Source organism: Neorhizobium lilium (assembly GCF_004053875.1).
Lineage (GTDB): Bacteria > Pseudomonadota > Alphaproteobacteria > Rhizobiales > Rhizobiaceae > Neorhizobium > Neorhizobium lilii.
On the sequence record NZ_SBIP01000006.1, the window covers coordinates 114,804 to 228,118 of the forward strand.

Sequence of the window (113,315 nt, forward strand, 5' to 3'; positions counted from 1 at the left end):
TCCGGCGAACACACACTCGAAGGCTATGGTTGCCTCGTCATCGAACTTGGCTGACCCAAGCCCGACAACGCTCTCCCAGAGGGGGTGAAAATCCCCTGAAACAAACGGCGAAGGTGTCAAATTCACCTTCGCCGTTTTGTTATGCGGTCATGGCTGGTGTCGTCATTTCGAAATTGAACAAAGCCTGCGTTGCCAACGCTGCCGCCCCGCTGCTCCAGAAATTATCTCTCTCATCCGGCACCAGTGCAGGCGGCGGTGTAAAGCAATAAAGATCGAGCGCCTTGCGCATCGGGTCGAACAGCAGATCGCCAAAACTCACCGCTTCACCACCAACAACAATGATTTCGGGATCGACGATATCGACCATGTGCGCGAGATGCAGGCCAATGGCAGCCCCCGCCTCCTGAAGAATATCTCTGGCAATCGGATCGCCCTGCAACGCCGCTTCCTTCATTGCATAACGATCCACAGGGCCGTCTTTGCCCCTGGCCTGACGCCAGCACTCAAGGATGGCTGGCTCGGAATAGAACGCCTGAAGGCAACCATGACGGCCGCATTCGCACAAGGGACCCTCCAGTTTATGCATCGAATGCCCGATCTTGCCCGCATGCCCGTGTGCGCCACGCTGCACCTGGCCGTCCACCACCGTCGCGCACCCAATGCCGACCCCGATGGCCACGGCCGTAAAAACCCGGTGCTGGCGCCCAAGACCAAACAGATGCTGCGCCAGCGCAAACGCCAACGTGTCATCCTCCATCCACACCGGAACGTTGACCCGCTTCTGCAACATGCTGGCAAACGGCACATCCTCCCAGGAAAAGCGATGGCTCTTAATACAGATTCCTCTCTCGGCATCGATCATGCCCGGCATGGAAAACCCAACCCCTGTCAACAGACCGGCGTTTTCCGGAGCAAGCCGCTGCAACCGTGTGACCGCTTTTTCAGCCACATCCAAAACGGACTGCGGCGATGGATCGTCGAACTCTATCGTCAAAGACGAAAGCGTCGCCGTGGAAAGGTCGGTCAACACGCATTCCAGACTGCCCACATTCATCTTAATGCCGATGGCCAGATGTCCGGCATAATTGATTTCTAGCGGTATAGGCCTTCGGCCACCACCGCCGGGTATCGTTTCGCCCTCGATGAGATACCCTTCGGCAACAAGATCACTCACCACGAAGGTAACCGCCGCAGGGCTCAGACCCGTCGCCGCCGCTATATCCGCACGACTAAGCTGCTCCTCGCGCCTGATCAGGTTAAGGATCAGACGACGGTTCATCGCCCGCGTCGTTTGTTGATCGATTTTCACGCGAATGCATACCTTCAGTTCGTATAAGGGCCGGGCATTTTATGCACCTAACCGGGGAACAATCAGGGCAGGTCAAATGCGATAATCGCACCTTACTTCCTGCGTTTAGCGCCAACAACGACAAAGAAATGATTGGCCTTGTATATTCTCGCCTTGATTGGAATCGAACCGCCGTCATCCGGTGTTCCTATTCTCCAACTCCTCACTTGCTGCGCTGGAAAAAGCTCGGCGACTTTATAAGATGGTTCCCGTGACGTGTGTCCCAAGGCTCTGACTGCCGAGGACGTCCGCGGACTTATCTTTCCAATCATAGCCGCCTTCCGCAGGCAGATGATTATGGAGGCTATTCTTGGTCTTGCTTCAGGCAGAAGAACGAGAGCGCCGCGCCGGCAAGCAGCAGAGCGACGGCGACGATGAGAGAGACATGCATACCGTGCATGAAGGCGGTCGGCTCGGTGTCTCGTACGAAATAGCCGCACATCGCGACACCGAGCATGCCGCCCACTTGCCGCGCCGTGTTGAGAACCCCCGACGCGATGCCGGCCCGGGATGGATCGACCGAGGAGAGAGTCACGTTCGTGATCGTCGGTACGATCAGCGCGATGCCGCTCGCCGCCGTCAGCATCGGCACGACCAGCTGCCAATAGGAGCCGCTGACACTGACCGGGAGCAGCAGAAGATATCCGACCGCTGCCAGCAGGAGGCCGAACACCATCAGCCGGCGCGCGCCAAGGCGCGTGATCAATCGGCTTGCGATGATGTTCGTGACCACAAGGACGATGGTCATCGGCAGGAAGGCGATGCCGGTTTCCTGCGGCGAAAGATCCTGCTCCAGTTGGAAGAACAGGCTGAAGACGAAGATCAGGCCGTAATAGGCGAAGTTGACGATGACGCCAGTGATGGAGGCGATCGAGAAAGCGGAATTCGAGAAGAATGACAGCGGCAGCATCGGTGCGCGGCTTCGTGACTCGATCAGGATGAAGGCTATTGCGGCGAGGACGGCGACGAGAAGAGCGACGAGAACCCGTGGATGGGTCCAGCCGAGATGCGCCGCGTCTGTCAGCGCTGTTGCCAGCGATGCGAGCGCAATGATGGCGGCTGACTGTCCAGACAGATCGAGCGACCGACGCTCATTTCTGGAGCTCGGCGCGGAATAGCGCAGGATCAGGGCCAAGCCGACCAGCCCGACCGGAATGTTGATCAGGAAGACGCTGCGCCAGCCGAAATGCGTCACCAGAATGCCTCCGACCACTGGGCCGGCCGCCAGCGCGATGCCGCCTGCGGCCCCCCACCAGCCGACCGCGCGGTTGCGCTGTTCCTTGTCGGGAAAGGCTTGGGCGAGCAGCGACAGCGAGTTCGGAACCAGCAGTGCCGCGCCGACGCCTTGCGCGAGCCGCGCCGCGACCAGCGTCGCAAGCGTCGGTGCCAGCCCGCAGGCAAGCGATGCGAGCGTGAACAGGGAGAAGCCGGTGATGAAGACGGCGCGTGCGCCAAAGCGATCGCCCAACGCTCCGGCCATGAGCAGCAAGGCTGCGAAGATAAGCGTATAGGCGTTGACGACCCATTGGAGGCCGGCGATGTCGGTAGAAAAGCTCGTGCGCAAGGCATCGAGCGCGACGTTGACGACACTGACGTCGAGAAGAACGACCACGAAGCCAAGCGCGGCAGCCGCAAGCGTGATGCGTGGGTGCATGGGGTGAGAGATAGACATTGAGACAACCTCACGAAAATAATTTGTCGCGAAACTACATCGATGATTTCTGTGCGGATATTCGGTATATATGCCAGTGAACATTGAGAAATCGCACAGATGGCCGATTGGGAAAATCTTCGTCATTTTCTGGCAGTAGCGCGTAGCGGCACCCTGTCCGGTGCAGCGCGGGCCTTGAAGGTGGACCACGCGACGGTCAGCCGTCGGTTGGCGGCGCTCGAAGCAGAACTCGATGTGATCTTGGTCGACCGCCTGCCGCGATCCTCTCGCTTGACGGCAATTGGCAGCCAGGTCTTCGATCAAGCAGTCACGATGGAAGCTGCAGCGGACGGCATTGCCCGGATCGCCCGGGCTGCGCAGACGCCGCTTATCGGCAAGGTCACACTCAGCGCTCCGCCGGTGCTGGCGGCGCATCTCCTGGCGGAGCATCTAGCGGAATTCCGATCCCGCTATCCGGATATCCGTCTTTCTCTCGCTGCGCAGGCGCAGCAGATTTCGCTCAGCCGCAGGGAGGCCGATGTTGCTCTCCGGCTGGTGCGCCCCGAGGAGACCGGCAGTGTCGCGCGTAAACTTGGCGTCATGCCATTCGGTCTCTACGCGCGCCACGACTACCCGCATCGTAACGGGCCTGATCGATGGCAGTTTATCGCGTTCGATGAAAGCTTTGTAGATATGCCGCAGCAGAAATGGTTGCTCGGCATCGCTGGCGCACGGCCAATCGCGTGCGAGTTGAACGACATCGGCGGGCATCTCATTGCTGCACGTGCAGGCGCTGGCGTTGCCGGGCTGCCCTGCTTTTTGGGAGACGCCGATCGGGAGCTCGTACGGATCGGCGAAGACGTTGCATCCTTCTCCCGGGACATCTGGCTTGTCGTCCATAGGGACTTGCGCAAGACGCCGTCCGTCCGCGCCGTCATGGATTTCGTGACCGCACTCATCACTCAGCATGGCGGTTTCACTGCTTAACTTCAGCGCATTCGACGAAATGCAGAATGGCTGATTGGCGCGAATTCAAATCGGGCGCTTAAAGTTGATGCGGTCGCGCTGTGGCTACGAAGTCGATAAAGGCGCGTAGCGGCCGGATCATTTGCCTGCGGCTTGGATAATAGAGATAGAAACCCGGAAACGGCGGCGACCAGTCAGCGAGCAGATGGACCAGCCGTCCTGCCGCCACATGCTCGCGCACCTGATGTTCGAACAGATAGGCGATGCCCGCGCCATCGAGCGCGGCGCGCAGCCCAAGCTCCGGCTCGTCGGTGACGAGCGGACCTTCGACGGCAATGTCGAGCTTTTCTGCGCCGCGCTCGAACTCCCAGCGATAGAGGCTGCCGCTGGTCGGCCAGCGGTAATTGAGACAGCGATGACCGCGCAGATCGCGTGGCGTTTCCGGTATCCCTGCGCGAGCGACATAGGCAGGGGCTGCTACGACCATCATCCGCACCGCGCTGCCCATCCGGACGGCAATCATGTCCTTATCGAGCCTTTCGCCGAGACGCACGCCGGCATCGAAGCCGCCCGCGACGATATCGACCAATCGCTCGTCCAGCGTGATGTCGAGGACGATGTCTGGATAGGCCATAGCGAAGGGGCCGATCAGTGGCGCCATAAGATGCATCGCGGCGACGCGCGTGGCATTAATCCGCAAGCGTCCCGACGGCGCGTCGCGCTGGTCGGTCACCTCTGCCACTGCGGCATCTAGATCGGCGATCGCTGGTGTCATCCGCGCCAGCAGTCGTGCGCCGGCCTCACTCAACCCGACGCTGCGGGTGGTCCGGTTGAGCAGCCGGACGCCCAGCCGGTCTTCCAGATTGCGGATAGTCTGGCTCAGCGCGGAAGCGGACATGCCGAGCTGGGCTGCGGCACTCCGGAAACTTCCATGTTCCGCAACGCTGGCGAAGGCGCGCAGCTCGGCGAAGTCGCTGCCTCTCATGGTCTAACTATGCCTCGTTTTCCAAACAAGATATGCAGATTATAGAGCATTCTATTCTTTATCGAAAGCGCCCATCATCCGGGCAAAGCAAAACCGGAGATGACGCCCATGCCCCAGCCCCTCACACTCGACACCTATCGCCTGCTCGGCCGATCCGGCCTACGGGTCTCGCCGCTGGCGCTCGGTACCATGACCTTCGGAACGGACTGGGGCTGGGGTGCGGACGAGAGTGAGGCGCGCCGCATCTTCGACACTTATGTTGATCGCGGCGGCAATTTCCTCGACACGGCCAACTGCTACACGGACGGCACGTCGGAACAGTTTCTCGGTGCCTTCGCGCAAGGTCGTCGCGACCGGCTGGTGATTGCCACCAAATATACCGTGCCGACGCGAAAGGACGACGCCAATTCCGGCGGCAACCATCGCAAGAGCCTGATCCGCTCGCTCGAAGAGAGCCTGGCCCGGATGAAGACCGACTACATTGATCTGCTCTACCTCCACGCCTGGGATTTTACGACACCGGTCGAAGAGGTGCTGCGGGCGATGGACGATCTCGTGCGCGCCGGCAAGCTACTCTATGTCGGCATCTCCGATACGCCGGCCTGGCAGGTCTCGCGCATGCAGGCGATTGCCGATCTGCGCGGCTGGTCGCCACTGATCGCGCTTCAGATCGAATACAGCCTGATCGAGCGCACGGTGGAGCGCGATCTCATCCCGATGGCCAAGGAGATGGGCCTTGGAGTCATCCCGTGGTCGCCACTGGCAAGCGGCGTCCTCTCGGGCAAATACACGCGCGATGACCTCAACTCCAGCGCAGCGGGCGACAGCGGCACCCGTCGAGACTTCGCTATTGCCAACGGGGTCCTGACCGAACGCAATCTCGCCATCGCCGACGTCGCGCGAGAGGTGGCCACCGAGATCAATAAGACTCCGTCGCAGGTGGCGCTGGCTTGGACTTTGCTGGAACCGGGCGTGACGGCACCGATCGTCGGCGCCCGCACGCTGGTGCAGTTTGAGGACAATCTTGGGGCTCTGGACGTGGTGCTGAGCGAGGGCCAGCGCGCGCGCCTGAATGCTGTCAGCGTCGTGGATCTTGGCTTTCCGCATGAATTTTTGGCGCGGGCAACCACACGTCAGGTGATGTTCGGCGACTTGAAGCTTGCTGGGTAGAGCCGATAAAAGCAGCCATTCCGACGGCTGTAAGATATGGTGATCGGCGGTATTTGCGTAGCCACCGCACCAGTGGGAATCATCGGCGAGGATGGATGGCCGCATGGGCATCGCCACGGTTCGCATTGAGATGCTCTCGATCGCAGCGGACGGCAATCGCGTCCTTACAGAGCGGCTGGACATTTTCGAGCGCGCCGACGGTAGCGAGATCGGCAGGGTGACCCTGATGGGCATCTACGAGATCGACGGCGATCGTATCGTTACCTGGCGAGATTACGTCAACGCCATCTCAAAACTCGCTGCGGGCTGACGGGGGCGATCGTTTGCCGATTCACGCACAGATGGATTAGGTTGCAAGAGACATATGCGCTCCGGGATAATGCAATCGCGAGGCATTTGTAACAGGTCACGTTGAGAACACTAAGTACCCGCATCGCATTTGGTCACCTCATGCGTCCTGCGCCCGCGGTGTGCCTTATGCACAGTGCTGATCCGGCGGCGGCGACAAGCAAGGCGATGGCAATCCACGACAGTCCGCCTGCTCCTGCGGTCTGGAGAATGACCCCGCCCACGACGGCCCCGCCGAAAATGGCGATGTTCCATGCTGTGACGATCATCGCCTGCGCCACGTCGGCCGAGGGACCGGCCGCCCGCGCCGATGCGGTTTGAAAGACCGTCGCCGATCCACCAAATGCCAGTCCCCAGATCAGCGCGGCCCCAAAGATTGGTAAAGGCGATCCGGTCGTAAACGCCAGGATGAACGCCGCCGTGAGGAACAGGCCGATGCCGGTGAAGGTCAAAGGGCGCAGCCATTTGTCGATCAACGCGCCCGTCAGACCGATACTGACAAGTGCGGAACCCCCGAACACCAACAGAACACTGTCAATCTGGTCGGCCATGTGGCGACCCGCCAGAAGTGGCGCGATGTAGGTGTAGAGGAGGTTATGGGTCAGCACGAAGCAGAGCGTCACCGCTAACACAGGACGGACGCCCGGAACCGCAAAGACCTGGGCCAATGACGGGCGTTGTGTTTCAGGTTCGCCGGCGAAATCCGGCACCTTGGCGATGATCCAGCCAACCAGCAGCAGCGCGATGACGCTGAGCAAACCAAATGTCAGTCGCCAACCGGCGAGGATACCCAGAAAGGTGCCGGCAGGAATCCCGATGGACAGCGCCAAAGGCGTCCCCGCCATCGCAATGGCCATGGCCCGTCCTGCGAGATGAGGCGGTGCCATGCGAACCGCATAACCAGCCAGCAACGCCCAGAGCAAGCCGGCCGATACCCCGCCAACGAAACGCGCCACCATTGCGACGATGAAGCTCGCTGTCAGAGCCGTAATCAGATTGGCGATAGCGAAACCGATGATGGCGCCCAGCAGGAGCGGTCGCCTGCGCCAGCTTCGCGTCGCCGCCGTCAACGGGATCGCCGCGAGCAGCGATCCCAGTGCATAGATACTGATCCATTGCCCGGCCATGGCCTCGCTCACATCAAGCGAGCCCCCGATCTGCGGAAGCAGACCGGTCGGGAGGGCCTCCGTCAGGATGGTGACGAAACCGGCAATCGCCAGTGCGCATAGTCCCGCCACTGGCAACCGTTCGACCTGCGTCGTCATGCTGATGCCTTCGGCAGCACCAGGTCGCCTACCGTGTAGGTGTGAAACTCGCTCGACGAGACGGTATCGAGCTTGCGGAACCTTCCGAGGAATACCGGATCGGAGAAGAAGATTTCAACGTCGCCCGGATCGGAGATCGCCTCGATATTCACGACTGTCAGCCCATCGGTGCTCTTGGCAAGGTTGCTCCACAGAAAGCCAGGCTTTCGCTCGGCGACATAGTGGACGACATCCTGGATGAGCCGAAACGCCTCCTCCTGTTTGCCGGGGTGAACGTGGATGACATTGACGATGAAGGTCGTTGCGGCGGGGTGGATCGTGAACGCAGGAATCATATTCGTCTCCTTGGTTGCGGAGACCAAGAAATAGCGAAAGGCCTTTTCCGGAAAAACAGGCTGCCGTTCCAGTGACTACGGAATATAATTCCTATATTCATGAGGGTATGGATAAACTCACCGCGTTCGATGCCTTCGTACAATCGGCTGAAACCGGCAGCTTCGTCGCGGCCGGGCGTAAACTCGGCCTGTCCGCCTCAGCTGTCGGCAAAGCGGTGGTGCGACTTGAACACCGGCTGGACGTAAGCCTGTTCCATCGCAACACACGCAATATGACCCTGACTGAGGAAGGGCGGCTGTTCCTTGAACGCTGCCGCCGCATCTTCGAGGAGGTCGAGGCAGCGGAAGCCGAGCTTGCCCGATCCAATCGAACGCCGAGAGGGCGGCTGCGGGTCAGTCTGCCGCTGGTTGGCATGTTGCTGACACCGGTGATGGCTGATTTCATGCGCGCCTGGCCAGAGGTGCAGCTCGACCTGGATTTCAGCGATCGGCTGGTGGACGTTGTGGAGGAAGGGTTCGATGCGGTCATTCGCACCGGGCAGCCATTGGACAGCCGGTTGATGAGCCGCAACGTCGGACGGTTCCGACTGAAAATCGTCGCCTCACCCGACTATCTGGCGCGATGCGGAGTGCCGGAAACCCCTGACGATCTGGCGCAGCACCAGTGTCTTCACCAACGCTCTCCCAGCACGGGCAAGCTACGACCCTGGCCCTTTGCTCGCGCGGAAAGGCGGGAGAAGGTCGTCCTGCCCGAACGGATGAGCGCGACGGCGGTCGATCCTCTGATCGCGTTGGCGATCGAGGGGCTGGGCATTGCCTGTCTGCCGCCCTTTGCCATCCGTGGCGAGATCGCTGACGGCCGTCTCGTGTCCATTCTGGACGAGTGGGTGGAAGAGACCAATCAGTTCAACGTGCTATGGCCGGCCAGCCGCCAGATCACGCCAAAACTGAGGGCGTTCGTCGATTTCATGGCCGAGCATCTGCAACCGCAATAGGCCTGAACGCCTCGACGAGGGCATCCACCACCACGCGCACTTTAGGAGCCAGATCTCGCGAGCGCGGCCACAGCGCGGTAATTGGGACATCCTCCGCGGGGGTGGCAATCGGCACCACTTCAAGCCGCCCGCTGCGGAGGTCGTCCGTCGCCAGCCAGGTCGACAGATAGGCCAAACCCAGCCCGTTCACGGTCGCATCTCGCAAGGCCTCGCCATGGCTGATCGTATGGCGCGGCTGGATAACGAACGCCCTGACCGTTCCGTCCGGGCCGCAAACCGCCCATGGCAGCGGGCGGCTATCCTTGGCGAAGGCGAGGCAGTCGTGATTGCCGAGTTCGTCGACGGAGGCGGGACGCCCGCGTCTGTCCAGATAGGCCGGAGCAGCGCAGATGATCGACCGTTGCGTACCGATGCGCCGCCCGATCAGGCTGGCATGATCTCCGGGGTCGCCAAGCCGCACCACAAGGTCGATGCCTTCCTCGACGAGATCGACCTGGCGGTCCGTGAATGTGATATCGAAATTTAGATCGGGATTCTTCTCCGCGACTTCCTTCAGCACGGGCATAACGAACAACCGGCCGAACGAGATCGGCAGGTTGATCCGCAGGGTTCCCGATACGACGCGCTTTCGCGAAGCCAGCAGCGTCTCCGCTGCATTGAGTTCTTCCAGGACCTTGAGGCAGCTCTGGTAATAGGCCCGCCCTTCCACCGTCAGGTTCAGGCTGCGCGTGGTGCGGTCCAGCAACCGGATGCCGAGACGCTCTTCGAGGCGAGCAACGCTCTTCCCGGTCGCAGATTTCGACACCCCCATGCGTGCGGCCGCAGCCGTGAAGCTGCCTGTTTCCACCGCATGCACGAAGGCGGAAATGCCCTGAAGGTGGGAATGAATGTTCAGGCTCATTGATTGGAGACCAAATGGAGGAAGTGTTCGCAAAAGACATCGCAGCACAATCGATATGATTGTCAATACGATCTCTGCTCAACGCGAGAAAGGGATCGACCATGAATGAGACAATGAGGCGATGGCATCTGCCGTCATTCGGACTGAAGAACTTGGAATTGGCCGACGCGCCAGTCCCAACGCCGGCTGGCAATGAGTTGCTGATCCGGGTTGCGGCGGTCTCCCTCAACTATCGCGACAAGCTGGTGGTTGAAGGCGAGTTACTACCCGACAGGCCTGCCATGCCGTTCATTCCGGCATCGGACATGGCGGGTGAGATCGTCGCGATCGGCGCGGATGTGTCACGGTTCAAGGTCGGTGACCGGGTACTCGGAAACTTCTGGACGCAATGGATCGATGGCGAGCCGCCACGGGAGATGGCACGGCACGGCCTGTCACTGGGCGGACCGCTTCCGGGCATGCTGGCAGAATATGTGACGCTTAATGAGGATATTGCCGTCAAGGCGCCCGCATCGCTGACGGACGAGGAAGCCTCCACCTTGCCGGTTGCGGCGCTGACGGCATGGTTCGCCCTGATCGAGACGGGTCATTTGAAAGCGGGCCAGACGATTCTGGTGCAGGGCACGGGTGGCGTCGCCCTGTTCGGCCTTCAGTTCGCCAAGGCGTTCGGAGCCCGCGTGATCGTCACCTCGCGGAGCGCGGAGAAACTGGAACGCGCGAAGGCGCTCGGCGCCTTCGGCGTGATCGACACGCGTGCGAACCCGGACTGGTCCGCTGCGGCGCTGGACCTGACCGACGGGCGCGGCGTCGATCATGTGCTCGAACTGATCGGCGGCGACAATATCAGCCAGTCGGCAGCCGCGCTGGCGAGTGGCGGGCGTATCGCCCAGATCGGCTTCATGAAGGGATCGGAGATCGTGCTGTCGGCGGTTCCCATGATGCTGAAACGCGCCGTCATCCAGGGCATCTCGGTTGGCCACAGACGATCGTTTGAGGACATGAACCGCGCCATCGACGAGCACGCCATAAAGCCGGTGATCGACAAGGTCTACGCATTTGAGGATTTGCATGCGGCATTCGATCATCTTGAACGCGGGCCGTTCGGCAAGATTGTGGTTCGGCTCAAGAGTGGAGTTGGAAGCTGATTCTTAATTGCGCCGGCCCGTGTTCGCCAGCAGGTGTGCGGACGGCGCAATGACTTGAAGCAGTGAGTGCTGTTCCAGAAGCTGGCAGGTCACGTCGAAATGCGTGCCGCCTGGATGCTTTGCCTGGCGCTTGGCTGGTCTGGTTCCTGCTTTTGAGACCCTTCCCTCTGGGTCAAGATTTACAGGGGACGTGACGGTGGCCATTAAACCGCGCCACCGTGAAACCTCGACCGGTAAGCGGCCGGCGGCAGCCCGACAATCGCCCGGAACTGGTTGCGGAAATTCGTGGCAGACCCGAACCCCGTGTGACGCGCGATGCTTGCCACGGACAGGGTCGTCTCTTCCAGAAGTTCCCGTGCCTGCGCCACGCGCTCCCCCTGAAGCCATTCACCCGGAGCCATACCGGTCGCGTCGCGCACATGACGCTGAATGCTGCGAACGCTGACACGTGCCTCGCTTGCCATGCGCTCGATCGACCATGTCTCCGAAAGCCTGCCGCGGATCGTATCCAGCAGCGCGGAGAGGTTCGCGCCAGAGACCGGTGGAATGGAGCGTTCGATGAACTGTGCCTGGCCGCCTTCCCGGTGGGCGGCAACGACCAGCCGGCGGGCAACGCTGTTGGCAGCTTTCGCGCCGAAATCCTTCCGCACGACATGGATGCACAGATCGAGCCCGGCAGCACTGCCGGCCGACGTCATGACGTCCCCCTCATCGACATACAGCGCACGGGGTTCCACAGTGATGTCGGGATATTCGGCGGCCAGCTTTGCGACGTGATGCCAGTGCGTCGTCGCTCGTTTTCCCGAAAGCAGTCCCGCTTGCGCCAGGACGAACGCCCCGCCGCAGATCGAGACGATGCGGCGGCCGTTACGGTGCGCCTGCCGAAGCGCTTCGAGAAACGCCTCCGGCGCTCTTGCGCCAGGCCCTCGCCATCCCGGGATGACGATCGAATCGGCTTCGCCAAGCAGTTCCAGCCCCCCGTCGGGGACGAGCGTCAGTCCACCGGCGCCACGAATGGGGCCAGCATCCACGGCTGCCGTTGCACAGCGATACCAGTCCGGTCCGATTTCTGGTCGCGAAAGACCGAAGACCTCGAAGGCACAGCCGAACTCGAAGGTGCACAGGCCATCATAGGCGGCGATCACGACCAAGGGATTCACGTTATTTGGCATGATCCTTACGGTAATGGCGATTATGGTCACTGACAAGAACCTGTTTCGTTTTGTAGGGTTTTGATAGCGGATCTGTATACCGGCCAGACAAATGAAACATCAGACAAGTGGTGAAATGCGATGAGATTGATTGGAATGCTGGATTCGCCTTACGTCCGCCGCGTGGCAATCTCGCTGACGATGCTGGACCTGCCTTTTTCCCATGAGCCACTGTCGGTCTTCAGCACCTTCGATGATTTCGCTGCGATCAATCCGATTGTAAAGGCGCCGTCTCTCGTGACCGAGGACGGTGTCGTGCTGATGGATTCCAGCCTGATCCTCGAACACGCGGAACGCCTGGCTTCCCCAGCACTAAGCCTTGCGCCGGCCGCCCGTCAGGCTCACAGCCAGGCTCAACGAATTATTGGCCTTGCACTGGCCGCCTGCGAGAAAACGGTGCAGATCGTCTATGAGCACAATCTCCGGCCTGAGGAGAAACGCCATCAGCCCTGGCTCGACCGGGTGCATGGCCAGCTTGCCGCCGCCTATCGGCTGCTGGAAGCGGAGTTTCGTCAGGCGGACCCTTGGCTGTTCGGCGACCGTCCGTTGCAGGCGGACGTGACCAGTGCCGTCGCTTTCCGCTTCACCCGCGAGATGCTGCCGGAGGTCATTACCGCAGAAGAGCATCCCGCACTTGTTGCGCTTTCGACGCGGGCCGAAGCCATACCGGAATTCCGCGTCTTCCCCTTCAACTGAAGCTTGTCCGGTTGCGCCGGAGAGATTGGAGACGAGAGACCATGTCCGCACCCATTGAGCTCTATTACTGGCCCACGCCCAACGGATGGAAAATCAGCATCATGCTGGAGGAGCTGGGCATCCCCTACGAGGTCAGGTTCGTGGACATCGGTAAGGGCGAGCAGTTCGAACCGGCTTTCCTCCAGATCTCGCCCAACAACCGCATGCCGGCGATTGTCGATCCGGATGGGCCTGAGGGGAGATCGATCTCTATCTTTGAGTCCGGGGCGATCCTGCAATATCTCGGGCGCAAATTCGGTCGGTTTTATCCAGGCGACGATCGCGCGCGAACCGAGGTCGATCAATGGCTGTTCTGGCAGGTCGGCGGCCTGGGTCCGATGGCCGGTCAAGCGCATCATTTTCATCAGTACGCGCCAGAGCCGATTGCCTATGCGATCGACAGATACACCGCCGAAGTCCGCCGCCTATACGGCGTCATCGACCGCCGGCTTGCCGATCGCGAGTATCTGGGTGGCGCCTATTCCATCGCGGACATTGCATGCGTGGGATGGATCGTTCCGTATGAAAAGCAGGGGCAAAACCTCGCCAATTTCCTGCATCTGAAACGCTGGTTCGACGCTGTCCTCGCCCGCCCGGCTGTCATTCGCGGCATGGCCGTGGGTCGGCAAGAGAGGGAACGAACGGACTTCGCAAAGGATCGAAAGGCGCGAGCGATGCTGTTCGGGGATGGAGACCATCCGCGAGCAGACAGCGAATGATTGGACTGCGTTCCCTCCGCGCGCGGGACTGCCGTGAAGTGTCAACTTTGCTTATCGCGTATCCAGCCTGGCTTTCAACCAGCGTATGAACGCAATCGCGCCCTCAGGAAGTTCGGAAAATCTTCTCGCTACCAGCCAGTATGCTCCGTGCGGGATCGACAGCGCAAAAGGCTGGCAAAGCCTTCCGGTCTTCAGATCATTCTCCGCGAAGAGTTCATCGAGCAACCCCACACCTTCTCCCTGGAGCGCTGCCTGAAGCACAAGACCGCCATCGGTGTAGACCGTGCCCCGCTGAACCGGCGCGTCGGTTCCCGATTGTGAAAACCATCGTTGCCAGAGATCCCGACTTTCCTCATGAAGGAGCGGTAATCGCAATAAATCGACGGGCTGATCCAGGTCTCCGGCCTGTTCCAGGAGAACTGGCGCAAGTACCGGAATGATCCGGACGTCGACCAGATGCTGATTTTCCACTCTGGCCCAGGTCTTTCTGTCTGTACTATGCCGGATGGCGATGGTCGCCTGATTGCTGCGGAATTCGACTAGCCGCGGATCGGCGTCGAGCACCACGTCGATGTCTGGTCTTTCCTTGCGGAAATCCGCAAGGTGTCGCACCAGCCAAGCCGACGCAAAGGAAGGCTCCGAACTAACCACGATGGTCGACGGCCGACTGTCACCGCGAAGTTCGTCCAGAGATCCGCCGATTTCGTCGAAAGCGCGAGTGAGCACCGCAAGCAATTGTTCACCCGCAGGCGTAAGGGAAACGCTGCGATGGTGCCGTTCAAATAATTGGTGCTGCAACAAGCTTTCGAGTTCTCTCACCTGCCGGCTTACGGCCGCCTGCGAGATAAAAAGTTCTTCCGCCGCGAGCGTGAAACTTCGCAGTCGCCCGGCAACCTCAAAACTGCGCAGCGCAGTCAGCGGCAATCTTCCACGCTTCATGGATAACCTCAAGTCATGCGACACCGACTATAAGGTCGTTTGAAAGCTGGCGGCAAGTGGGATCGAATGGTGCAACAAGGAGCCGCCGCCATGCTAAAGGAAATATACGAGGTCATCATGGAAGCTGTCCGTCTCCTGACTTTCCAGCATGAGCAACGTCATGTTCCTAGGGCTCGCGATCATCGCAGACACTGATGGAGCAGTTTTATTGGTCTTGAACGGAATCAAACGTTCGACCTGTTAAGTTGGTCCTGACGGTAAACGATTTATGGAGCCTAGACAGAGGTTACACCGCGTCGAGAAGAGAAGAGTGGCAGATCATGGTTAACGAACCGTAACCGTTCACCGCGAGACGGTCGGTCAGCGGAATATCCACAGGAGACAATAGTGGAAGCGTATATCGCGGCAGGGGTGAGATGCTCACCGTAGACCCGTCGTGGGTTTACCGTCTGGCTATCTCTTGAGAATTGAAACTTGCCTTTCAAAGTCGGCCAGGTCGAAATCGGCATTGCAAGGTGCATGCAACGGGATACAAACGGCCTTCAGTTTCGAGCGCTGTCTGAAAGACCCTATTCTGCCTATGCAGCAATTCCTTTAATTTCGTCCGCCAGGTGATCGGCGTGCTCGCTGGAGCTCCTCATCGCTGATCTCGGTCACAAAAGCCGCAATGGCGAGGCTTTCAAGAAAGTATCGGTCAAAAGGCAGTTTTTCTTTGATCTATATTACAGGTTAGGTGGCGTTTATTGTTGCTATGGTGACCAATGAGCGGCGCAGTGCATCCACATCGCTATCACTGATATTCTGAGCGAGTTCTTGCTCAACCGCGTGAACGCGTGAGCGGCAGGTTTGAAGCAGGCGTTGTCCGGCTGGCGTCAAGTTGATCTGGAGGATACGACCATGCACCTCATGGGCCTTGCGCTCGATATGGCCGGCACGTTCCAGGTTGGCGATGATCACGCTCGTGGTTTGAGGCGTCAGTAGCGCGACGCGCGCAATGTCGGCATTTGATTGGCCGGGGTACGCGTTCAACATTGTCATCACCGAGAACTGTGGCGGCGTAACGTTGAGATCGGAGAGCGAACGGTCGAGCCGGAGCCGGTAGGCCGCCGCCGCCTGACGCAGAAGGTACCCAATATATCCCTCCTCGCCTCGCTTTCCTTCCCCCGATTTCGGAAGCATCGTTGACTCGTCGCTTGCATTCATTGTCAGTACTCTGATATGTTGTCAGAGCTATGATACCAAGTTGCGCATGATAAGAAAAGAGACTGCCGCATGACAAAAACGATCTTTCTAGCCGGTGCATCCGGCGCAGTAGGCCGTCGCCTCGTACCCATGCTTCGCTTAGAGGGATGGCGGGTGGTTGGGCTGACGCGGAGCCCCGCCAAATGCGAGGCACTGGCCGCGATGGGTGCCGAGCCTGTCGTCGCTGACATCTTCGATGCCACCGAGCTTCGCAGGGTTGTTTCCAATATAAAGCCGACTGTCATCATTCACCAACTCACCGACCTTCCTCCTGGTCTCGATCCCGCACGGATGGAGGAAGCGACGGTCCGCAACGCCCGCATACGCGAGGAGGGTACACGCAACCTCGTTGCCGCCGCGATAGTCGGTGGCGCTTCACGGATCGTCGCGCAGAGCGTCGCTTTCGCCTACGCCGACGGCCCCCTGCCGCACTTCGAAGAGGCCACCCTTGCTATCCAGGCACCAGGGCGTGCGGGAGTTTCGGCACGCGGTGTCGCGAGCCTGGAGAGTCAGGTTCTCGGCGGCCCCCTCGACGGTGTGGTCCTCCGCTATGGGCGGCTCTACGGACCCGGAACGGGGTTCGAGACTGCGGCTGGCGCAGCGCCAGTCCATGTCGATGCGGCCGCCTATGCGGCAGTTCTCACCGCTGAGCGGGGAGCGCACGGCGCATATAACATCGCGGAGGACGACGGTCAGGTTTCGAGCGAAAAAGCGAAACGCGAGCTAGGCTGGTCGCCCGCCTGGCGCCTTGCACTGACAAGGGAGTAAACTCAATGGTTCGCTTCAGCATGCGCGTCCCCTATCGCATAGCTCCGACCTATAAAGCCCTCGCGCTCCTTGTGCTCGCAGTCCTGGTTTACATGCCGCTTCACCCTGGTTAGCGGAGCCCATTCGGATGAGTGGACACGCAGGTGCCGAACCGTCTGTTCGTCCTGCGACCATAGTGACACCTATTGCTTGCACTCCGCTGCCCGACATTGCCGGGAAGTCCATCACCACAGCAGTCGTTCATTTTCCGCCGAACGCCTATACGCCGAAGCATCGCCATCCCGGTTCGGTGACGGCCTACGTTCTCAGCGGGACCATCCAATCTCAAATCGCTGGCGAAAGCGCTGAGACCTATTCGGCAGGCCAAACGTGGTTCGAGCCAACCGGGGCAGTCCATAGCTTCGCGCACAACATCAGTTTCACTGAGGATGCCGATCTGCTCGCCATCTTCGTCGCCGATACCAACTGCGGGCCTTTGACAATCTTCGATTAGCTCGTATGTCGGTCGCTCGGTCTCGCTGAAACGAGGGCGGCTCAATGGGCGGCAACCTCAATGTCATCAGCGCTCTTGGCCATATCAATGGCCATAGCGGGCTAGAAAACTGGACAAAAGGGCTCAAACTGCCGAGAAATTTCGCAGCCTGAACATTCGCCTTCGATGCTCTTGCTACACTCATGTGAAAAATCGACGATCTCACTTCTCCAGTCTTCTATTTTTCTATTGAACGGCTTGTTTCGCAGCCTAGGCTCAGGACTCGTTAAATCAGAGCCAGAAAATGACGGCTGCTGCGATGCATATGCTTGAGAAGAATGTGTGGGCGCAGCGGTCGTACCGGGTGTGAATTCGTCGCCAGTCCTTGAGTCTGCCGAACATGTTTTCGATCTTGTGGCGTTTTTTGTAGAGCACCGGATCATACGGGATAGCGACCTTGCGGTTTGCTCGAGATGGAATGCAGGCGGCGATCTTGCGGGCAGCAAAGGCGTCTCGAAACCAGTCTGCATCATAGCCCTTGTCGGCCAGCAGGGTCTTGGCCTTGGGAAAGGCGTTGATCATCTTCGCCGCTCCCTTGTAGTCGCTCATCTGCCCTTCGCTCAAAAGCAGGATGAGAGGACGGCCATGGCCATCACAGACGGCATGCAGCTTGGAATTCAGGCCGCCTTTGGTCCGTCCGATACGTCTGGGAACATCCCCTTTTTTAGCAGGCTGGCTGCCGTGCGGTGGGCTTTCAAATGGGTGGCGTCGATCATCAATTGCTCGGGCTTGCCCCGTTTTGCGGTCAGTTCTGCTAAAATCCGGTTGAATACGCCGAGCCTGCTCCAGCGGATGAAGCGATTGTAGATCGTCTTGTGCGGACCATATTCCCTTGGCGCGTCCCGCCATCTCAATCCGTTGCGCAGGACAAAGATGATGCCACTCAGGATCAGCCGATCATCAACCCGCGGAACGCCGTGGGATAGCGGAAAGTATGGCTCGATCCGGCGCATCTGCGCCTCCGATAACAACAGCAAATCACCCATCGCGGCTACTCCGTTCGACCCCAGTGAATCAAACGAAGCAAGCCATCGCAAGCCATTTAATAGGTCCTGAGCCTAGGGAACCAGACGATGGTGAGCGCTTTATTTCTCACCCAGCGCCACTATCGTTGAAGTATCCGCTCGGCACCCTGCCAAGCGAGCGCCGAAACATCGCAGAAAAGGCGCTTGGGCTATCATAACCGCATTCGTTCGCGACATCGATGATGTTGCAACCTTGGGCAAGGAGCCGCAGCGCCTTCAGAAGGCGTGCCTGTTGCTGCCAACGCCCCAATCCAAGTCCAGTCTCGCCTGCGAACCGCCGCATGAGGCTAGCCCGGCTCATGCCGGTCTTCGAAGCGGCCGTCTCAATCGAGATGGATATCGACGGATTTAACCTGATCCTGTCGCAGAGCTCCACTAACCTTTGGTCTTTTGGCATGGTAAGGCTGAATGCAGCTATCGGTGTAAAAACGATCTCCATCATCAAAAGCTGCAAGATTACGTCGATCCGTTCCCGATGATATTGCCTTGTCTCGGCAAGGTCTGCGAGCCTGACGATCAGTTCCCGCAGCAAAGGCGAAACTTGAACGACCATGCAATGCGCAGGGAGATCCCCGACGCAGCTTGAGTTAATCAGCAAAGCGCGAAATTCCACGTCTCCGTGGCTTCGAGTGACATGATTGACCAGAGGGGGCACCCATATAGCGCGGCTCGGCGGCACAACCCAAAGCCCTAACTCCGTGATGACTTCAACAACGCCGCTGACGGCATAGATGAGTTGCGCTTGCGGATGACTGTGCTGGCCACTGGCAAAATTCTTCTCTTTTTGGGTGATGACTGAGACATTTTCCGTGACGGACTGAACGCGCATAATTTGAGCTTTTCGCGACGACTATTGAGGTTTATGCGAGAGATTATCTCTAACAAGGATGTTATCAACCCGTCAATATCCTCAACCGATCGAGCAACCGTGTCTTCGTCCGAACCCATACCGTTTAAAATAGCAGGTTCGGCTGCACAACGACGAGCGGCTGAGTGCTGCCCTCTACACCCTGTCTTGGCACATAAAGACCTTCCAGGCTTCGCACTGCGACTTATCAGCGGTCACCGGATCTGACGGCAATCCTGTGACCGTAGCGCGCTGTACAACCTCCCGCCAACTGGAAGAAAATCCGTGCTGAAGAACCCCGAAAATAAATATCGTCCGTTCATATCGCCTATTGAGATCGCTGACCGGACTTGGCCCAACAAACGGTTGACGAGCGCTCCCCGGTGGCTTTCGACCGATCTGCGTGATGGCAATCAAGCGCTCGCCGACCCGATGACCGTCGAGCGCAAGCTGCGCTTTTACGACATGCTGTTGAAGGTCGGCTTCAAGGAGATCGAAGTCGCCTTTCCTTCAGCGTCACAGACAGAGTTCGACTTCGTTCGCAAGCTCATCGAGGGAGGATTGATCCCCGATGATGTGTGCATCCAGGTCCTGACGCAGTCGCGCTCCGACCTAATTGCCCGTACCTTCGAGTCCCTTGCCGGTACTCGCCAGGCCATCGTCCACCTCTATAACGCCACCGCGCCATTGTTCCGCCGCGTCGTCTTCAGGATGGAAAGGCACGAGATCGTTCAACTCGCGATATCCGGGGTAACAGCCATGCTGGAAGAGAGCCTCAGACGTCCCGAGACCGACTGGACCTTCGAATACTCGCCGGAGACGTTTTGCTTCACCGAACCGGACTTCGCGCTGGAAATATGCGAGCGTGTTCTCGACGTCTGGCGCCCGACGCCGGAAAGGCCCGCGATCCTTAACCTTCCGGCAACGGTCGAGGTAGCGATGCCAAACGTCTACGCTGATCAAATCGAATGGTTCTGCCGCAACATCTCGCGGCGGGATTCCGTCGTCATCAGCGTACATCCGCACAACGATCGCGGAACAGCCGTGGCCGCAGCCGAGCAGTCATTGCTCGCCGGAGCCGATCGAGTCGAAGGTTGTCTGTTTGGGAATGGCGAGAGAACCGGCAATGTCGATCTCGTTACGCTTGCTCTCAATCTGTATACGCAGGGAATTGATCCCGGTCTCCATTTCCCGGCTGTTCGCGACGTCGTCGATCTGGTGGAAGAATGCAACGGCTTGCCGGTCCATCCGCGTCATCCCTATGCGGGAGCACTGGTCCATACCGCATTCTCCGGCTCCCATCAGGATGCCATTCGCAAGGGTTTCGCTGCACACGAGCGACGCAATGACGGAATTTGGGAAATGCCATACCTGCCGATCGACCCGGCCGACATCGGCGAAGGCTACGAGGCCGTCATCCGGGTCAACAGTCAGTCCGGCAAGGGCGGCTTGGCGTGGGTGCTCGAACAGGACAAGGGTCTCAAGCTGCCGCGGGCGTTTCAGGTGGATTTCAGCCGCCGTGTCCAGGCGGTCGCGGACGGACTGGGCCAAGAGCTGACAGCAGCCGATATCTGGAGCGAATTTTGCAAGGCATATTCTATCGGAGATACACAGGCGTTCGAACTCATTGAGTTCCGGGAGAACGGTCCGCGCAAATCAGTATCCGAGCGTGTTTTTTCGGGCCGGGTGCTGCACGCGGGGACCGAGGTCTCCGTTATCGGGCGAGGCAATGGTCTCATTTCCGCGGCGGTGGCCGCGATTGCCGAGCGATTTGGCATCGAGATCGAAGTGGTCGAGTATCACGAGCATGCGCTGAGACAGGGCACAGACGCGATGGCCGCCGCTTACATTCAGTGCACGGATCCAAACGGCTCGCCCGTCTTCGGTGTAGGGTTGGACACGGATGTCGCAACAGCATCTGTAAAGGCGGTCTTGAGCGCAGCGAATGCTGTCCATCAGGCGTCGATGCGCCCGCGCATTGAAAGGATCTGACGATCCTGTTTATTCGGAACTCTGGCGTCGGTGTCGAAAGCTTCCGCCGAGTTCGCAATGATACGCTGATAAATTCAGCGTATCACCTCCCATAAAGTTAGAAAATTTAGTACCGTTGGAAACACCAATCTCCAACTGGATACTACGTCATCGCGAGAGACTTTCCTGAACGTCAGCGCGACGGCACCGAGGGTTGCGCCGAAGCAACGACGAACGCCCTTAGCCAACGAAGTGCCGGATCGCTTCGCCGTCTTTGGTGAGAAATCTGGCTAAACGGAATAGTCGGAAACCGGATCGGCGGTGGTAGGACCAATAGCCCATCGTCATCCCGGATGGACGTAAGACTGCCTGCTGCCACCGTCAAAATCAGGTCAGTGCCGCGAATGGTCTTTGGAGCGACACCCCAGTGGGGAAGGACGACGGCAACGCGTCGCGTATGCCCTGCTGCATGAATAGCTTCATCGACTTCCGTTGATGCCTCACCATGAACGGCAACGAGGGCATGCGGGCGGGCCAGATAAAGTTCCAAGTCTATTGTCTCTGCCAACGGCGCAAGTGAAGCCCGATCGATCAAGCATGCATAGGTATCGCAATGCAAAAGTTCGGACAGTATCTGTTCAGGTAATTGGGGAAATACGCCGAGCGCAAGATCGACATCCCCATCCATGATGCTGGCGATCATTCCCTCGCGGCTCAACTGTGTAACAACAATATCAATATTTGGAGCCGAGCGCCGCAGTCCCGCCACCAGATTTGGCAAGACGATCCCTGCGCCATAATCAGACATTGCAAGCTTGAAGGTGTGACGCGCGCGGTCCGGCTCGAAGCCATCCGGACGCAGAACAATTTGGATTTGCGCCATTGCGTCGGCGAGAGGCCTCGCCAATTCCAGGGCCCGCAAAGTCGGCACCAGAGTGCCTCCTTGGCGTGTAAACAGCGGATCGTCCAGCCGCGCGCGCAGTCGGGCAAGGGCGTGGCTAACAGCCGGCTGGCTCATGTTTAAGCGTATCGCCGTTCGCGACACGTGCCTTTCGATAAGCAGTGCATGGAGAACCACCAACAGGTTGAGATCGACACCACGTAGATTATTCATGGTGTGCATAATATGCGCGAAAATCTGAATTTTCAAACAGTGATGCGAATATGCATAAAGGAGACCGAAGCTGACGAAAGGTCTTCCCATGCAATCCCTTATCTTTTTCGCCGCGCTCATGGCCGGCGCCCTTGTGCCTCTGCAGGCGGGTGCGAATGCAGCCCTTGGTCGTGCCTTGGGCCACCCTCTCTGGGCTACGATGATATCTCTGGCGGTGAGCGCCATTTCGGTCGTGCCCGTAATGTTGGCGCTACGTGTGCCTGGCCTCTCCGTCGCCGGTCTTGCAGATCAGCCCAGATGGATCTGGATCGGCGGAGTGATCGGCGTGATATACATTTCGGCCGCCCTCATCCTGGCGCCAAAGCTCGGTGCAGCAAGCTTCATGACGGCGGTTATCGCAGGACAAATTCTGGCATCGCTAGCGATCGACTATTTCGGACTGGTGGGATTTTCAGCCCTGCCGCTCACCATATCTCGCCTCGCGGGAGCTGCAATCGTCGTCGTGGGCGTGCTTGTCATGCAAGCGCCTGTCCTCTGGCGCCTCGTTCAATCTGCCCCCTGAATCCCAAACAAGGAGAATTACGATGAGTGATCCCATGCAATCGACTGAACCCAAATACACGCTCGGCGCAAACGCCGTCCCCGCCCAGATACGTATCGCAAGACCAACGGACAGGCTTGACGATGTCCTCGAGTTCTATCGGGACGGACTTGGACTGCCCGAACTGGCGCGCTTTCAAGCGCATGCCGACTATGACGGCGTCATGCTCGGTCTACCCGGAAAAAACGTACATCTTGAATTTACCCAGCATCAGGCCGGCAGTCCGTGCCCCGCGCCCAGTCTCGATAACTTGATTGTCATCTACATAACGGACGATGAAGCGTATCATGGTCTCATCGCCCGTATGCAGCGTAAGGGTCATACCCCGGTCGAACCAGAAAATCCCTACTGGGCTGGTCGTAGCTTTACATATTCAGACCCTGACGGCTGGCGTGTTGTCATCTGCCGGGAGACGGGGATATGAATAAGATATATGCCGACTTCGCACGGAAAACATCGATTTCGCGGCGCGCGACTGGCACGGCGCCTGCGACGTATTTCACCCACATGCGGCCAACCGTTCGAAAGTGACCCAGTGGGTCAGGCGCGTCCATCGCGACCCCTTCGAACCAATCATGGTGATTCCCGAGGCGGACAGCCCTCTGACGGAATATCGCAAGTGACAGATGAGGTACTGAAAGTTATTCGAGACGAAAACCACTATCTCCGGCCGGCGGCGGCAGCCATTCGATCAATCCTACTGCTGCGCCTCGGCCTGCACCTTGAGCTCCGATAGGAAACTTTCGTCAGCTTCGGGTGTGCCCACGCGGCCATTTCCCGACATCAGAACGACGGCTGGAAGGCCCGAAATGCGGCGAGTTGCGCTGGGGCGATCGAGGGAGCCGGTCGGACAAATAGCTGATCCACATCGTCCACGGCAAACACGGAAACAATCTCCGCATCTGCCGTGGACGTCCGTCGACTTCGCCTTGATGGTACTCGCACCAGAAACCCTTAAGATGAGCATGCTCCTCTTGACAACATTTGGCTTTAGTGGTTTTTCGCGGGAAGGTTCCGAGCACCTGCCGCCTGCAGACGCAAGTCACGGTGAAGCACGGTATATACAGATCGTCCTCACCCTCGAAGCATTTCGTCGGTGGCAATGCAGGCTCCCATCCCACATGAAATGCCTCTTTGGAGGAGTGAGTGATGTCTTTACGACCATCGCCCGAAAACCGTTTTTTGACTGCCTCTCCAGGCAGGATTTTTGCTGCAACCGCACTGCCTATGATCGCCATCATGGTGATGAACGGAATGCTGGGTATCATCGACGCATTATTTCTGGGGCATTTCGTCGGTGCGGACGCCATGGCGGCCGTCGGCATGGCCTTTCCGGTCCTGATGCTGACAATCGCGCTTTCGACACTTGTCAGCGGTGGAATGTCAAGTCTGCTGGCTCGGCAGCTTGGTGCAAACGAAAGCAATGCCGCCTACGCGACCTTCGCCGGTGCTCATGGACTTGCGCTGACGATCGCCTCACTGCTGATCGTCATCTTCTGTGCGGGCGGCTGGGGTTTCGCCCTGCACATCGCTGGCTCCGATGGTCCTGTTGCCGAAATGGTCTGGGTCTTCCTGGCAATCACCATATTCGGTACCCCGATACAATTTCTGCTGGGTGTTCATGCCGATGCCTGGAGAAACGAAGGACAGGCGGGGGTGATGGCGCTCATGTCGGTTGGGGTCACGCTCATCAACATTCTGCTGAACTACATTCTGGTCGTGGTGCTAGAGTTGGGCGTCGCGGGATCGGCCACGGGTACCGTACTGGCACAGGCGCTTGGACTGGTGCTTCTGGCGGTGTTACGCCCGTTCCCTGGGGGCATGATGCCGCTCGACAGCCTCTTGCGGAACCGCTGGACCGGCAGTTGGAGGCGTATTGTTGCGCTGGGCGCACCCGTCAGTCTGGGCTTTATCGGTATGGCGCTTTCGTCCGCCAGCGTGGTTCTCGCCATACGTCTTGCAGGTAGCACCGATTACGCCACGACCATTGCCGCCTACGGCATCGTGACACGCATTTTCGGCTTTGCTTTCCTGCCAATCATGGCTGTCGCGATGGCGATGCAGAGCATCGTTGGCAACAATGTCGGTGCGCGTCTCTACACTCGGTCGGATGCGGTCCTGCAGATTGCCGCAGCGACAGCACTGCTTTACTGTCTTGCTGTCGAGGTTTTGCTGTTCAGCGAGGGCACGGTCATCGGAGCAGCCTTTGTCGCTGATCCACATGTGAGCGGCGAGGTGGGTCGCATGCTTCGTCCCATGGCTGCGGTCTATCTTTTCTCTGGGCCAGCTCTCGTGCTTGGCCTTTATTTTCAGGCCATCGGTCAACCCGCCCGCGCGGCTCTTCTGACCATGATCAAACCTTTTGTGCTCCTGCCTGTCCTCGTCGTAGCGACTGCGGCAATGCTGGGTGCGGACGCAATCTGGTTCGCCTTTCCGCTAGCCGACGGCGTGGCTGCAATCATCGCAACTTTGGTACTGGCCGCCGCCCTGAAGGCGCGGGGAAACGCGGGTATCGGGATCAAGGCCGTGGGGAACCTGTCATGACACTCAGAAACACTGCAGAAGCCAAGGCGCACGCAAAATCTCTCAGGAGCGCACTTGCCGCAGACGGTACAGTGTTGGGCCATGCCCAGGCACTAGAGCTGGTCGCTCGGCAGAACGGGGCGCGCGATTGGAACACGTTGTCCGCCCGCCTTGCCCAGACTGCTCCCCTTCCGTTCCATTTGCACCAAAGGGTGCAGGGACGGTATCTTGGGCAACCCTTCAAGGGCCAAATCACCGCGTTGTCATCCGTGGGCACATACTGTTCCGTGACTGTCCGTTTCGATGAGCCGGTGGACACGGTTACCTTCGACAGCTTTTCCAACATGCGCCGAGTTGTCAGAGGCGTGGTTGATATCGACGGAAGTTCCGTCCGCAGGACATCAAACGGCACACCGCATCTGACTTTAAGCGCATCATGAGCTTCAGTTAGTTGAGCGTCTCGTCCGACCTTTTGCGGTCGCCAATGACCACCTGCGGCCGAATAGCTAAAACTGGACGACGGAGCAGCAGGAGGCACGCGACAACGAGCTCGTGGGAGAGCTGAAAGCTCTGGTGCGTCCTGGCGATAACGAATTCAACGAGCGCGCACTTCAGACGGCGTTCATCGGAACCCAGCTTCCGCTTGAACTATCGCGCAAGAAGGTCGAAGTCATCGTCCTGACGGGCATCCATCTCGACTGGTGCATCGAAGGCAATGCACGGCTAGCCCGCGACAACGGGTATCTTCCCATCGTGATCGGCGACGCCTGCGGTTGCCAAAAGCCGGAACAGGAAAAGGCGGCAATGGAGCGCATCAACAATTTCTTCGCGCCCGTCATTTCGTCAGAGACTTTTGTCAAGCTGCTCAAGCAGTCCTCTTGATCCAGCTAGGGGCGTCGTTGAGAAGCGACGTCGCTTGAAAGTCAAATCCGCGTCTACTATCGTAGCACGATGAGCATAGATAATATGGACAAGCGGATTGGAGCGCGTATCCGGACCGAGCGCGAAAGTCGGGGTTGGTCCCTGAGTGACCTCGCAGCCAAGGCGTCAGTTTCTCGCGCCATGGTCTATAAGGTCGAGCGAGGCGAGAGCAGCCCCACTGCAAACATGCTCGCCAAGCTGTCTGGCGCTTTCGGCTTGAGCATGTCCACGCTGATGGCGCGAGCGGAGATACAGCAGGGTCGGCTCCTCAGGAAGGCTGACCAGCCCGTCTGGGCCGATCCTGAAACGGGATATCTCCGCCGCCACGTTTCACCGCGCTCGGACATGCCGCTGGATCTTATCAACGTCACTCTTCCCGCTGGCAAGGAGGTGCCCATGCCAGCCTCAGCCTATGCGTTCCTCCGCCAGCTCGTATGGGTCCTGTCTGGAGAGCTCGTGTTTGTAGAAGGCCAAACGCAGCACGAAATGAAGGAAGGTGATTGCCTGGAACTCGGTCCACCAACCGATTGCGTGTTCAAGAACGCAAGCGAGCGGGAGTGCGTGTATGCAGTGGCGGCATTGACCGTGGGTTGACTTCGGCGAAATGCGTTGCGCCAACATGTTTAATATAGTAGACATAAACCTATCATATTAGACAAAAGGAAGCGACCATGGACATCCGTGACGGCATCGAAGCAGATATTCCCGGCATCACCGACATCTACAACCATGCAGTCGCAAACACGACAGCAATCTGGAACGACGCCGAAGTCGATACGGCTAACAGACATAGCTGGCTGGCCGATCGAGCCAGGCTCGGCTATCCAGTCCTAGTGGCTATCGGCGAGGACGGTCAGGTCGTCGGCTACGCGTCCTTCGGCGACTGGCGAGCCTTCGATGGCTACAGATATACCGTCGAACATTCCGTCTATGTAAGGGTGGACCAGCGCGGCAAAGGCACCGGAGTGAAACTCATGGAGGCCCTCGTTGAACGCGCGCGAGCGATCGGTAAGCACGTTATGGTCGCCGGGATTGAAGCTGAGAACCTCGGCTCCGTGCGCCTGCATGAAAAGCTCGGCTTCGAGCAGGTCGGTCATCTCAAGCAGGTCGGCACCAAATTCGGCAAATGGCTTGACCTCGTGTTCATGCAGCTGACGCTCAACCCCGGCGGCTCCCCTGAGCAGCGGTGAGGAACATGCTTTCCGCTGTATTCGCGACGATCTCAGCAGCGGACGCTCGGTAGTTGGCTTGATGCCCCTTCAGTCGCAAATCTCCTGATTTTGCAGCGCTGCAAAAGTCGGGCTAAAATATCGACCAATCGCCGGGAGATTTGCGAAATCAACCCTTCTTTATGAGTTCACGTCCAATACGCTTCGCGGGCTCGCTGCGCAGAACGATTGCTGTGGTGACCGAACCATAGCGTGCAACAGCATCGACAATGCTTTCCAGCTCGGCTGGTGAGGGCACGACCACTTTCAGGTGGAAGCAGTCCTCTCCAGTCAGTCTTAAGACCTCGATGATCTGCGGCATCTCCGAAAACTGCTTCAGGCATGTTTTGATGTATTCATGCGTGGTGCGCAGGCGGATGATCGCCATCATTCCAAGCCCTATCGAGGCAGGATCGATGACAGCTCTGTAGCCAGTGATGATACCACGTTCTTCAAGCCGCTTCAGACGTTCCGACGTTGCCGGCTGAGAAAGGCCGACCCTTCTTCCAAGTTCGGAAACGCTGATGCGTCCGTCGTCCTGCAAGGCTTCGATCATGGAAATATCCGTTGGATCAAGTTCGGGACGCAAATCGAGATATTTCGCCATTGACCTTGAATCCATCGGTTTGTGGGGCTCTTTCCCGATGAATGCTTATTTTTCTGTGTCTCGTAAATATCCATAACGACAGGAGACGTAACGAAGAGGCAAAACATGACTGAAATCATTCATCTGCCCGGCATCGGCAATTCCGGCAAGTCTCATTGGCAGACCCTTTGGGAGAATGCCAATCCCGCCATACGTCGTTTCGCGCCGACGAGTTGGGGTGAGCCTGATCTTTCCGACTGGGTCGCGGCGCTAGAGGAAGCCGTGCGCGCCGCACAAACGCCGCCCATTCTGGTGGCGCATAGCCTGGCCTGCCTGCTTGTCGCACATTGGGATCAAGTTTCTGATCTGCCAATTAGGGGAGCGATGTTGGTGGCTGTGCCTGATCCGTCTTCTCAGGCTTTTCCCCCACAGGCGGCGAGCTTTGCAGATACGCCGCAACGGAAATTCCGATTTCCTTCTCTCATCGTAGCAAGTTCCGATGATCCCTATGGTTCACTGCCTTATGTCCAGAAGCGAGCCGAGCAATGGGGTTGCGATTTAAAGGTCATCGGCGCGGCTGGCCACATCAACGGCCAAAGCGAACTCGGCGACTGGCCAGAGGGCTTGGCTATTCTGAAAGACTTCGTGAGCTCATCCAGACGCCGATCGGATTGAAAGAACTGACGTGACGGAGAAGCCTTGGATGCTGTCTCGGAAATTCTGATACCCGCGGCAAGAATTCCAGTATCGATTGGAATGCTTTTAAAAGCAGAAGTGGCACTTTTTCTAATGAATGTCTGTGATATCTTGGGTTAGATAGCCCGGAGTAAAATTAGAAAATCATGTACCCAGCTCTCTGGCATCTTTCTGAAAGGAAAGAGCATTTGACTGACGATCAGGCTAGCTCTCGTTTCCAGACATGGCTGTCGATCGCGGTGCTCGGCATTGCTGCGTTCACGATGGTGACGACCGAATTCGCTCCGATCGGACTGATGACGCAAATGGCTGTCGATCTCGGTGAAGCCCCGGCTAAGATCGGGCTGACCGTCACCCTCTACGCCTGGTTCGGAGCCCTCAGCGGTCTCCTGGCCCCAACACTCGTCGGACGCGTCCCGCGCAAAGCTCTCCTGATCGGGCTGATGCTGCTCATCGCTGCGTCGAACGCGATCGCGCTCCTTTCGCCGTCCCTGGAGGCGCTGTTCTTTGCCCGCTTCGTGGGGTCTGTGGCACACGGCATCTTCTGGGCAACAGTCGCTGCTTTCGCGATGGACATCGCTCCACCCCGCCAAACGGGCTTGGCGACCTCCATCGTCTTCGGCGGCATTTCTATCGCCACGGTCATGGGTGTGCCGGCCGTCAACATTGTGGGGCAGGCAATGGGATGGCGCGGGGCATTCGGCGCGCTTTCGCTGCTCGGTCTGCTGACGGCTTTTGCAATGATGGTGACGCTTCCGAACATGGCGACATCGGTGCGCGGCCGCAAAGCGACGCTCGCCGATGCCCTCGGTCAGCGCTCGCTTTGGTCCATCTACGCTATCACGGCACTGATCGGGGCGGTTCACTTCTCAGCCTACACCTTCGCCGAGCCGTTCATCGCCGCGCTTCCCGGTGTCGTGCCGGCGGGAGTGCCGGTCTTCCTCTTCGCCTTCGGGGCGGCGGGGCTCCTGGGCAGCGTTCTTGGCGCGCTGCTGATAGATCGCTTCCTGCATGAGGTCATCTTGTGTGCGCTCGCGGCCATGGGAATGGCCCTGATCTTCATGGGAACGTCGACCTCGGTCCTCGGACTTGTCGGCGTCGGCGCATGCCTCGTGGTGTGGGGCGCGGCGATCTCGATCCTTTTCGCTACCCTCCAGACCTGGGTTCTCAAGGCCTCGGGTCCCCTTTCGACGCCAGCGGCAGCCGTTCACACGGCCGTTCTGAACGCGGCGATCGGCATCGGTGCCATGACGGGATCAATCATGCTCGACCGATGGGGACCCTTCACTGTCATGCTCGGGGCCGGTATCGGCGCGATGCTTCCTCTGGGGCTTGCCCTTATGCAGAAAGGACCGAGGAAACAGCGGATATGACAACGCTCCCCTCCGATACCGCGCCGGTCATCTGTATCGCGGCGGCGTTGATCCTAGACGCACAAGGCCGGACCCTCCTCGTCCGCAAACGCGGTTCCTCATTCTTCATGCAGGCGGGAGGCAAGATCGAGCCGGGAGAAGCGCCCCTCGCGGCTTTGGCGCGGGAATTGCAGGAAGAGCTTGGCGTTCATCTCCCCTCCGAAGTCTCCTATCTCGGCCGTTTCCTCGCGGAAGCCGCGAACGAAGACGGGCATTGGGTGGACGCCGAACTTTACAGCTTCCGGCTTGACCGGAACGTCTCTCCCGCTGCCGAAATCGAGGAAGTCATCTGGGCTACCGAGGAAATGCTGCCAACGATCCAGCTTGCGCCCCTGACACGTGACGAGGTCATTCCGCTCTTCTGTTGCCTGCGGCAATAAACCAAATGCCTTTCGACTTGTGCCCTTTGCGGAAGAGACGGCGGGCTGATGACGTTTCGCTAACGACTGAATATGCGGCGAGATGGAGTTGCAACCGCAAATTTGCCGCCCGCTTTCCACAAAAGCACAAAATTTGTTGATTTAATCGCAATATGCGCACACAATGCGGTCATGGATATAATCGACCGCAAAATCATCAGCCTTTTGGCGCAGGACGCCAGGCGATCGCTCTCCGATATCGGTGGCGCGGTTGAACTGTCCGCGTCCGCCGTCAACGAACGTATCCGTCGTCTGACGACAAGCGGCGCGATCCGCCGCACAACCGTCGATGCCGATCCACAGGCGCTGGATCTGCCGATCCTTGCCTTTGTCTGGATCGCGCTCGCCCCGGGAGCCGACGAAGCCGCATTTCGCAGCTACGCGGCGGCACACCCTTCTATTGCTGAGTGCCACCATGTCACCGGCCCATGGTCTTACCTGATGAAAATTCATGTTGGCTCGCTTGCCGGAATCGAGGCCTTTCTGGCGGACATGAAGGAGCACGGTTTCCTGGTCCGTTCCGAAACCATCATCGCCCTGTCCTCGGTCGTGGATGGCCCCTTTATCCTGAAGGAGGGAATGGTCTGATGGACGTTCTGCTGTTCGGCAAAAGCCTGCTTCTTGGTCTGGTGGTTGCCGCCCCGTTAGGGCCGATCGGCGCATTGTGCATCAACCGCACGCTCGAACGCGGCTTTTGGGCCGGCGTTGCCGGAGGGCTTGGAACGGCGCTGGCGGATGCGATCTACGCAAGCTTCGCGGCGATCGGGTTTTCAGCCTTCGCGGCGAGGCTGTCGATGATTGACGCACCGCTCAAGCTTATCGGCGGCCTGTTCATGCTTTGGCTCGGCTGGAAAAGCATGAGGCCGAAACCTCCGCGCGCTGTGGCACAGGTTGGTGCGAGAGACCTCCTTGGGACGATCGCGACGACGTTCCTTCTCACGATCACCAATCCGATGACCATTCTCGCCTTTGCGGCGATGTTCGCCGGTCTCGGGCTGGCTGACGCACCGGGAGCGATCAATGCCACGATCGTCGTAGCCGGCGTGTTTCTGGGGTCGCTGTTGTGGTGGTTCCTGTTGAGTGGCAGCGTTACTTTTGCGCGGCGGCGGTTGCCGGAGGGATTTGCCCTGTGGGTGTCGAGGCTGTCCGGGGTGATCCTTATCGGTTTCGGTCTCTATGCGCTTGGATCGGCGCTACTCATCGCAGTTCGATAGGCCGTCACGAAAATCTCGCTGGCCGTGCTCGCAAGCTGCTCCGGACAGCCGGGGGTGTAATGTTAGGGGCCGGCGTTGTGGTTGTAGCATCGCGCTAAGTCGCGCAACTCCCACCTTCAACGAGCGTGCTCAGTCCCCAAGACCTCATCCGCAGCCAATCGTCCAAGTTGCGGGGCGAGGATGACGCCTGGATGGGCCACGATCGCGTAAAGGCCCTCGACGTTCGGTAAAAATCGACGCACCGGCGCTCCGTCATCTGTCATGGGTCGGTACGCGGCATTGACGGACAGCAGCGTTGGCCGCGCAGAGAGAGCGAACATCCGAGCGATCGTCGTAGCGGTCCGATCGGCAAGCGCCGCAAGTCCGGCTTGGCCATCGTCAGGGTAATCCTCCGCCGAAACCAGTTCGTCGGCGAGGCCCGAACGAAGCTCCACTCCTTCGCCATAGACGAGATGGCGCAGAACGCCGGCCCCGCCCGCAAAGCGCATGAGCACAGCCGGCTCCTCACGCAGGGGCAGTGCGATCCCGAAAGGTGCGGCGAGGAAAACGGCCGCACTGGCGTTCGCCAGCACCACGAAATCGGCGGCAACAACTCCTTTCGTCGTCCGTACGCCAGCGACACGTCCTCCCCGCGTTTCAACGCCGTCGACGCTTGTTCCGCAGACGATTTCGCTTCCCGCTTCGCTGGCGGCATCCAGCAGTTGGTGAGTCAAGTCGCGCGGCTCAATGGCGAAATCGTCTGGCGCCCAAGCGGCGAGAGCCGGCAGTGTGGCAAGCCGTGGCTCCATCGATGCCAAGTCAGCCCTGCTCAACGTTTCCATGCGGACACCAGACGCCTTCTGCTCGGCAATAAGGGCGACGGTCTCCTCGTCCGAGCCCAACCAGACGAGAGAGCCGCGAGCCGTGATCGGCAAAGATCCGAGCTCGCGTTCGAGGCGCTTGAACTCTACAGCCGCTTGCACTTTGGAGGCAAAGTTTGCGGGATCGTCCGAGGGTAGGCTGCTGCTCGTGCCGACCCAGCCATACGACCAACGAGTGACGCCACCGGCAGGAGAAGAACCCTTCTCAAGAACCGTCACGCGCGCGCCTTTCCGCGCTAGATGCCAAGCGACCGACGCTCCGATGACACCGGCCCCGACCACCACGACCCGTGGTGCAGCTTGATCCATCAAGCCATTCTCCTCAAAATGCAGGTTCTTCCAAATTTGATATCCGCTGCCACGCGCGAACATCGGTAAGGGTAAAATCTGACGATCGCTTTCCTCTTACTCGATTGTTTTTAGAAAAGCTCAAGGCAGTTCGCTAATAGCAGATTACTGCTGACATGCTCGGTCGTCGCGTGGCCTCGATCTCCTTCTTCTTTTGGCTACATTTGGGCGCTTGTAGTGCGTAAGACCGAGGGCGTGTCACTCGCGGCTCGCGGCGTAGTCCTGTCGCAAAAATCATTCGCGAAATTCTAACTTTTGCGCCTGACTTTTGCGATAGAATTTCCCGTGAAAAATCAGCGCCGCCGATTTTGTCGCGAAAGTTAGAATTCCAGCGACAATATCAACGTGAGCTTATCCTTCAGGCTGGCGCTTCCACACCAGCCAGCTGAGCGCGACGACCCCGGCCATTTCGAACCGCGCTGTCGCCAATGGGATTGGGCGCATTCCTCTGAGAGAAAATGCGATGACCAGGAAGGCGGCCGACCAGGACAGGACGGATAAGGCGACCGCAGCATATGCCCCCCCACTGAACCGGATTGAGGCCGTTCTGTCATCGTTTATGAAGGAAGCCGTTCATCATCCTTGTCCTTTTTGTCTCAAAGAGAAGCCAGCAGGAACGCATTGGCTTCCGAACATGCGTACGATCTTATGGAACGAGCACAAGGCTTCCGGTCGTCTCTCCGTGTTCCAGATCGCTTTGCGCTTGGGCTGCTTCTGACAATGGATATTCTCTACCTGGGTCGGGCCAGTGATAGCGAACGGATAGGGCCGAGTTCTTCAACGGACACGGGCGGGATCGGCCCAGCCACTTGCCCTATCGAGGCGACAAGGCCAAAGCGCCTGATGCAGCCAAGCGTCTTGCGCAGCATCTCACCCCCGATACCGTCGATTGCGAAATCGACACCTTTGCCTTTTGTCAGCAGACCGATTTCGGACACGACATCTGCTTCACGACCGACGATGACATGATCCACGCCATTTGCGCGCGCGATATCGGCTTTGTCGGATGAGCCTGTTGTGCCAATGACAATACCTCCCAGGGACTTCGCCCATCGTGTCAGGATAGTGCCAAGACCACCTGCAGCCGCATGAATGAGCAAGGTTGTTCCGCTTCCGACCGGATATGTCCGGGTCAGAAGCATGTGCGCGGTCAGTCCCCGTAAAAAAGAAGGGGCGGCTATCCTTGTGCTGATGTCATCGGGCAATTTGATTGCGCGCCAAGCGGGCAAGAGGCGTGTTGCCGCGTATGCGCCGGGTATGCCGGTATAAGCAACGCGGTCGCCCACATGGATCTCGTCGACCTGCGGGCCGATCGCCTCGACGACACCGGCACCTTCTACCCCAAGAACAGCCGGTAGCGGCAAGGGGTAAAGGCCGATACGCTGGTAGATGTCGATGAAGTTTACGCCGATTGCCTCATGGCGGATGCGAAGTTCGCCCGGTCCCGGCACTTGCGGTGGGCAAGCGGAAACTCGGAGCTTATCGACATCGCCTGTAGCAACCAGTTCTATCTTTTTGTCCATGCCTTCGCCTCCGTTTAAAGCGAATTGTGTCATCTGGCAAACTGATAGAAAATCCCCTATTATCTAACCGTCAATGTGAAGAATTTAACCGATGAACTGGGATGATCTCCGCCACTTCAGTGCCTTGGCTTCGGCCGGTTCCCTCTCCGCCGCAGCACGGATGCTGGCGGTCGAACACGCAACCGTTGCCCGACGCATCGCTCCGCTGGAAGAATTTCTGGGTATCGCACTTGTCGATCGGCGCGGTCGGCGCTGGACCTTGACGGTAGAGGGTGAGCGGATTGCCGCCATCGCGGGCAAGATGGAAGCTGAAGCACGCGCTGTCCAAAGAGCCGCCGATGGTGCCCGTTCCGAATTATCCGGAACTGCCACGATCAGCGCTCCGCCCGCCCTGGCTGTTCAACGTCTCACCGCCCCATTGGTCGAACTGCAAAATCGCCATCCACACCTGATAATCAGGATCATCGGCGAAGCCCGCATTTCTTCTCTCGATCGAGGGGAAGCGGACATCGCTATCCGCTTGAGCCGCCCGGAAGATGGCGATCTGACAATCACCAAGCTGGGAAAGATCGTTTTCCGGCTCTACGCCAGTCGCGACTATCTGGCTGCAACCACCGAAGACAACTGGCGTTTCGTTGGCTATGACGGGGCATTGGCGCGCGCTCCGCAACAGGCAGCGATCGAGGATTCGCGGCCGGTCGAGCGTTCTCATTTTACGCCAGCAGTCTGGAGATACAGCAGGCAGTAGTTCGCGCTGGCGCAGGCATTGCCGCGCTGCCGGATTTTATGGGCATGTCTGACGCGAAACTGGTCCCGGCCCGCCCAGGCATTCCGCTCATGTCCCGAGACATCTGGCTTGTGGTGCATTACGATCTCAAACGCTCAGCCCCCGTGAAAGTCGTTTCACAACGAGTGCGTGAGATATTCAGAACAGCGTGAAAGAATTTGGTTATGGGAAGAGTTCAGAATTTTCGTGAAGTCAGGAATTTTGCGAACGCTTCGCCATCCACTCTGCCATCATAGGTCCGCTATCGGCGGCATACCGATCTTCCAGCACTTCAGACTGCACAATGCGGTCTGCCCGGAAATGACGGTAATCTTCGCGAAGCTCGCACCAGGCGGCAATCAAGGTTACATCGACATAGTAAATCGTGGCGATAGGCCAGATCGTGCGCCGTGATCGACGCCCTTGCTCGTCGATGTAAGTGATGGTGATTTTGCGACACGACCGAATTGCATTCCGGACGTCGAGCAGTTCGATCCCTTCGGGTCGCACGGCATCTCCCTCCGAGACATAGAAACGGGGTGATGCGAGATAGGAACGCAGTTCCTTCGGGACGATATGCTGAAGCTTGCTCAGAACACTTTCGGCTGCCTCCTGCAATTTCGGATCGCGGATGCGATGAACGAGATTTGCTCCGACCGTGATGGCTTCGATTTCCTCCATTGTGAACATCAGGGGCGGGAGATCAAACCCCTTTCTTAGGGTCCGGACCCAATAATTGGTTTCCTTGCACATTTCGACGTGATTCAATCGCCTGAGCAAGGAGGCGATTTCATGTCTGATTTCTTTTGGTTTTCCGATGCGCAGTGGGAGCGAATAGAGCCGCTTTTACCGACAGATGTGCGAGGCAAGCCGCGCGTTGATGACCGCCGGGTCTTGAGCGGGATTGTCCATGCGCTGCGCTGTGGTGGCCGCTGGGCGGATTGCGCAGATGTCTATGGACCGAAGAAGACACTCTACAACCGCTTTGTCCGGTGGTCCGAACGCGGCATCTGGGAGGACATCTTCAGTGCGCTGGCAGGGGCCGATGATGCACCGGACCGGCTGTTCATCGACAGCAGTTGCATCAAGGTCCACCACCGCTGTGCAGGTGGAGGAAAAGGGGGGCCTTGGCTCATGGTATCGGCCGCACCAAAGGTGGACGGAATACCAAGCTCCATGCAGTCTGCGACACCAAAGGCCGCCCTCACGTCCTGCTCCTGACGCCTGGAAACGTCCACGATTGCAAGGTTGCAAGGCTCTGTATCGAAGCTCTGCCACCCGCCGCCGAACTCGTCGCCGACAAAGGTTATGACAGCCAGGCTCTGCGCGAGTGGCTCAACGAGCGTGGTACCCAGGCCGTCATCCCGCCGCGCAAGAACCGCAAAATCCAGTACGAATACGACAAGGCCACCTACAAGCAGCGCAACGTCATCGAGCGTATGTTCTGTCGCCTTAAGGACTGGCGTCGCATCGCAACTCGCTTCGACCGCAACATCAGAAACTTCATGGGCGCAATCGCACTCGCAGCTACCGTCATCTGGTGGTTGTGAGTCCGGACCCTAGATCTCCAATCGATAGTTGATCCCCGGCCAGAAAACTGTGCATTCCCAGCGCGGCGTCGATAATGGCGCATGGCTCTATCAGCTCCGCGATTGCCGCCTCGCGCTCGGCGCCTTCTGCAGATCGCATAAGCGTGAGAACTTTCAGAAAGAAAGTCAGGCTTCCCCAGTCCATCCACCGGTCAGAACGCGCGCGTTCACCGGCATTACTTGACCACAGTTTTCCGTCGCCATAGCGCGCGGCCAGATAGCGGAAGATCGCGTTGGATTCCCAGAGGACATCGTCGCCATCCACAAGCACCGGGATCAGGCCGTTCGGATTCATCGCCAGATAGGCTGGCTCGCGGTTTTGTCCGAACGGTCCTGCGACATCGGTGCGCTGGTGCTCCAGACCAAGTTCGCCGAGGGCCCACATGACCTTGGCAACATTCGAGGAGTTAGGCGACCGTATACGGTGATCATGCTTTACTTCCTTCCTGATGATGATTGACTGACTAAGCGCGGTGGGGCCGGCCCGCGAGACGAAGGCTGAACAGGTTGAGCATGGCAGCAGCAAACACGACCGGGAGCACCACATAATTGACGGCGTCCCAGCCAGCCGACGACAGTAGCGCGCCGGAGGATACCGAGCCGCATGCCACCACGGCAAACATCAAAAAGTCGTGCAGACCCTGAACTTTTGGACCTTCGTTCGGCGCGTGGCAGGTGGCCAGCATCGTCGTGGCGCCGAAGAAGGCGAAGTTCCAGCCGATGCCGAGCAGGCAGAGCGCTATCCAGAAATTGGCAAGCGCTATCCCGCCGAGGCCAGCGACGGCACCGGCAGCCATGATTGTCAGCCCAAAAATCATCACCGGCTGATGGCCGAACCGCTGGATCAACTTGCCGGTGACGAAGCTTGGCGCGAACATCCCCAGCACATGCCACTGAATGCCGAGCGCGGCCTCGGTCGGCGAGAAGCCGCAATAGACCATCGCCACCGGGCCTGCGGTCATCATGAAATTCATCATCGAATAGGCCGAGATCGACGTCGCCAGGGCAATGCGGAATCGCGGCGTCCGGGCGATCACACGGAGCGGGCGTCCCGTATCGCCACCGCGTTGCACGGGCGGCGGCAATCTCAGTCCCGAGAGCACCGGCAGGGCGACCAGGGCCATCATCGCCTGGGCGAGAAAGGCGCCGGCATAGGGAACCCCGGGTATCGCATCGCGGAACAGGATCGTCAGCTGAGGCCCGAGAACCGCAGCGCACAGCCCACCGACCAGCACCCACTGCAATGCGCCGGCGCGCTTTTCGGGCGTGGTGCCCTCCATCGCGGCGAAACGATAGCTCTGAACGCCGCTGGCATAGATTCCGGCGATCAAGGTGCCGAGACAAAACATCAGAAATTGGCTGGTCCAGATGCCGAAGGCGGCGACCAGACCGGAGGTCATGCCCGCCAGCGTGCCGACCATATAGGCCGGCCGCCGGCCGTAGCGGTTAAGCAGGGCCACCAGCGGGATCGTCCCCAGCGCCACGCCGACCGTGTAGGTCGACACCGCCAGCGTCGTCAAGGCGGGGGTCGGCGCCATCTGCTGGCCGACCAGACCACCGAGCGAGACAATCACCGGTGGGCTGGCCGCGCCAAGGGTCTGGGCGGCAAACAGCACGACGACATTGCGCCGTTCCGGCGATGCCATGGAGGCGACCATGCGAGAAATCCGATCTAGCTGTTCTGTGAGATTTTCAGTCATTCAGCAGTGAACTACTCGCCCTTGCCGATGTCCCCCCGCTTGACGACTGGGGAGGCGCCAGTGCTTCCAAGCGGGATGGCGATCTTCAGCCCGTCCTGGGTCGGCCAGAAATAGAGCTCGACAGGGTGTTGCACGGTGCCGTCTTTCTAAAATGGGTTATGCGTAGTGGCAGGCCGCGCCATGACCGGAATCGACCGAGCGCAGGACCGGCTCCTCCGTGGCGCAACGGTTTTGGGCCATCGGACAGCGCTGGTAGAACCGGCATCCGGCGCTCGCGGCGGCCGCACTTTGCCGCTCGCCCAAGATCGGCGCGTCGTGCTTCCGGCTGCCAGGCCGCGGAATGGGAACGGCCGCCAGCAGAGCGCGGGTATACGGGTGCCGCGGATCGCGCCACAGCGTCTCATGGTCGGCAGTCTCGACGACGCGACCGAGATACATCACGATCACCCGGTCGGCGAAATAGCGCACCACCGAAAGATCATGGGAAATGAACAGATAGGACAGCGAAAATTCCGCCTTCAGATCGGTCAGCAGATTGAGAATCTGGCTCTGGATCGACAGGTCGAGCGCCGAAACAGGCTCGTCGCAGATCAGCAGATCAGGCCGCAGGATCAGCGCGCGGGCAATGCCGATGCGCTGGCGCTGGCCGCCGGAAAACTCATGCGGAAAGCGGGTCAGCGACGTCTGCGGCAATCCCACCTTGTCGATGATATATTCAATCCGCTTCTGCCGCTCGGCCTTGTCGGCAATGCCGTGGGCGCGCATCGGCGTATCGAGCAGCTTGCCGATCGACTGGCGCGGGTTGAGCGAGCCGAAGGGATCCTGAAACACCATCTGCATACGCCGGCGCTTGCTCATCATCGCCTGGTGTCCGAGGCCGGTGATGTCCTCGCCATCAAGCCTGATGGTGCCACCAGCTGTTTCGATCAGGCGGAGGATGGATTTCCCGAGCGTGGACTTGCCGCAGCCGGATTCGCCGACAACGCCGATCGTCTCGCCTTTTTCGACGGTAAAGGAGACGCCGTCGACTGCATTGAAACTGCGGCCTTTCGGGCCATAGCTGACCTTCAGGTCCTCGACGCTAAGCAAACTCATGAATGCGCTCCTCCTGGTTCTGGGCGCGGCAGCAGGTGGCGAGCCAGCCCTTTTCAACGGCTTCCAGCTTCGGCTGGCCGCCGTGACAGGGCGCAATCACATGCCTGCAGCGTGGCGCAAACGAGCATCCGGTGGCCTGCGCCGCCGAGGCGACGGAGCCCTTGATCTCGCTGAGGCGGTGGTTGGTGTAATGCCAGGCCCCCTCGCCGTTGCTGACCGAGGAATTCAGCAGTCCCATCGAATAGGGATGCTGAGGCGCCGAGAAGAATTTCTGGACAGGTGCGGTCTCGACGATCCGGCCGGCGTACATGACCGCCACCCGATCCGCCCATTGCGCGACGACACCCAGGTCGTGGGTGATCAGCAGCACTGCCATTGACAACTCGCGGCGCAGCTTGTCGAGCAGGTCCATGACCTGCGCCTGAATGGTCACGTCCAGCGCCGTGGTCGGCTCGTCGGCAATCAGCAGCGCCGGATTGCAAGCGACCGCCATGGCGATCATCACCCGCTGGCGCATGCCGCCGGAGAAGTTGTGCGGATACTGATCATAGCGCTTGTGCGGTTCGGTGATGCCGACCAGATCGAACAGTTCAAGCACGCGGGCCTTGGCAGCAGCTCTCGACAGATTCTGATGCTGACGGATGATCTCGGCAACCTGCACTCCGACAGTCAACACCGGGTTGAGCGAGGTCATCGGCTCCTGCAGGATCAGCGAAATTCCGTTTCCACGGATGCGCCGCAGTTCGCGCGGCGAGATGGTGGCGAGATCGGTGCCGTCAAAAATCACCTGGCCGTTCTGGATGCGGGCGCCGGGCGGCAGCAGCCGCATGATGGCAAAGGCGGTCAGCGACTTGCCGCAGCCGGACTCGCCGACCAGCGCCATCATCTCGCCCTTGTGGATTTCGAACGAAACACCGTGGACGGCTCTGGCGGCGGGAAATCCGATTGCCAGATCGAGAACTTCGAGAACAGGAACTGTCTTCATCGGTTGCTCTCCGAACGGGGATTGAGGATGTCGTTCAAGCCGTCGCCGACCAGATTGAGCGAAAGCACCGTGAGCGTGATCGCCGCCCCCGGCAGAGCCGTGACGAACCATTCGGTCCGCAGCAGCGAGCGGCCATCGGCAATCATCGATCCCCAACTGACGAGGTTTGGGTCGCCCATCCCCAGGAAGGACAGGCCGGCTTCCGTCAGGATCGCGTTGGCGGCCAGTACCGAGGTGGTAACGACGATCGGCGGCAATGCGTTCGGCAGGATCTCGCCGAAAATGATGCGGGTGGTGCTGTAGCCGAGGCTGCGCGCCGCCAGCACGAAATCGTTGCTGCGCAGCGTGCGGAACTCCGCTCGCACAAGACGCGCGACGGTCGGCCAGGTGGCGACCCCGATCGCCCCGGCGATGATCGGTAGCGATGGCCCGGAGATGGCGACAAGCACGATCACCAGCAGGAAGGTCGGCACGGTCTGGAACAGCTCGGTTATGCGCACCAGGATATCGTCGGCAATGCCACCGAAATAGCCGCCGATGGCGCCGACGAGAATGCCGATCAATAGACCGACGCTCGCGGCAGAGACGCCAACGAGAAGCGACGCCTGCGCCCCATGCGCCAGGCCGCTGGCCAGGTCGGTACCGAGCGATCCGCTTCCCAGAGGATACTCGTTGTCGGTCAATGGCCAGGACAGCGGCAGAGTGACCATGTCACGCGGATCGCCGGGATACAGCACGCCGGCGCAGATCGCAATCAGCGCCACCGCCAGGAGAATGCTTGCGCCGATCAGGAACGGCAGGTTGTGGCGTACCGCGCGCCAGGCGCGCGAGCCGGTCTTTTTCTTGCGCGCAGGCGCTACACCTGGGGCAGCGGCGGTGGCGGACGGACGTGGGCTATGAGCGTTCATCAAAATTTCCCCGCCTAGCGCAGCTCGATCCGCGGATCGAGCCAGGATTGCAGAATGTCGACGATGACATTGGCCAGAATGACGAGCAGCGACGACAACAGCAGGATGCCGAGCAGGACTGCAAAGTCGCGATTGATGACGCTGTCGAGTGCAAGACTGCCCATGCCCGGCCAGCCGAACACGGTCTCGATCACCATGGCGCCGCCCAGCATGTTGCCGAGATGCATGCCGGCCACCGTCGTCACCGGGATCAGCGCGTTACGAAGCGCATGGCGGAACTGCATGACGATCGGATGCAGCCCCTTGGCTGCCGCCGTGCGCATGAAATCCTGCTGCTGCACTTCCAGCATCGCCGAACGCGTCAGCCGCGCATAGATGGCGGCATAAAACAGAGACAGGGCCAATGCGGGCATCACCAGATAGCGCAGCCGGTCGATAAAATAGGCCCAGCCTTGATAGTTCGCGCCGATCGAGGCGCTGCCGTTGCTGGGCAGCCATCCGAGCTTGACCGAAAACAATACGATGGCCATCAGGCCGAGCCAGAAGCCCGGCATGGCATAGACGAAGATCAGCACCACCGAGATCAGCCGATCCGGCCATTTTCCAGCAAAGGCCGACATGATCCAGCCGAGCAGCACGCCGGTGACCAGCGCAAAGCCGAGCGCGGTCAGCACCAGCATCAGCGTATCCGGCAGCCGGCCGAGGATCAGCGTGGTGACCGGTGCGCCCAATCGCGCGGATTTTCCAAGGTCGAGATGGATCAGATTGTTCAGGTAGACGAGAACCTGATCGAACAGTCCGAGATTGAGGCCAAGCCGCTCGCGCAGGGCCGCCATGGATTCGGCCGTTGCCGATCCGGCCTCCATCGCGATGGTATCGGCGACATCGCCCGGCAACATTTTCAGCAGCAGGAAATTCAGGACGACGATCCCGAGCATGGTCGGCACCGCCTGCGGCAGTGTTTTACTCAAGACCTTTACGACACGTCCAGCGGCCATTGCCGGTCTCCCTCACAATCATCGTGTGGAACGGTCGCCGGGTGGCGGCGACGCCACCCGGCAGCGTCGAAGACTACTCGGCCGCCTGAACAGACGGGACCATTTCGCCGGAGAGATGCATTTTCAAAAAGGGGAGGCTGTCCTGGCCCCAATAGGGCTCGCCATCAAACACATAGGTCGGGCTTCCAAAAATCCCTTGATCGCGGGCGCGATCCAGATTCTGCTGCCACTTGGCCTGGACATCGGCATCCTGCTCGCGTGCCAGCAGGGCGGCGCCGTCAAAACCGGCGGAATCAGCGATTGCCTTGCGAACCTCGGCATTGCCGATGTCGTCGGCATGGCCCCACCAGCGCTCCTGCATCACGCCGACCAGCTTGATCCAATCCAGACCGTCCAGTTCGGCGGCGATGATCATGAAGGATGCGGGCACCCAGTCGGATGTCGGGCGATTGTCGAGCAGGATTGTCTTGCCGAGATGGCGCGCCCAGCGCAGCATCTCCTTCTGCCAGTAGGCCCGGCGGATGGCCGGGCGGTCCTTCGAGGCGATCGCGCCATTTTCTGCAATGATCGTGATCGGAAACGGGCGAACATCAAGCCCGTATTCGGCAACCAATGCCTGGAACCGCTCCAGGCCGAGATAGGCCCATGGCGAGCTGATGGAAAAATAATAGTCGACGACATTGCGCATCACTAAACTCCAAAGTTCTCATCAACAATTGAATAGATTCATTCTTGTGTCAACGACATTGCTGAATTTTATTATTTGTCTTTCAAAACGCGTGGTTGATGGCGCTAATGTAATCATTTAGGCCCGTATTTTCGGCATCTAATGTGTTTAAAGGCTATTTAATCGGCATGAATTTATCTGCTTGCAATTTGTTCCTTTTGGTAGAACTATAAATGAAAGCGTTCATTATTTTTATCTGAATGAACAGCTTCATACGCTTCCCAGAGCACTCGGCAAGGAATTTAATGATGGCAAAACAAGGCATCCGGTTGTCCGCTGACGTTGGCGGCACCTTTACCGATTTGGTGCTGGAACAGGGCAAGACCCGTTGGACATCCAAGGTTCTGACCACGCCCTCGCGACCGGAGGAAGGGGTTTTGACAGGAATCACGAAAATCCTCGGTCTAGCCGGCAAGACCATCGGCGAGATCAACACCTTCGTTCATGGCACGACGCTCGCGACCAACGCGATCATCGAACGGCGGGGCGCCAAGACCGCGCTGATCACCACGGACGGCTTTCGTGACGTCGTCGAAATCGGCACGGAGAGCCGCTATGACCAGTATGAACTGGCCCTGGTTCGGCCGAAGCCCCTGGTCGAGCGGCCGTTCCGCTTTACCGTGCGCGAGCGCATGGACGCACGCGGCATCGAACTTCTGCCGCTGTCGGAGGAAGATGTTTCGGCGGTCGCAGCAGAGATCAAGGATGCCGGTATTGAAAGCGTCGGCGTCAGCTTCCTGCATGCCTATGTCAATCCGGCCCATGAAGTGCGCGTTGGCGCCCTGCTGGCTGAGCTGCTTCCCGACGTCACCGTCTCGCTTAGCCACGAGGTTTCACCGGAAATCCGCGAATATGAGCGGACCTCGACAACGCTTGCCAATGCTTATGTGCAGCCGCTAATCAGCGGCTACCTGAAGCGGCTGGATGACGCCTTGCGTGATCTCGGCTTTACCGGCTTTCTCTGCTTGATGACCTCGGGCGGCGGTTTGTCCTCGGTCGAGTCAGCACGCCGTTTCCCCGTCCGCCTGGTCGAATCCGGTCCGGCTGGCGGCTCGATTTTTGCAGCCCAGATTGCCGCCCTCCTCAACGAACCGAAGGTGCTGGCCTTCGACATGGGCGGCACGACGGCCAAGGTCAGCCTGATCCACGATTTCCAGTCGGAAACCGTGCGCAGTTTTGAAGTCGATCGCGCCGCGCGCTTCCTGAAAGGCAGCGGCCTGCCCTTGCGCATTCCCGTGATCGAGATGGTGGAAATCGGGGCCGGCGGTGGCTCGATCGCCGGCCTAGACCTATTGAAGCGGGTCACGGTTGGTCCAGAAAGTGCGTCTTCGGTTCCGGGCCCGGCCTGTTATGGTCGCGGCGGCACTGAAGCGACAGTGACGGACGCGGATCTGGTGCTCGGATTGATCGACCCGGACGCCTTTGCCGGCGGCACCATCCAGCTCGACGTCAGCAAATCCAAGGCCGCGTTTGAAAAGACCGTCGGCGACCAGTTGTCGCTTGATGCAGAAATGTCTGCCTATGCGGTCTACGAAATGGTCTGCGAAAACATGGCAAGCGCCGCTCGCGTGCATGCGGTCGAACGCGGTGCCGTGACCAGCCAGCACACAGTCATCGCTTTCGGAGGCGCTGCCCCCCTGCATGTGGCGCGGGTGGCCGACAAGATCGGCGCCAACCGCGTGGTCGTCCCCCCGAATGCCGGCGTCGGCTCGGCGGTCGGCTTCCTGGCCGCACCGATCTCCTACGAGGTGGTCCGCTCCGGCTATCAGCGGCTCGACAGTTTTGACCCAGAGGCCGCCAACAGCCTGCTCGACGACATCGCCGCCGAAATCCGCGGCTGGGTCGAGACGGCCGCTAATGGCGCGCCGCTTGTGCAGAAACGCGTCGCCTATATGCGTTACATGGGCCAGGGCCACGAAATCGCGGTCGAGCTGCCCAATGCCTTCCTGACCGCCAATGCGGCCAACGATTTCCGTGATCAGTTCGAGGCGGCCTATAAGATCCTGTTCAAGCGGGTGATCCCAAACGCTGCGATCGAAGTGATGGCGTGGTCGGTTTCGATATCAACCATCCCGACGCTGCCAGACGCGATCGACCCGGTCGAACTGACGGATGCACCGGCGGCCACGGCTTCGAAGCGCTTCTTCGACGGCCGCGCCGGGGTGGCGATCGAGATCCCGCTCTATAGACGCCATGAGCTGAAACCTGGACAGCGTTTTTCCGGTCCGGCAATCGTCAGCGAGGCCGAAACATCGACCTTCGTCAGCGATGCTTTCGACGCCTGGATCGACGCGGCCGGCGCCATCGTCATGCAGCGCAAGCAGCGTCAGATCCTCAGCCAAACGGTCGAACAGGCCGCTTGACGACGCCCACCCCTCTCATCTTCGCAGGAACCGATCTTATGAGCCGAGAAAAACTGTCCCTCATCGACAAGCAGGTACTTTGGAACCGTCTGATAGCGGTGGTCGAAGAACAGGCCCAGACCCTGCAGCGCACCGCCTTTTCGACCATCGTGCGTGAATCGGGTGATCTGGCCGCTGGCGTGTTCGACACCCGGGGCCGGATGATTGCCCAGGCAGTAACCGGCACGCCAGGCCATATCAATACAATGGCCCTCAATGTTGGCCACGTGCTTGCAGCCCACCCCGCTGAGACGATGCTCGACGGCGACGTCTATATTACCAACGATCCCTGGCTCGGCACCGGCCATACTAACGACTTCTGCATCACCACCCCAGTGTTCCGCAACGGCGCGATGGTCGGCCTGTTCGCCTGCAATTGCCATCTAATGGATATCGGCGGCGTGCTCGGACCGAATGCCTCGACAGACCTCTACATGGAAGGCCTGATCATCCCGATCCTCAAGCTGGTTGAGGCGGGCGTGGTCAACGAAACGCTGATGGCGATGATCCGGACGAACACGCGCCTGCCGGTCGACACCGAAGGCGACGTCTACGCTATGATCTCCTGCAATGATGTCGGCTATGCCGGCCTCAACATGATGATGGATGAATACCAGCTCGACAGCATCGAAGAGCTGTCCGATCATGTGATCGACACGTCGCGCGAAGCGGTGCTGGCCAATATCCGGGCTATGCCCTTCGGCACCTGGCATTCGGAAATGTGGATCGATGGCTACGACGAGCCGCTGTTGCTGAAATGCGGCGTTACCATATCCAACGACGGTATCAATGTCGACTTTACCGGCTCGTCGCCGATGGTCCGTAACAATATCAATGTGCCGATCTGCTATACGCTCGCCTATACCTCATTCGGCGTCGGCTGCATCGTCGCCAAGGGCATTCCCAACAATGCCGGCTCGCTGGAGCCGATCACGGTCAGTTCGCCGGAAGGCACGATCATGCATGCGCAGAAGCCGGCCGCCGTCGTCTCGCGACACATCGTCGGCATCAGCCTGCCGGATCTCGTTTTTGGCGCGCTGCGCCAGGCCGTCCCTGAACGCGTGCCGGCCGAAGGCGCGGGCTGCCTGTGGGGGGTCAACGCCGCCGGCCCCCGCACCAGCCCGACCAAATACGGTGACGAGTTCCGCGTTGGCGTTGTTACCACCGGCGGCATGGGCGCCCTGCCATTTCGCGACGGGCTGTCGGCCACCGGCTATCCGAGCGGCGTGCGCGGCGGTCCGATCGAAATTTTCGAATCGATGTCGACGCTGGTCGTCTGGCGCAAGCAGTATCGCCAGGACAGCGGTGGCGCTGGCAAATATCGTGGTGGCCTTGGGCAGGAAATCGAAGTCGGCAACTCCATTCCTGAGCCATTCACCTATTTCGCCTCGTATGAGCGCACCAAGGTGGCAGCCCGCGGCGCTGCCGGCGGCCTTGACGGTGAAAAAGGTTCATTGACGCTCAGCACAGGCGAAAAACTCCCCGGCAAGGGCAACTATACGATACCGGTTGGCACCCGGATTTTCGTCCATTCGCCGGGCGCCGGCGGTCACGGCAATCCATTAGAACGCGACCGAGATGCGGTAGAGCGCGATCTGGAACTTGGTCTGATCTCGGCAGAAGCTGCCGAAAAACTGTACGGCCACAAGGCTTTTCCATCGATGGCAGCTGAATGACGCCCTCGGTCCGACCATCAAAATTATTGCGCGGGCTTGGCCATCATGCCGGCAAGCCCGAGGGACAGGCTGCGGTGGAACATTCCCAGCCCCTCTTCGACATCCACAGCCCCCGTCTGCACCCAGCGGCGGATCACGCCCTGGAAAATATAATAGACGAGGTCTCCGATCTCGGGCGCCGGAACGGTTCCAATGAGCTCGCCGATCCGCTGGGCGTGCACAGCCCGTCGTATTGCCTCAGTCTTCATGGCGATCGCCCCTTCGCCGTGCCGGCGGGCCTGTTTACCGACGAAAAACAGGAATTCCGAGAGAATGATTTTCGCCATTTCGGGATTGGCGTTGTGCATGATGAAATAAGGCCGGTAGCAGGCGATCATCTGATCGACAAACGCACCATCGACCGGCGTTTCGCTGAAGCTGCGAATGGCGCTCGCAAAGTCCTCGGCACTCGCGAGAAATGCGATATCGCGCTTGTTGTCGGCGTAGAGAAACAGGGTGCCAGTGGCCACACCGGCAAGCTTGGCGATTTCTTGCATGGTCGCGTCTTCGAAGCCCTTTTTGGTAAAAACCTGCTTGGCCGCCTTGGCGATCTTGGCGAGCTTCTTCTGCTTGTTGCCGTCGCGTTTGCCAACCGCTTCTTCGGAAAGGAGTTTGGGAGCGGCTCGCTGAGATACAGATGGTTTGGAGACTTTGCCGGGAACTGCCATGTCGATAAACCGATACACGAATAAATTCATTTTCTAATGACCGCAGTCGTCGAGCTCGTCAAGGCAAGAAAATATGCCATCCGGAATAAATTTTCCCTAGATAAAAAAATGGATTCATTTTTTGGTTCGACAAAATATCCGCCAGCATTTGTCCAATCGCCGTTCCAAGGCGGCCAACCCTGAGGAGCTTTCTATGTCAAACACTTTATTCCGCCTTTCAAGACGCTCAATGCTTGCCGGAATTGCCAGCGCTTCGGTACTCGCGCACGCCGGCATGGCATGGGCGCAGGCCGCGCCCGTTAAGGGTGGAACGATGACGATCCTGCCAGGCTGGGAACCGCCAATGTTGGTGTCGCTGGCAAGCGCCTCGAGCTTGCCCCTAAGTCCGAAGGTGACTGAGGGGCTGCTTGAGTTTGACCGCGACCTAAAGCCGCGAGCGCAACTGGCGACGGAATGGCTGGTTTCCGACGACGCGCTCACCTACACGTTCAAGCTTCGCCGGGGTGTCAAATGGCATGATGGTAAGGATTTCACCGCAGCAGATGTTGCCTATTCACTGCAGACGCTCAAGACAATCCATCCCCGTGGACGATCGACCTTTGCCCATGTGGTCGCCATCGAGACACCGGATGACCACACCGTAATCATCAAGCTCGACAAGCCGACCTTGTTCATGTTGACGGCCCTGTCGGCCGCCGAATCGCCGATTGTGCCGAAGCATATCTACGACGGGTCTGACCCAGCCACCAACCCCGCCAACATGGCGCCAATCGGCACCGGACCCTTCATCTTCAAGGAGTGGGTCCGCGGCAGCCATGTCGCCTATGAGCGCAATCCGAACTATTGGGACGCCGGAAAACCTTATCTGGACCGGTTGATTGCACGATTTATCCCGGATCAGGCGGCGCGGTCCGTGGGCTTCGAAACCGGCGAACTCGACGCCGGGTTCCGCACACCCGTCGCCCTGAATGACGTTGATCGGCTGAGCCAACTTGCCAACGTTGCATTTGAATCCGGTGGCTACGAATATTCCCCGCCGAACAATATGTGCCTGGAATTCAACCTCGACCGGCCGACCTTTGCGATCGACAAGGTGCGCCAGGCGATTGCTCATGCCATGGATCGGCCGGCGATGTGCAAGATTGTCTTTTTCGGAAAGGCCGTCCCGTCGGCGTCACCCGTCGTTCCAGGTTTGAAAGCCTTCCACAATCCAATGCCGAGCCCCTATCCGTTCAATCTGGAAAAGGCTAAGGCGCTGCTGGACGAGGCCGGCTTCCCCTTGAAGAACGGCAAGCGTTTTTCCGTGACGCTGGACCATCAGACCGACGATGTCGTCAAGCGGCTGGGTGAATTCATTCGTGCCACGTTGTCGCGCATCGGCGTCGAAGTCACGCTGCGTGGGTCGGATCTAGGCGCGATTGCCAAACGGGTCTACACCGATCGCGATTTCGACATGCAGATCGCCAGCCTAAGCCCCTTGTTCGATCCGCAATTGGGTGTACAGCGCACCTACTGGTCTAAAAACTTCGTCAAGGGCGTGCCCTATTCCAATGCCACACATTATGCCAATCCGGAGGTCGACAGACTGCTGGAGGCTTCGACGATCGAAGCCAACCAGGCGAAGCGCGTCGAGATGTGGATGAAGATCCAGGAGCTGGTGATGACCGACGTCCCAACCATCAATCTGGTCATGCCGACGTGGGAGACAATTCATTCGAAGCGTGCGATGGGCCTTGCGGATACCGGCTCCGGGTTCGAAGGTACGTTTGCAAGCGCCTACGTAGCCGCCTAAGACAATGCAATGGGGACGACGGCAAACGCCGTTGTCCCTTATTTGGACATAGATCATGACCCATGTTGAAGAGCTCGAACTCGATTTTTTGCGCGCGCGGTTAAGCGCAAAATGGGCAACGTTTGACGAACATGTGCTGCCGTCCAATCCGGCGGAGATGGACTTTGCCACCGCACCCCCCATTCAAAGGGCGATGGAGCGCGTGGTCGCCAAACAGCAATACGGCTATTCGCCGCGCGGCAGCGACAGTCCCGCCGTCCTGCTGGCCGAGGCTTTCGCCCGCCGGATGCACGACAAGTTCGGCTGGGCCGATGCGGATCCATCGCGGGTCGTGATCGTCAACGATCTGGTTCAGGCTCTCATGGCTTCGGTGCTGGCTTTTTCCGAGCCGGATCAGGGCGTTGTCCTGCAAGTGCCGGCCTACCCAGCTTTTCTCGGGATCGTTGCCCAGTCCGGCCGGCGCCTCGTCGCCAATCGGATGATCGACACCGGGAGCAGCTACATCCTCGATGCCGACGACTTTGTCGCCATCACGACCAGCGACGTCAAGGTGCTGCTGCTATGCCTGCCGCAGAATCCCACCGGCCGGGTGTTCGGCAAGTCCGAACTTGCGCCGCTGATCCAGCATGCGATCGACAACGACATGGTGATCGTTTCCGACGAGATCCATGCCGACCTGATGCTCGACGGACGTGTCCACGTGCCGCTTGCCAAAATGTTTCCGGAAGCGGGCGACAGAACCATCACCCTCTATTCCGCGACCAAGAGCTTCAACATTCCAGGCCTGCGCACGGCCATTATGCATTTTGGCTCCGCAATCCTTCAAGAGCGGTTTACGGCTAAAATTCCGCCCTTCCTGCTTGGTACGCCGGCGGTGCCCGGTTACTTTGCCACTCTGGCAGCGTGGGAAGAGGCCGGAAACTGGTGCGATCACCTCGTCGAGGTGCTAGCCCGCAACCGCGACCACATGCATGGTCGCTTTGCCGCGGAACTGCCAGAGATCAAGATCTACACGCCGGAAGCGACCTACCTGCTCTGGCTAGACTGCGCCGGTCTGCCCACATCTGGCGTGCCCTACGAGAATTTTCTCGAGCAAGCACAGGTCGCGGGTGGAGATGGGCGCAATTTCGGTGCTGGCTATGACCGGTTTGTGCGACTCAACTTTGCTAGCTCCAGAACGATTCTTGACGAAAAGATCGATCGGATCGTTAGAACTGTCCGAGCAAATCAATGAAATAGCTGCGGATCGATGATGAAGGAATCATAATCTTTTCGTTTAATTGCAACGGAGGTAGCATTCTGGCGTGCGGCATACCTCAGGTAAGACGTGGAGAAGGAAAACACACGCTTGATTCTCGCTTTGAAATCCCATCAGGGCTGAGTGGCGGCGTACGCCGTGGCGGAGTGAAGTCGCTAAAAATTCTTTGAAGGCTAAGCGAAGACAGCAGATCAAACGACCACAACCCCTATCGATCCTTGGCTAGTTAAATTTTTCGTAAGGCTTTGGGTATATTTTAAGATTACCGGATCCCTCCCCCGGTTCAACGCTTCTGCCGTCGAGCCCAACATGTATTGCTTTAGGTTTGACGGCAGTCACGGTTTCAAGCATGCCATTCTTCTCCTTGCGACTGAGAGGCTATTGCGCACGCCGCTTCGCTGATCTCGCTGAACTATCGCCGTGCGGCCGATAAGCGGCTAATGCCTGGCGGTTTTGTGGGTGTAAAGAGACCAACGCCTCGCGATTCCTTTCCACAAACTGGCGGTGGTTTCGAAAGTTTGGACGGCCGATAGGCTGAAGAACTGTCATTGCTAGCCAACAGTTGACGCGCATCGAAGTCCAGACCGAGCAGCCGGTAATAGTCGTCCCATCGACGAAAGCACCCGCGTGCGTGCCTGAACCATCGAGGCCGTCGGTATCAGCAGCCAGTGCTGAAATCTGATAGCCATCGACGGCAAGTGCGAAGGCAAGCGCGAACTCACTATTCCGGCCGCCCCGGCCCCCGGGCACCCTGAGAGTGACGGTCGTTTCACCGCCCGAGAGCAGCTCGGCCGGCTTCTTAAAGGGGCGATCGCGTGACGCGACCTCTCGGGCAAGGGCGGCATGGACAGTTGCAACATCCCGGCTTTCTCCCTCGATTGAATCGGACAGAATAAAAGGCGTATAACCATGTTTGCGGGCGACCGCGCAGGCAGCCTCCAATGAGACGCCTGCTGAAGCGACGATATGATGCTCGTGGCGGTCAAAGACTGCGTCGGTCGGATCGGGGGCATCGGCCGCCGCCGAGTTCAGATGCGCAAGTATCGTCTGCGGCAAATCGAGCTTGTAGTGCTTGACGACCGCTAGCGCATCCTGGCGCTTACCGACGGTCGGCCCGGAAGCGACTAGGGCGGGATTGTCACCCGGGATATCCGAGATGATAAGGCCAACGACGCGGGCTTTGGTTGCCGCCGCCAGACGGCCCCCTTGATTGTTGAAAAATGTTTCTGACCAAGTTCGTTGCGGAAATTGGCGCACCGGAGGCCAGCAAAATCGTGTTGAGTGCGATTTCGTCTTCGAGCGTCATGCCGTCGGGTGGGGAGGGCAACAGTGCCGAGCCGCAGCCCGGTATGAGCGCAATAACAAGATCTTCGGGTCCGAGCTCCGCCACCATCTGCAAGACGCGCCTCGATGCTTCGAGACCAGCTCCATCCGGCACAGGATAAGCCGCCTCCAGGATTTCGATCGATCGGGTCGTGCAACCGTATCCGTAGCGTGTCACGACGAGGCCGCTGAGCTGCCCTTGCCAAGCATCTACCAAGGCAGCGGCCATCTGCGCGGCACCTTTGCCCGCGCCAACGACGATGGTGCGGCCCCGCGCGGGCGGCACTGGCAGATGTTTGCGAACTCCGCCAGGGGATCTGCCGCATCGACCGCCGACCGATACAGCTCTTCGAGCAGACTGCGGTGCTTGACCAGGTTCAGCACTTTATCGTTGTCCAAGGATGCCGGTCCATTTGTCTAATTCGGTTTCGATGAGGTGTTGCATATAGGCTCCGTCGCGCTGCTCCGGTTCTGGCAGACTTGCGCCGAGCGCCGTCAGCCGATCCCGTACACTGCTGTCGGCAAGTGCAGCCGCAGTCGCCTGCTCCAAGCGAGAAACCACCGCCTCCGGCGTGCTCTTCGGCACGAACAAGCCCGTCCATGTACCGGTCTCGAACTGCGGTAGACCGGCTTCGGCAGCCGTCATGGCATCGGGAAGTATGGGAGAGCGTTCTTTGGCAGCGATCGCCAGGACGCGCAACTCACCCGATTTTGCGTGAGGCGCAACGGAAGCCAACAGGTCGCATCCGCCGTCGATCCGGTTTGAGAGAACATCTGTGATCGTTTGTCCAAGGCCCTTGTAAGCCACCAGTTTGGCGGCAACACCGATCTGTTTGAAAAACCTGACGCAGGCGACATGCGATGCTGCACCCTGCCCGCCATGCCCCATCGTCGGTCCAGTTTTGCTTGCTTTCGAATATGCGATGAATTCCTGCAAATTCTTCGAAGGATGGTCCTTGGAAACGTAGAGCACGTTGGGGCTTGAGCTTACCAGGCCTAGATATCGGAAATCTGAGCGCGGATCGTACTGCAGGCGGGGCGTCAACGGTACGGCTGCGGCCAGTGTTCCCATATGACCAAGGCCAACGGTATAGCCGTTCGGCTCGGAACCCTTAACGCGGGTGGTGCCGATGGCCCCGCCTGCGCCGCCGACGTTTTCAACGAGGACATTCACACCCAATTGACGCGACAGGCTTTCAGCAAGAATGCGGCCGGTCGCATCCGCAGCTCCGCCTGAGAGCCGCGTCGAGGAGACCACGATACCGGGTTATGGTTAAGCAAGCGTAAATGCCGGTTTCAACGCCTGCGGTAGATGGATCACGTTTTGGGAGCTCGCAATTGGAAAGGGGATGGTTTCAGGGCGACCGAAGAGAAAACCTTGCAACAGATCAGGCGACTTACCCGAAAGTTGCGCACGCTGTTCTTCAGTTTCGATACCCTCGACAACCACTGTCAATCCAAGGCTCTTCCCCAGTGCAAGTGCGCTTTCGATGATGATCTCTGCCACCGGATCTTCTCCCAGGGCTGCCACGAAGCTGCGGTCTATCTTCACCTTATCGAACGGGTAGCGCCTGAGGTTGGACATCTGCGAATAGCCGGTCCCGTAATCGTCCATAACGAGGTTGACGCCAAGCGATTTCAACGCCTCCAGGCAACCCGCAACATCGGCACGATCTTCCAGTAGCGATGTTTCCGTGATCTCCAGCTCCAGTCTGTCCGGCGAAAGCCGGTTCGATTTGAGTGCGGTGTCTACGTGGTCGACCAGATCGACGCCAAGCAATTGCCGAGTCGAGACGTTGACGGCGACGAACAGCCGGTTGTTCCACGAGGCCGCCTGCCGACAGGCCTCTCCCAGAACCCACTTCCCAATCTCGACAATGCTGCCGCTTTCTTCAGCCGCCGCAATGAACACGGCCGGAGACAGAACCCCGTAGGTTGGATGGCGCCAGCGCAGAAGTGCCTCGTATCCTCTGGTCTCCGCCGTAGCGCCATCAACAATTGGTTGGTAGAGCAAAAACAATTCCCCAGCCTCTACCGCGCCTCGCAGCTCTTCTTCCAACCGCCGCCTTGTCCGCACTTGCTGGTCAAGAAAGCGGTCAAACGCACATATCCTGCCTTTTCCCAGGGACTTTGCGCGATAAAGGGCAGCGTCGGCATTATTCTGCAGCTGAATAAGGTCGGCCCCGTGGTCCGGAAACGTGGCGATCCCGACGCTCACGCCCATGGCGCCCGCTTTATCGTGCGTCCCAAACATCGCCTTGAACTTCGTCAAAAAAATCGATGCGGCCTGTTGCGCTTCATAGGACTGACACCCTGGCAGCAGTACGGAAAACTCGTCTCCGCCAATTCTCCCTGAGATCGCTGCTTCGGTAAACGATGCGTTCAGAACCTCGGTGACTTGTTGCAAGACCAGATCGCCTTCCGCGTGTCCATGGACGTCGTTGATCGATTTGAAGCAGTCTAGATCCAAGGTCAGCAGCGCCACGGCTGTCCGGCTGGCGCGAGCCTCGGCGATTGCTGCCTCGGACTGGAGGCTGAAGGAACGCCGGTTCAGGAGGCCTGTCAACGGATCATGCGAGGCGAGATGGGTTAGTTGCCGGTTGGTTTCCAGACGCTCGCTGATGTCGCGCAGGCCGAAGACCAATGTCTCGCGGCCCTGGTATTCTATAACACCCTCGACAATCTCGATAGGAAGAGATCCGCCTGGTGACCTAAGGATTCCATGCGATCCTTGCCGGTCAGTCAGAAAATCTGGAAGAGCAAGGGACTTGAGTTCCGCGACTGGCTTGCCCACCAGTGCAGAAAATCGCTCGTTGGCATGCACGATCTTCCCAGCCCTTGTCAGTACAACAGCTTCAAACGTTGCGTTTGCTAGTCCTTTGACATCGGTGAGATACCGGTCGAAGAACAACGCTGCTACGCCGGCGGCGATGAGGAGGCTTGATACAATACAGACGCCCACCGCGATGCCGACGCGATCGAAGAAGGTCAGGGCGTTGGCCGCACCTGAATAAAGTGGAACGATCGTGAGGCCGCTCATGGAAACCATGTGGTGGCTGCAGACAGCACCAGCGATCAGCAAGGCTGCGGATATAAGCCTCGCGCCGGTGATCTGACGGGAAAGAAGAAGCATGGAAGCAGCTGCAAATGCCCCGCCCAACAGCCATGCAGCGATAGATGTCGTAAGCTCGGCTTCCAGGAGAACGGAGGCGCTGATGGCGCTGAGGCCGATGGCATGCATTGTGGCAATTGCCAGACCAAGGAAGATGCCAGCCGCTACGGCACCCTGCCGACCAGAGATGTAGAGCGATGTGAAGGTCGCCAGGCAAGAAATTGCCACCGCCACAACGATGGAAAAACCGGTTTCCATCATCCGATAGGATACAGGAATACTGTATGACAGCATGGCAATGAAGTGTGTTGCCCAAATCGTGCCACCAAGCACCGTTCCTGCTATGGCAAGCCACAGATTTCGGTGCGCTTTGACGCACTGGCGTGCGCGCGACAGCATAAACACCGCGGCCAGATTACCGGCGGCACAAACACAGACCGCAACGAGCAGAAGCGGCCAATTATGTTCTTCGGTGATACAGGAAACCAATCGGATCATCGTCACCTCCAGCCGGCACTATTTCATGCGACGTCTGACACTGGGGTTAGAAAAGCCGTTACAGTTTTAACGATTGCCGAAATCCTTCGCCGAATAGGTTGCCGTGGGCGCCCAGATTGCAGAGCTCGCTAAATTTGCTTCCACTTTTGCATTGAGGAAAGCACCTCCGGCGTCGTTGATACGCTACGGTTGAGGGGATTCTCTACCGTGAAACCGAGGCGACCACGTCGTCTGCGTTCGGCAGGGCGACACGGAGTATTGCGCTAAGGTCGCAGGCACGGTTTCGTTGAATGTCAGCGATGCTCGACATGCGATCAGCGACCGCCACATCAATGCCGCGAGCCGCCTGAGCGTGCAGTCCGGATACCGTAGCGTCTGTCGAGCTATTGGAGAGGAGAGTGCACTTCATCGATCGTGAGCGGTTCTAGCGTGCCCGGCAATCGACGGAACGCCGGCGTTAATCGACCGCGTATGGGTTTGACGCCCAAGCGGCGAGGATAACGCGCTTGTCATCGACGGAAAGGCTGTCGCTCTCACCAAATCGATCGGTCCCCTCAAGTTGCGTGCACTGTGCCAGAACGGCCGGATCCATTGCCATCGCACTGCTATCTGCTGCTGTGGTCGTACATTAACACTTTCTTGCGGATATTAGTTAGCTGGGAACTAACTATTGTTCGGTAAAAAGGCTTCGAATTAATACGGAGGTGTTTGTGCCGCTCAGCAGCTGGTCTTTTCAAAATATTCGCAACCGGATGACGGTCCGTCTCCAAGTTGCTCTCGTGACAGCTGTCACCTGTAGCGCGGCTGTTGGCATAGCTGCCGTTGGAGCGGCAGTTGTTGCCAAGAATAGCGCACAAGCGAATGCGAACCAGCAGCTAAAGACACTTGCCCGAACCATGGCTGACCGTCTCGACCAGCATATGTTCGAACGATACCGCGAGATCCAAAACATTGCCAGTCTGAGCCCACTCCAGAACGTTTGGAGCAAAGACGGCGCGGCGACCCGGACCATTCTTGAGAAGCTACAAGCGAGCTTGCCGGAATACGCTTGGCTGGGTTTCGCCACACCGGACGGCATGGTGCACGCGGCAACGAAAGGGATGCTCGAGGGGGTATCCGTTGCTCAGCGCCCCTGGTTTGTCGATGGCCTGAAACAGCCCACAGTCGAAGATGTTCACGACGCAAAGCTTCTGGAAAAGCTGCTACGAACATCGCCAGACGAGGCGCCTTTCCGTTTTGTCGATGTCGCCATGCCGGTGTTCGACGAACATCAGGTTCTGGCAGGCGTACTGGGTGCCCACATGAGCTGGACATGGGCTGACGCTGTACGACGCACCGTCTTGACCACGCAGGATACAGCAAATGCTGCCGAACTCTGGGTGTCGGCCCGCGATGGCAGTCTGCTGATTGGCCCTGCCGATCACAAATTGGATGTCGTACTCCTGACGGACGCTGCAAAATCCGATGGTGTTTTATTCACCGATGACACTTCGAGCGCGCCGATGCTGTCGGCGATGGTCGCGACACGGGGCCAGGGAAGCTATCCGGGCCTTGGCTGGGCAGTTGTCGCACGTATGCCGGTCGCGATGATCTACGCGCCCGCACATCAATTGGTCCTGCAAATATTGCTGATTGGCGGAATCGTCGCCGTTTTTGCATCTGCCGTTGCCTGGTTTCTTGCCGGCTCCGTGACCAACCCCCTGAAAGCACTTGCCATTAGCCTCGATCTGATCGGTCGTCAGGCAAACGTCACCAGTGTTGAACGTCAGCATGGTTCGCTCGATATATTACGGCTGTCAGCTGCGGTCCGCTCGCTGTTGCGCCGGGTCGGCTCGGCCGAAGCAAGCGAGCAAAATGCGAATTCTACGATCGACACGCTGCAGCGTGAGGTAGAGGACCAAAAGAGGGACGTCGAGCAGAAAATGCTGCGTTATGGCGCGGACCTCCATGCACTTCAAAAACTCGCAGACACCGACAGTCTGACCGGGCTTCTGAACCGACGTGCTTTTCTTCCCTTTGCCGAGGACGCCTGGAACTACTACAGACGATATGGCCGGGCATTCAGCATCTTGATGTTCGACATCGACCACTTCAAGCGGATCAACGATACATTCGGCCATGCCGCAGGTGACGAGGTCATTCGCGAGATGGGCAAGATCATCAGCTCTGGTATCCGCGCGACCGACAAGGTTGCCCGGTTTGGCGGCGAGGAGTTTGTTGTGCTGTTGAGAGAAACGGACGAAGCCGCCGCTCTGTTGATGGCCAACCGACTGCGTGAGAAGATCGCGAGCACTATTGTTACTGCGGGAGAGCACCGGATCAGCTTTTCCACCAGCGTTGGCTGCGCTTTGGGGAGCAGTTCAGCACGCGATTTGGAGGACGTTATCCAACTCGCCGACACTGCTCTTTACGTAGCGAAGACGAGCGGGCGTAATCGTGTGGCCATGGACGGAGTTACCGCGGAAGGCCGACGAGCGGCCGCTTGATTGTTGCACGTCAAAGGGCGTGGCGTCGGCGTGATGGCAGGCCCATTCCCCGCTCGCTGGCCCCGTCAACTTGAATTTTCGGTGCTGTCTCAAGTTGCCTCTGATAGAGCTCTTTGCGTGTAAGGCAAATCTTGAACTTCGATCGAGGAGTTGCGGATCAGATCTCAATCTTCCTTCGCCGCTCAGCCAATCACTACGCAAGCTTACGCACCTCCTGGGTGACGATGGCAAAACCCTTGCCAGCATCGCCTGCTCTGGCCGCCGCGACGCCTGCATGCAATGTCAGAAGGTTGGCCCGGAAGCAATTCATCGATAACGCCGGTGATATTGAAAATCTGGTTCAGAAACTGTTTGATCCTTTGCATGGCATCGACTGCGCTGGCGACTACTCTGCCGGGAGTGCGCAGCGCCGTCATCGGCCTGCACGGCGCTCTGAGTTTCTTCGGTACGTTTGGTCGAGTTTGCGGCGTCGACGGTGAACTGGTCGCGCGCAGCAGCGGTCCCTTCATGCGACGCCGCTTGTTGCTCTGTCCGCCCCGAGAGATCCCCGGCGCTGACGCTCTGTAGCCGCAGCGATGAGTAATATCGAGAATGTTATGGTCATAGGCCTTGATAGCATTGCTCGTGATACGCACAATCGCCAATAATCAAACACACTCTTCGTAGAATCGATCAAATGTGCGAATTTGAATATGCCGAACTGACAGCTTTCGTTGCTGTTGTCGACCACGGCAGCTTTGTGTGCCGCCAAGCACCTGCGCATTGCGCCGTCGTTGCACAGCCAGACGATCAAGAAGCTTGAACAGCGGCTCGGCATTGACTTGCTGGCCCGGACGACGCGAAGCGTGTCGGTGACCAGCCCCGGCGTCCGGCTGTATCGCTTCAAACCAGCAGTCGCCGAGATTGCGTCACCACTCGCTGAAGGAAAGATACAAGCGCACCGCCCGCTGGACTTGTCCGGATCCACATGCCACGGGCCGCTTATGCAAGGATATTGGAAGGTCGCCTCGGCGATCTGAGGCGGCGTTATCCTGACATCCCATCCACATGGACATTGTCGTCGATGACGCGCTCATCAATGTTGTGCGACACGTTTTCGACTTTGACATTCGCGTATTGGAGATGACAGACGCATCTGTCTCGGCGGTCGCGACCGGCGATCCGGTGCATCATGTTGCCATTGCCTCGCCCACTTACCTTGCCGAGCATGGGACGCCTGAAACGCCGGCGGATATGACTGGCCACCGACGCATTCAGTGGCAACGTCCCGGCACGGACGTCCCATATGGATGGTGGTTCCAGACTGACGATTGCGAAGTGACGGTTGATGTCGCCGGTACGCTGACTGTGTCGCATTGTGACGTGGCGGTCGCAGCGGCGGCCGACTCGGTGGGGACCGCGTTCGTGCCCGAGCCTCACGCGCGATCGGCGCTAGCGAAGGGCGCAGTGATGCCGATACTGACATCGTACCTGCCAACTTCCCCCGGCTGGAGCATCTGTCATCTCCGCGGCATCCGCCTCTCTCCAGCGACGCAAGGAGTCCTGACGTACCTTTTAGGGGCCAACAGGCATGAGTAGATGGCACAGCCGGCCTCGCGTAACAGTCAAGCAGGAAAAAGACCATCGCAGCCATCAGGTCTGCAGCAATGCTTCGACGCGTGAACAGAGCGACTGACTGAAAGCGATGCAAACCACTGATGACAGAGGCGTATTTCCTATTTAAAGGTATGGGCAATAACACTGGCCAAAGGGGCAGTGTCTGGTTTTGAGAATGCAAAGGAGAAAACCGTGGCCCAAGCCGTCCTGTGGCAACGCGCCGAAGGCCTGATTATTTTCCTGGCTGGCCTTGCTATCTTTTGGCATTGCAACGAAACTATCACGTGGTGGGGGGCTCTTGCCCTTTTCTTCGCACCTGACGTGAGCTTCCTTAGCTACCCTCTGGGACCAAGAGTGGGAGCGTTCTGCTATAATGTGATGCACATTTACGCACTTGGTGCGGCGCTCCTCGCGATCGGGCTTACAGCCTCTCTACCACTTATCACGGCAATAGGGGCGCTGTGGTTGGCACATGCCGGCTTTGATCGTATGCTCCGCTACGGTCTGAAATTGCCGGAAAGCTTCTCGTTCACGCATCTTGGCCAGATCGGACGGCAATAAACCTGCAGGCTCTGATAGAAATCCGATCACAAATACATAGACTGGCTAATAATCAGCCATGAAATGCGTCTGTCCGCGAAACTAGGATGCTCGAGCACGATGCAAGATGGGAGCTATTCAATGCCCAATTCCGACGCCACAATGTTTAAGTTCGATCCCGCCCCGAAGGTCATCACTTTCGACTGCTATGGTACACTTGTCCAGTGGTATGAAGTGCTGCTGCGGGAGATAGGGGTTGTTCTCGTCGCGCAAGGCCGGGATGTGGCGGACGCTTCCGCAGTGCTAGACACGTTCTCGGAGCACTCTCGCCGCCTTGCGGCTGAGCGCCCGCACCGGCTCTACAAGGACATCCTGCGCACCGGCTTCCGTGCAGCTCTAACGGAGCACCGGCTCGGTCACGGCGAAGATGTCGTGGAGAGGCTTGCATCCGCGGTTCCAACCATGGGCCCACATCCCGAGGTCCCGGATGTCCTGCGACGGCTGCGCCAGCGCTATAAGCTCGCTATCTTCACGAATTCGGATGAAGACATCATTGTCCATAACCTGACGCGGCTCGGCGTCCCTATAGACTACGTTATCACCGCCGAGTGGGCGCAGGCATACAAGCCCTCCCCGAAACTCTTCGAGCATGCCTACCGAACAATGGGAGTGACAAAGGACGAAACAGTTCACGTCGCAATGGGCATGTTCACTGATATGAAAGCTTGTCACGAACTCGGAGTGCGAGGCATTTGGGTGAACCGGCGAGGGCAACGCGGCAACCCGGACTGGCTGCCCTACGCGGAAGTCTCCGATCTGAATGGAGCCGCGGCATTGCTCCTACCAATGTGAAACAGACTTGCGCTGCGCTCAGCCGTTCCACTTTAGACTGCCTGCTTTTCGAGACTCGGACAATTGGAAATGACGGAGTTTCGATCAACATGTCGCATATCGCCATCCGGATAAGTACGTCGTCCTCGATGAGCAGGATCTTCGAATCTGACGTTGAACGTTGGGTCGGCTGAGAAATGGCGGTGGTCGGCGGCAGCGCCGACGCGTTGCACTGTTTCTGGTTATTGAGGACATGCCGAAGCTTGCGAGCAAGCGGCTCCCGCGTCTATGGTTTGGACAGGAGATCGACGCGAGCGTCGAGTTTGCCGCCATGAACAATGGAGGTTTCGGTGTAGCGGTACCCTGGACCGTTCCGCTTGCGCATAGGCAGGAGGTCATGCTTCTACCGCCGCCGCCAAAGCGGTTTTTAACTCATCCACGCCAAACGGTTTGCGCAACAGCGCAGTTCGTGAACGATCTCCGAGCGCTGGCCCCTGATCCTTCCCGGTGGCAAAGATAATGGCGACTTTCGGCCACCGGCGTCTGATCTCGTGGCAGAAGGTTTCGCCATCCATACCGGGGAGCCCGAGATCGGTCAGCACGATGTCCGGCTGGCTCTTGTCGAGCATATCCAGCGCCTGCTGGCCGGCGCCCGCCTCGCATACGGCGTGTCCGAGCTCCTCCAGCATGTCGACCGTCGCCATCCGGATCAGCGGTTCGTCCTCAACGACCAAAACCGAGAGCTTTCGTGTTTCAGTCAACAGCGTGGCTGGCGCCGGCGACGGTACGGATGGGTTGAGGCGCTCCGCAGCCAGCTCGTTCTGACGGCTATTGTTCAGGACATGGCGAACTTTCAGCGCCAGCTGCTCGCGGCTGTAAGGTTTGGAAAGAAGCTGGACGCCCGGATCGAGCCTGCCGCCATGAACGATCGAGTTTTCGGTGTATCCAGATGTAAAAAGGACGGCGATGTGAGGCGCACGCTCCTTGGCCTTTTTCGCAAGCTCGGTACTTTTCAGCGTTCCAGGCATAACCACGTCGGTGAATAGGAGATCGATCGCGACGCCGCTCTCGAGGATCGTCAACGCACTCGCGGCGTCTGGAGCCTTCAGGACGCGATAGCCGAGATCCTGCAGCATTTCGATGACGGTTGCCCGAACACCTTCGTCGTCCTCGGCAACAAGGATGGTCTCCTGGCCGCCTTCGATCGGCAGATCGCTCCGCTCGACTTCGATATCCTCTTGCTGGATAGAACGCGGCAGATACATTTTGACCGTCGTGCCGTGTCCGACCTCGCTGTACAGCTTAACGTGACCGCCGGTCTGCTTGACGAAACCATAGACCATCGACAGCCCGAGACCTGTCCCCTTCCCTTCAGGCTTGGTGGAAAAGAAGGGATCAAACACCTTTGCCATGACCTCGGGGGGCATTCCGCTTCCGGTATCGGTCACCGAGAGAACGACATATTGCCCAGGGGTAACATCGTCATGCATCCGGGCATAGGCGTCATCGATATAGGCGTTGCCTGCCTCGATGGTCAGCTTGCCAAACCCCTCCATCGCATCGCGTGCGTTGATCGCCAGATTGAGGATCGCATTTTCGATCTGCATCGGATCGATGAGCGCGTTCCACAACCCACCGGATATGACAGTCTCGATTTCGACACCCTCGCCGATCGTGCGTCTCAACATCTCGTCCATGCCTCGAACCAGTCGGCCGACATTGATGACCCGCGGCTCCAGCGCCTGGCGACGCCCGAACGCCAGAAGTTGGGCTGCAAGCTTGGCACCACGATTAACCCCGGCAAGAGCGTTGGTGATCCGCCGTTCCGCCTTTTCGTTGCCCGTCACGTCCTTCGACAAGAGCTGCAGGTTCCCGGCGACGACCTGCAGAAGATTGTTGAAGTCGTGGGCCACGCCGCCGGTCAGATTGCCGATCGCTTCCATCTTCTGCGCCTGGAGCAAAGCAAGCTCCGTCTGGCGTAGCGTCTCGGCGGCTTGACGCTCTTCGGTCACGTCGCGGCCGACCGCATGGATGAACCCGTCGTCAGGAACTGCTGTCCATGAGATCGTCCGATAGCTACCATCCTTGTGCGCGTATCGGTTCTCGAAGAGAAAGGTCGTGACGCCCTGGCCGAGCTTTCCGACCTCATCGAGGGTCGCCTGAACATCCTCTGGATGGATCAGATCCATGAAGGAGCGACCGGTCAGATCGTCTTCCCTCCAGCCCAGCATTGTTGTCCACGCAGGATTGATCGCTGCAATCTTTGCGTCCAGAGATGCGACCAGCATGACGTCGGTCGACAGCCGCCACATCCGGTCGCGGTCGGCCGTGCGCTCGGTGACCCGTTGTTCAAGCGTTCGATTGAGGTCCTCGAGCTTCTCGCGGGTGGCTCTCAGTTCCTCGACTTCTGTATTGGTGCCAATCCATCGCAGGATCCGTCCACCTTCATCTGTGATCGAGACCGCTCGTACGATATGCCAGCGGAAGGTCCCTGACCGGTCTCGCAGGCGAAACTCTGCGTGATACGTCTCGCCCGCCTCAAGCGCCTTCTTCCACCGTTCGCCCGTGGAAGCGACGTCGTCGGGGTGAACCAGCGTTACCCAGCCGTCTCCATCAAGCTCGCCCCGGTTCCGGCCCGCATATTCATAAACGCGGTCGTTAAACCAGTCGAGCCGACCATCGGGCGCTGCCGTCCACACATGGTTCGGGATCGCTTGCGCAAGCGCTCGAAAGCGGGCTTCGCTATCGCGCACTTCGCGCTGCGCTTTGCGCCGCTCGGTGACGTCCTGAACGACACCAACGAACCTGATCGGTCGACTGTTCCCATCGAACTCGAACTCGCCGCGGCGTGCAATGATACGCTTCTCGCCAGTGTCCGCCCGGCGGATGCGATATTCGACGTTGAGCGGCGATGTTCCCGTTTGACGGGTTTGCGGGTTTGAGGCGATTTCCTGGTCCTCATCGACCACAAGTGCCTGAATGATCGAGATAGGCAAAGCCGCCGTCTCGTCGATACCGTAGAGTTTACAAAACTCCGGCGTGGGACTGAGGATTTCGGTTCTGAGGTCGACAGAGAAGACGCCAACGCCGCCAGCCTCCTGGGCGCGTCGGAGCCGCGCTTCTACGGTTCTCAGTGCCTCGACGGCCAGGTGATCGGCAGTCTGGTCGCGCAGCACCTTGATGAAGCCGACAGGTTTTCCGTCACTATCGCGGAGCGGGCTGATTTCGCCACTGGCCCAGAACACCTCGCCGGATTTGCGCATGTGCCATCGGTCATGGTGGGCCGTTCCCTGAGAGAGTGCAGCGTCCATGGCAATCCGTGATTGCCCCGTAACTTTGTCGTCTTCGGTAAATAGGATGTCCCAGTCGAGCCCCAGCGCCTCGGTCTCGGTCCACCCGAAGATCCGGCTGGCTTCCTCGTTCCAACGGACGATCCTGCCATCGAGATCAAGAGCGATAATGGCGTAATCCACGGCGCCGTCGATGATCTGACGGCTCTGCTCTTCGCTGGCCTTCAATGCCTTTTCCGCACGAACTTTTTCCGTCGTCTCGATAACGATCGCCATGACGCCGCACGGGTCACCGGATTCATCGATGATCGGGGAACAATCGAGGTTCATCCAGACGGGCTCTAGTGTGCCCGTGCGGTTCAGCGTCAACTCCTGATCTGTATAGCGTAGGGTTTGTCCTGAAAGCCCGACACGCATGACGTTGTCGTTGAAGTCGGCAATTTCGGCCCATCCTTCGCGCACCTTCGACCCAAGGAGTTTGGGATGGCGATCACCAGCAAAAAGGGAATAAGCATCGTTATAGATCATGATGCCGTCGTCTCCCCAGTGGGTGACGATCGGAACGGGTGACTGCAGGATGAGGGTTACGGTTGTGCGCATGCTTTGCGGCCAGTTGCCCGGGCAGCCGAGCGTCGTCGCTGACCAGTCGAACTCGGAAATGAGACCCGCGAGTTCGCCATCGTGTGCGAGGAAATCAAAGCTGTTCGGTTTACTGTCCATGATTGAGTTCTAGCCAAAATCCTGGCTAAGTGGAAGCATTGGAAACACGAACGAAAACAATTGCTTCGACGTATCCACAGTAGATGTCAAATCCGGAATGAGATTGTCCGGAGGTCTACCGTGTAACTATCGATTCAGCATGTGCCCAAATTCTCGGTCCGGTTAACGCCACAGGCATCACGCGGTGCTACAGCTCTTGGAAGAAGGAGCGGCCATGCTGATTGAAGTACAAAACAGTATTTTGAAGATGGTCGCCCAAGGCGACGATCTCGATGCGACGCTTTCCAAGCTATGCTGCGAGCTGGAAATACTACTGCCAGGAACACGCGCGTCAATCTTGACCCTCGATACAAACGGCCTGCTACACCCTTTGGTGGCTCCGAGTTTACCGCGAGACTATTCCGCCGCCCTAGATGGCATTGCAATCGGCCCGGCCGCGGGATCATGTGGGACAGCCGCATATCTACGACGCGTTGTCGTGGTGGACGATATCGAAAGCGATCCTCGGTGGTCGGCTTCCAAACATCTGGCTCAGGCTGCGGGATTGAAGGCCTGTTTTTCCAGTCCTATTTTCGGCAGCAGGGGTCAAGTTTTAGCGACATTTGCGCTTTATTTCGAAGAGCCCCGTGGACCGACGGCATTTGAGCAAAGCGTCGTGGAAGGATGCCTTCCGCTCTGCATGATAGCTTTCGAACGTTACGGGCGGGTACTGGAGCGGGAACGTCTCGCCTACACCGATGCACTGACCGGGCTGACCAATCGCGCCAAATTTAATAAGGATCTCGAAACGGCTCCAGTATCAGGCTGGTCACTTTTGCTGATCGACATCGACAACCTCAAAAATGTCAACGACACCTTCGGTCATGCCGCCGGCGACGACCTGATCGCCGTCGTAGCGGCAAGGATCGCCGGCGCCGCCGGCGTTTCCCGAGCCTATCGTATTGGTGGCGACGAGTTCGCGGTCATCCTCGATGACGCGACAGCCATTGACCCGGCCGAATTGGCCGAACTTATCGGCCAGAACGTGAGTATACCGGCATCCTGCGGTGAGCACACCGCATTTCCGACCATCACGATTGGCATTGCACATGCGGCAACCGGCCTAAGCGTTGCCGAAGTGCGGCAAAACGCCGATATCGCGCTATACCATGCCAAGGAAGAGAACCGCGGAGGCGTGCTCATCTATGACGCCGCGCTGACTACGGCGATTTCCAGACGTTCAGAAGCGATCCACAAGGTGGCCACCGCCCTGAAAGAAGACAGGATAGAGGCCTGGTACCAGCCGATCGTCCGCATCGACACCGGAGAGATCGTCGGCGTGGAGGCACTGGCGCGCATGCGCACGGTCGATGGAGCCATCGTCCCGGCCAGCGAATTTTTCGAAGCGACCAAGGACGCTCAGGTTGCGGCAGCGCTGACCCGACGGATGATCGAATGCATCGCTCGCGATGTTGGCGCGTGGCTCAGGCTCGGCATACCGTTTCAGCATGTAGGCATCAACCTGTCTGCCGCGGATTTTTCTTGCACGGACTTGCCCGAGAGTCTCGAGATCGCATTCAAGCGGGAGGGGGTGCCGCTGCACCATGCCATTCTTGAAGTAACCGAGTCCGTTTATCTCGGTGATCGTGATCGCCGTGTCGCGAAAAAGATTGCGTCGTTGCGCGCCGCAGGCTTGCGCATCGCACTCGATGACTTCGGAACAGGTTTTGCCTCACTCACCCACCTGATCACCGTGCCCGTCGATATTATCAAGATAGACAAGTCGTTTACCGCTCTTTTGAGTCCTGACGACCCAGGTACGGGTGTTGTGGAAGGCATCCTGCATATTGCCAAACGTCTCGGCATTAAGGTCGTCGTGGAAGGTATTGAGACCCTAGAACAGGCCGAGCTTCTCCTGGAGCGAGGCTGCGTTCTCGGACAGGGCTATTTGTACTGGAAAGCTTTGCCAGCTGATCAGATATGCGCACTTCTGCGCGAGCGTGGGCAGGGCCGGGACAGCGTTTCAGAGCTGAACGAAGCCCTTGTCCGCCTGAGCGGACATCCCGGTTCCCTTCTTCAACGAGGCATGACCTAATCAACCAGCCTGCAACGGGCACTTACCGCAGATTGCAATGGCGCCCTGATGCGCCTATCAAACCTTCATAATGGGCACACTTGCAACAGAGGCGGTGTGCGCCACTGGAGCAGCGGCGAAAAGGACATTAAAGAGCAGACGCGTATCAAAAAATGACGGCCCGCACCCTGCCGTCCAAGAGCTAGCTAATCGCACATCGGCAAAAGCTTCGCACCTCCGGCAGCAACGCCTCGAGCTCGTAACTATACAGGACCTCCTGCTGATTCTCTTCGCTTGACGACCGCTTTAGATCCAATGAAATGCGAAAGCTTCTCAGCGCTCAGCACCATCGCGGCCGTTGTCCCGCTGGCGCTCCTGTTCGGCTTGGCGCAGGGCCTGCTGGCGCCGATCCTCATTCGCTTGCTTCGCGTTCCCCGCCTGTTCACGTACCGCGCGCGCGGTTCTGCCAGCGGCGATCGCCTGCTGCTGTGCGACGATCGCTGGATCGGCAGCGGGCGGCGTAGCGCGTTCTGGACTACGCGCCTCGTCAGCCCGTGTGGCGGGGCTTGTGCCACCTGCCTCCCCAGACTTCACTGCGGACGGGATTTGCTGCAACTCGATATCCCGCCGCTGTTCGGCGAATAGTGCGGAAATTTCCCGTCGCATCTCTTCGACCGCCTGACGTTCACCACTGCTGTCGACCATGGTCTCCAGGCGATCCATCGACTTATTGGCACGGGCTACGCGCTCGTCGAACTGTTCCAGCGATAGGGGCATGGCTTCTTCCTTCTGTTGTTTGATATCCGAAACAAGAGTTCTGAATTCTGTGGTTGGCGACGGCGCGATCGCGTCCTGCGACAACGCTTCGAACCGCCTCTGCAGCCATGGTGATGGAGCGCCGTCCTTTGAAGAACCCGCAGCATTGACGGTCACGGCAGCGCGCAGCCCTTGCGCAATAAGTCGCGCCTGCAAGGCTTGAGTTAGAGCCTGCGTTTCACCGCCAAGCTCAACGGCGTCGGCCTCCCGAGCGATTTCGCGCTCGATCTTGCTGACGCTTGCCGTTGTGGGAGTGAGAACGTTGACTGTCTTACCAGCGACAGAGACGAATTGATCGCTGGCACCGGTGGCATTTCGAACTGCGGCAACCATTGTCGCGCCGTCCAGGCCGCTCTCGACCTCCACCTGGAGAAGCACAAAGCCAGGAGCGGGCAGCATTGAGACGGTGGGGACGTTCGCGGCAGCTGCAAACCGGTCCGCCGCCTTGATGACCAAAGTCCTTGCGCCAACCCGCCTCAGAACGGCCGCAGCCGCCTGCCATTTCGAAGCGAGCGCCAGATTGCCATTGGTAAGCGACGGGCCGTCCACGACACCGGCGCGCTTGCGCTCGACACGGTTACTGACGGTTAGGGTCTTGAGATAGCGAGGATCGCTTCTGCCGCGCTCATAGGCGCCAACCTGGGCCTGGCTATACGGCCGCGTCGCTGCGACATCGGCCCGTCGGGTGGCGACCATGGCGATACCATGCTCGCGCGCCTTCGCCGCGAACTTTTCCCGCCACTCATAGAGTTCCGGCTTGGTGAACCGCAGCGCCTTGCCAACATCATCCCGCGCGGAGATCATGGCGTGCACATGGACATGGCCGGTTTCGGGATGGTGTGCGGTGATCCAGCGATGGCCTGCGACCTGTTCGCCCAGAAAATCGCGGACTGCACGCTTCATCGCCTCCGCATCGGTCCCTGCCCGTGCGGAGAAAATCACATGGAAAGCATTGCGCGGCTCGACGGATCTGATGTGGCCTGACCATTCCCGCCACAGGGTGTCAGCCTGTTCTTTGATGGACGGACCGCGCTTCACTGTTTCTCCGGCGCTCGTCCTGGCCCCCTTTTCCGTTCGAAGAAATTTTTCCATGAAGTATCGGGAGGACTTCTCCGAAACACTGGCCCCGAGAATCCGGACCGAAGCCGAAATGCCGGCATCCGCCAGCCGACGTGCGAAATCAGCCTCCGCATTTTCGGCGGCGCGTGTCGAGCCTTCGCCTGTTCCGCGAGCCCTGAGCGCGCCGGCCAGTTTCCTCGCCGGCAAATCGGTAACAGCGTAGACTGATACATGGCCGTCGGGATGCCGGGAATAAAGGAAGGGCCTCGACCCCATGGCGGCGTTCAGCGCGTCATGGAGCACGGTGTCATCGATATCGTCCGCAAATATGATCGACAAGGTTGCTACGGAATTGACCGTATAGGCTTCGCGAAATTCCGAAACCCATTCCGACAAGACCGCGGCGCGACCCTCTCGGGTGGTGATAGTGATGCCATTTTGGTCGGCGATCGGAATGTTCACCTTTTCCTTCCCGCCGTTCTCCGTCTCGACGTCGCGCGTGCCGAGATAGGCGATCAGACCTGCGGCCGAGGCCCGGCTGGAGACGGTCGATGTCACCTTGATGACAACTGGCTGAGCGCCGGCAGCGACGGCCGCACAGCTGACAGTTTCTAGGGACGCGTTCCTCCTTGCAGACGGGGCTCGTGCATCGGCCAAATAACCTGCAGAGGCCACCCCTCCTCCCCCGCCGCCACCCGAAGACCTGCGCAGCTCGTCGTCCTGCTCCGCTTTCCCCCGGGCGCTCAAAGCAGTGACCAGGGCGATAACCTCACCGTGGGAGGTTTGTGCTGGCCGCAGGACAGACGCGATGGTTGCTTCGCTCAGGGACGGGATCGAACGTCCGTCCTTGCCGGCGATCCCTGATGGAAGAAATCGTACGCTTTGCTCCCGACCAGCGACTGCGGCCCCGCCGGCTCTCCTCCGACGCATCTGGTCATCTTCGTCGATCACCGAAGTGCCCCGGGGGGCTGCATAAGCCTCAACCTCGCCCAGGAGACCGGTCCAATCATGTGCCACGCGGAGGCCTCCTTCGCTCCTTGCGGCTGATGCGCAGCATCAGATCGACGTCCGTCCTCAGCTGAAACACGCCCCTGAGAAGGTGCCGCAAAGCGGCGTCGAGATGCGGCTCATACCCGACCCGGCCTTCGTTCATCGCTCGGACGGCCTGGTTGAGATTGATGCCGATCCGGCGCAACTCTTCGTTCGTGCCGCGCAAAGCGTCGGCCGCTACCGGCCCGACCGGCAGTGGAAGACCCGCCTTGTCCCGAAAAAGAAGACGGATCACGTCGCTGGCGGTACGGTCCTGACCGCAGAGCGCGGCGAGAGCTTGCCGTTCCTCCGGCTGCAAACGGACCCTGACCACCTCGCTGCGCATCCTCTGTTCCTTCTGCAAGGGTGCCGGAGGCTCCCCAGAGCGCCTATGGGCGCGAACCTGAGCCCTGCCGGAGGCGGGGCGACGTCGAGTTTGTACCACAAACTTGACTATCCTGCCACAAGAAATAAACTATATTTTGTCCAATTTCACACGAAGATGCGATCTCGCGCCTGCCGGCGTAAACGAGTGTCCACTCACCAAATTCAATCGTCATCAATTGATCGTTGCTCACGCTGGGACTGCTCGCTGAATCGCGATTAATTGTTAGTTGAGCCGTTATAAACCGGCAGCAAACAACGCTGCCGCTGTTAATTGCCAATGAGCAATGGGCGATTGCTCATTGCTCGTTGTCATCGGGCAATTATCCACCATCAATCACCAACAGGGAACGAACAATCATCGACACCTACGTTGCGAACGGGAAGAGAAGAGATTAATTATAGTTTTTTTCTCGGGAGCCATTGCCATGATCGTTACCATCGCCAACCCGAAAGGCGGGACAGGAAAGACAACCCTCGTTCGCGCGCTTTCCGGAACGGCCGCCCATGCGGGCAATGACGTATTCCTGATTGACGCCGATAGCCGTGCCAACACGATGCGTTGGGTGACGATGTCGAAACAAATGAATGTCTGGCCGGAACGGCTGGAGGCGGAAAGCTGCCTCGACCCTAACCGCATCTACAAGCTTGCCCTTGAGCGCCAAAATGAGGGCAAGGTCGTCTTCGTCGACATTGAGGGCACGACGAACGAGAACCTGTTCGCTGGCCTTTATTGCGCGGATATCGTTCTGATCCCGCTTCAGACGACCCAGGACGATGTGGTCGCAGGCATGCAGCTCGCACTCAACCATATTCCGGTGGTCGAGGACGACCAAAAGCGCAAGCTGCCGACAATGATCGTCATCAATCAGCATGATCTCGTCAGCGGTCGCGCCAAGGCCCATGCACCACTGCGTGAAATCCTGCGGGAAAGTGGCGTCGCCCTTGCCTCGCAACCCATCGCGCGCCGGGCGTCCTATCAATCGATCGGCGCGGCCGGAACACTCCAGACCATCTCCAAATCCGACCCGAAAGCCATCGCGGAGATGGAGGCACTGCTGGGTGAGCTCCTTGCTCTCTACAGGTCGTCCGCAAGGGAGATCGGGCTATGAGCGACGGGACCGAAAACAAGAACCTTGTCCTTGGGTTGATATCGACCGGTGGTAAACGTCCGTCCGTGCGGGAAAGACCGGCTCCGACGCCGGCGCTTGAAAAGCCCGAAGGCGACAGCGCCTCCTCGTCAAAGTCAGGCGCCGCCCGGACCCAGTTTCGCGACCTGGTCGCCAAGGGCGAAAGCCGCGATCCGATCGCCGGGAAACGCTTTCGCGACAGCGAGAAACTTACGACCGGCATCCATATCCGCGCGGAGGTCCACAAGACGCTGAAGATCCTTGCCGCGATAGAGCGCCGCAAGTTCAACAGCTATATCGAGGAGGCAATCGACGACTATCTCGAAAAGATCGCGGATCGCATTCCTGACATTTCGTAGTTTCAGCGAAGCAGTCATTGCTCGCGGGTTGCGGTTTATCGCACCGGTCTGGCGGCCCGTCTCCGCACTTGTCGGTCGGGCGCCGCCATCGCTTCTTGCTGCGGGAGGATCGTTACCGGCAGGACAAAACCGCGCAGCGGGTTTGGTAAGCGAAGCGCGTAGAGCCGTCCGTCTGAAGGACGGCCCGCCCCGACAATTCAAGACAGCGATCATTACCATGGTCATGGCCCACGTATCACCGCCGTGAATCGAAAGCGGGTGACCGATTCAAATCTGTCATTGGACCGCGTCGCCAAAATCACAGATTCTTGCTGGTATGCTCACTCAGCCCTATCAGCTCTATATCGAACGCACCGATCCGGCCAGGAATATGGCGCGCTACTATGTCATGGACATCACCGAGACGCTGTTTGGCGAGGCATGCCTCACGCGGACATGGGGCCGCATAGGCGCAAGGGGTCAGGCAAAGGTGCATCTGTTCGATCGCGAAGAAGAAGCCGTCCGCCTGTTCCTTGATCTCACCCGACAGAAAAGGGCGCGGGGATACCGGCCGAGACCCGGCGCCGTGACATCCTCAGACCAACACTGCCCCGACGCGGAGCGGTCGGCGCACGTCTGTCAACCTCGCGCCTTGGTGACGTCGACGGGACGCCCCGGCCTCCAGGATGTAGGAGGTCTCAAGCGCGAACCAGCCTTGAGCGTGGTTGGCCGATGCAGCGGCCGGAGGGAGCAGCCAGCCGACAATGAATATCGAGTTGTAAACACAATCTAGAATGAAAAGCCGACGTTTGTCGGCAAGGTATGCCGCCCTCAGAAGGGCGGCTCGGCTTCGATTGAACCGTCCTGCTCGGCCAGCACGACGGCCAGCTCGGCCCTGGCAAGCTCAAGCTCGATTTCGATCTGGGGGCGCTCTGCGGCGTCACACACGCTGTTGAGTTCGGCCCGAAGCTCTTCGATTTGGATTTCGAGGTTCATCGTCATCATCTCATCTCCTTGAGTTTGTGAAAGACGATGACCGGCGGCGCGGCGGCATGGCGGGGTCAAGGAGCGCGCAAGCGACCGCCAGCGGCGGCGAGTGGGGGAGCCGAAATGCGAATGCATTTTGGGGGTACCGCTCGTCCTTGAGGCCGCCATGCCGTCGCGGCACCATAGGATGATCTGATCAGACCACTCCTCTCCGTATGGCACCAAAGAAGTCGAAGGCGGGCTCGATGCCCGTCTTCGGCTTTCCGTTTGGGTAGAGAAAGGCCCCGCCTGATTGGCGGGGCCGGTGGCGATCCTTAGTCGCGGTTCGGGCGGGACCAGATCAGCTGGTAGCCGTCCTCACCTTCGACTTCGGAGAGCGTTGCGTAGATCGGAGCCGGGAAGCTCGGGTCGTCCAGCTTGACCGAGAGGTAGTCGCGGTCGGTTTGCTCGGAGCGCTTCTGCCAGGCGGCGCCCAGTTCGACATTGCCCGCGTAGATGCGGAAGTGCGGGCCCTTGTCGGAGGGGTTATCAACACGGGCGATGCGGGCCTTGACGTTGAGAGCGAGGGTGCGGATCGCGCCAGTGAAGCCGGCGTCAGAGGTGGTGAAGGTGCCGATGGTAGCCATTGTGGTGTCCTTTCGATGTTTCGGGCCGCGCCCTTCGCGGCCTCGATGGCAGTCGCAAAGACCGGGGACGATCGGACCGCACCCCAAAGGGGCTGGAACGAAGAGGAAGGCGGCCGGGAGAGAGTTTCTTGTCGCGCGAGGAATGGCGGAACCCGGGGTCCCCGCTCGACTGGTCGAGTGGGGTGGGTTCCGGCAGGGGAAGAAAGTCACGGACGGCCGTTGCGGGAAGACGATCGAGGCGCAGCCGCTCTCCGGTCAGACATGCCTCATCGAGCCCGCAGAAGTGCCGGACCCATGGGGGCGAAAGGACGGGGCCATGGCAGCGTGCACGTTGACTGATCGCTCCGATGCTGGATGCCGGCAACATTGCTCCCTGGTTTCAGCCGAGGCCGTACCAGCTTTCACCAGCCGTTCCCTGGAAGGTCAGCTGTCATTCGTCGCTCAACACGCGCAGATGATGACGGTTTCGGCTTGCGCCGCAGCCTGGCTGTGTCGATCGCGGTCACTCCCGCTGTCGCCAAGGATGCGAAGGTCGCGCCCCCGCGCCACCTTCTGCTCGAGGCGCTGCTTACGTCGCTGCAGGCTTCTTAGAACGAACGTGACCTGCGGGTCTCAGCCCTTCGGATCCGTCCCCTCCCCGCAGAAACCCGCTATTTCAGTGGATTGGGCATGTCGCGGCATGGATCGCCCCTACCCTTGCCCCGAGCGGAGTGCGATAGCGGAAGAGATCATCAATCACACAGGAGATTTCTTCCATGACGACCACAAACGAGATCGCAGACAAGATCGCATCGGAACAGAACCTGACGAAGGCGCAGGCCAAAACCATCGTCGAAAGCGTGTTCAAGCAGATTGCTGACGCGGCACAGGCAGGCGCGGAAACGTCAATCCCTTCCTTCGGCAAGTTCAAGGTCAAGGAAACTGCGGAGCGCGAGGGCCGCAATCCGGCGACCGGGGCAACGATTAAGATTGCTGCTTCGAAGAAGCTGACGTTTGCGCCTGGCAAGACGGTGAAAGACGCGCTCAACGGCTGAGGCCGCGAAGCGCGAAGCCGCCCCAGAAGGGCGGCACGCGCTCAATGAGGCCCTCCTGCTCGGCCCAGAGCGCCGTACGTTCCTCCAGCGCGCTCGTCGGGATAAACAGCATTCCGGGCCTCGGCACGTTATCCTGACAGTCAAGCTGTTTTCAGCTTTTATAGAACTGTTCTGAGATCAAACCGACGGGAGTTTTTCATGCAAACGCGCCTCACATTTTTCGCAATGATCATTGTGGGGGTCGGGTTGGCCATTCTGCCCGACATGAGATCGACGCTACCGCCTATCCCGAGTATGAACCTGAGTGACTCCTTTTGGCTGCTCTACTCGTATATCTTGCAAGGCGTATTTACGGCCAGTCTCGGCGTTCTTCTTCTCGTACGCCCGTCGCGTGCCGCTTCGATGAATGCGACCGGTGAAATCTTGTGCATTGAAGACGCTGCCCGGCGCGTCATATGATCATGTCTTCATCAGGCTTTGCCAGAGGAAGGGCGCGATGCGCCCTTCTTTGTCATGCGACATCTGCGAGAAAGATGTCGATATAACGCGGGCGACTTTCAGTCTCGGCCTCGCGCGATTTCCTGAACTGCTGGAACCCGCATAACTTCAAAGGCGGCGATGGCACCAGAAAAACCGGAGGCGGGCTCGATGCCCGTTTCCGGTTTCCGATGAACAGGAGAAGAGGCCCCGCTTGTGGCGGGGCCGGCGGCGACCTCAGTCGCGGTTCGGGCGGGACCAGATCAGCTGGTAGCCGTCTTCGCCTTCGACTTCGGAGAGGGTTGCGTAGATCGGAGCCGGGAAGCTCGGATCGTCCAGCTTGACCGAGAGGTAGTCGCGGTCGGTTTGCTCGGAGCGCTTCTGCCAGGCCGCGCCAAGCTCGACATTGCCAGCGTAGATGCGGAAGTGGGGACCCTTATCGGAGGGATTGTCGACCCGGGCGATGCGAGCCTTGACGTTGAGGGCCAGAGTGCGGATGGAGCCGGTGAAGCCGTTCTCGGTGGAGGTGAAGGTGCCGATGGTAGCCATTGTGATGTTCCTTTCGCTGTTTCGGGCCGCGCCCTTCGCGGCCTCGATGGCAGTCGCAAAGACCGGGGACGATCGGACCGCACCCCAAAGGGGCTGCAACGAAGTGAAAGGCGGCCGGGAGAGAGTTTCTTGTCGCGCGAGGAATGGCGGCGACCCGGGGTCCCCGCTCGACTGGTCGAGTGGGGTGGGTTCCGCCAGGGGAAGAAAGTTTCGGACGGGCGTTGCGGGAAGACGATCGAGGCGAAGCCGCTCCCCGGTCAGACATGCCGCATCGAGCCCGCAGAAGTGCCGGCAATAGACATGAAAGGAAAGGCGCGGTGGTGACCCCTGCTTGCCGTCAATGGCGCCGGTATAGGCTTAACAGCCAGCCGCTAGCCCCTTAGTCGTTTAACTTAGCCGCACCAGGAAGCGCGACCAGCCTTACAGAGGTTCAAGCTTCATACTCGGTCAAACCTCGCAGATCGTCGTCGACCGCGTTGTGGCTTGCGACCGAAGCACTCACAGGCTCAGTCACGGTCAAGGTGATCACCCGCCGTCATGGAGCGCCTAGTGCCTCAAGGTCCGATCAGTAACGATGCGGCTCTTCCGGACTCGATGCGTACGTCAACAGCAGTGCCAATCGCCGCCGTCCCTGTAGCCAGGCGATGTCGGTCTCCGCAGGTGTTATCGGAAGCGGCTGATTTCTGTAAGGGACTTGCGGCGCACGATGAACTCGCGAAGCAGGGGCAGGAAAAACGCCTTGCTGAACCGGCCGATCGGCGGCTCGGGCTCGAGATAAAACGAGCGGCCGATAACATCGCTGTTGAACTCGTCGAGAATGATCCAAAGCCGGAGATCGGTATCCAGTCCTGCTCGTCGCTTTTCGATCGAGGGAATCTCGGCGGCAAATCGTGCCTGCTCGGGCGGCTTGGTGGTAATGGGAAAGAACAACACCAGATCGCCATTTGGCCGCGGAATTCTGACACCAACTGCGACCGGACGATTTTTCCGGCCTTCGGTTTCGCCTTTGCCGTCTTCCCGCGCCCAAAGATAGGGATAGCGAACGATCGCAGCGCTCTGGATGTCGTCATAGCCGCTCATCGGCCAGCCTCGTCGCTCTCGGCATACAGATCAACCGCTGCCTCGAACTCACCGAGCAAGCCGTCCGGCATGGTTTCAATCGTGCCGGTCGATCGGGAATCGGACTGGCGCATAAGTCGATCATAGTCCTCGATGTTAAGCAGGATCAGGCGCGGCTTGTTGCGCTGCGTGATCATCACAGGATGACGAAGCGCCTCTGCAATAATATCGCCCGACTTTCGCGATAGATCGCTCGTCGTATAAGAACCACGCGGGTGGGACATGCTGACCTCCTGATGCATCGTGTCGATGCAGGTTGAACGCGCTAGCGCAGTTCCAGCATATACAGCATTTCTGTATATGCTGGAACTGATTTCTGCGGCGGGCGTTTGGCTCTCATGGTTGGGTGCCGTGCCGGCTCAATCAGCCGGCCGACCCCTAGTAGGGGTCGTACTCATACATGACCTCAACCTCATCGCCGTCGATTTCGTCGGCGGGCAGGACGCCGAACTCGTCGCCGGATCTGAACAGGACGACCGGGACCATCAGGGTGCGTGCGAGATTGAAGGCGTGGTTTTGTGCGAGGCTGAGATCGTGTGACATGGCAGGTTGGCTCCATCCGGGAGCGGGACCATTCCCGCTCGATGGCTCCCCCTGAAGTCGGGCCTCCGGCCGCGATCACCGCAGGCTTTGCCTGCGGCGGCACGCTTGCGTAGTCCGACCCTTTACGGGTTGATCGTAGAAGGCCGGGGCTCGACGGAGCCCATCGACAAAGAGCGGGCATGGTTCTGCTCCCGGGAGGTGACTGCGGATATCGCACCCTCTAGTTCTCGCTGCAGCACATCCGCCTGGTCAAACAATGCGGCATGCCGTCGTTTAGTTAGCCGATGAGGTCAAAGCCCGCACATGCCCCCGCACTCGTGCGGCCAGAGGTCGAGTTGGCCGTGATCGGCTTCGTCGATAGGTCGGCATCGCTTACTGGCACAGGAGCGAAAGGTGAGGCGCGTTCATCAGGCCGCCTCCTTCTCTTCAGAAACCTGAGGCTGAAGGCCATGCAGGTAGGCCGCTGCGCGTTGCGCGTGGGCTGCAGCCTGGAAGATCGCCCGCTTGTCGTTGGCAAGCACCGATAGCCATGACTGCAAATAGGAAGCGTGATCGAGTCTCGGCTCCAGTTCGGGAACGATACCGAGATCGGCGCAAAGAAAGCAGCTCCCAAGCTCGGCGATCAATTCCTCGCGGGCACGCTCGCTCCTATCGCGTGGATACCGGCTGAGATCGCGACCGACCCGGTCTGAGTGCGCTGTCCAGTGGACACTTTCATGACTCAGCGTCCCGACATACGCCTCTGCATCCCGGAAACTCTCAAACGGCGGCAGCTGGATGACGTCGCTACTAGGAGAATAGAATGCCTGATTGCCGCCATGGCGGATGATCGCGCCGGTATTGTGGAAGAACCGATCGGCCTGAGCGATGCGCTCGACAGGTTGAGATGTCGGTTCGCTGACACCACGATATCGGTCCGGCAGACCGTCGATCTGCTCGACATTAAAGACAGTGTACGCCTTGAGAAACGGAATATCGCGCTCGACCTCGCCCTCGTTTCCATTGGCTTCTGTCTTGGTGAAGCGGCTGGCATAGATGACGGTGGTACCGGTTTCGCCCTTGCGAACCGCGGCACCCAGTTCGAGTGCCTGCTTGAATGTCATCCACATCGGCGAGGCATAGCCGCGCGCCGTGCCCTCCGACCACAACAGCAGCACGTTGAGGCCGCTATAGGGCTCGCCATTGTGACGAAGGGGTCGGCTGATCCGGCCCGTGGTATTGGCAACCGACCATGGTTTCATCCACGGGCGGACACCCTGTTCGAGATCCGCTACGATCCTGTCCGTGATCCTCGTGTAAAGATCAACGCGTTCCTTTTCATTCTTGCTTGTCATCTTTCAAAACCTCAGATTCAGGGCCGCTCCATGCGGCCCGTTACGGCGGTCTCAAAGCGGCGGGCAAAGGAGGCGTGCACCCGCAGTTCGCCGGTTACGCCGGCGACCAGGGCCGCAACGAAGAGGAGGACAGCAAAGCTGTTGCGCGGCAACGGACCGGCGCCAGACCGATCAACCGGAACGGGACGAGGGGGAGCAGCCTCCCTCTTTGCCGTTGCTGCCACGGAAAACCCTTCTACCTTGACCGACGGAGAGAGCTAAACTGACGTTGATGGACAGCGGTCCACGGACGCTCTATAGCGGAATCACCACATTTTGTTATGGACAGTCCCGAATGGATCCTCTTAGCGATATGATTGCATTGCTACGGCCGAGCACTGCCATCTCGAAGCCGATCACCGGCCGGGGGCGGTGGGCCGTTCGATACATGGCTCATGATGCTCCAGGGTTTACCATCGTTTTGAAAGGCGGATGCTGGCTTGCGTTCGATGACGCCGCGCCGCTTGAGCTCCAGAGAGGCGACTTTGTCCTCTTGCCGTCGACGCCTGCCTTCACTCTGAGCAGCCATCCCGGAATGCCGGCGAATTACGAGATCCGATGGAAACTGCTGCTCGCCACGGTGAACAGGACGGCGATGCTGACTTCGTATCTTTAGGCGGCACGTTTCGAATTGAGCCGGCCAATGCCGCGTTGCTTCGCTCACTTTTGCCGCGCATGATCTACATTCCGGCGTCGGAGGGCCGCGCACCCAGGCTCACCCGCGTCCTTCAGCAGATCATGGAAGAGTGCGAGAGTGAAGAACCCGGCAAGGAGATGATCCTGCAGCGCTTGCTTGAAGTTCTTCTCATTGAAGCTCTTCGCTGGCGTGGCGTTGTCGATGACGAAGGTCGGACCGATCTTCTCAACGGCATGCTTGACCCTGCCTTAGCCCGGGCTCTTCGCGCGATACACGCGGATGTTCGGTCAGACTGGACGGTCGCGGATCTGGCGAAGCTTGCTGGACTGTCGCGCTCGGCCTTTGCAGCACGTTTCGGCAAAATACTTGGCTGTGGACCGATCGAATATCTCTCCCGCTGGCGCATGGCGCTAGCGAAGGATGCCCTGATCCGCGGCACAAAGACGCTAGACAGGATCGCCGACGAGGTGGGTTACGAATCTGCCAGCGCGTTCAGCACGGCCTTTCGCAAGCGTCAGGGCTGCTCTCCAGGCCGGTATGCCGGAACAGTAACAGCTCGACCTGCAACTCTGGACGCCTGAGCAATAAAACTGGACGTCAAATTATATCCCATCCTGACCGGAAGGCCTACCAAGGGTCATCACGAACGGATGGAGATCCTTATGAAGACGATTATGATTACCGGAACGTCCTCTGGTTATGGCCTTGAGACCGCACGTCACTTCCTTGCCAACGGTTGGAACGTGATCGCCGCCATGCGCACGCCCAATCCGGACGTCCTGCCACGCTCGGAGAAACTGCGGATTCTACCGCTGGACGTCACCAGTGACGAGAGCATTGCTACCGCCATCAAAGCCGCTGGTCCGATCGATGTTCTCGTGAACAACGCTGGCATCGGTGTGGTCGGTGCATTCGAGGCCACCCGGATGGCGCACGTCCGCAGAGTGTTCGAGACGAACACATTGGGCGTCATGGCCATGGCGCAGGCTGTAATCCCGCAAATGCGCGAGCGTCGTTCGGGCACCATCGTCAACGTCACGTCCAGCGTGACATTGGCGGCAATGCCCTTGGCCGCCGCCTACACGGCAAGCAAGCAGGCGATCGAAGGCTTCACCGGCTCGCTGGCGCATGAACTGGCGCATTTCGACATCCGCGCAAAGCTCGTCGAGCCGGGTTATGCCCCAACGACCCGTTTCGCTCAGAACAGTTCGGTGAGGATCGAGGATATGATCCCTGCGGCATATGCCGATTTCGCCAAGCCGATTTTCGAGGCATTTGCAAAGCCTGCGCTGACAACCAAGGAAACGGACGTCGCAGAGGCAATCTGGGCGGCAGCGCACGATACGACCGGACAGCTCCGCTTTCCTGCCGGACCTGACGCTGTTGCGTTGGCCAAGGTCCGTTAAGCAAGAGGCGGGACCGAAGTCCCGCCGTATGGCCTCACTCGAAGGCCGACATCTGGGCGGCGGCGGCCTTGCGGTCAACAGTCTGGCCAGGATTCTCTACGGGGCGGTCGAAGGGTTTCCAGGTTTCACCGACGATCTGCTCGTAGGCTGATACAGCACCCTCGGCGGCCATCCGCAGCGCATGTGCCTGGATGCCCATGTCGGCTGCGAACTCGCGTTTGCGCTGGGCGGCGCTGTCGTACCCGACCGGACCGTCGAGATCCTCGTCGCGGTGATCGCCCGCACCCTTTGCGGTGGCGTCACGTGCTTCGGTGACAGCCCGGCTGTAGAACTGGCCGGCACCATGGGCTGATCCGACATAGGCACCGACGATCCGCTGGAGATGGATCTGCATCGCCCGCTCGCCAAGCCCATCGGAAAGAGCCGTGGCGGTCTCGACGAGCAGTCGCTCGTGCAGGTCGCGGACACCATCGCTGTCGAGGATGGCCGTCCCGAAGCTTTCGGCGATCTTCAGCGCCTGCGTTTCATTGGGGCATGTGAGGCGGACCATCTCGATCGTGGCACCCTTGCGAAGCGGGACAACGCGGGCAGATGGGCGAGAGGTTTGACGGGACTGGGTTACGGGTTTTGCCATGATGGTTTCCTTTTCTCGTTCCCGAAGCGGTTCCGGCCCCCGGCCGGTCTGTCCTTCGGTGCGGTCGAAAGGAACCGGCGCAAGCCGGGCGGTTCAGGGTCCGGGCGGGCCAGATCGAGCGAAGCCGGTGCGCGGGAAAGCAGGGCATCTGCCCTAGCGAAGCCCGCGTGCCTGCTTTGTCGAGAGCGGCATGACCGGCCGCCCCGCGGCGCTATAGCGGCCTTGAACCGAACGGGCGCTGGTTCAGACCGTCACAAAACCGAAGGACAGGCCGACCGGGGATCGGACCGGACACAAGGCAGCGAAAGGAACCCACGCAAAGCCCACCGGATGTCCATCAATAGATCAGATCCCGCTACGCTGTTCGCCCGCCGCTCCGATCTGAATCGAGATCGTCCTCAGTTCCCTGCCCTGCGCCAGCGCAATCATGCATGAGGGAGATACGAGCATGAAACGATGCGAATGCCGCTTCCTGCCGAGCGAGCTTGCTGGAGAGCGCATCGATGTCCGGCTGGCACTCCGCTGTGATGGCGGCAAGATTGGAACGGTAGCGGCAGAGGAAGGCTTCGTGCTCCAGGCGCTTACCCCGGCGATGTCCGTGTCGGCGTTGCCCAAGTGACGGGATCAGCGCTGTCATCTTGCGGATGATCTGGCGTTCGATGAGGTCGATCTGGTGGCGTGTCTGACGACATGCCTCTTCCAGACGCCGCAATTCCACTTGGGCGTCAATGGAGTGCATCATGTCGCGCACTTCCCCGACCAGGTGACGAAGCTTGACGGACCATCATAGGCTGCATGCCGCGTCTCATCGATGACAAAGCCGAAACGACCCACTCCGTATTCAGCAGCAGGCACCAGAAAGCGGCGCTCCTCGAGGTGGGCATCTCGCTGGCCTCCCCGGGTTGCGATAACTTCCGTCATGCCAGGATGATGGTTCGACCGGAGAGCGGAGATCACGATCCAGTCGTTGGCATGTTGTGTTTCGAACGCACGACGATCCTTTGCATGGGATTGGCCAGGCGCCAGAACACGTCCGAAGATTTTCTCCCAGGCAGCGGGTTGCCAGTCCCTTATCGTCACCTCTGCGCAACGCCGCTCAAAGCCGGTAAACAGATCCGGAAATGTGATTGCCACGGCCGCCCAGGCGCAATCTTCCTCGTAAAATCCGTCTTCGACCCGCAGTGACGGATGAACCTTGCAGTTCCGCAGGGGTGAGAGCCTGAAGCCACCGTGACTGGCCGTCGAATGGCGCTCGACACCATCGGCATAGACTGTCGTGTGCTGCGACAGTCCCCATGGCGTGTAAGCACGGGCGGAAATCTCGCATCGACCCAATCCCCGGCTCTCGCGCTGATGCTCGGCATGTTCGAAGACGCGGGCGCGAAACGCCGCCTCATCGGCAAGGTCACCGGAATGCCCGTGGAAATCCGCTCGCCGCCATTTGGAAAGCGGCGCGGCGATCTTCCAGCCGGTCGCCAGATAATGCCGCTCGCCTCGACCCGGCAGCATGGCAAAGGCGGCGTCGCCGACACGGGCGACCGTATGACCTTCCATAGACCGACCAAAAGAAACCCCCGGAAAGCCGGGGGTGCCGTCGGCGTCGGATTTGGCGGGAATCGTGCTCATGCCACGGCCCTCCCTTCCACGATGTTTGCGGCGACCACGTCGGTCGTGACCTCTTCCACCACGGCATCGGGGTAGCCGTGTCGCGACAACCATTCCTCCACCGCTGGCCGGGACGCGGCGAGGTGTACAAGCTCCGCGTGGTCGCCGGCACGGTCGAATACGCGGAAACTGCCAATCGCCGGAGGCTCGATGATCGTGAATGTCAGGCTTGTATCCAAAGAGAACGTCCGGCGGACCCGGATAGCGATCACGCCGCCTGCGCCATAGTCAGCCTCGTGAAGGGTAAAGCACGGCGGCACGGCATGCTTGCCGCCGGTACGCTCGCCCTGCTTACGGATCAGGCGACCGCTGCTGTTGTTGGTCCGCCAGGCGGACAGCTTTTTACGGTGGCGTTCAGGTGGACGTGGCGTGCCGTCCGACCAGCCAATGATCGAGCCGATCGGGGCACTCAGTGCGATATGAGCAGACATGCAAATTCTCCCTGATTTTCGAGGGTGCTGAAAACAAAACCGCCGCCAGAAACTGGCGGCGGCGATGGGGATCGGGATGTGAGACAAAGCCTCTATTCGGCGGCAATGCCGTAATGGTCGTCGGTGGAATGCTCGTCGTCTACGACATCATCCGCATCCTCGCCGGTACCCAGACCGGAAGAAGCCGGCTCGTTTTCGTCATCGACTGACCCCGTTTCCGAGCCGTCATTATCGGCACCATCTTCGTCCATGCCGAGAGAAGCCTCGTCGGCATCTTCGTCAGGTGTCGCACCTGCTTTGAGCAATTCAGCAAGCTCTTCCGTCGCCGGGGCAAACAAAGCAGACCCATGAACGAACCTTTCCTCCTTGAAGTGATCGACAAGCGCTGCGCGGGTTTCCTTGACCTTCTGGCGCGGAGGAACGGCGGTTTCCTTAGCCGAAGCCTCCAGCGCCTGGCGCGACAGGCAAGACAGGAAGCCTTCCGTGCCCATGTTGGGCAGGAATGCGTCAGCTCCGATCGCGTCGCCCGCGATCCGTGCTGCTACGCCACTGTTGGAGGCATTGCGCCTGCACGACAGCACATCGATCAGCACGGAACGGGCCGCGATACGCAGCCTGTCCATGTCGATATCGACCTTGCCATTCTCGTCGAGCAGCGGAACCACGTGGCGCTTGAACCGCGCCGAGCCGAAGACATTGCCACCGGCACCTGTGTCGACGCGGACGTTAAGGCCGGCGAAGGCGATCACCAGCAGCGCCATCAGCATATCGTCCTCGATCGGTGCCCGGCCAAGCGCTTCGTGCAAAGCGTCGGTGCGGAAATCGCCGATCATGTCCTGGCCTTTCTGGGTAACGTCCGGACGCGGCTTTGACACAACCTCGATGACCTCATCACCCTGAACACCATCGGGCGAGCCCGCATTGCCCTTTGGCTTCTTAACCTCCGGCATCCGGAAATGGAACGACTGGACCTTGCCATCGCGGTCGAGATACATCGCCGTCAGATCGCCCTTGCCCGGCTTGCCATAGACCCGGTCGGCCTTTGCCGGCAATTGCGGCTGGCCCCAGCTGTTGAGTTCGACGATCGCGCCCTTCTTGGGCAGATTGCTCGTCATCCATTCTTGCTGAGCACCGAGAAAGGCCTCGACATCCGTGGTGTAGCGGCTGTCTTCGTCAGCCGGTGCGAACAGGTCCTCGACCCAGGCAATGCCATAGGCCTGCGAGAGATCATCTCCAAAGCTCGCGTCCTTGGCATACATGCGGGTCTTGCTAAGGCCATTGGCAATCGCCCACCACGATGCGGTGTCGCCCTTCTTCGGCTTCTGTGCCTTCCAGACTTCTTTCTGGTCTTCGAGCGAAGCTGCGGCGATCGTGCGAAGCTGTTGCTCGGATGGCATATCGCCCTTGGCCATCTGCTCGAGCATGGCTGGCAGCACATTGGCCAGAAGCCGAAGTTTGCGGATCTGACGGACGGGAAGAGCGAGAGCGACAGCAATCGCCTCCTCGGTCCAACCGAGCGCGACCAGACGCTCGATGCCACGCCACTGATCAACGGGGTTGAGCGCCTCGCGAACCGAGTTTTCGACCATCGAGCGCATGGCACCGTTGTCGTTGGCGGCGTCCACGACAAGGATTTCGATTTCGTCCAGTCCGGCGGCGATGGCAAGGCGCACGCGGCGATGACCGGCATCGATGATATAGCCATTTCCGCCATCGGGTTCCGGTGCGACGACGGGCGGCTGGACGATGCCGACGGCCTTGATCGTGGCCAGCATCAGCGCGTCGGCCTGCGGCGACGACTTCAACTGGCGCATACGGTTGGGATTTTCCTTCAGCGCGCGCGGGTCAACCTTCATGATCTGCATGGGAGCTGTCCTTTCGAGAGGTTCCGGACCGGCACCTTGCCGACCCTTCCTGTCTTCATTTTTCGAAGACACCTCCCCGACCGCCGAGCGGCCGGACTGCCGCAACTGCGGCCGAGCATCCCTGCTGTGCGGGACGAGCGGGGCTAAAAGCCCTGCGAAGGCCAAGCGGCCGGGATCGCGCAGGCGGCGGTTGAGCGACAGCGTCGGTGGGAGGACCGGTCTGCGACCGGTTCATCCTTCCTGCTTTCCTTTTCAACCCTCTCTTCTCAGTTCAAGCCCACGCCCGAAGACGATAGATCTTGGCGGCAGCGCTACCTGGAGGACGGGCCGAGGTTCGGCGCCCTAGGAGGGCCAGCGCGTCAGCCATCATACGCTTCAAGATGAGAGCTCTGTTTTCCGGTGCGGCGAAGGCAGCTTCCGGGATAGCAACAGCAGCAGGCGAGGGATTGGCGGTTTCGGAGGGCGGGCCCGGAAGGGGCTCTTCGACCATTGCGGGGACAACGATGGGTGTGATCGTTGTTTCATCGGACTTTACCGAAACGGTGACCTGTGCTCCGGAGCGGAGACGGTGACCCCCGTTTGAGCGGCCTCTCGCTCGTCCTGAGCTTCTACCAGCGATGACTGCGTTACAAGAAAAAAAGGCATGTTTTTCCACGGAGTGTTGTGATTGAGGTCTCGTCTGCAAATCGGTCTCGGTCAAGGTGGAGGACCACGTTTGCGGTCGCCTCCGACGCAAAAGAAGGCGCTCGACCCGTGAGGGGAGCGCCTTCTTTTGGATCCCGGGACAACATCAAACACCGCTGCGATTGCAGTGATATAATCGCTCTTCAAGCTGTCGAGCGGAGGGGTCTGCGCAAAAGCCCCCTGGGTATAAACCTCTCGAAATGGTCGGACGAGGCGAACGAAGAATAAAAAAAATGGGCCGACGGAAAACCGTGGCCCATGAAGTGTGGAGGTAATACCTCCAGAGGGGAACAGCTGATACGGCGGGAACTGGGAGGAAACCCGCCAAATGCATCAACTGAAGGCAGTATGGCGACATTCTGTGCATATTGAAAGTCATTTATTGTGCAGTGCAGCTATGCGTTTGCCGCCGGATCAGGCGCCCCGCCATCGTTGATGCGCTCCTTGAGCTCCTTGCCAGCGCGAAAGAACGGCACCCATTTCTCCTCGACGAAGACCGCTGTGCCGTTCTTAGGGTTTCGTCCAGACCGTGACGGCCGGTGTCGCACGACAAAAGTCCCGAAACCTCTGAGTTCAACCCGTTCTCCGCGTTCCATGGCGCTTGCTATGTCGTCAAGAATAGTATCGACGATCCGCCCCGCGTCCTGATGATAGAGGTGCGGATTGCGTGCGGCGATAATATCGATGAGTTCGGATCTGATCATGGAGCTTTTGTAACGCATCTGTCGGGTTTTGGAAGATCGGCCCTGACCTTGATCGAATCGATCATGGACGGAGCGAGCGCAAGCCGGGGTTCAAGCGTTGGTATCTTCAGCGTCGGAGCTGGCGAGCGCGGAACTGGCGAGCGCTTCTTCGACCTCGCGCACCTGGCGACGTTTGTCCGCCAGTTCCTCGGCAAAAGAAAACGTGCCGCCGTCGCGTGAGCGATAGGATGCAAGCCGCCGGTGGGCGTCGTCCAGACGATGACGATAACGCTGTTGCTCGGCCTCGAAGTCGCCCAGTGCATGTTCGAGGCGTGAGATGGCGCCAAGCGGCGTGACCGTGACATCAAGATCGATGTCGTAGTCGGCCCCGGTGCGCTGAAGTACGGTCAGGACACGGTAGCCGTCACCTTTGCCAAACCTCTCGCCCTCATACATGAGATCGAATCCGCCGATGGTCCCAAGCACGGTTTCTCCCTCGATCCGAAGCTGCAGCAGCGTGAGGGTTTCCTTCATCAGTGCCCGGCCGGCCGCCTTGCGATCATCGTAGGCCTTGCCTGTCACGGTCATTGCGAAGGCATCACCTGATGTCGGAACACGTCGCTCGATGTCCTGAGCGATCTCGGCGATGCGCCGGGATGAGGTCTCGATGTCGCGTTCGGCGTCACGAATTTGGCGACGCACCGCATACTGGTCGTCTTCGTGGGCGGCGCGCAATCGTTCGAGACGGGCAATATCGGCCTCCAGGCCTGCCTTTTGCATCAGCCGCTCGTCGCCGGACGCGATCGCCTTGGCCATGGCGAATTGATTGGCCTGCCCTTCGTCCATATCTTCCAGCCGACGGATGGAGGTGTCGCCGGACAATGCCGCAGCGATAAACCGGGCCTTGCGCTCGTTGTTCTGCCACATGCTGGCGTCGAGTGAGCCTTGCGTGGCATAGGCGAAGATATCGACCTCGTCGTGCTGGTTGCCCTGACGGACGATGCGGCCTTCACGCTGTTCGATCTGGGAGGGAAGCCACGGAACGTCGAGATGGTGGAGCGCCTTCAACCTCAGCTGGGCGTTGACGCCGGTGCCCATGGTCTCGGAGGAACCGATCAAAAAGCGGACCTTGCCAGCCCGCACATCGCCAAACAGCCGCTGCTTGGCCTCGGTCTTCTTGTAGTCCTGCATGAAGGCGATCTCGCAAGGCGGCACGCCCATGCGGATCAACTCATCGCGGATCCAGCGATAGGCCGAAAAGCCCCGGCTCTTCTCGACATTGATGGTGCCGAGATCAGAAAATATCATCTGTGCAGCGCCCGGCAACTCGAAAGGCTTGCCGTCAGGCCGGACATACTCCCGCTCTGCGGTCTCCGCCCAGATACGGTGAGCGTTCTCGACGAGCAGATTGAGCTTGTTGTCGGGCTCGTTGTCATTGTCGGGGTCGATCAGGCGCAGGTCGATTGCCGCATGACGGCCGTCGGTGATGACCGAGAGCAGGATATCGTCGCCGGGCTTGGTCGGTCCCTCGCGCTGTTCGATGGCCTTGATACGGGCATCGAGGACGGCCTGATAGTTCCTGAAGGATTGCGTTGGTTTTGCCGTCAGGATTTGCCGCCGACCCGTCGAGATCGCTGGCACCTTCACATATTGGCGCAGATCCCCCGGCAACACGACATCCCCAAAGCTGCGGAACATCGCAATCAGCTCGGGGACGTTGACGAAGCTGGCAAAGCGGCTGACAGGCTTGTATTTGCCGGACGGCTGAATTTCGAGCGCGGTCGTCGTGTCGCCGAACGTGCTGGCCCAGGCGTCGAATTCGTGCAGGCCGCGCTCTGCAAGAGCTTCATGTCCCAGCAGGCGCTGTATGGAGAACATCTCGCCAAGCGTGTTGGTGATCGGCGTGCCAGAAGCCAGAACAAGGGCACGGCCGGGGTTTTTCGTCTCGATGAAGCGGGATTTGACGTAAAGATCCCAGGCGCGCTGCGACCCGTTCGGGTCGATGCCCTTCAGTGTCGCCATGTTGGTGGCGAAGGACAGCTTGCGGAATACCTGCGCCTCATCGACGATGATCTGGTCAACGCCGATTTCAGAGATTGTCAGCAAATCGTCCTTGCGGGTGGCGAGCGCTTCGAGCCGCTCCTGCAAGCCTTCCTTCAGACGCTCGAGACGTTTTCTCGAGACGCGGTCGTCGCTTTCGACCCGCGTCAACAGATCCTCGAAGAGCTCCAGCTCGTCATGGATCATCTGTTGCTCGAAAGCAGATGGAACGGCGATGAACCGAAACGCGGAATGGGTGATGATAACAGCATCCCATGTCGCCGTCGCCGCGCGGCTGAGAAAGCGTGCGCGTTTGTCCTTGGTGAAGTTGGTCTCGTCGGCTACCAGGATATTGGCGTTCGGATAGAGGCCTAAAAATTCCCGCGCCGCTTGGGCCAGGCAATGGCCGGGAACGACCAGCATCGCCTTGGCGATCAGGCCAAGCCTGCGCTGTTCCATGATGGCCGCCACCATCGTCATGGTCTTGCCGGCGCCGACGGCATGGGCGAGATAGGTGGAGCCTGAGGAGATGATCCGCCAGATCCCGCGTTTCTGATGCCCGTACAAAGCAAAGGCGCTCGACGCGCCAGGGAGTTTCAGATGAGAACCGTCGAATGTGCGCGGCGCGATATTGTTGAAGCGGTCGTTATAAACCCGCGCCAGTCGGTCGGTGCGATCAGGATCAGCCCACACCCAGGTCTCGAATGCATGTTTGATCTTCTGCAGCTTGTCACGGACCGCTTCGGTATCGACGACGTTCAGCACCCGGCGCTCGCCATCGGCATCCTTGAACACATCGAAGATCTGGGGGACCCGGCTATTGAGCGCGTCGGCCAGGAGTTCGCCTGCGTGCCGGCGGCTTGTTCCCCATTCCGAGGTGCCAACGGCGCTATAACCAAGCTGCCGCGCCTCGACGGTCCAGGAGCCGAGTTCCGGCATATGGTGAATACGGATTTCGGTTCCCATCGTTTCCTGCACAAAGGCGACGACATCGGAAGCCGGGATCCATGGGGCACCGAGACGGGCGGTGATATCCGACGGCCGAAGGTCGGCTGGCTGAACTGCCTCCAGGGCAGTGACGTTCCGCTCAAAGGCTGGATCAAGGTCTGCCGCTGCTTGCGCTGCGACCAGCTTGCTACGAACCAAACCGGACAGATAGGCATCCGATGTCTGCCAGGAGCCGTCGACCGGATCACAAAAGATGCCATCACCAAGCTCGTCGATGACGGCGGACGGATCGCGATGCAGGAGTTCGGCGATATGGTCGATATCGACATGCCCGCGTTCGTTGAGCACGACAGCAAGCGCATCGGATGCTGATGTGATCACCGGGGCTGCAGGTGGCGAGATCACCCGGTCGGTAAAGATCGGACCGGGACGCGCCGTGTCGGTTTCCAGATCGTAGTCTTCGATCGAGGCGACCAGCCAGCAGTCGGGGTCATCCCGAAACGGCTGCAGGTTCGGTTGGCGGTGCGTTTCCCGCACTTCGCCGGTTTCAGGATCCTCACTGACCGAAACAGCGGTGTGATTGACCGGGCCGAAGTCTCGCACGAAGCTTGACCAGGCGATGCGAAGCCGGACCTGAAGATCTTTCCACGGGCGGTCCTGCTCCTGCGCCTTCAGGATCGCGCGCACCGCGTCGCGGAGGGGGATCAGCTTGGTGATGATGCGGACGTGTTTTTCCGGGATTCCTTCGCCGCCGCGGCCCTTACGAACGGGAACGGCGGTAGCAGTGCCATCGACAAGCTGCATAAGGCCTCTGGCATTGTCGATGAAGAAACTGCCCTCGCGGACCTTCGAGCCCTCCGGGCGCAGATCATCGATGTCACCGAGTTCGTCTTCCAGGTCGATATCAACTGGTGTCGGTTCACCGTCGTAAAGATCTTCCGGAAGAAGGGTGATAGCAGCGTTCAGCGCTGGTTCGAGATCGATGTCGGGACGGCTATGGCACGTGTATGTTTCGCCGAAAGGGCCGGATGTGAGGACATGGTCGCCGAGCACGAAGTCAGGATGACGGGCAAACCAGCGATTGACGCGGATCGGGCCTTCGTCTTCCGTTGCGGCACGAACCTCATCGATATCGAGCCACGTCTGGTCGCCCTCCGGTTCGCCGGGTTTGCGCTTGCGGAAGAACAAGAGATCGACCACGACGTCCGTGCCGGCGTCTCGCCGGAAACTGCCCTCAGGCAATCGAATGGCCGCGATCAAATCTGCGGATTTGGCAATATATTCGCGCGCTGTGGCGTCTGCCTTGTCCATAGTGCCGGAGCTGGTCACGAAGGCGGCGAGAGCACCGGGCTTCAGCAGGTCGATGGACCGGGCAATGAAGTAGTCATGCAGGCGAAGGCCGAGCTTGCGGTAGGCCCGGTCGGAACGAACTGTGCGGTCGGAAAAGGGTGGGTTGCCGATGGCGAGGTCGAAAATGGGCGACAGGTCTGTGAGTGCAAAGTCGGCGTTGATGATGCGCGCCTTGGGCTGCAGCAACCGCACGATGCGCGTTGTGACGGGATCAAGCTCGACCCCGGTGACAAAGCTGTTGTCGCGATAGAATTCCGGCATCAGTGCCGGGAAGAGACCCGTGCCGATGCCCGGTTCCAGCACCCGCCCTCCACGCCAGCCAAGCCGCTGCAGGCCCGACCAGATGGCCCGGATGACAAACTCCGGGGTGAAGTGGGCGTATTGCGTGCAGCGGGCCAGCGAGGCGTAGTCGGATTCGCACACGGCAGTTTCCAATGAGCTGGCAAGATCGTCCCAGCCCTTCCGAAAACCGACCTCACCCGGTCGGCGGAACATGCCGTTCGCCAGTTCCGACGCCCCGAAACCGGTAAAGTGGATCAGCCTCTGCTGATGCTCGCGTGTGACGGGCACGTCGTTGCGCTCGATCTCGTTGGCGGTCAGTATGGCGGCAACATTCATCCGCGCCCGCTCCTTCCAGTTGGCGGCAAGGCCACGATCCTCGCCATGGCCGAGATAGAAGTTCGTACGGTCGCCCTGTTTGCGCGCAACCGGTTTTCGGGGGAGCGCCGAGGCAGGTGCTGGCGGGGTGGGATCAGGATCGTCGTCGTTGGCCGGCTCCGGCGCAAAGCTGCCAAAGGCCGTAACACCGAGACCAAGTCCCGATGACAGCGCGCTGCTGCCGAACATGTCGAGGGTAAAGGGATCGTGGGACATGGACTGTTCTCCTTGAAAAAAAGCGAGCGCCATCGGCGCGCCGGGATGCCCGTAAGCGCGATGGCTGCAACATTTGATGGAAGGCTGGCCGTGGGGCCGGTATCAGCGGCGGACCGGCGTGATGGACATGGACGTTTCGCCCATGATGATTTGCAGATCGGTGCAGCCGGGACTTGCCGCGATCAGCTTCACGAGCATAGCGCCCTCGAGAAACTCTATCCCGTCATCGCCCCCGAAATGCTGGCGCTTGTAGTGCCACCAATCGGGGTTGGTTTTTGGGTCGCATTCTTCGGCGTAGACGACGCATGGACGCTGCCCCTCAGCGAGCTTGCCATTGGACATGATGTACACGCCCTCGTCGCCGACGAGCCAGACACCCGACTGTTCATCACGACCGGGATAAAGCCCATAGTGGGGATTGCGGAAGCCGTCATTGCGGTAGGCGTCGATCCGTCCGCGCATCATGACGATGCGGACATCCGTCGTGGAAAAGGTGAACATCGCCCGCCTCCGTCACGCGGCTACAGCGTCGGGCAGATAGCGCAGATGCACGGGCAGTTTCGCGGAAACCTCGGCATCCGTGAGCTGGTCGAGCTGTTTCAGGGATGTGCCTTCCTTGCCGCCATAGAGCAGGACCGTGCGCTCGTCGCGATCAACAGAAGGCCAGCGCTGGCCGGCATAGCCGCGATAGTCATCCGCCGTGCTCGACCAGATATGCTCGAGACGTTCCTCGCGGGTCATCGCCCGAACCGGCCTGGACTCGCGCTCGATGATCGCGTTGCGCATGCGCTCAGGCGAGCCCTTGTCGGCCAGGTCGCAATAGCCGTGGAAATGGCGGATGTTCCCGTCGATCAAAAGAGTGAAAAAGATGCTGGTAATCGAGCCGGTCAGAACCTCGCGCATGGCGAACATATCACCGCGCAACCACAGCGGCGGCAGGACCTCGAACATGTAATCGTGCGATGGCTGATCGATCTTGAACCATTCGCCTCGGTAAAGCGCGCTGTCGTCTCCCTCCCATCGGCCCGGGCGCTGCGCGTGGCGGTCGAACATGCGAAACATCTGCCGGCGATCGGCGACACCTTCAAAGACTTTGCGGATGGTGGAAAGGGTCATCATCGGGCTCCTTCAGCCTCGTCCGGGCCGGAGCGCGGCGGATCCTCGTGGTCGCCATCGTCTCTTCAGCCCTTCCTGACCCCTCCCCTCAGGCCGCCTCTCCGTTCGGGCGGGTCAAGGGCCGGCACAGCCGGGCGAAGCTTCACCCTTGACGCGACTGGCGGGCATGCGGCAGGCCTCTCCCTCTTTCCTTTCTCCCTCTTTCTTCTTTCCGGGACATCTTTAGAACTTCGTTCCAATCGTCTTCGCTAGGCCGCAGGCGCGTCCAGTCGCAGCCGGCTTCCTCCGCGAGCGCTCGCAGGCGCCCGGCAAATGTTGCGCCCTGGGGATTGGCGTCGGTGGCAGCAACAAGCTGCCTCCCCGGCCTGGAAGCCAGTGCCCGGATCGCAGCTTCCGTTGCCGGCGACCAGCCCCCGCCGGTACTGAGATACATTGTGCCTTCGCGGATACCCTCGATCGCCGCAAGGCTCATGGCGTCGATCGCGGCCTCGGTGACGCAGATGCGGTCAGCATCGGGCGGCCCGAACCGGAATAGGATCTTCGTTCCGCCCGTTGCAAAGCCTCGCCATTCCAGACCGCGTTCTTCCCAACCCGTCACCTGGCCCGCATCATCCGTGTGAGCCGCCCACATGCTGCCGTAGGGACCTTCCCGCACGATATCCGCTGCAATAACTGCCTGAAGAAGAGAAGTTGGCAGAAACCGTTCGGAAGAAAGGTACCGCCATGCGGCCGAACCCCGCCATGGTTTGCGGCGGCTTTCCCACCGCTCTGCCGTGGGGCCGAAAGAACCGCGATCCTTTAAGAGTGGCCTCCATTGTGGTTCCGCAAGATCATAGCCGACGAGTTGCGCAACCCGCTCCAGGCTCTCCTGGAAACTGGCACCATCGATATGCTCAACAAGGGCAAAGACGTCCCCTTTGGCGTCGGAGAGCGGATCGAACCAGCCCCTCCCGCCGTGGATCACAATAATGATCTCTGGTCCGCGGCGATGTTTGACGGCGCGGCGCGTGCTTTCCTTTACATCGACTGTAAACCCAGCCTTTTCCAGCACCGCCCCGCATCCGACCTTTTCCCTCAGTTCTTCAACCTGCTCTTTCTTCATGATATTCCCGCTCCTCTGGCCGGTCCACCTTTCGGTCGTGTCGCTCCAACATGAGCTACCCTTCCACCAGCCGCGAAGAGCAAAGGGGGCAAGGGCGACGGCGGCAAGTCAAAAAATATGAGGTCTCGGCTATATCGCCCAGCCGGCGGCGAAGCTTCCCTTGCGGCCTGCCGCCGCCAGCGGCACAACCCCTACTGCAAACGGGCAGCCCAAGAATCTATCTGTATAGAATAGCCAGTTATTTAATTGACTACCGACTGTTCATGTGGAACCATGATGTCTCCACGTGAACTGTTGGCCTGGAATGTGAAAAAACTGCGTGTCGCGAAAGGAGTGTCGCAAGAGCGACTTTCTCTCGAAGCTCATCTCGAACGGGTTGCGATCTCGCAGATAGAACGCAGACGAATTAACCCGGGCCTTGATTCACTCGGAAAAATTGCGGAGGCTCTCGGCGTCCCCATTAAGGATCTGTTCAAAGAGCCGCTACCAGGCGAATCGGAGCCGACAAACCTGCGCCCAGGGCGCCGGAACTCGAACTGATACGTTGATTGGAATCAATTGTTTCGGGGACACGACATGAAGAATGAACCTCATGCGGTTGATGTGGCCATAGGTCAGGCAATCCGTAAGAGGCGCCTACTCAACGGTGTCTCTCAGGCCGGCCTTGGTACGCAGATTGGTGTTACCTTCCAGCAGATTCAGAAATATGAAAAAGGCACGAACCGCGTTTCGGCCAGCATGCTCACGGAAATCGCTCATGCGCTGCATGTAGACGTGCGGAGTTTTTTTGATGCTGTCGACGCTCTTGGCAGCAATGGGCCGTTCCGCGATATGGGCGTTAGAACAGCGGAGGTCCCCGTCACGCGCGAGACGGTCTCGCTCAATCAGGCTTTCGCCCGGATAGGCGATCCTAGGCTTCGTCGAAAAATCGTGGATTTTGTCCGGGCTGCCGCTGGCGCCACGGATGAGAACGAGCATCTTCAGAACGCCGCGGAATAGCCTGCACAAGAATTCGGGCAGACCGTGGCCAACTAGGCTGTCGTCAAAGCAGCAGCGGCGCCTCGGGTGCTGCCTTCTTCTTCGCCCATAGCTCGCTTGTCCGCTCCATCGTCACCAACTCGGGCGGAAATGTCCGCTTCTGGAATGCGAGTGCATCGTCAAAACTACCGTGAAGCCACTGTTCGTACTCATCTGAATGGAGCAGGACAGGCATCCGGTTGTGCACCGGTTGGATCGCCTCGTTCGCATCGGTCATCACACCGGAATAGACGGGACCCCATTCATCGCTGATACGCCACAGGCCCGCCCATGCAAAGACCGGCTGGTCTTTCAAAGAGAACCAAGTCCGGGTCATTTTGCCCTTTTCACCCTCGGCTTCGGCGAAACCCGTTACGGGGATCAGGCATCGCCATTGAGGCTTACGCGCCAGGCCGATCCACATGCCTTTCGCAAGGTCGGCGATGTTGTTGACCGGCTCTGGCTTGGCTTCCGGCTTCATCCCTTTCAGTCGCAAGGGAAAGCCCCAGACCATCGAGCGAAGCTCACGAACGCCTTCATTCTCCGTCACCACCATCCCGGGCGTGCCCGGATAGACTTCCTCGGGAGCGTTCGACTGCATCGGATTTGGCACGCGGAAATGCGCGGCGACTTCTGCGGCGGAGAGACGGACGGTGTACAAGTTGCACATGTTGCAAACCTTTCAGCGCGGAACGCTATTTACATAAGCATGTTGCCCTGACGGGGTGAAGCCTTGGAGGGCGAAACGCCGCTTTGCCAGCGGTCGCGGCTATGCAGGATTTCAAGGTCATCGGATGGCGGTGGTTCGCGAAACTGGAAGGCGATGACATCCTCTATCGAACCGTGAAGCCAGCGCTCGTATTCTTGCCGCTTGAGCAAAACGGGCATTCGGTCGTTGAAGGGCCTGATCGTCTCGTTGGCGGTCATGGTCATGCCGGCGAACACGGGGCCGAAATCCGGAGTGTTCGTGCAGAAGCCTGCCCAGGCGATCAAGGGTTGCCGGTTCTTCGAAAACCACGATCGGGTTTTCTCGCCTTTGACACCGTCGGGGTTGGCGAAATGGGTGAGTGGGATCAGGCAGCGGTATTTGCTGACTCATTTATTTACAATCCCCATGCGATCAAAAAAGGGCTTGGCGACACGAGCAGCGCTGCACGTCTGAATGACGCAGATTCAATTGCTCGGAACTACGTCGTCTAACACACCTCGTGTGGCGGCGACCGGCGCTCTAGGCTCCATCGGCAACACCGGCCGACGAACCGATAGGAAAGAGCTGATGGACCGCACCACTCCGTTATCAACACGGAGCGCCGCGCGCTGCAGTACTGACAGCCGGTGTGGGTTCGGCCTCACAACTATTTGTCGCGGGCGACGAGAATGGGAGTCCACTGCATCACGGGGTGGTAGAAACGGTGATTGGAGGACGTTCTTTCACGAGGGCACAGGCCGAATTCAAGCGCTCAAGATCCTTGAGGTAGGAGAACGAAGCGAAGACTAGCAGGACACCCTCCGCAGCCAGCGCCGAAGACATTATGGAAACAAAGCCCGCCTGTGCATATGTTCCCGCTGCTACAACTAAGATCACAAGCGCGGCGACCGCCGAAATCGTGAACGCAATCAGCACAAGGCCCCTTTTGACACGATGATGTCTGCTCGCCAGCGTGAACCAGATCCCGTCCCAGGCTACGTGCCGAGCGCCACTTGCGTGAGCTAGCGTCATTCCCAACGCGTTGGTCGGATGCGCCCTGAGTGCCTCGATCTCAGGAACGGTCGCCAAGATACCCAAAGCCTTTCTGTGCTCCAGTTGCAGAACACTTCCTGTCGACGAGCTGTTGAGAGCTTCACGTGTCGCCTGGTCTGCCGTCTCGGCCACGGTGCCCTTGATAACCCATAGGCGATAGCCGATCGCCACGATCAAAACCAACACCGCAAGATATTCGGTTGGACCAAAATCACTTCCGACTGGTGGAGCCTCCGATGGCAAATATTTGTAACGGCGCATTGCGAAATCGTAGCCGTATTCGATTGCGCTCTTCGCCATGAGCATGCTGGAAAAGGCGACAAGTACGCTGAACGTCGTATCTCGGACCCACCATTTCGCCAGGATAGGGATGATTTTTTCAAATTCTATGCGGATCGACATGTATCGCTTCTCGTCTTCAAAGGCCGGGCTATATTCGTTAATCCGTCGAGGCTGCAATCAGCCTGAAGGCCCAACTGACGGTCGTGTCATCTTGAAGGCTGGTTGCCGCATCCAAAAACGTCGAATATGCATGGCATGCGCTATTTCAGGATCGCGGCAATATCGTTCAGCACGAGTGACGGCACGAAGTTCCGATCCTCATAAAGTGCCATCAACTCTGCTTTGTCGATCGCAATCAAATCCTTGTTCTTCAGACGATCTCCGTTCCCGGCCTTCCAGGCGCTATCCCAGACAAGCGCGAGAACCCTCGCACCATCAGCCATGGCTGCGGCAGTCGTCTCGCCGAACTGTTCCCACAAGGCGCTTGTGACTCGCCGCGATTTCCCACCGCCTGTGGCGATATATGCGTCCACGATTGATGCCGGGGGAAGCGCGGCCATCGTGCGGTCCATCAAGTTAAAAACGCAGACAGCAACCGCCTGCCCATCAGTCAACAGATCGAGCCTACCCCTCGCCTTCGCCAAGTCTTTTCCGATGAGATCGAACAGTGTCTCGGACTCGTTGTCGACCATTGCGTCTTCATAGGCACCATGGACTCCGTCGCCACGTCCGTCGGGATATCCATTGTTGAGGTAGGATCCATGCAACGTCTGGCTGGCATCACCGACATAATGCGCCATAATGCCAGCCGCGCAAACGAAGGCTGGGACATCACTCTTCCGCAAAGACTCGACCATGGCATCGTAAAATTGCCAGACGCGGAATGGCAGCAATCCTCTTTCACTGGGCTTTGTGTGACCAAGAGTATCGTAATAGGCCTGCCAGTCTTCGACTGTCACCTTGCTGGGATCTGCTGAGCAGATATCGCGCAACGTCAGTCCATCGCCCGGTCGGGGTTGATCGATATCGGCATAGTGGGTCGGGTTTTCAGGATTGATTCCGCCTTTGCGGCCGCCCTTTATTTTACTTGCAGCTTGTTTCCAGACGATATCCGGCACGTCCGCTAAGGGCACAAACTCGCCGCCCTCTTTCGCATCTTTGATGGCCTGCTCAATTGCATCTGGATCCAGGCCTGATAGCTCGAACGCTATCCGATCCCGGTTCGCCTGCATCAGGGTCTCGAGTTTCTTCGACTGGATGGCGTCACAAGCGAACGCTGCGATACTGTAGTGCCCGGTTTTCCCCCAATACGGCTTGACGCCGGTATTGTGATCTCGAACAAGCTCGACGTCCAACAGCCTGCAAACATTGCTTAGGCTGGTCGCCAAGGCGAAATTGAAACCACCCTCACGTGTGCCTGACAAGAAGGTCTGTCCTCCCCATTCAACAGCAAGCGGCCGCACGGGCGCATTCGGGTCAGTCATCTTGAGATGCCATACGGTACCGGAATCGCCAGGCTGGGTTTGGTTTGGCTCGCGAGGGTCGGGCGCAATCAGAAAATCAGAGACATCGTCATAGCCACCGATCGAGCGATGACGATAGAACAGTGCCTTGATCCTACCCTTCAGCCGACCGGAAGACGCGCCATAGGCCACGGTTTCCGCCTCGATCAATCGCAAGCTGATATTACGTTCGCTCAGGTCCGCCAGCGGCCCGACCGACCCCAAACCGTAGACCTGTGAAGTCCAGTCCTTCAGATCGGAGATTTCGACGAGCCCTATATCGAGTGTCAGCCAGGTCCGCTGGCCAGGAAAGTCGCGGTAAACGTCCGTGAACGGTAGCCGGGTCAACTGCTTGGCGCTAGACCGCCCGATCTCCACCTCGCCACCACGCAGGATGGCACTGATCGGGCAACCCTCAGGTCCGGAGACGTGGCGATTGGTCAGCGCAAAAACGGTGTGGCCGTCGGTGACTAGACAACCGATGCTGGCGAGACGTTTCTCTCCCTGCGTGATCGCAACTAAAGGAAAGCCGCCGCCAATGAGTGTTTGCGGCCAGTGCGCAGCAGGAAGGTGAGCCGGTGCCGCTTTCGCCGGCGTCACCTTGACGACGCAGACAGGCAACGTGCGCCCGTCTGGCATGTAGAGCGTTTTCGGGACAATATTTTCCGGATGGAGATCCCGTTTACCCGACCCAAAGCGATCCTCATCGACCCAAACATCGACGAACACGATAATGCATGGCCAAGAGTAATCTCGAACACTGGAATTATCGAGCGTCCTTTCTCCTTTCGGCGCTACAGACCGAGTGCGCATGTCGGCATCCGGCCTGCTGCTGGTTGGCCATGGGTCAGTTTCGCGGATCAGATACAGACCAATAGCGGTACCGACCACATTAGCCTTGTGGATCAGGTGATAGTGGTAAAGGTCACGGGCCTCGAGAAGATCCTTGACTGACAAGCTAGAATAATTGCGCTCTACGCCGAGAATATTCATTTTTCCCATCCTTAAGCTACACTTATCCCTGAAAGTACATTACACCAATAAAGTGTTTCAGGCGATTGACAGGAGGGCTTCCGTCATTTTTTTACTGCTTAAAGGTCGTTCTGTCTCACGAAAGCTAATCTTCTCTTGCTACGCTGTTTGAGGCAATCACGAAGGCGGCTTTCAAAAAACTGCAATACTAAATTGACACTTCTGCAAAAGACACTTTGTCTCTCATCCAGGATGCCCGTGAATGCTAGACGTTGCACCCCTAGGCCTAAAAGTCCGTTATTTTGAGTTTACCCCGGATGTGTCGACGAGGTTCAACGCCATCTTGGCGGGGGCGGGGTTTAATGGATCCATTGCAATGCTAAGCGTTGAGGAGATATCTGCCTTTTTCCGCGCCAACACACCGCCGCTTCTGGCAGAAGCGCTCTTTGAGCTGAAAAATTCGGAACCCGACACCTTGGTCATTGTGGGCGGGATTGCTGAATTGCCGTGGAGTGAGCAACGCTCCGACCTAGTCGCCGCCGACTACGCACGGACACTTCAAGAGCGCGATGCTTTTCTGGCGTTTCGCAGCCACTGGCTTGTCACGGGCCTATTTGACTTAATTGGCCTCCGGCTCATGAAAACGAATGTGCTTGTGCGGCCCAGACCGGATGGCAAGATCTCTGGGCCCGATGCGCACAGGGACATGAATCCAATTTCCGCGCTCACCACGGTCTGCAATTATGCGCCAGCGGAAACTCAGTTCGTCGACATGCCCGCCTGCCTGCGCTCCCTGGCAGCAGATTTCAAACAGCGCTTTGTATTCGAGCCTGGCGCTCACGGGGGTTACCCGATCACGCTTTCGGAATTCGAGGTGAGACTAAACGAGTTACGCTTTCTCGGGGATGGACGCGTGCATGCTCTAGTCCCATGCCAGAGCAACAGAAACGAGGATTTGGCACAATACGAGGCTGCGCTCTCGGAATTTTCAGTCGGCCTAACGATCGAACCCGGCACGATCGTCATGTGGAACACACTTTATCATCGCGCGATGCCGGCCGAGACCGCGGTTGCTCCAATCTTTGGTCGGTTTTCCCGCGTCGCACTGTTCTGGGGTGGCCGGTGACCGAAACCGCGTGTCAACCTGATCAGCGGCTGGATCGATTCGTGCAATCTATTTTCAGCAGCTGGGGAAGGCTGCGACCCGCCGGTCTTTTGCATCAATTCGTCGGCCAAAGCTATGGTGACAGGCTTTTCCTGCACGATCTTTGCCACTGCATCTCTGCATTAGGGTTCAGCCGACGTGATGAGGAACTGACCGCAGTTCTCCAAAGCACGTTGAGCCGCGACCTGACAATCAGCTATCGCACGAACAGGTTTCCCGACGCAGTCAAACGCGACCTGCCAATACTTTCGCAATTCGACGATACATACTTGCGCGAGGTCGAAAGGTTTATGCTCCACTACTATCGGAAAAGTGGCCATCCAGACCACTTTCCTGCCTACAACAACCAGCGTTCCAGTTCGTCAGACATAGCGCGCGTCTACAGGCTCGCTGAACGGGTGGATCATTTCTGCCATCGGGATTTCGGGTTGTGGTTTTATCAGGTCCCTGCAGAACGCCTAAAAAAACTCGAGGCGAGAAGCTTTGTGAGCATCATTTCCGAAGCGTGGGGCGTCCAACAGTACAAAATTGACAGACTGTTCGGCAATGTGGTGGTCAACGAGATCTTGTCCTTGCTTGGCCAAGAGGATCAGAGCACGGTGCCACGCTAAACGTTTTGTTGAGGGTACAAGCAGTATTTGGCTAAAAGCCGAGTGACCGAGCACCCTCGGCTTCAGCGGTCGCCGGTGGTGTGAATTGTTGTTAAGTCATCCCATTGACAACGAGCGCACCAGGCGCTGAACACCAAAGGCTGAGCAAACTCACCTCGCTTCAGCGCCAGAACCTTTTGGCATCGAGAACGTCGTCCAGCGCGTCCTGAGCCGTTCGGATCAGTTTCGCCTTATCGGCATGAACGATCAGGTTATCCGCCCCTGCGTGACCGCGCAAACCATGCCCCTCCAGGACATCGGGCCCGGTGGCCAAATCATTGAGGGCACCGAGCTCGTCCTGCAGCGCCTCCATCGCAACAACGAAACGCTTGTACCGCCGCATGCCTCGTTTGTCAGGGAACAGAGAGCGGAAGAATTCCGCAGCATAGCGAAGTTTTTTAGCATCCTTGCGAGCCTCATGACGATGCTCATCGTCTACGCCAGACAGATCTTGGCCATGCTTCTTGAGTTTCTTGCGCGCTTTGCCGAGCGCCTCGGCGGCGAATTGCCCGGCTGGACGCTCGCGCGCATCTGTCGTTGCTCCGTTGCTCAAATAGTCGCCACAGTGGAGCCACCGGTTAAAATCGAGCATGAGTGCCCGTGCCCGAGAGCTGTCGAGTGCCTCGATCACATGGTCATAGGCGGTGGCTCTTTTTTCGGTGAGGCTGTCGCGCAGCTCACCTGCCTTGGCTTTCGGCAGAAGCACGTCGAGATTTCGCGCTTCCCCGAGAACGCCAGCCAGCCATCGAAAATCGGCTGACAATCTTTTCGCCTCATCGTCCAGCAGCATCGGCTTGAACAGGGTGATAGCCGAGCGCAGACGTCGGAGTGCGACACGGGCCTGATGCAGCGAGTCCTCGTTTTTCCTGCTGCGCAAAATCGTCTCATTTAGACGAAACTGTCGGAAGCACGAGGAGGCAATCGTCTGGAATGCTTGGCAGGCACTGGCCCTACGATCCAACTCGATCGGCTCAGCTTTAACGACGCCGCGCTCGGCCTCCAGCAGACGAAACCCTCTCTCGGCCTTCGACAGCACTCCGAACCGGACCGGTACGATGCCTTCGATCTTTCGGGCCAGGGAGAACAGATCCTCCGGTTTCCCGTCCTTAAGTTCCAACTCCAGCTCGAGGATCGGGGCTTCGCGGTCGACAGATCGTACCGATCCCCGGTCGAGTGCGACCTCAATGTTCGAGCCGTTCTCGGTGACGTTCCAGATCCGCCGCTCATTGACGACGTCGAACTTGGGCCGGACATCATTTGCCTGGTCGCCGAACTCGTTGATCAGGGGGCTTGTATGGTCGATCACCGGTCTATCACCGGTGACAGGGATTTCCCATTCGCTACGCGCAAAGATCGATGCGGTCGGACCTGTCGCCTTTACGGTCTGCGTCCTGGCAGCGCCGACCTTGCGGATCCGGAGCGTGAAGCCTTCCGCAAAAAATGCATTGTCACTGGTGTCGAAATAGTTTGAGGTCTGTTGGACCGTTTCATCGGGATCGCCTAGTAGGTTCGATGACACAAGACGCTCGAAACCGGCAGCATCAATTTCTAGTTTCAGTTCCACTTCAGCCAATGCCACGCTCCTTCGTGTAATGCTTGCTGTTGAACGCCCGTCAGGTCGGTATAGTTCATCTTCCTGTAATCGTTATGACTGTAGCAAGGCCTGCAAAAACCTCAGACGGATATATGAGATGAGACGCCCCACCAGACAAAACAGCCATGACACGGACGGCCTAATCATTGAACAGGCTGGCGCTCTTTGTCTTCGTGTATCGCCCAAGGGCGCGCAGGAAATCCTTCTTGTCGGAAGCCGGCGCAGTGGACGATGGGGCTTGCCGAAAGGTCATATCGAGCCTGGAGAAACGTCCTATGAAGCTGCGGCGCGGGAGGCCTTTGAAGAGGCAGGTATCCGAGGTGAAATATCCGATACGATCGCGGGATCATTCGCCTATTCGAAAGAGAGCAGCCCGAACCCCTACCGGGTGATTGTCCATCGGCTTGCCGTGAGCTCGATCGGTGACGCCTATCCCGAGCAAGGGCTTAGAGCAAGGCAGTGGTTCACCCACTCGGATGCCGCGAATGCTGTCGGCCACGAAGGTCTGCGTGATCTGCTGCAAAACCTGGACTGACCTAGATCCAGTGTTTTGCCGAAAGCGGTAGCATATACCCACCGAGCTGGCGTCGCCCGGTGGGCGCCCGGCCAGCCGGTTCACTCAATGGCGAGACCGATACTGGCCTTATCGTCCAGCAGCCTTATGGTCACGAGCTGCGCATGCGGTGCCGCATGACCTCACACGGAGAAACCCGAGCAATTCGCCATCTTTTCTCCCAGCGGGTAGAGAAATGGTCGGCAAGCGCTTCGCTGCGGTAAGACCCAGTGCTAAATGGTGAATGTATTTTTGAATTCTCTTTAGATCACGACCGCCGCCGAGTGCGACACTGACCATTGAAACGGAGGTGTAGCCCAAAGCACACCGGCGTTCGGACTTTTATTTGATTATGACAGTTTCTCAGCGTTTAAATGACTGAATCGCATCAAACGCATCCTCGGTTTCCGAGGGACGGCATTCGGAAAGATCATGCAGACAGTGTTGGATTTCCTGGACGATCCCTATCGGGTCGAAACAGATGCGTTCGTGTTGCACCGGCAAGGCAATCGAATCGTTCTTGACCGCACCGTGTTTTATCCAGGCATTGGTATATCACCGGCAGACACCGGCAAAATCATACTCGACGACGGGCGGGTGTTAACGGTTAACCGTGGCGCGTGGCATGACACTATGCCTGGAGTGCTTGAGCATTTCTGCGACACGGTTCCCGATGATCTTCTGCCGGGCGCGAAGGTCGTTGCCCGAATTGACTGGTCCTCGAGATTTTCCGCGATGCGTGTTCATACGGCGTTGCATCTTGTTTCGGTTGGGTTTCCTTACCCGATGATTGATGGCGAGTTGCTCGCCGGATGGGGAAGCGCAACGTTCGAGGCGGACAAGACCGGCATTGACGCGCGGGATCTGGAAAACTTGGTGGAAACGCTTGTCCGTCGACGTCTGGCGATTGAAGCTATCTGGACAGCCCAATCGCTTCGGGATCCTCGGACGAGAGTTCGCTCATTTATTTGGCCTAAGTCGCAGGGGTGCATACGAGCGATCAGGATTGCCGATGTCGATCTTCAACCCTGTGACGGGCTGCATTTACGAAACACTGAGGAGGTCGGGCTAATTAAGGTCGTTGATTTCTTGCGATTGAGCGCCGGGCTTTATCGCTGCGATATCCGTGTTGTCGAGGACCATCCAGCACAGGGCTAGGGGATTCTGACACTCGCTGAGGCGGTCCTGGGTCAACGTCTTCTCACACAACGATGTGGAGTCGGGCCTTTCGTGCCCGTGGGGGGCACCCGTTTATGATATCACAGCGACGCTGTAGCCGCTCCCCTAGGATCGACGATGCCTGTTCCCGCATCCCAGTCATCAAAGAATTCATCAGGTTGACGGTTTCCTCAATGACTTGGTAGCCCAGCGCCGGCTCGAGAAATTCGCCGATTCGGAAGTCACGAGTTTGCTCAATTACTTCCCAATGATAGCGCATCAAATCATGATTGCCGGAAAGCGAACCTATGCGTTCGTCTAAGCGCTCCTGAAAGGTCGTCACTTCCGATACGAGAGCGGCAACGTCGTTGTTGAATAGCTCGAAGCCCCAGTCTCTGACAACAGTTGGGGGACACAGTCCAAAAAGGGTAAATTCAGCGATGCTCTTTTCGATCGCAAAGCGCTGAAACGCGTACTCTATCTCGAAACCGTTCTGCAACCGTCGCGATTGCTCGATCGAGCGGCATACGGAAGAAGGAAAGCTCAAGGGCATGTTCTCTCCGCTGTTTTCCACCGCGGTCGATGCAGGTCAATATCGGCCGCTTAATACCACGCCTCTGTCAATTTCTGTATTGTCGAATATGCTAATTCAACAATTTCATCCAGTTTACGCTCGCATTTGCCGAGTAAACATTACCCTCCCTCACAAGGTCATGAAGGATGTCCATCTTGGCTCTGAATTGACGGTCGAGATTTTCGACCGCGCCCTTGACGTCCTTCTTCTGCAGGCATTCCACAAGCTCGCACATATCAGCTGAAATCTCGTCGAAGCGCTCGGCTCGTTGCAGGTCCAGGTGACGGACGAAAGCGGTTCGAGCATTGAAGGTATGCACGACCTGAAGATATTTCCTGTTTGCGGCGGCCCTTGCAACGCTCTCGAAGAGCCTTTCTATAAACTCTTTGAAAGCTAAAGCAGGCTGTAGTTGCGCTTGCGTCCCAGAGGCAGGAACAGGCGGCTTCGGAAGGGCGAGGCGAGAAGTTGGAAACGAAGCAACATCGCTGGCAATTATATGCTTGAGGATTGTCAAGGCGAGGTCGTAGTCCTCGGAGACATCTCCCACATTCAAGGGCTTTGAAAAAAACCCACTTCCCGGAACGTTGAGGATGATCTCTTCGATAGAGAGATGGATCAGCGCCTCCCGAACCGGCGTCCTACTCACGTTCAAATAACGGCAGAGCACGCCGGCATCGAGTTTTGTATGCGGAGGTACTCTTTGGGCTACGAGAAGGTTCTTTAACCTGCTATACGCCTGCATGGCCTTAAATCGGTCCGGCCCGCCCCTATCGTCTATATTGTCGTCATGGTGCGTGAACATAAGTTCCCTCTCGTTCGCGCGTAGCACCTAGCCACCGCACCGCCAATAGACCTGCACTCAGTTCCCGACGCTTAGGCCAGAGTCTTATATATTTGCTAAGGCAGCACCTGAAAGTCACCGCTGCGCCGCCAAGAACGGTATCTGCACCATAATACGCACAGCGTAGGTTGCATAGTCACATTTCTGTCGTCTACCGCGTGACCGGTTGAAAAACTACTCGCGGTTGAAGCTCTTGCCTCCTGATCGCTCGCATTACGGCCTAGTCTGCGCCACTACCAGATAGGACAAGATGAGATCAAGTCGGTTTAAACGCGAAGCAAGGTTGCTGTTAAGGGCATCAATGACCATAGGCTCAGACCCTGCGCGCAAGGCCGCCACGATATCAGCAGTTTGAACGATGGCCTCAGATGCTGTTTTTGTAGACGTCAGTTCGAATTCCCGAAAGCAGCGCGAGCGTTCATTGAAGGTCCAGATTTCGCGCAGCATGCGATTGTTTTTCGCAAGCATCGTAATCCGGTCGTGTAAATGCTCCTGAAAAACTACGACCTCTAACGGACTGTATGCGACTTGCGACATGTCACTTGTTGTTTTCGCGTCCCGCAGCACCGCAGGCACGCGAAGTCCTGCAAAGGTAAATGATCCAATGTCACGCCAAACCGCGTGTTTCATGATGGTGTAGCCGAAGTCAAATTGCTCTCGAAGTGCGTTCAAGTCGTCAATCGAGGAACAATCCTGCGGTAATTCCATGCGCGGTCCCTTTACAGAAGAAATCCAGTGGAACATAGAACCACTGATTTCCGGGGAGATATCTTGCATAAGCATTATTCTCCTGTCCTGATATGGTGCAACCCTAATTCGGAGCGAGTGTCTTTCGACGTTTACGCTTGGAATGCTCTATCACGCCATTGGTAGACCTATTGCCGGAGCCACCGGTTGTGGCCTTGATACGGCACCATGATCGCCAGCTCGCTATCGCTTTGTCTTTTCTGCCCAGAAACTGGCCCACTGCCCGCAACATTCTGATATATTCCTAATATACTCGGATATATTCCGTCTTTATTTACGTCAAATAACGCGTTGATTGCACAATTTTATCCTGTTAGTCGCAGCGTGTGTTTCCGCATACTATAAATATATTATGATATATTTTAGTTATATTCGAGAATACTCTTACTTTGCCTCCAATTTTCATCGAACCTGAGTTTTATGAAGAATGAATGACAGCGGACGGGTCGGCATCTTTTTTCCAACCCATGACTGAGCCCCCGCCGACTACAGGGTCAATTTAGTCACACTGAAGAGCCCCGGGACCGGATGACCTGCCCGGCGAAAGCTCTGTGATCTGGGGGTTCCGATGAATAAGCATGTGAGCTTTAATTCCGATGCAAGCGCCAGAAGTCTTCGCTCCATCGATACGTCAGTAGCGCTCTTCGGTGGGACGCCAGTAATCGCACCCGGTCGTGTCACGCTTTGGCCCGCCGCAAAGCGGAAGCATCTCAAGGCGCTCGCCAGCGTGGTCGAAAGCGGCAAGTATCATCGAGTTAACCATCCCTTGGTGACCGAATTAGAGGGAAGGCTGGCGGAATGGTCGGGAGGCCTATCTGTCCGAGCAGTGGGAAGCGGGACGGCCGCCGTTCATGTGGCGCTGGATTACTACAAGGACCGCGGCCACCACATCGTGACCTCTGCGCTAAACTGGCCGGGTGCCGTTGGCCCAATCTCCATAAGCGGCCTTGAGCCAATTTTTGTCGATGTCGAACCGCGCTTGGCTGGAATGGATGATAAGTCAGCGTCAGGGCTTCTTGAACCTGATGTCGCGGGAGTGCTGATAACACATCTTTTCGGCAACAACATTCTAGCTCCGAACCTGCGCGCTGCAGCCAGAGCGAAAGGTGTCGCGTTGGTCGATGACGTATGCCAATCGATCGGAGCCGTCAGAGGCATCGTTGGTGGGTCACATTTAGATACCGATGTACTCGCTCTCTCTGGAAATGGAGCAAAGCACCTGGGAGCGGGCGAACTCGGGTTTGTTCTTACCAGGGATCCAAACCTCATCGATCATGTGGATGAAGTCTCGCTAACGAGCTCTTCTCGCAACGGGGCACGGATTTTCTCTCCAAACTCGAAGGGCTACAATTACCGTCCCAACGTGTTCTCTGCGTCGATCGCCAATTATCGTTTGAAGCATCTGGATCAGCAACTGGAAAAGCGTAGGAACAACGCATTCCTGCTATGGCGAGAGATTGGCCAGCTTCCAGGCTTGGCACCTCTGTTCGACCCTTCGGATCGTCATCAGTCGATGCTGAACTTTCCGCTGCGTATCGAACCGGAGCAGCTCGGATTTCCGTCCGGTCCAGTTGCTAGAGACTTCATCATCAAACTGCTGCAGGCTGAAGGTGTTCCAGTCTGGGTATGGCTCACCAAACCAGTCTTTGAGTATTTACCTGACGTCCGAGGAAAATGGTCGAAGGCGGATTTCCCTAACGCCATGAGGCTACTCGACACAATGTTCTATGTGTCAGAGATCGCGCCGCCGAACGATGCGGAGATCATGAAGCTTTATGCGGCCGCTTTTCACAAGATTTGGGCGGCGCTGCCAAACCTCATCTCGAAGATTCCGGATGGCGTCGCCGCAGCATAAACTGAAGAGGGTTTGGAAATGCAGGACGATTTAAGAGGCTTTCCCTCCTATGGCTTCTCTGTTGTCGTAAAATTCGGCGGAAGCCTGATGCGCGACCCTATCATATGCAAAGCAGCGCTCGCCGAGATTGAGCGCTTGACGGACCAAGGCCACCGCATCTTGATTGTTCCTGGCGGAGGCATCCCCGACAAAGCAATCGAAGCAATCGATGCATCTCACCCGCTCGAGTCCTTTACGGCGCATCATGCGTGCGCGCTAGCGCAGGATCAAACCGGATACCTACTGGCCGACCGAGCATTTTCGTCAAAGCTGGTCGCGTCTTCCGCCCTCGGCGAGTGCAGAGCTCTGGCGAAGGATGGCAAGGTTCCCGTGCTGCTCCCGTCTCGGGTGCTGTTTACGATCGACCCAGTTGAATGGAGCTGGGACATCACTTCCGATGCCGTTGCGGCCTGGATTGCATGGATCACGTCCACGCCTTGTCTCGCGATTCTGACCGATGTTGACGGGGTCTACCGCGAGGCAGCAACGAACGATCCAGCCGCCCTGATAGAACAGATTGATGCTCACGACCTGGCAAAGCTCGGCCACACTTCAATCGACGCCTGCGCGGCGAATTTCATGGCCAAGCGCGGCGTGCCTGGTGTCGTAATCAATGGTGCCCATCCACAAAGGTTGGCCGCCTGGCTCGAAAGAAAACGCGTTACGGCAACGACCATCACTGTTGGCAATAGCAACAAAGTCCCTATCCAAATAGTGGCATCGGGAGCCGCGTGATGTCCAGCGACGGCTTGACGGTTTACGGCCCCGAAGTCGGAATGTCTGGCCTCAGCGCTTCCCTCGACGACTTCATTAGAAGGGAAACAGGTTTGGAGATCGCGAGGCGATTTTTCTCGATTCACAGCCGCGCTTCGATCGCCTCTTTCTATTCCCTCACGGGATCCACAGGTGGAAAGCATTGGCGGCTGGTTTTGGACCTGTTCGACATGCGCCCGGCTTGTGCCACCATCTGGAGCGGCCCAAACGCGTTGGAGCGATTGCAGAAACTGAAAGGAAATACCCAGCCTGCGCGCGCTCCACGCGACACTGTCCGAGGCCGCTTCTTCTGCGACAATCCGGTGACCAATCTCATCCACGTTAGCGATGACAAGGAAATAATGGAAGCTGAGCTGAAAATCCTACGACAACAGATGGCTGGAGACGTGGACACGGGATGGTTGGCGGCCGCCTCCGGTCGCATTTCGCATTCATCATTTCGTGTCCTGCTTGATGTACTCGGTGACGATCGGAGCGCGAGCGCGTCGGATGGCGAGAAAGACGGCGACGCTCTAGAGCACGCTCGCTTCTGTTATCGCCGCGCGTATCTTCTTGCAAAAAAGACGGACACGCCCGCAATCCAGGATTACTTCCGAGGTGAAGCTGGGGGGCTCGAAGCGCTCTTGAGGCGGGGGCCGGTCCTCTCAGCCTGGGACCGGCTGATACTCGAGGCCGGGCTGTTTTCGATGCCGCTTTGGAGCGCCCTATTGGATTCCGATTCACCACCGGAGGCCGCGCAATGATTTCGGAATTGATGCATTGGGCCTTCGCCTCACTTCGTTCCAACAGATCGCAGGAAAGTTGGGTGGCTGGCAGCAGCGTGCTAGCCGCATTCATCGATCGGATCCCAAATGATATCGACATCCATCATGTCAGCACGGCGGCTTTCGCAGAAGCCGTGATCAAGGACACTGAAGTACTGTTGGCGGCCGGGTACTCTGTCATTTTCAATCAAGAGAGTGAGACAGAGCGAGAGAGGGTTTTTGCCAATGCGGACGTGTCTTTGACGATAAACTGGGTTCTCGAGCCGAAGCGGCCTGTCGCTGTTATCAATGATCCATTGCTGGGAGTGCGAGCAAGCTATGCGGACGTTATCGACCGCAAGATGGAAATGTATGCGGAAGATCATCAGGCCAAGCACAAGGACGATCTGATCTCTCTTTTCCACAAATCGGCACTTCTGCAGCCGGAAATTGAACCGATCCAGTTTGCGACAGAACTTTCCGGCATCGGGATCGTCTTGGGTATGCAGGGAGTTGGTTTTGAGCTCTTTCAAACGCTCGTTGAAGAGCTTACCGGATACGACCGCCTTCCGACTGACCTCCTGACTGAAAACCTTACTCTTCTACAGAATGAAGCAGCAAGCGTGGGGGATCTCGGGACCTTGGCCGTGGCCTACCGCATTTTCAAGGAAGATAAACGAGCCTCAAACCCCGACGATACTTTCCTCAACTGGGTTGAAGGAACCTCACTTTTCATCACTGCCTGCCAGATTGTCTACCTGTTTTATACCGGTGCTATTCGTGTCGGCAGTCGCTGGAAGCGGTGTGGTTGGCGCCAACACGAGACAGCGTTGGTTTGGCGTACGATTGGAACCCATGCGCCAATGACGCGTGGCACAGGCACATACGGTGATTGGGCACAACAGTCCTCCACCAGTCCTGTGTCAGAATTCGCAGCACGAGGCAAGATATGACCGCTTTCGCATACGACGTTGCGATCATCGGCTCGGGCTTCGCCGGCACGCTGGTTGCCAGCAAGCTGGCGGCGAAGGGACTATCTGTTGCGATTATCGAAGCAGGCAGTTCCTTCGAAGATTCGCGTGGGGTGAGGCAGAAGCTTCGTGAAGCTTTCGCCACATCCGATGAGGAGGAGGTTTTTGCCCCCTATGAGCAACAGCTTGCGGCTGGGGAACAGGGATGGAAAACGAAGCCGTACTCAAGCATTCGTCATCCACAGCGCAGCCAATTCGAGGGCGATTACCTACGAATTGTGGGGGGGACGGGACTGGCCTGGCTAGGAACGGCGCTGCGCATGTCACCAAACGACTTCCGTATGCGTTCGGCTTTCGGTCGGGGACGAGACTGGCCAATTTCCTATGATGACATGGAGCCGTGGTATTGTCTGGCAGAAGAACATATCGGCGTAGCTGGCGAACCGGATGCTGATGCGAGCCTCGGGGCCTATAGGAGCAGGCCGTTTCCAATGCCGCCGATCGCGCAAAGTTATTCAGACCGATATGTTGCTGGCCAAATTGGCCATCTTAGCTTTGAAGGTAAGGCTGTTCGAGTCGTCAGCACCCCCCAAGCCCGTAACTCGGTGGAAGGTTACAACGGCCGCTCGCAGTGCGAAGGATACGCATCTTGCGTGCCGCTGTGCCCGGTCGGCGCAAAATATGATCCGCTTATCCATCTGCGACAGGCCTTACTCTCTGGAGCTGATTTATTTGAGAACGCGACGGTCACGGAGCTCGAAACAGCTGCGCACGGCCGTGTCACCTCCGCAATTTTTAAGATGCCGGACGGTTCTGTCGAAGCCGTGCAAGCGAGAATTTTCGTTCTCGCAGCCAATGGCATAGAAACGCCGAAGCTCCTTCTTCAGTCAAACAAAAGGTACCCCGGCGGCATTGCAAATGAGAGCGGCAATGTTGGTAGCCATCTCATGGATCACCCGCAGAAATACTCATGCGCCCTGCTTCGCGAGCCAGTCTTTCCTTATCGTGGTCCGCAGTCGACGTCAGGGATAGAGGTGCTCCGAGACGGAGGCTTTCGCCGAAATAGGGCGGCGTTCCGCACCGCATTTCGAAACGACGGGTGGCGGATCGCGAACGGCGCTCCACTCGGCAAAACCGGAAAATTTCTTGAAGGAACGTTGCTGGATCTCGTTGGACGCCGGCATCTGAGTGGCGGGGCGCTTCGTTCCGCTCTTGCGGACATGGTTCCTCGCCAATTCGCCCTTCAAAGTGTCCTTGAGGTTCTGCCCGCCAAAGAGAACCGCGTTTCTTTGTCCCCCGTGCTGAAAGACGAATGGGGCTCGCCTCGCGCTGAAATCAACTTCAGGATTGGCCAATATGAGCAGGATGGTATCGCCGCGGCGACTCGACTGCATAAGGCGATATTTGACGCGCTTGGCTGCAGCCAGGATGAGACCTTCCTCCACATGCAGGACGCGCATCTGGAGCCCGATCCAGCGGGGAGCCATATAATGGGAACGACCGTCATGGGATCGGAATCCGGGGATTCGGTCGTCGATCCTAACTGCCGCGCACATGGCCACCCAAACCTCTTCATCGTCGGAAGCTCTGTTTTCCCGACAGGATCAACAGCCAATCCTACACTCACGATCTGCGCACTGGCGCTCCGGGCAGCAGCTTTCATC

Annotated in this window: 109 protein-coding genes and 6 pseudogenes (2 of these 115 cut by a window edge); 54 read left to right on the plus strand and 61 right to left on the minus strand. The window is 58.7% G+C overall.

What is annotated here, in order from left to right:
• Positions 1–54 carry the final stretch of a beta-galactosidase gene (locus tag EPK99_RS22830; protein WP_128445407.1) on the plus strand. It extends 2,085 nt beyond the left edge of the window, so only the last 54 of its 2,139 coding nucleotides appear in the window; its start codon lies off the left edge, out of view; it ends in the stop codon at positions 52–54.
• Positions 55–139: 85 nt separating this feature from the next.
• On the opposite strand, the gene EPK99_RS22835 is transcribed toward EPK99_RS22830, so the two are convergent.
• Positions 140–1,279, minus strand: a complete 1,140-nt coding sequence (locus EPK99_RS22835; protein WP_425374239.1) for an ROK family protein — start codon at positions 1,277–1,279, stop codon at positions 140–142.
• A 373-nt stretch (positions 1,280–1,652) separates the two neighbouring features.
• Complete coding sequence (locus EPK99_RS22840) at positions 1,653–3,020, minus strand: MFS transporter (protein WP_128445409.1); 1,368 nt, start codon at positions 3,018–3,020, stop codon at positions 1,653–1,655.
• 99 nt (positions 3,021–3,119) lie between these two features.
• Here EPK99_RS22840 and EPK99_RS22845 point away from each other — a divergent pair, with 99 nt between their 5' ends.
• Positions 3,120–3,986 carry a LysR family transcriptional regulator gene (locus tag EPK99_RS22845; protein ID WP_128445410.1) on the plus strand — a complete coding sequence of 289 codons (867 nt, stop codon included), beginning with the start codon at positions 3,120–3,122 and terminating at the stop codon, positions 3,984–3,986.
• 58 nt (positions 3,987–4,044) lie between these two features.
• Here EPK99_RS22845 and EPK99_RS22850 read toward each other — a convergent pair whose 3' ends face one another.
• Positions 4,045–4,950: a LysR family transcriptional regulator gene (locus EPK99_RS22850; protein ID WP_128445411.1), complete on the minus strand. Its 906-nt coding sequence runs from the start codon at positions 4,948–4,950 to the stop codon at positions 4,045–4,047.
• Between the two features lie 108 nt (positions 4,951–5,058).
• Between EPK99_RS22850 and EPK99_RS22855 the strand changes: the two genes are divergently transcribed.
• Both EPK99_RS22855 and EPK99_RS22860 read left to right on the plus strand, forming a co-directional pair.
• Entirely contained in the window at positions 5,059–6,120 is a 1,062-nt protein-coding gene (locus EPK99_RS22855; RefSeq protein WP_128445412.1) for an aldo/keto reductase, read from the plus strand.
• 103 nt (positions 6,121–6,223) lie between these two features.
• The gene (locus tag EPK99_RS22860) at positions 6,224–6,430 is read left to right on the plus strand and encodes a limonene-1,2-epoxide hydrolase family protein (RefSeq protein ID WP_245582537.1); all 207 of its coding nucleotides are present in this window, start codon (positions 6,224–6,226) and stop codon (positions 6,428–6,430) included.
• A gap of 133 nt (positions 6,431–6,563) precedes the next feature.
• Here EPK99_RS22860 and EPK99_RS22865 read toward each other — a convergent pair whose 3' ends face one another.
• A complete protein-coding gene (locus tag EPK99_RS22865; protein WP_128445414.1) occupies positions 6,564–7,733 on the minus strand; it encodes an MFS transporter in 1,170 nt (389 codons plus the stop codon).
• Positions 7,730–8,068, minus strand: coding sequence for an antibiotic biosynthesis monooxygenase (locus EPK99_RS22870; protein ID WP_128445415.1), 339 nt, complete (start codon positions 8,066–8,068; stop codon positions 7,730–7,732). The genes EPK99_RS22865 and EPK99_RS22870 overlap by 4 nt, the downstream gene beginning before the upstream one ends.
• A gap of 107 nt (positions 8,069–8,175) precedes the next feature.
• Here EPK99_RS22870 and EPK99_RS22875 point away from each other — a divergent pair, with 107 nt between their 5' ends.
• Positions 8,176–9,063 (plus strand): LysR family transcriptional regulator, encoded by an 888-nt coding sequence (locus EPK99_RS22875; protein ID WP_128445416.1) that lies wholly within the window; start codon positions 8,176–8,178, stop codon positions 9,061–9,063.
• On the opposite strand, the gene EPK99_RS22880 is transcribed toward EPK99_RS22875, so the two are convergent.
• Positions 9,035–9,964, minus strand: coding sequence for a LysR family transcriptional regulator (locus EPK99_RS22880; RefSeq protein ID WP_128445417.1), 930 nt, complete (start codon positions 9,962–9,964; stop codon positions 9,035–9,037). The two genes, EPK99_RS22875 and EPK99_RS22880, sit on opposite strands and share 29 nt — an antisense overlap.
• A gap of 101 nt (positions 9,965–10,065) precedes the next feature.
• Between EPK99_RS22880 and EPK99_RS22885 the strand changes: the two genes are divergently transcribed.
• Positions 10,066–11,109, plus strand: coding sequence for a zinc-dependent alcohol dehydrogenase family protein (locus EPK99_RS22885; protein WP_128445418.1), 1,044 nt, complete (start codon positions 10,066–10,068; stop codon positions 11,107–11,109).
• A 203-nt stretch (positions 11,110–11,312) separates the two neighbouring features.
• Here the strand turns inward: EPK99_RS22885 and ftrA are convergent, their stop codons facing one another.
• The gene (gene ftrA / locus EPK99_RS22890; protein ID WP_205909134.1) at positions 11,313–12,302 is read right to left on the minus strand and encodes a transcriptional regulator FtrA; all 990 of its coding nucleotides are present in this window, start codon (positions 12,300–12,302) and stop codon (positions 11,313–11,315) included.
• Between the two features lie 99 nt (positions 12,303–12,401).
• Between ftrA and EPK99_RS22895 the strand changes: the two genes are divergently transcribed.
• Both EPK99_RS22895 and EPK99_RS22900 read left to right on the plus strand, forming a co-directional pair.
• Complete coding sequence (locus EPK99_RS22895) at positions 12,402–13,016, plus strand: glutathione S-transferase (RefSeq protein WP_128445420.1); 615 nt, start codon at positions 12,402–12,404, stop codon at positions 13,014–13,016.
• Between the two features lie 41 nt (positions 13,017–13,057).
• Positions 13,058–13,774, plus strand: a complete 717-nt coding sequence (locus tag EPK99_RS22900) for a glutathione S-transferase N-terminal domain-containing protein (RefSeq protein ID WP_128445421.1) — start codon at positions 13,058–13,060, stop codon at positions 13,772–13,774.
• A gap of 51 nt (positions 13,775–13,825) precedes the next feature.
• On the opposite strand, the gene EPK99_RS22905 is transcribed toward EPK99_RS22900, so the two are convergent.
• Together EPK99_RS22905 and EPK99_RS22910 are read right to left on the minus strand one after the other, a co-directional pair.
• Positions 13,826–14,713, minus strand: a complete 888-nt coding sequence (locus tag EPK99_RS22905) for a LysR substrate-binding domain-containing protein (RefSeq protein WP_128445422.1) — start codon at positions 14,711–14,713, stop codon at positions 13,826–13,828.
• Between the two features lie 729 nt (positions 14,714–15,442).
• Positions 15,443–15,916, minus strand: a complete 474-nt coding sequence (locus EPK99_RS22910; protein ID WP_128445423.1) for a MarR family winged helix-turn-helix transcriptional regulator — start codon at positions 15,914–15,916, stop codon at positions 15,443–15,445.
• Between the two features lie 69 nt (positions 15,917–15,985).
• On the opposite strand from EPK99_RS22910, the gene EPK99_RS22915 reads away from it, so the two are divergent.
• Together EPK99_RS22915 and EPK99_RS22920 are read left to right on the plus strand one after the other, a co-directional pair.
• On the plus strand, positions 15,986–16,723 hold the full coding sequence (locus tag EPK99_RS22915) for an NAD-dependent epimerase/dehydratase family protein (RefSeq protein ID WP_128445424.1): 738 nt from the start codon (positions 15,986–15,988) through the stop codon (positions 16,721–16,723).
• A gap of 127 nt (positions 16,724–16,850) precedes the next feature.
• Complete coding sequence (locus tag EPK99_RS22920; protein ID WP_128445425.1) at positions 16,851–17,216, plus strand: cupin domain-containing protein; 366 nt, start codon at positions 16,851–16,853, stop codon at positions 17,214–17,216.
• A 270-nt stretch (positions 17,217–17,486) separates the two neighbouring features.
• On the opposite strand, the gene EPK99_RS26005 is transcribed toward EPK99_RS22920, so the two are convergent.
• The 3 genes from EPK99_RS26005 to EPK99_RS22930 form a co-directional block, all read right to left on the minus strand.
• Positions 17,487–17,975 (minus strand): IS5 family transposase, encoded by a 489-nt coding sequence (locus tag EPK99_RS26005; RefSeq protein WP_342633755.1) that lies wholly within the window; start codon positions 17,973–17,975, stop codon positions 17,487–17,489.
• Positions 17,873–18,241 carry a transposase gene (locus EPK99_RS26010; RefSeq protein WP_342633754.1) on the minus strand — a complete coding sequence of 123 codons (369 nt, stop codon included), beginning with the start codon at positions 18,239–18,241 and terminating at the stop codon, positions 17,873–17,875. Before EPK99_RS26010 ends, EPK99_RS26005 begins: the two co-directional genes overlap by 103 nt.
• Before the next feature lie 106 nt (positions 18,242–18,347).
• Positions 18,348–19,109, minus strand: coding sequence for an AraC family transcriptional regulator (locus EPK99_RS22930; protein WP_128445426.1), 762 nt, complete (start codon positions 19,107–19,109; stop codon positions 18,348–18,350).
• A 303-nt stretch (positions 19,110–19,412) separates the two neighbouring features.
• On the opposite strand from EPK99_RS22930, the gene leuA reads away from it, so the two are divergent.
• Positions 19,413–21,119 carry a 2-isopropylmalate synthase gene (gene leuA, locus EPK99_RS22935; RefSeq protein ID WP_128445427.1) on the plus strand — a complete coding sequence of 569 codons (1,707 nt, stop codon included), beginning with the start codon at positions 19,413–19,415 and terminating at the stop codon, positions 21,117–21,119.
• Between the two features lie 172 nt (positions 21,120–21,291).
• Here the strand turns inward: leuA and EPK99_RS22940 are convergent, their stop codons facing one another.
• A complete protein-coding gene (locus tag EPK99_RS22940) occupies positions 21,292–22,332 on the minus strand; it encodes a LysR substrate-binding domain-containing protein (protein WP_245582539.1) in 1,041 nt (346 codons plus the stop codon).
• Here EPK99_RS22940 and EPK99_RS22945 point away from each other — a divergent pair.
• The 8 genes and pseudogenes from EPK99_RS22945 to EPK99_RS22980 all read left to right on the plus strand — a co-directional run bounded on the left by EPK99_RS22945 (position 22,301) and on the right by EPK99_RS22980 (position 27,447).
• On the plus strand, positions 22,301–22,774 hold the full coding sequence (locus EPK99_RS22945) for a DMT family transporter (protein WP_128445428.1): 474 nt from the start codon (positions 22,301–22,303) through the stop codon (positions 22,772–22,774). The genes EPK99_RS22940 and EPK99_RS22945 overlap by 32 nt on opposite strands.
• 22 nt (positions 22,775–22,796) lie before the next feature.
• Positions 22,797–23,237 (plus strand): VOC family protein, encoded by a 441-nt coding sequence (locus EPK99_RS22950; RefSeq protein WP_128445429.1) that lies wholly within the window; start codon positions 22,797–22,799, stop codon positions 23,235–23,237.
• A gap of 25 nt (positions 23,238–23,262) precedes the next feature.
• Positions 23,263–23,650: pseudogene (locus EPK99_RS25810) on the plus strand (hypothetical protein); the annotation flags it as partial.
• Between the two features lie 312 nt (positions 23,651–23,962).
• Positions 23,963–25,357 carry an MATE family efflux transporter gene (locus tag EPK99_RS22960; RefSeq protein WP_128445430.1) on the plus strand — a complete coding sequence of 465 codons (1,395 nt, stop codon included), beginning with the start codon at positions 23,963–23,965 and terminating at the stop codon, positions 25,355–25,357.
• The gene (locus EPK99_RS25815) at positions 25,354–25,776 is read left to right on the plus strand and encodes a glyoxalase superfamily protein (RefSeq protein ID WP_128445431.1); all 423 of its coding nucleotides are present in this window, start codon (positions 25,354–25,356) and stop codon (positions 25,774–25,776) included. Before EPK99_RS22960 ends, EPK99_RS25815 begins: the two co-directional genes overlap by 4 nt.
• A 100-nt stretch (positions 25,777–25,876) precedes the next feature.
• Positions 25,877–26,218: pseudogene (locus tag EPK99_RS22970) on the plus strand (isochorismatase family protein); the annotation flags it as partial.
• A gap of 84 nt (positions 26,219–26,302) precedes the next feature.
• On the plus strand, positions 26,303–26,851 hold the full coding sequence (locus EPK99_RS22975; RefSeq protein WP_245582540.1) for a helix-turn-helix domain-containing protein: 549 nt from the start codon (positions 26,303–26,305) through the stop codon (positions 26,849–26,851).
• Between the two features lie 77 nt (positions 26,852–26,928).
• The gene (locus EPK99_RS22980; RefSeq protein ID WP_128445434.1) at positions 26,929–27,447 is read left to right on the plus strand and encodes a GNAT family N-acetyltransferase; all 519 of its coding nucleotides are present in this window, start codon (positions 26,929–26,931) and stop codon (positions 27,445–27,447) included.
• Positions 27,448–27,595: 148 nt separating this feature from the next.
• Here EPK99_RS22980 and EPK99_RS22985 read toward each other — a convergent pair whose 3' ends face one another.
• Positions 27,596–28,072 carry an Lrp/AsnC family transcriptional regulator gene (locus EPK99_RS22985; protein ID WP_128445435.1) on the minus strand — a complete coding sequence of 159 codons (477 nt, stop codon included), beginning with the start codon at positions 28,070–28,072 and terminating at the stop codon, positions 27,596–27,598.
• A 105-nt stretch (positions 28,073–28,177) separates the two neighbouring features.
• Between EPK99_RS22985 and EPK99_RS22990 the strand changes: the two genes are divergently transcribed.
• The 5 genes from EPK99_RS22990 (at position 28,178) to EPK99_RS23010 (ending at position 31,792) form a co-directional block, all read left to right on the plus strand.
• Positions 28,178–28,726 carry an RBBP9/YdeN family alpha/beta hydrolase gene (locus EPK99_RS22990; RefSeq protein WP_128445436.1) on the plus strand — a complete coding sequence of 183 codons (549 nt, stop codon included), beginning with the start codon at positions 28,178–28,180 and terminating at the stop codon, positions 28,724–28,726.
• Between the two features lie 209 nt (positions 28,727–28,935).
• Complete coding sequence (locus EPK99_RS22995; RefSeq protein WP_245582541.1) at positions 28,936–30,120, plus strand: MFS transporter; 1,185 nt, start codon at positions 28,936–28,938, stop codon at positions 30,118–30,120.
• Positions 30,117–30,539 (plus strand): NUDIX hydrolase, encoded by a 423-nt coding sequence (locus EPK99_RS23000; RefSeq protein WP_128445438.1) that lies wholly within the window; start codon positions 30,117–30,119, stop codon positions 30,537–30,539. The genes EPK99_RS22995 and EPK99_RS23000 overlap by 4 nt, the downstream gene beginning before the upstream one ends.
• A gap of 171 nt (positions 30,540–30,710) precedes the next feature.
• A complete protein-coding gene (locus tag EPK99_RS23005; protein WP_128445439.1) occupies positions 30,711–31,166 on the plus strand; it encodes an Lrp/AsnC family transcriptional regulator in 456 nt (151 codons plus the stop codon).
• Positions 31,166–31,792, plus strand: coding sequence for a LysE family translocator (locus EPK99_RS23010; RefSeq protein WP_128445440.1), 627 nt, complete (start codon positions 31,166–31,168; stop codon positions 31,790–31,792). The genes EPK99_RS23005 and EPK99_RS23010 overlap by 1 nt, the downstream gene beginning before the upstream one ends.
• Positions 31,793–31,908: 116 nt before the next feature.
• Here EPK99_RS23010 and EPK99_RS23020 read toward each other — a convergent pair whose 3' ends face one another.
• Together EPK99_RS23020 and EPK99_RS23025 are read right to left on the minus strand one after the other, a co-directional pair.
• Positions 31,909–32,961 (minus strand): NAD(P)/FAD-dependent oxidoreductase, encoded by a 1,053-nt coding sequence (locus tag EPK99_RS23020; RefSeq protein WP_164901856.1) that lies wholly within the window; start codon positions 32,959–32,961, stop codon positions 31,909–31,911.
• A 685-nt stretch (positions 32,962–33,646) separates the two neighbouring features.
• Positions 33,647–34,523, minus strand: a pseudogene (locus tag EPK99_RS23025) (quinone oxidoreductase family protein).
• A 91-nt stretch (positions 34,524–34,614) separates the two neighbouring features.
• Between EPK99_RS23025 and EPK99_RS23030 the strand changes: the two are divergent.
• Complete coding sequence (locus EPK99_RS23030; protein WP_281033491.1) at positions 34,615–35,271, plus strand: LysR family transcriptional regulator; 657 nt, start codon at positions 34,615–34,617, stop codon at positions 35,269–35,271.
• A 17-nt stretch (positions 35,272–35,288) separates the two neighbouring features.
• Positions 35,289–35,462: a hypothetical protein gene (locus EPK99_RS25955; protein ID WP_342633756.1), complete on the plus strand. Its 174-nt coding sequence runs from the start codon at positions 35,289–35,291 to the stop codon at positions 35,460–35,462.
• A gap of 40 nt (positions 35,463–35,502) precedes the next feature.
• On the opposite strand, the gene EPK99_RS23035 is transcribed toward EPK99_RS25955, so the two are convergent.
• A complete protein-coding gene (locus EPK99_RS23035) occupies positions 35,503–35,970 on the minus strand; it encodes a helix-turn-helix transcriptional regulator (protein WP_164901857.1) in 468 nt (155 codons plus the stop codon).
• 111 nt (positions 35,971–36,081) lie between these two features.
• On the opposite strand from EPK99_RS23035, the gene EPK99_RS23040 reads away from it, so the two are divergent.
• A protein-coding gene (locus tag EPK99_RS23040) for an IS5 family transposase (protein ID WP_425374235.1) occupies positions 36,082–36,839 on the plus strand; the annotation gives its coding sequence in 2 pieces (ribosomal slippage) (positions 36,082–36,426 and positions 36,429–36,839; 756 coding nt in all).
• Here the strand turns inward: EPK99_RS23040 and EPK99_RS23045 are convergent.
• From EPK99_RS23045 to EPK99_RS23075, 8 genes are all read right to left on the minus strand, one after another.
• Positions 36,823–37,425 (minus strand): glutathione S-transferase family protein, encoded by a 603-nt coding sequence (locus EPK99_RS23045; RefSeq protein WP_128445444.1) that lies wholly within the window; start codon positions 37,423–37,425, stop codon positions 36,823–36,825. The two genes, EPK99_RS23040 and EPK99_RS23045, sit on opposite strands and share 17 nt — an antisense overlap.
• The gene (locus EPK99_RS23050) at positions 37,343–38,536 is read right to left on the minus strand and encodes an MFS transporter (RefSeq protein ID WP_128445445.1); all 1,194 of its coding nucleotides are present in this window, start codon (positions 38,534–38,536) and stop codon (positions 37,343–37,345) included. Before EPK99_RS23050 ends, EPK99_RS23045 begins: the two co-directional genes overlap by 83 nt.
• Before the next feature lie 53 nt (positions 38,537–38,589).
• Entirely contained in the window at positions 38,590–38,712 is a 123-nt protein-coding gene (locus tag EPK99_RS25960) for a thioredoxin domain-containing protein (RefSeq protein ID WP_281033492.1), read from the minus strand.
• A gap of 22 nt (positions 38,713–38,734) precedes the next feature.
• The gene (locus EPK99_RS23055) at positions 38,735–39,673 is read right to left on the minus strand and encodes an ABC transporter ATP-binding protein (RefSeq protein WP_128445446.1); all 939 of its coding nucleotides are present in this window, start codon (positions 39,671–39,673) and stop codon (positions 38,735–38,737) included.
• Positions 39,660–40,658: an ABC transporter ATP-binding protein gene (locus EPK99_RS23060; protein ID WP_128445447.1), complete on the minus strand. Its 999-nt coding sequence runs from the start codon at positions 40,656–40,658 to the stop codon at positions 39,660–39,662. Before EPK99_RS23060 ends, EPK99_RS23055 begins: the two co-directional genes overlap by 14 nt.
• Entirely contained in the window at positions 40,655–41,566 is a 912-nt protein-coding gene (locus EPK99_RS23065; RefSeq protein ID WP_128445448.1) for an ABC transporter permease, read from the minus strand. The genes EPK99_RS23060 and EPK99_RS23065 overlap by 4 nt, the downstream gene beginning before the upstream one ends.
• Before the next feature lie 14 nt (positions 41,567–41,580).
• Positions 41,581–42,564, minus strand: coding sequence for an ABC transporter permease (locus tag EPK99_RS23070; RefSeq protein ID WP_128445449.1), 984 nt, complete (start codon positions 42,562–42,564; stop codon positions 41,581–41,583).
• A gap of 73 nt (positions 42,565–42,637) precedes the next feature.
• Positions 42,638–43,252 carry a 2-hydroxychromene-2-carboxylate isomerase gene (locus EPK99_RS23075; RefSeq protein WP_128445450.1) on the minus strand — a complete coding sequence of 205 codons (615 nt, stop codon included), beginning with the start codon at positions 43,250–43,252 and terminating at the stop codon, positions 42,638–42,640.
• 284 nt (positions 43,253–43,536) lie between these two features.
• On the opposite strand from EPK99_RS23075, the gene EPK99_RS23080 reads away from it, so the two are divergent.
• Together EPK99_RS23080 and EPK99_RS23085 are read left to right on the plus strand one after the other, a co-directional pair.
• A complete protein-coding gene (locus EPK99_RS23080; RefSeq protein WP_128445451.1) occupies positions 43,537–45,654 on the plus strand; it encodes a hydantoinase/oxoprolinase family protein in 2,118 nt (705 codons plus the stop codon).
• A gap of 38 nt (positions 45,655–45,692) precedes the next feature.
• The gene (locus EPK99_RS23085; RefSeq protein ID WP_128445452.1) at positions 45,693–47,369 is read left to right on the plus strand and encodes a hydantoinase B/oxoprolinase family protein; all 1,677 of its coding nucleotides are present in this window, start codon (positions 45,693–45,695) and stop codon (positions 47,367–47,369) included.
• A gap of 23 nt (positions 47,370–47,392) precedes the next feature.
• Here EPK99_RS23085 and EPK99_RS23090 read toward each other — a convergent pair whose 3' ends face one another.
• Positions 47,393–48,094 (minus strand): TetR/AcrR family transcriptional regulator, encoded by a 702-nt coding sequence (locus EPK99_RS23090; protein ID WP_164901859.1) that lies wholly within the window; start codon positions 48,092–48,094, stop codon positions 47,393–47,395.
• A 175-nt stretch (positions 48,095–48,269) separates the two neighbouring features.
• On the opposite strand from EPK99_RS23090, the gene EPK99_RS23095 reads away from it, so the two are divergent.
• A complete protein-coding gene (locus tag EPK99_RS23095; protein WP_128445454.1) occupies positions 48,270–49,868 on the plus strand; it encodes an ABC transporter substrate-binding protein in 1,599 nt (532 codons plus the stop codon).
• 55 nt (positions 49,869–49,923) lie between these two features.
• Positions 49,924–51,102, plus strand: coding sequence for a MalY/PatB family protein (locus EPK99_RS23100; protein WP_128445455.1), 1,179 nt, complete (start codon positions 49,924–49,926; stop codon positions 51,100–51,102).
• Between the two features lie 402 nt (positions 51,103–51,504).
• Here the strand turns inward: EPK99_RS23100 and EPK99_RS26105 are convergent, their stop codons facing one another.
• The 4 genes and pseudogenes from EPK99_RS26105 to EPK99_RS23115 all read right to left on the minus strand — a co-directional run bounded on the left by EPK99_RS26105 (position 51,505) and on the right by EPK99_RS23115 (position 56,059).
• On the minus strand, positions 51,505–51,876 hold the full coding sequence (locus EPK99_RS26105) for an MOFRL family protein (protein WP_425374240.1): 372 nt from the start codon (positions 51,874–51,876) through the stop codon (positions 51,505–51,507).
• A gap of 339 nt (positions 51,877–52,215) precedes the next feature.
• Positions 52,216–52,678 (minus strand): annotated as a pseudogene (locus EPK99_RS26110) (glycerate-2-kinase family protein); the annotation flags it as partial.
• 156 nt (positions 52,679–52,834) lie between these two features.
• Entirely contained in the window at positions 52,835–53,707 is an 873-nt protein-coding gene (locus EPK99_RS23110; RefSeq protein ID WP_164901860.1) for a Bug family tripartite tricarboxylate transporter substrate binding protein, read from the minus strand.
• Positions 53,708–53,722: 15 nt separating this feature from the next.
• Complete coding sequence (locus EPK99_RS23115; RefSeq protein ID WP_128445457.1) at positions 53,723–56,059, minus strand: bifunctional diguanylate cyclase/phosphodiesterase; 2,337 nt, start codon at positions 56,057–56,059, stop codon at positions 53,723–53,725.
• Between the two features lie 710 nt (positions 56,060–56,769).
• Between EPK99_RS23115 and EPK99_RS23125 the strand changes: the two genes are divergently transcribed.
• Positions 56,770–58,545 (plus strand): sensor domain-containing diguanylate cyclase, encoded by a 1,776-nt coding sequence (locus tag EPK99_RS23125; RefSeq protein WP_128445458.1) that lies wholly within the window; start codon positions 56,770–56,772, stop codon positions 58,543–58,545.
• A 196-nt stretch (positions 58,546–58,741) separates the two neighbouring features.
• On the opposite strand, the pseudogene EPK99_RS25965 reads toward EPK99_RS23125, so the two are convergent.
• Positions 58,742–59,097: pseudogene (locus EPK99_RS25965) on the minus strand (methyl-accepting chemotaxis protein); the annotation flags it as partial.
• Positions 59,098–59,258: 161 nt separating this feature from the next.
• On the opposite strand from EPK99_RS25965, the gene EPK99_RS23135 reads away from it, so the two are divergent.
• From EPK99_RS23135 to EPK99_RS23150, 4 genes are all read left to right on the plus strand, one after another.
• Positions 59,259–59,564 (plus strand): LysR family transcriptional regulator, encoded by a 306-nt coding sequence (locus tag EPK99_RS23135; protein WP_128445459.1) that lies wholly within the window; start codon positions 59,259–59,261, stop codon positions 59,562–59,564.
• 28 nt (positions 59,565–59,592) lie between these two features.
• Positions 59,593–60,123: a LysR substrate-binding domain-containing protein gene (locus EPK99_RS23140; protein ID WP_128445460.1), complete on the plus strand. Its 531-nt coding sequence runs from the start codon at positions 59,593–59,595 to the stop codon at positions 60,121–60,123.
• 210 nt (positions 60,124–60,333) lie between these two features.
• A complete protein-coding gene (locus EPK99_RS23145; RefSeq protein WP_128445461.1) occupies positions 60,334–60,702 on the plus strand; it encodes a DUF4260 domain-containing protein in 369 nt (122 codons plus the stop codon).
• Positions 60,703–60,822: 120 nt separating this feature from the next.
• Positions 60,823–61,533 carry a haloacid dehalogenase type II gene (locus EPK99_RS23150; protein ID WP_245582544.1) on the plus strand — a complete coding sequence of 237 codons (711 nt, stop codon included), beginning with the start codon at positions 60,823–60,825 and terminating at the stop codon, positions 61,531–61,533.
• Between the two features lie 374 nt (positions 61,534–61,907).
• Here the strand turns inward: EPK99_RS23150 and EPK99_RS23155 are convergent, their stop codons facing one another.
• A complete protein-coding gene (locus EPK99_RS23155) occupies positions 61,908–65,522 on the minus strand; it encodes a hybrid sensor histidine kinase/response regulator (RefSeq protein ID WP_128445463.1) in 3,615 nt (1,204 codons plus the stop codon).
• A gap of 214 nt (positions 65,523–65,736) precedes the next feature.
• Here EPK99_RS23155 and EPK99_RS23160 point away from each other — a divergent pair, with 214 nt between their 5' ends.
• Entirely contained in the window at positions 65,737–67,596 is a 1,860-nt protein-coding gene (locus tag EPK99_RS23160) for a sensor domain-containing phosphodiesterase (RefSeq protein WP_245582545.1), read from the plus strand.
• Positions 67,597–67,908: 312 nt separating this feature from the next.
• Here EPK99_RS23160 and EPK99_RS23165 read toward each other — a convergent pair whose 3' ends face one another.
• Positions 67,909–70,008, minus strand: coding sequence for a relaxase/mobilization nuclease domain-containing protein (locus tag EPK99_RS23165; RefSeq protein WP_164901862.1), 2,100 nt, complete (start codon positions 70,006–70,008; stop codon positions 67,909–67,911).
• 448 nt (positions 70,009–70,456) lie between these two features.
• Positions 70,457–70,825, minus strand: a complete 369-nt coding sequence (locus EPK99_RS23170; protein WP_128445465.1) for a MobC domain-containing protein — start codon at positions 70,823–70,825, stop codon at positions 70,457–70,459.
• A gap of 466 nt (positions 70,826–71,291) precedes the next feature.
• On the opposite strand from EPK99_RS23170, the gene EPK99_RS23175 reads away from it, so the two are divergent.
• From EPK99_RS23175 to EPK99_RS25825, 3 genes are all read left to right on the plus strand, one after another.
• Positions 71,292–71,975: a ParA family protein gene (locus EPK99_RS23175; protein ID WP_164901863.1), complete on the plus strand. Its 684-nt coding sequence runs from the start codon at positions 71,292–71,294 to the stop codon at positions 71,973–71,975.
• The gene (locus EPK99_RS23180) at positions 71,972–72,352 is read left to right on the plus strand and encodes a hypothetical protein (protein ID WP_128445467.1); all 381 of its coding nucleotides are present in this window, start codon (positions 71,972–71,974) and stop codon (positions 72,350–72,352) included. The genes EPK99_RS23175 and EPK99_RS23180 overlap by 4 nt, the downstream gene beginning before the upstream one ends.
• A 388-nt stretch (positions 72,353–72,740) precedes the next feature.
• Positions 72,741–73,124 carry a WGR domain-containing protein gene (locus EPK99_RS25825; protein WP_245582554.1) on the plus strand — a complete coding sequence of 128 codons (384 nt, stop codon included), beginning with the start codon at positions 72,741–72,743 and terminating at the stop codon, positions 73,122–73,124.
• Positions 73,125–73,162: 38 nt separating this feature from the next.
• Here EPK99_RS25825 and EPK99_RS25410 read toward each other — a convergent pair whose 3' ends face one another.
• On the minus strand, positions 73,163–73,333 hold the full coding sequence (locus EPK99_RS25410) for a hypothetical protein (protein WP_164901848.1): 171 nt from the start codon (positions 73,331–73,333) through the stop codon (positions 73,163–73,165).
• 299 nt (positions 73,334–73,632) lie between these two features.
• The gene (locus tag EPK99_RS23190; protein ID WP_128445468.1) at positions 73,633–73,944 is read right to left on the minus strand and encodes a DUF736 domain-containing protein; all 312 of its coding nucleotides are present in this window, start codon (positions 73,942–73,944) and stop codon (positions 73,633–73,635) included.
• Between the two features lie 755 nt (positions 73,945–74,699).
• Here EPK99_RS23190 and EPK99_RS23200 point away from each other — a divergent pair.
• Complete coding sequence (locus EPK99_RS23200; RefSeq protein ID WP_128445470.1) at positions 74,700–74,978, plus strand: HU family DNA-binding protein; 279 nt, start codon at positions 74,700–74,702, stop codon at positions 74,976–74,978.
• Here the strand turns inward: EPK99_RS23200 and EPK99_RS25970 are convergent.
• The 7 genes from EPK99_RS25970 to EPK99_RS23230 form a co-directional block, all read right to left on the minus strand.
• The gene (locus tag EPK99_RS25970; protein WP_281033493.1) at positions 74,968–75,090 is read right to left on the minus strand and encodes a hypothetical protein; all 123 of its coding nucleotides are present in this window, start codon (positions 75,088–75,090) and stop codon (positions 74,968–74,970) included. The genes EPK99_RS23200 and EPK99_RS25970 overlap by 11 nt on opposite strands.
• A gap of 602 nt (positions 75,091–75,692) precedes the next feature.
• Positions 75,693–76,004, minus strand: coding sequence for a DUF736 domain-containing protein (locus EPK99_RS23205; RefSeq protein ID WP_164901864.1), 312 nt, complete (start codon positions 76,002–76,004; stop codon positions 75,693–75,695).
• Positions 76,005–76,667: 663 nt separating this feature from the next.
• The gene (locus tag EPK99_RS23215; RefSeq protein ID WP_128445471.1) at positions 76,668–77,084 is read right to left on the minus strand and encodes a hypothetical protein; all 417 of its coding nucleotides are present in this window, start codon (positions 77,082–77,084) and stop codon (positions 76,668–76,670) included.
• Positions 77,081–77,347, minus strand: a complete 267-nt coding sequence (locus EPK99_RS23220; protein WP_128445472.1) for a type II toxin-antitoxin system prevent-host-death family antitoxin — start codon at positions 77,345–77,347, stop codon at positions 77,081–77,083. Before EPK99_RS23220 ends, EPK99_RS23215 begins: the two co-directional genes overlap by 4 nt.
• A gap of 154 nt (positions 77,348–77,501) precedes the next feature.
• Complete coding sequence (locus tag EPK99_RS25415; protein WP_164901865.1) at positions 77,502–77,666, minus strand: hypothetical protein; 165 nt, start codon at positions 77,664–77,666, stop codon at positions 77,502–77,504.
• A 407-nt stretch (positions 77,667–78,073) separates the two neighbouring features.
• Positions 78,074–79,000 carry an ArdC family protein gene (locus EPK99_RS23225; RefSeq protein ID WP_128445473.1) on the minus strand — a complete coding sequence of 309 codons (927 nt, stop codon included), beginning with the start codon at positions 78,998–79,000 and terminating at the stop codon, positions 78,074–78,076.
• Between the two features lie 17 nt (positions 79,001–79,017).
• The gene (locus EPK99_RS23230) at positions 79,018–79,224 is read right to left on the minus strand and encodes a hypothetical protein (protein ID WP_128445474.1); all 207 of its coding nucleotides are present in this window, start codon (positions 79,222–79,224) and stop codon (positions 79,018–79,020) included.
• Positions 79,225–79,334: 110 nt separating this feature from the next.
• On the opposite strand from EPK99_RS23230, the pseudogene EPK99_RS26115 reads away from it, so the two are divergent.
• Positions 79,335–80,257: pseudogene (locus EPK99_RS26115) on the plus strand (AraC family transcriptional regulator).
• Positions 80,258–80,338: 81 nt separating this feature from the next.
• On the plus strand, positions 80,339–81,082 hold the full coding sequence (locus EPK99_RS23240; RefSeq protein WP_128445475.1) for an SDR family oxidoreductase: 744 nt from the start codon (positions 80,339–80,341) through the stop codon (positions 81,080–81,082).
• Between the two features lie 34 nt (positions 81,083–81,116).
• Here EPK99_RS23240 and EPK99_RS23245 read toward each other — a convergent pair whose 3' ends face one another.
• The 10 genes from EPK99_RS23245 to EPK99_RS23290 all read right to left on the minus strand — a co-directional run bounded on the left by EPK99_RS23245 (position 81,117) and on the right by EPK99_RS23290 (position 94,473).
• Positions 81,117–81,716 (minus strand): hypothetical protein, encoded by a 600-nt coding sequence (locus EPK99_RS23245; protein WP_128445476.1) that lies wholly within the window; start codon positions 81,714–81,716, stop codon positions 81,117–81,119.
• A 355-nt stretch (positions 81,717–82,071) separates the two neighbouring features.
• Positions 82,072–82,458, minus strand: a complete 387-nt coding sequence (locus EPK99_RS23250) for a hypothetical protein (protein ID WP_128445477.1) — start codon at positions 82,456–82,458, stop codon at positions 82,072–82,074.
• Positions 82,455–83,342, minus strand: coding sequence for a DUF7007 domain-containing protein (locus tag EPK99_RS23255; protein ID WP_128445478.1), 888 nt, complete (start codon positions 83,340–83,342; stop codon positions 82,455–82,457). The genes EPK99_RS23250 and EPK99_RS23255 overlap by 4 nt, the downstream gene beginning before the upstream one ends.
• Positions 83,339–83,812, minus strand: a complete 474-nt coding sequence (locus EPK99_RS23260; RefSeq protein WP_128445479.1) for a hypothetical protein — start codon at positions 83,810–83,812, stop codon at positions 83,339–83,341. Before EPK99_RS23260 ends, EPK99_RS23255 begins: the two co-directional genes overlap by 4 nt.
• Positions 83,813–83,904: 92 nt before the next feature.
• A complete protein-coding gene (locus tag EPK99_RS23265) occupies positions 83,905–85,677 on the minus strand; it encodes a ParB/RepB/Spo0J family partition protein (protein ID WP_128445480.1) in 1,773 nt (590 codons plus the stop codon).
• A 1,079-nt stretch (positions 85,678–86,756) separates the two neighbouring features.
• Entirely contained in the window at positions 86,757–87,065 is a 309-nt protein-coding gene (locus EPK99_RS23270) for an integration host factor subunit beta (protein ID WP_128445481.1), read from the minus strand.
• 90 nt (positions 87,066–87,155) lie between these two features.
• The gene (locus EPK99_RS23275) at positions 87,156–92,255 is read right to left on the minus strand and encodes an Eco57I restriction-modification methylase domain-containing protein (protein ID WP_128445482.1); all 5,100 of its coding nucleotides are present in this window, start codon (positions 92,253–92,255) and stop codon (positions 87,156–87,158) included.
• Positions 92,256–92,357: 102 nt separating this feature from the next.
• Positions 92,358–92,756, minus strand: a complete 399-nt coding sequence (locus tag EPK99_RS23280; RefSeq protein ID WP_128445483.1) for a DUF3085 domain-containing protein — start codon at positions 92,754–92,756, stop codon at positions 92,358–92,360.
• Between the two features lie 12 nt (positions 92,757–92,768).
• Positions 92,769–93,371 (minus strand): DUF1419 domain-containing protein, encoded by a 603-nt coding sequence (locus tag EPK99_RS23285; protein ID WP_128445484.1) that lies wholly within the window; start codon positions 93,369–93,371, stop codon positions 92,769–92,771.
• A gap of 142 nt (positions 93,372–93,513) precedes the next feature.
• A complete protein-coding gene (locus EPK99_RS23290; protein WP_164901867.1) occupies positions 93,514–94,473 on the minus strand; it encodes a DUF3991 and toprim domain-containing protein in 960 nt (319 codons plus the stop codon).
• Positions 94,474–94,749: 276 nt separating this feature from the next.
• On the opposite strand from EPK99_RS23290, the gene EPK99_RS23295 reads away from it, so the two are divergent.
• Both EPK99_RS23295 and EPK99_RS23300 read left to right on the plus strand, forming a co-directional pair.
• Positions 94,750–95,013, plus strand: coding sequence for a helix-turn-helix domain-containing protein (locus EPK99_RS23295; RefSeq protein ID WP_164901868.1), 264 nt, complete (start codon positions 94,750–94,752; stop codon positions 95,011–95,013).
• Positions 95,014–95,049: 36 nt separating this feature from the next.
• Positions 95,050–95,472, plus strand: coding sequence for a helix-turn-helix domain-containing protein (locus EPK99_RS23300; RefSeq protein ID WP_128445486.1), 423 nt, complete (start codon positions 95,050–95,052; stop codon positions 95,470–95,472).
• Between the two features lie 43 nt (positions 95,473–95,515).
• Here the strand turns inward: EPK99_RS23300 and EPK99_RS23305 are convergent, their stop codons facing one another.
• The 4 genes from EPK99_RS23305 to EPK99_RS23320 all read right to left on the minus strand — a co-directional run bounded on the left by EPK99_RS23305 (position 95,516) and on the right by EPK99_RS23320 (position 100,008).
• Positions 95,516–96,160 carry an SOS response-associated peptidase gene (locus tag EPK99_RS23305; RefSeq protein ID WP_128445487.1) on the minus strand — a complete coding sequence of 215 codons (645 nt, stop codon included), beginning with the start codon at positions 96,158–96,160 and terminating at the stop codon, positions 95,516–95,518.
• A gap of 29 nt (positions 96,161–96,189) precedes the next feature.
• On the minus strand, positions 96,190–96,567 hold the full coding sequence (locus EPK99_RS23310) for an SOS response-associated peptidase family protein (RefSeq protein WP_342633758.1): 378 nt from the start codon (positions 96,565–96,567) through the stop codon (positions 96,190–96,192).
• Positions 96,568–96,883: 316 nt separating this feature from the next.
• Positions 96,884–97,633: a hypothetical protein gene (locus EPK99_RS23315; protein WP_128445488.1), complete on the minus strand. Its 750-nt coding sequence runs from the start codon at positions 97,631–97,633 to the stop codon at positions 96,884–96,886.
• Between the two features lie 140 nt (positions 97,634–97,773).
• On the minus strand, positions 97,774–100,008 hold the full coding sequence (locus EPK99_RS23320) for a Nal1-like putative serine protease (RefSeq protein ID WP_128445489.1): 2,235 nt from the start codon (positions 100,006–100,008) through the stop codon (positions 97,774–97,776).
• Between the two features lie 241 nt (positions 100,009–100,249).
• Between EPK99_RS23320 and EPK99_RS23325 the strand changes: the two genes are divergently transcribed.
• Positions 100,250–101,113 carry a hypothetical protein gene (locus EPK99_RS23325; RefSeq protein WP_128445490.1) on the plus strand — a complete coding sequence of 288 codons (864 nt, stop codon included), beginning with the start codon at positions 100,250–100,252 and terminating at the stop codon, positions 101,111–101,113.
• Entirely contained in the window at positions 101,110–101,763 is a 654-nt protein-coding gene (locus tag EPK99_RS23330; RefSeq protein ID WP_128445491.1) for a hypothetical protein, read from the plus strand. Before EPK99_RS23325 ends, EPK99_RS23330 begins: the two co-directional genes overlap by 4 nt.
• A 160-nt stretch (positions 101,764–101,923) precedes the next feature.
• On the opposite strand, the gene EPK99_RS23335 is transcribed toward EPK99_RS23330, so the two are convergent.
• Positions 101,924–103,381, minus strand: coding sequence for a CYTH and CHAD domain-containing protein (locus EPK99_RS23335; protein ID WP_425374236.1), 1,458 nt, complete (start codon positions 103,379–103,381; stop codon positions 101,924–101,926).
• A 112-nt stretch (positions 103,382–103,493) separates the two neighbouring features.
• On the opposite strand from EPK99_RS23335, the gene EPK99_RS23340 reads away from it, so the two are divergent.
• Both EPK99_RS23340 and EPK99_RS23345 read left to right on the plus strand, forming a co-directional pair.
• Entirely contained in the window at positions 103,494–103,931 is a 438-nt protein-coding gene (locus EPK99_RS23340) for an NUDIX hydrolase (protein ID WP_128445493.1), read from the plus strand.
• A 450-nt stretch (positions 103,932–104,381) separates the two neighbouring features.
• Complete coding sequence (locus EPK99_RS23345) at positions 104,382–105,107, plus strand: alanyl-tRNA editing protein (protein ID WP_128445494.1); 726 nt, start codon at positions 104,382–104,384, stop codon at positions 105,105–105,107.
• Between the two features lie 43 nt (positions 105,108–105,150).
• On the opposite strand, the gene EPK99_RS23350 is transcribed toward EPK99_RS23345, so the two are convergent.
• From EPK99_RS23350 to EPK99_RS23360, 3 genes are all read right to left on the minus strand, one after another.
• The gene (locus tag EPK99_RS23350; RefSeq protein ID WP_128445495.1) at positions 105,151–105,660 is read right to left on the minus strand and encodes a hypothetical protein; all 510 of its coding nucleotides are present in this window, start codon (positions 105,658–105,660) and stop codon (positions 105,151–105,153) included.
• A 91-nt stretch (positions 105,661–105,751) separates the two neighbouring features.
• Positions 105,752–106,483 (minus strand): GntR family transcriptional regulator, encoded by a 732-nt coding sequence (locus EPK99_RS23355; RefSeq protein WP_128445496.1) that lies wholly within the window; start codon positions 106,481–106,483, stop codon positions 105,752–105,754.
• A 252-nt stretch (positions 106,484–106,735) separates the two neighbouring features.
• Positions 106,736–107,299 carry a hypothetical protein gene (locus EPK99_RS23360; protein WP_128445497.1) on the minus strand — a complete coding sequence of 188 codons (564 nt, stop codon included), beginning with the start codon at positions 107,297–107,299 and terminating at the stop codon, positions 106,736–106,738.
• Positions 107,300–107,837: 538 nt separating this feature from the next.
• On the opposite strand from EPK99_RS23360, the gene EPK99_RS23365 reads away from it, so the two are divergent.
• The 5 genes in view from EPK99_RS23365 to EPK99_RS23385 are tightly spaced (at most 18 nt apart) and all read left to right on the plus strand, a layout consistent with a single transcriptional unit that may run on beyond the window.
• Positions 107,838–109,124: a DegT/DnrJ/EryC1/StrS family aminotransferase gene (locus EPK99_RS23365; protein WP_128445498.1), complete on the plus strand. Its 1,287-nt coding sequence runs from the start codon at positions 107,838–107,840 to the stop codon at positions 109,122–109,124.
• An 18-nt stretch (positions 109,125–109,142) separates the two neighbouring features.
• The gene (locus EPK99_RS23370) at positions 109,143–109,898 is read left to right on the plus strand and encodes an amino acid kinase family protein (protein ID WP_128445499.1); all 756 of its coding nucleotides are present in this window, start codon (positions 109,143–109,145) and stop codon (positions 109,896–109,898) included.
• Positions 109,898–110,680 (plus strand): nucleoside-diphosphate kinase, encoded by a 783-nt coding sequence (locus tag EPK99_RS23375; RefSeq protein ID WP_128445500.1) that lies wholly within the window; start codon positions 109,898–109,900, stop codon positions 110,678–110,680. Before EPK99_RS23370 ends, EPK99_RS23375 begins: the two co-directional genes overlap by 1 nt.
• The gene (locus tag EPK99_RS23380; protein ID WP_128445501.1) at positions 110,677–111,633 is read left to right on the plus strand and encodes a hypothetical protein; all 957 of its coding nucleotides are present in this window, start codon (positions 110,677–110,679) and stop codon (positions 111,631–111,633) included. Before EPK99_RS23375 ends, EPK99_RS23380 begins: the two co-directional genes overlap by 4 nt.
• A protein-coding gene (locus EPK99_RS23385; protein ID WP_128445562.1) for a GMC family oxidoreductase crosses the window boundary here: on the plus strand, positions 111,630–113,315 show its 5' portion. 84 nt of this gene lie beyond the right edge of the window; the window shows 1,686 of its 1,770 coding nt (coding positions 1–1,686); its start codon is at positions 111,630–111,632; its stop codon lies beyond the right edge, outside the window. Before EPK99_RS23380 ends, EPK99_RS23385 begins: the two co-directional genes overlap by 4 nt.

Bases quoted from the DNA above. Each gene is read 5' to 3' on its own strand.
- EPK99_RS22835 (WP_425374239.1), bottom strand. From the start codon at position 1,279: ATGAACCGTCGTCTGATCCTTAACCTGATCAGGCGCGAGGAGCAGCTT.
- EPK99_RS22840 (WP_128445409.1), bottom strand. From the start codon at position 3,020: ATGTCTATCTCTCACCCCATGCACCCACGCATCACGCTTGCGGCTGCC.
- EPK99_RS22845 (WP_128445410.1), top strand. From the start codon at position 3,120: ATGGCCGATTGGGAAAATCTTCGTCATTTTCTGGCAGTAGCGCGTAGC.
- EPK99_RS22850 (WP_128445411.1), bottom strand. From the start codon at position 4,950: ATGAGAGGCAGCGACTTCGCCGAGCTGCGCGCCTTCGCCAGCGTTGCG.
- EPK99_RS22855 (WP_128445412.1), top strand. From the start codon at position 5,059: ATGCCCCAGCCCCTCACACTCGACACCTATCGCCTGCTCGGCCGATCC.
- EPK99_RS22860 (WP_245582537.1), top strand. From the start codon at position 6,224: ATGGGCATCGCCACGGTTCGCATTGAGATGCTCTCGATCGCAGCGGAC.
- EPK99_RS22865 (WP_128445414.1), bottom strand. From the start codon at position 7,733: ATGACGACGCAGGTCGAACGGTTGCCAGTGGCGGGACTATGCGCACTG.
- EPK99_RS22870 (WP_128445415.1), bottom strand. From the start codon at position 8,068: ATGATTCCTGCGTTCACGATCCACCCCGCCGCAACGACCTTCATCGTC.
- EPK99_RS22875 (WP_128445416.1), top strand. From the start codon at position 8,176: ATGGATAAACTCACCGCGTTCGATGCCTTCGTACAATCGGCTGAAACC.
- EPK99_RS22880 (WP_128445417.1), bottom strand. From the start codon at position 9,964: ATGAGCCTGAACATTCATTCCCACCTTCAGGGCATTTCCGCCTTCGTG.
- EPK99_RS22885 (WP_128445418.1), top strand. From the start codon at position 10,066: ATGAATGAGACAATGAGGCGATGGCATCTGCCGTCATTCGGACTGAAG.
- EPK99_RS22895 (WP_128445420.1), top strand. From the start codon at position 12,402: ATGAGATTGATTGGAATGCTGGATTCGCCTTACGTCCGCCGCGTGGCA.
- EPK99_RS22900 (WP_128445421.1), top strand. From the start codon at position 13,058: ATGTCCGCACCCATTGAGCTCTATTACTGGCCCACGCCCAACGGATGG.
- EPK99_RS22905 (WP_128445422.1), bottom strand. From the start codon at position 14,713: ATGAAGCGTGGAAGATTGCCGCTGACTGCGCTGCGCAGTTTTGAGGTT.
- EPK99_RS22910 (WP_128445423.1), bottom strand. From the start codon at position 15,916: ATGAATGCAAGCGACGAGTCAACGATGCTTCCGAAATCGGGGGAAGGA.
- EPK99_RS22915 (WP_128445424.1), top strand. From the start codon at position 15,986: ATGACAAAAACGATCTTTCTAGCCGGTGCATCCGGCGCAGTAGGCCGT.
- EPK99_RS22920 (WP_128445425.1), top strand. From the start codon at position 16,851: ATGAGTGGACACGCAGGTGCCGAACCGTCTGTTCGTCCTGCGACCATA.
- EPK99_RS26010 (WP_342633754.1), bottom strand. From the start codon at position 18,241: ATGGGTGATTTGCTGTTGTTATCGGAGGCGCAGATGCGCCGGATCGAG.
- EPK99_RS22930 (WP_128445426.1), bottom strand. From the start codon at position 19,109: ATGCGCGTTCAGTCCGTCACGGAAAATGTCTCAGTCATCACCCAAAAA.
- EPK99_RS22945 (WP_128445428.1), top strand. From the start codon at position 22,301: ATGCAATCCCTTATCTTTTTCGCCGCGCTCATGGCCGGCGCCCTTGTG.
- EPK99_RS22940 (WP_245582539.1), bottom strand. From the start codon at position 22,332: ATGAGCGCGGCGAAAAAGATAAGGGATTGCATGGGAAGACCTTTCGTC.
- EPK99_RS22950 (WP_128445429.1), top strand. From the start codon at position 22,797: ATGAGTGATCCCATGCAATCGACTGAACCCAAATACACGCTCGGCGCA.
- EPK99_RS22960 (WP_128445430.1), top strand. From the start codon at position 23,963: ATGTCTTTACGACCATCGCCCGAAAACCGTTTTTTGACTGCCTCTCCA.
- EPK99_RS25815 (WP_128445431.1), top strand. From the start codon at position 25,354: ATGACACTCAGAAACACTGCAGAAGCCAAGGCGCACGCAAAATCTCTC.
- EPK99_RS22975 (WP_245582540.1), top strand. From the start codon at position 26,303: ATGGACAAGCGGATTGGAGCGCGTATCCGGACCGAGCGCGAAAGTCGG.
- EPK99_RS22980 (WP_128445434.1), top strand. From the start codon at position 26,929: ATGGACATCCGTGACGGCATCGAAGCAGATATTCCCGGCATCACCGAC.
- EPK99_RS22985 (WP_128445435.1), bottom strand. From the start codon at position 28,072: ATGGCGAAATATCTCGATTTGCGTCCCGAACTTGATCCAACGGATATT.
- EPK99_RS22990 (WP_128445436.1), top strand. From the start codon at position 28,178: ATGACTGAAATCATTCATCTGCCCGGCATCGGCAATTCCGGCAAGTCT.
- EPK99_RS23000 (WP_128445438.1), top strand. From the start codon at position 30,117: ATGACAACGCTCCCCTCCGATACCGCGCCGGTCATCTGTATCGCGGCG.
- EPK99_RS23005 (WP_128445439.1), top strand. From the start codon at position 30,711: ATGGATATAATCGACCGCAAAATCATCAGCCTTTTGGCGCAGGACGCC.
- EPK99_RS23010 (WP_128445440.1), top strand. From the start codon at position 31,166: ATGGACGTTCTGCTGTTCGGCAAAAGCCTGCTTCTTGGTCTGGTGGTT.
- EPK99_RS23020 (WP_164901856.1), bottom strand. From the start codon at position 32,961: ATGGATCAAGCTGCACCACGGGTCGTGGTGGTCGGGGCCGGTGTCATC.
- EPK99_RS23030 (WP_281033491.1), top strand. From the start codon at position 34,615: ATGAACTGGGATGATCTCCGCCACTTCAGTGCCTTGGCTTCGGCCGGT.
- EPK99_RS23035 (WP_164901857.1), bottom strand. From the start codon at position 35,970: ATGGAGGAAATCGAAGCCATCACGGTCGGAGCAAATCTCGTTCATCGC.
- EPK99_RS23045 (WP_128445444.1), bottom strand. From the start codon at position 37,425: ATGTGGTGCTCCCGGTCGTGTTTGCTGCTGCCATGCTCAACCTGTTCA.
- EPK99_RS23050 (WP_128445445.1), bottom strand. From the start codon at position 38,536: ATGGTCGCCTCCATGGCATCGCCGGAACGGCGCAATGTCGTCGTGCTG.
- EPK99_RS23055 (WP_128445446.1), bottom strand. From the start codon at position 39,673: ATGAGTTTGCTTAGCGTCGAGGACCTGAAGGTCAGCTATGGCCCGAAA.
- EPK99_RS23060 (WP_128445447.1), bottom strand. From the start codon at position 40,658: ATGAAGACAGTTCCTGTTCTCGAAGTTCTCGATCTGGCAATCGGATTT.
- EPK99_RS23065 (WP_128445448.1), bottom strand. From the start codon at position 41,566: ATGAACGCTCATAGCCCACGTCCGTCCGCCACCGCCGCTGCCCCAGGT.
- EPK99_RS23070 (WP_128445449.1), bottom strand. From the start codon at position 42,564: ATGGCCGCTGGACGTGTCGTAAAGGTCTTGAGTAAAACACTGCCGCAG.
- EPK99_RS23075 (WP_128445450.1), bottom strand. From the start codon at position 43,252: ATGCGCAATGTCGTCGACTATTATTTTTCCATCAGCTCGCCATGGGCC.
- EPK99_RS23080 (WP_128445451.1), top strand. From the start codon at position 43,537: ATGATGGCAAAACAAGGCATCCGGTTGTCCGCTGACGTTGGCGGCACC.
- EPK99_RS23085 (WP_128445452.1), top strand. From the start codon at position 45,693: ATGAGCCGAGAAAAACTGTCCCTCATCGACAAGCAGGTACTTTGGAAC.
- EPK99_RS23095 (WP_128445454.1), top strand. From the start codon at position 48,270: ATGTCAAACACTTTATTCCGCCTTTCAAGACGCTCAATGCTTGCCGGA.
- EPK99_RS23100 (WP_128445455.1), top strand. From the start codon at position 49,924: ATGACCCATGTTGAAGAGCTCGAACTCGATTTTTTGCGCGCGCGGTTA.
- EPK99_RS23115 (WP_128445457.1), bottom strand. From the start codon at position 56,059: ATGATCCGATTGGTTTCCTGTATCACCGAAGAACATAATTGGCCGCTT.
- EPK99_RS23140 (WP_128445460.1), top strand. From the start codon at position 59,593: ATGGACATTGTCGTCGATGACGCGCTCATCAATGTTGTGCGACACGTT.
- EPK99_RS23150 (WP_245582544.1), top strand. From the start codon at position 60,823: ATGCCCAATTCCGACGCCACAATGTTTAAGTTCGATCCCGCCCCGAAG.
- EPK99_RS23155 (WP_128445463.1), bottom strand. From the start codon at position 65,522: ATGGACAGTAAACCGAACAGCTTTGATTTCCTCGCACACGATGGCGAA.
- EPK99_RS23160 (WP_245582545.1), top strand. From the start codon at position 65,737: ATGCTGATTGAAGTACAAAACAGTATTTTGAAGATGGTCGCCCAAGGC.
- EPK99_RS23170 (WP_128445465.1), bottom strand. From the start codon at position 70,825: ATGCGCAGCGAGGTGGTCAGGGTCCGTTTGCAGCCGGAGGAACGGCAA.
- EPK99_RS23175 (WP_164901863.1), top strand. From the start codon at position 71,292: ATGATCGTTACCATCGCCAACCCGAAAGGCGGGACAGGAAAGACAACC.
- EPK99_RS23180 (WP_128445467.1), top strand. From the start codon at position 71,972: ATGAGCGACGGGACCGAAAACAAGAACCTTGTCCTTGGGTTGATATCG.
- EPK99_RS25825 (WP_245582554.1), top strand. From the start codon at position 72,741: ATGGACATCACCGAGACGCTGTTTGGCGAGGCATGCCTCACGCGGACA.
- EPK99_RS25410 (WP_164901848.1), bottom strand. From the start codon at position 73,333: ATGACGATGAACCTCGAAATCCAAATCGAAGAGCTTCGGGCCGAACTC.
- EPK99_RS23190 (WP_128445468.1), bottom strand. From the start codon at position 73,944: ATGGCTACCATCGGCACCTTCACCACCTCTGACGCCGGCTTCACTGGC.
- EPK99_RS23200 (WP_128445470.1), top strand. From the start codon at position 74,700: ATGACGACCACAAACGAGATCGCAGACAAGATCGCATCGGAACAGAAC.
- EPK99_RS25970 (WP_281033493.1), bottom strand. From the start codon at position 75,090: ATGCTGTTTATCCCGACGAGCGCGCTGGAGGAACGTACGGCGCTCTGG.
- EPK99_RS23205 (WP_164901864.1), bottom strand. From the start codon at position 76,004: ATGGCTACCATCGGCACCTTCACCTCCACCGAGAACGGCTTCACCGGC.
- EPK99_RS23215 (WP_128445471.1), bottom strand. From the start codon at position 77,084: ATGAGCGGCTATGACGACATCCAGAGCGCTGCGATCGTTCGCTATCCC.
- EPK99_RS23220 (WP_128445472.1), bottom strand. From the start codon at position 77,347: ATGTCCCACCCGCGTGGTTCTTATACGACGAGCGATCTATCGCGAAAG.
- EPK99_RS25415 (WP_164901865.1), bottom strand. From the start codon at position 77,666: ATGTCACACGATCTCAGCCTCGCACAAAACCACGCCTTCAATCTCGCA.
- EPK99_RS23225 (WP_128445473.1), bottom strand. From the start codon at position 79,000: ATGACAAGCAAGAATGAAAAGGAACGCGTTGATCTTTACACGAGGATC.
- EPK99_RS23240 (WP_128445475.1), top strand. From the start codon at position 80,339: ATGAAGACGATTATGATTACCGGAACGTCCTCTGGTTATGGCCTTGAG.
- EPK99_RS23245 (WP_128445476.1), bottom strand. From the start codon at position 81,716: ATGGCAAAACCCGTAACCCAGTCCCGTCAAACCTCTCGCCCATCTGCC.
- EPK99_RS23250 (WP_128445477.1), bottom strand. From the start codon at position 82,458: ATGATGCACTCCATTGACGCCCAAGTGGAATTGCGGCGTCTGGAAGAG.
- EPK99_RS23255 (WP_128445478.1), bottom strand. From the start codon at position 83,342: ATGAGCACGATTCCCGCCAAATCCGACGCCGACGGCACCCCCGGCTTT.
- EPK99_RS23260 (WP_128445479.1), bottom strand. From the start codon at position 83,812: ATGTCTGCTCATATCGCACTGAGTGCCCCGATCGGCTCGATCATTGGC.
- EPK99_RS23265 (WP_128445480.1), bottom strand. From the start codon at position 85,677: ATGCAGATCATGAAGGTTGACCCGCGCGCGCTGAAGGAAAATCCCAAC.
- EPK99_RS23270 (WP_128445481.1), bottom strand. From the start codon at position 87,065: ATGATCAGATCCGAACTCATCGATATTATCGCCGCACGCAATCCGCAC.
- EPK99_RS23275 (WP_128445482.1), bottom strand. From the start codon at position 92,255: ATGTCCCACGATCCCTTTACCCTCGACATGTTCGGCAGCAGCGCGCTG.
- EPK99_RS23280 (WP_128445483.1), bottom strand. From the start codon at position 92,756: ATGTTCACCTTTTCCACGACGGATGTCCGCATCGTCATGATGCGCGGA.
- EPK99_RS23285 (WP_128445484.1), bottom strand. From the start codon at position 93,371: ATGACCCTTTCCACCATCCGCAAAGTCTTTGAAGGTGTCGCCGATCGC.
- EPK99_RS23290 (WP_164901867.1), bottom strand. From the start codon at position 94,473: ATGAAGAAAGAGCAGGTTGAAGAACTGAGGGAAAAGGTCGGATGCGGG.
- EPK99_RS23295 (WP_164901868.1), top strand. From the start codon at position 94,750: ATGTCTCCACGTGAACTGTTGGCCTGGAATGTGAAAAAACTGCGTGTC.
- EPK99_RS23300 (WP_128445486.1), top strand. From the start codon at position 95,050: ATGAAGAATGAACCTCATGCGGTTGATGTGGCCATAGGTCAGGCAATC.
- EPK99_RS23305 (WP_128445487.1), bottom strand. From the start codon at position 96,160: ATGTGCAACTTGTACACCGTCCGTCTCTCCGCCGCAGAAGTCGCCGCG.
- EPK99_RS23315 (WP_128445488.1), bottom strand. From the start codon at position 97,633: ATGTCGATCCGCATAGAATTTGAAAAAATCATCCCTATCCTGGCGAAA.
- EPK99_RS23320 (WP_128445489.1), bottom strand. From the start codon at position 100,008: ATGAATATTCTCGGCGTAGAGCGCAATTATTCTAGCTTGTCAGTCAAG.
- EPK99_RS23325 (WP_128445490.1), top strand. From the start codon at position 100,250: ATGCTAGACGTTGCACCCCTAGGCCTAAAAGTCCGTTATTTTGAGTTT.
- EPK99_RS23340 (WP_128445493.1), top strand. From the start codon at position 103,494: ATGAGACGCCCCACCAGACAAAACAGCCATGACACGGACGGCCTAATC.
- EPK99_RS23345 (WP_128445494.1), top strand. From the start codon at position 104,382: ATGCAGACAGTGTTGGATTTCCTGGACGATCCCTATCGGGTCGAAACA.
- EPK99_RS23350 (WP_128445495.1), bottom strand. From the start codon at position 105,660: ATGCCCTTGAGCTTTCCTTCTTCCGTATGCCGCTCGATCGAGCAATCG.
- EPK99_RS23355 (WP_128445496.1), bottom strand. From the start codon at position 106,483: ATGTTCACGCACCATGACGACAATATAGACGATAGGGGCGGGCCGGAC.
- EPK99_RS23360 (WP_128445497.1), bottom strand. From the start codon at position 107,299: ATGCAAGATATCTCCCCGGAAATCAGTGGTTCTATGTTCCACTGGATT.
- EPK99_RS23365 (WP_128445498.1), top strand. From the start codon at position 107,838: ATGAATAAGCATGTGAGCTTTAATTCCGATGCAAGCGCCAGAAGTCTT.
- EPK99_RS23370 (WP_128445499.1), top strand. From the start codon at position 109,143: ATGCAGGACGATTTAAGAGGCTTTCCCTCCTATGGCTTCTCTGTTGTC.
- EPK99_RS23375 (WP_128445500.1), top strand. From the start codon at position 109,898: ATGTCCAGCGACGGCTTGACGGTTTACGGCCCCGAAGTCGGAATGTCT.
- EPK99_RS23380 (WP_128445501.1), top strand. From the start codon at position 110,677: ATGATTTCGGAATTGATGCATTGGGCCTTCGCCTCACTTCGTTCCAAC.